At 48.1% G+C, this 114934-nt stretch carries 121 protein-coding genes, 1 tRNA gene and 4 pseudogenes (2 of these 126 running past the window's edge); 17 read left to right on the forward strand and 109 right to left on the reverse strand.

Features of this window, described 5'->3' with window-relative positions:
* The 55 genes from H70357_RS20520 to H70357_RS20790 form a co-directional block, all read right to left on the reverse strand.
* A protein-coding gene (locus tag H70357_RS20520) for a PolC-type DNA polymerase III (protein WP_038593430.1) crosses the window boundary here: on the reverse strand, window positions 1–1757 show its start. It extends 2572 nt beyond the left edge of the window; 1757 of the gene's 4329 nt are visible here — the first part of the coding sequence; the start codon lies at window positions 1755–1757; its stop codon lies off the left edge, out of view.
* A 213-nt stretch (window positions 1758–1970) separates the two neighbouring features.
* Window positions 1971–3419 carry a proline--tRNA ligase gene (proS, locus tag H70357_RS20525; protein WP_038593433.1) on the reverse strand — a complete coding sequence of 483 codons (1449 nt, stop codon included), beginning with the start codon at window positions 3417–3419 and terminating at the stop codon, window positions 1971–1973.
* 105 nt (window positions 3420–3524) lie between these two features.
* The gene (rseP, locus tag H70357_RS20530; RefSeq protein WP_038593436.1) at window positions 3525–4799 is read right to left on the reverse strand and encodes an RIP metalloprotease RseP; all 1275 of its coding nucleotides are present in this window, start codon (window positions 4797–4799) and stop codon (window positions 3525–3527) included.
* Between the two features lie 150 nt (window positions 4800–4949).
* Complete coding sequence (locus H70357_RS20535) at window positions 4950–6089, reverse strand: 1-deoxy-D-xylulose-5-phosphate reductoisomerase (RefSeq protein WP_038593438.1); 1140 nt, start codon at window positions 6087–6089, stop codon at window positions 4950–4952.
* A gap of 23 nt (window positions 6090–6112) precedes the next feature.
* The gene (locus tag H70357_RS20540) at window positions 6113–6916 is read right to left on the reverse strand and encodes a phosphatidate cytidylyltransferase (RefSeq protein WP_038593440.1); all 804 of its coding nucleotides are present in this window, start codon (window positions 6914–6916) and stop codon (window positions 6113–6115) included.
* 21 nt (window positions 6917–6937) lie between these two features.
* Complete coding sequence (locus tag H70357_RS20545) at window positions 6938–7711, reverse strand: undecaprenyl pyrophosphate synthase (RefSeq protein ID WP_038593442.1); 774 nt, start codon at window positions 7709–7711, stop codon at window positions 6938–6940.
* Between the two features lie 79 nt (window positions 7712–7790).
* Window positions 7791–8345, reverse strand: a complete 555-nt coding sequence (frr, locus tag H70357_RS20550) for a ribosome recycling factor (protein WP_038593444.1) — start codon at window positions 8343–8345, stop codon at window positions 7791–7793.
* Window positions 8345–9073: a UMP kinase gene (gene pyrH / locus H70357_RS20555; RefSeq protein ID WP_038593446.1), complete on the reverse strand. Its 729-nt coding sequence runs from the start codon at window positions 9071–9073 to the stop codon at window positions 8345–8347. The genes frr and pyrH overlap by 1 nt, the downstream gene beginning before the upstream one ends.
* Before the next feature lie 108 nt (window positions 9074–9181).
* A complete protein-coding gene (tsf, locus tag H70357_RS20560; RefSeq protein WP_038593448.1) occupies window positions 9182–9832 on the reverse strand; it encodes a translation elongation factor Ts in 651 nt (216 codons plus the stop codon).
* A gap of 129 nt (window positions 9833–9961) precedes the next feature.
* Window positions 9962–10663 carry a 30S ribosomal protein S2 gene (rpsB, locus tag H70357_RS20565; RefSeq protein ID WP_036692565.1) on the reverse strand — a complete coding sequence of 234 codons (702 nt, stop codon included), beginning with the start codon at window positions 10661–10663 and terminating at the stop codon, window positions 9962–9964.
* A gap of 201 nt (window positions 10664–10864) precedes the next feature.
* Window positions 10865–11491: an endolytic transglycosylase MltG gene (locus tag H70357_RS34450; RefSeq protein WP_052092156.1), complete on the reverse strand. Its 627-nt coding sequence runs from the start codon at window positions 11489–11491 to the stop codon at window positions 10865–10867.
* Window positions 11488–12066: a hypothetical protein gene (locus H70357_RS20575; RefSeq protein ID WP_038593451.1), complete on the reverse strand. Its 579-nt coding sequence runs from the start codon at window positions 12064–12066 to the stop codon at window positions 11488–11490. The genes H70357_RS34450 and H70357_RS20575 overlap by 4 nt, the downstream gene beginning before the upstream one ends.
* A 37-nt stretch (window positions 12067–12103) precedes the next feature.
* Window positions 12104–12415, reverse strand: coding sequence for a hypothetical protein (locus H70357_RS20580; protein WP_038593454.1), 312 nt, complete (start codon window positions 12413–12415; stop codon window positions 12104–12106).
* 117 nt (window positions 12416–12532) lie between these two features.
* Window positions 12533–13936, reverse strand: a complete 1404-nt coding sequence (locus H70357_RS20585) for a flagellar assembly protein A (RefSeq protein WP_038593457.1) — start codon at window positions 13934–13936, stop codon at window positions 12533–12535.
* A 29-nt stretch (window positions 13937–13965) separates the two neighbouring features.
* A complete protein-coding gene (locus H70357_RS20590) occupies window positions 13966–14754 on the reverse strand; it encodes a FliA/WhiG family RNA polymerase sigma factor (protein ID WP_038593460.1) in 789 nt (262 codons plus the stop codon).
* A 76-nt stretch (window positions 14755–14830) separates the two neighbouring features.
* The gene (locus H70357_RS20595; RefSeq protein WP_038593463.1) at window positions 14831–15244 is read right to left on the reverse strand and encodes a hypothetical protein; all 414 of its coding nucleotides are present in this window, start codon (window positions 15242–15244) and stop codon (window positions 14831–14833) included.
* A gap of 2 nt (window positions 15245–15246) precedes the next feature.
* On the reverse strand, window positions 15247–15744 hold the full coding sequence (locus H70357_RS20600) for a chemotaxis protein CheD (protein WP_038593467.1): 498 nt from the start codon (window positions 15742–15744) through the stop codon (window positions 15247–15249).
* Entirely contained in the window at window positions 15737–16363 is a 627-nt protein-coding gene (locus tag H70357_RS20605) for a chemotaxis protein CheC (RefSeq protein WP_038593470.1), read from the reverse strand. The genes H70357_RS20600 and H70357_RS20605 overlap by 8 nt, the downstream gene beginning before the upstream one ends.
* 3 nt (window positions 16364–16366) lie before the next feature.
* Window positions 16367–16828, reverse strand: coding sequence for a chemotaxis protein CheW (locus H70357_RS20610; RefSeq protein WP_038593472.1), 462 nt, complete (start codon window positions 16826–16828; stop codon window positions 16367–16369).
* 27 nt (window positions 16829–16855) lie between these two features.
* The gene (locus tag H70357_RS20615) at window positions 16856–18913 is read right to left on the reverse strand and encodes a chemotaxis protein CheA (protein WP_038593474.1); all 2058 of its coding nucleotides are present in this window, start codon (window positions 18911–18913) and stop codon (window positions 16856–16858) included.
* A 34-nt stretch (window positions 18914–18947) separates the two neighbouring features.
* Complete coding sequence (gene cheB, locus H70357_RS20620; protein WP_038593476.1) at window positions 18948–20351, reverse strand: protein-glutamate methylesterase/protein-glutamine glutaminase; 1404 nt, start codon at window positions 20349–20351, stop codon at window positions 18948–18950.
* Between the two features lie 38 nt (window positions 20352–20389).
* The gene (locus tag H70357_RS20625) at window positions 20390–21265 is read right to left on the reverse strand and encodes a MinD/ParA family protein (RefSeq protein ID WP_038593478.1); all 876 of its coding nucleotides are present in this window, start codon (window positions 21263–21265) and stop codon (window positions 20390–20392) included.
* Complete coding sequence (gene flhF / locus H70357_RS20630) at window positions 21265–22695, reverse strand: flagellar biosynthesis GTPase FlhF (RefSeq protein WP_038593480.1); 1431 nt, start codon at window positions 22693–22695, stop codon at window positions 21265–21267. Before flhF ends, H70357_RS20625 begins: the two co-directional genes overlap by 1 nt.
* Window positions 22692–24725, reverse strand: coding sequence for a flagellar biosynthesis protein FlhA (flhA, locus tag H70357_RS20635; RefSeq protein WP_038593482.1), 2034 nt, complete (start codon window positions 24723–24725; stop codon window positions 22692–22694). Before flhA ends, flhF begins: the two co-directional genes overlap by 4 nt.
* Before the next feature lie 20 nt (window positions 24726–24745).
* On the reverse strand, window positions 24746–25840 hold the full coding sequence (flhB, locus tag H70357_RS20640) for a flagellar biosynthesis protein FlhB (protein WP_038593485.1): 1095 nt from the start codon (window positions 25838–25840) through the stop codon (window positions 24746–24748).
* Window positions 25841–25862: 22 nt separating this feature from the next.
* A complete protein-coding gene (fliR, locus tag H70357_RS20645; protein ID WP_038600090.1) occupies window positions 25863–26648 on the reverse strand; it encodes a flagellar biosynthetic protein FliR in 786 nt (261 codons plus the stop codon).
* A 10-nt stretch (window positions 26649–26658) separates the two neighbouring features.
* A complete protein-coding gene (gene fliQ, locus H70357_RS20650) occupies window positions 26659–26928 on the reverse strand; it encodes a flagellar biosynthesis protein FliQ (protein ID WP_038593488.1) in 270 nt (89 codons plus the stop codon).
* Window positions 26929–26950: 22 nt separating this feature from the next.
* Window positions 26951–27718 carry a flagellar type III secretion system pore protein FliP gene (gene fliP / locus H70357_RS20655; RefSeq protein ID WP_038593491.1) on the reverse strand — a complete coding sequence of 256 codons (768 nt, stop codon included), beginning with the start codon at window positions 27716–27718 and terminating at the stop codon, window positions 26951–26953.
* On the reverse strand, window positions 27715–28242 hold the full coding sequence (locus H70357_RS20660; protein WP_038593494.1) for a flagellar biosynthetic protein FliO: 528 nt from the start codon (window positions 28240–28242) through the stop codon (window positions 27715–27717). The genes fliP and H70357_RS20660 overlap by 4 nt, the downstream gene beginning before the upstream one ends.
* Window positions 28243–28251: 9 nt before the next feature.
* Window positions 28252–28617, reverse strand: coding sequence for a response regulator (locus H70357_RS20665; RefSeq protein ID WP_019910416.1), 366 nt, complete (start codon window positions 28615–28617; stop codon window positions 28252–28254).
* Window positions 28618–28643: 26 nt separating this feature from the next.
* On the reverse strand, window positions 28644–29954 hold the full coding sequence (gene fliY, locus H70357_RS20670) for a flagellar motor switch phosphatase FliY (protein ID WP_038593497.1): 1311 nt from the start codon (window positions 29952–29954) through the stop codon (window positions 28644–28646).
* Window positions 29944–30942, reverse strand: coding sequence for a flagellar motor switch protein FliM (fliM, locus tag H70357_RS20675; RefSeq protein ID WP_038593500.1), 999 nt, complete (start codon window positions 30940–30942; stop codon window positions 29944–29946). Before fliM ends, fliY begins: the two co-directional genes overlap by 11 nt.
* A 39-nt stretch (window positions 30943–30981) precedes the next feature.
* Complete coding sequence (locus H70357_RS20680) at window positions 30982–31449, reverse strand: flagellar basal body-associated FliL family protein (RefSeq protein WP_038593503.1); 468 nt, start codon at window positions 31447–31449, stop codon at window positions 30982–30984.
* Window positions 31446–31670 (reverse strand): flagellar FlbD family protein, encoded by a 225-nt coding sequence (locus H70357_RS20685; RefSeq protein WP_038593507.1) that lies wholly within the window; start codon window positions 31668–31670, stop codon window positions 31446–31448. Before H70357_RS20685 ends, H70357_RS20680 begins: the two co-directional genes overlap by 4 nt.
* Before the next feature lie 84 nt (window positions 31671–31754).
* Window positions 31755–32573, reverse strand: coding sequence for a flagellar basal body rod protein FlgG (flgG, locus tag H70357_RS20690; RefSeq protein ID WP_038593510.1), 819 nt, complete (start codon window positions 32571–32573; stop codon window positions 31755–31757).
* Window positions 32574–32696: 123 nt separating this feature from the next.
* Complete coding sequence (locus tag H70357_RS20695) at window positions 32697–33080, reverse strand: TIGR02530 family flagellar biosynthesis protein (protein ID WP_038593513.1); 384 nt, start codon at window positions 33078–33080, stop codon at window positions 32697–32699.
* Complete coding sequence (gene flgD / locus H70357_RS20700; protein WP_038593518.1) at window positions 33077–33565, reverse strand: flagellar hook assembly protein FlgD; 489 nt, start codon at window positions 33563–33565, stop codon at window positions 33077–33079. Before flgD ends, H70357_RS20695 begins: the two co-directional genes overlap by 4 nt.
* Before the next feature lie 28 nt (window positions 33566–33593).
* Complete coding sequence (locus tag H70357_RS20705; RefSeq protein WP_038593521.1) at window positions 33594–35228, reverse strand: flagellar hook-length control protein FliK; 1635 nt, start codon at window positions 35226–35228, stop codon at window positions 33594–33596.
* 23 nt (window positions 35229–35251) lie between these two features.
* Window positions 35252–36199, reverse strand: coding sequence for a MotE family protein (locus H70357_RS20710; RefSeq protein WP_052092157.1), 948 nt, complete (start codon window positions 36197–36199; stop codon window positions 35252–35254).
* A gap of 18 nt (window positions 36200–36217) precedes the next feature.
* Complete coding sequence (gene fliJ / locus H70357_RS20715; protein WP_038593525.1) at window positions 36218–36661, reverse strand: flagellar export protein FliJ; 444 nt, start codon at window positions 36659–36661, stop codon at window positions 36218–36220.
* Window positions 36662–36667: 6 nt separating this feature from the next.
* Window positions 36668–37981 carry a flagellar protein export ATPase FliI gene (gene fliI, locus H70357_RS20720; protein ID WP_038600094.1) on the reverse strand — a complete coding sequence of 438 codons (1314 nt, stop codon included), beginning with the start codon at window positions 37979–37981 and terminating at the stop codon, window positions 36668–36670.
* Window positions 37974–38828 carry a FliH/SctL family protein gene (locus tag H70357_RS20725; protein WP_038593528.1) on the reverse strand — a complete coding sequence of 285 codons (855 nt, stop codon included), beginning with the start codon at window positions 38826–38828 and terminating at the stop codon, window positions 37974–37976. Before H70357_RS20725 ends, fliI begins: the two co-directional genes overlap by 8 nt.
* Window positions 38821–39837, reverse strand: a complete 1017-nt coding sequence (gene fliG / locus H70357_RS20730; RefSeq protein WP_038593531.1) for a flagellar motor switch protein FliG — start codon at window positions 39835–39837, stop codon at window positions 38821–38823. Before fliG ends, H70357_RS20725 begins: the two co-directional genes overlap by 8 nt.
* A gap of 4 nt (window positions 39838–39841) precedes the next feature.
* Window positions 39842–41431: a flagellar basal-body MS-ring/collar protein FliF gene (gene fliF, locus H70357_RS20735; protein ID WP_038593534.1), complete on the reverse strand. Its 1590-nt coding sequence runs from the start codon at window positions 41429–41431 to the stop codon at window positions 39842–39844.
* A 35-nt stretch (window positions 41432–41466) separates the two neighbouring features.
* Window positions 41467–41775 carry a flagellar hook-basal body complex protein FliE gene (fliE, locus tag H70357_RS20740; RefSeq protein ID WP_038593537.1) on the reverse strand — a complete coding sequence of 103 codons (309 nt, stop codon included), beginning with the start codon at window positions 41773–41775 and terminating at the stop codon, window positions 41467–41469.
* A 30-nt stretch (window positions 41776–41805) separates the two neighbouring features.
* Complete coding sequence (flgC, locus tag H70357_RS20745; protein ID WP_038593540.1) at window positions 41806–42252, reverse strand: flagellar basal body rod protein FlgC; 447 nt, start codon at window positions 42250–42252, stop codon at window positions 41806–41808.
* Between the two features lie 6 nt (window positions 42253–42258).
* A complete protein-coding gene (flgB, locus tag H70357_RS20750) occupies window positions 42259–42666 on the reverse strand; it encodes a flagellar basal body rod protein FlgB (protein WP_038593543.1) in 408 nt (135 codons plus the stop codon).
* A gap of 378 nt (window positions 42667–43044) precedes the next feature.
* A complete protein-coding gene (gene hslU / locus H70357_RS20755) occupies window positions 43045–44445 on the reverse strand; it encodes an ATP-dependent protease ATPase subunit HslU (protein WP_038593546.1) in 1401 nt (466 codons plus the stop codon).
* A gap of 33 nt (window positions 44446–44478) precedes the next feature.
* Window positions 44479–45021 carry an ATP-dependent protease subunit HslV gene (hslV, locus tag H70357_RS20760; protein ID WP_038593549.1) on the reverse strand — a complete coding sequence of 181 codons (543 nt, stop codon included), beginning with the start codon at window positions 45019–45021 and terminating at the stop codon, window positions 44479–44481.
* A 130-nt stretch (window positions 45022–45151) separates the two neighbouring features.
* Window positions 45152–46510: an FADH(2)-oxidizing methylenetetrahydrofolate--tRNA-(uracil(54)-C(5))-methyltransferase TrmFO gene (gene trmFO, locus H70357_RS20765; RefSeq protein ID WP_038593553.1), complete on the reverse strand. Its 1359-nt coding sequence runs from the start codon at window positions 46508–46510 to the stop codon at window positions 45152–45154.
* Between the two features lie 24 nt (window positions 46511–46534).
* Window positions 46535–48631, reverse strand: a complete 2097-nt coding sequence (topA, locus tag H70357_RS20770) for a type I DNA topoisomerase (protein WP_038593555.1) — start codon at window positions 48629–48631, stop codon at window positions 46535–46537.
* 99 nt (window positions 48632–48730) lie between these two features.
* Window positions 48731–49849: a DNA-processing protein DprA gene (gene dprA / locus H70357_RS20775; protein WP_038593558.1), complete on the reverse strand. Its 1119-nt coding sequence runs from the start codon at window positions 49847–49849 to the stop codon at window positions 48731–48733.
* Window positions 49850–50077: 228 nt separating this feature from the next.
* A complete protein-coding gene (gene sucD / locus H70357_RS20780; protein ID WP_038593560.1) occupies window positions 50078–51007 on the reverse strand; it encodes a succinate--CoA ligase subunit alpha in 930 nt (309 codons plus the stop codon).
* A 66-nt stretch (window positions 51008–51073) separates the two neighbouring features.
* A complete protein-coding gene (gene sucC, locus H70357_RS20785) occupies window positions 51074–52231 on the reverse strand; it encodes an ADP-forming succinate--CoA ligase subunit beta (protein WP_038593563.1) in 1158 nt (385 codons plus the stop codon).
* 348 nt (window positions 52232–52579) lie between these two features.
* Window positions 52580–53044 carry a MarR family winged helix-turn-helix transcriptional regulator gene (locus H70357_RS20790; RefSeq protein WP_038593568.1) on the reverse strand — a complete coding sequence of 155 codons (465 nt, stop codon included), beginning with the start codon at window positions 53042–53044 and terminating at the stop codon, window positions 52580–52582.
* Window positions 53045–53191: 147 nt separating this feature from the next.
* Here H70357_RS20790 and H70357_RS20795 point away from each other — a divergent pair, with 147 nt between their 5' ends.
* The gene (locus H70357_RS20795; protein WP_038593571.1) at window positions 53192–53620 is read left to right on the forward strand and encodes an organic hydroperoxide resistance protein; all 429 of its coding nucleotides are present in this window, start codon (window positions 53192–53194) and stop codon (window positions 53618–53620) included.
* 122 nt (window positions 53621–53742) lie between these two features.
* Here the strand turns inward: H70357_RS20795 and H70357_RS20800 are convergent, their stop codons facing one another.
* From H70357_RS20800 to H70357_RS20850, 11 genes are all read right to left on the reverse strand, one after another.
* A complete protein-coding gene (locus tag H70357_RS20800) occupies window positions 53743–55539 on the reverse strand; it encodes a YifB family Mg chelatase-like AAA ATPase (protein ID WP_038593574.1) in 1797 nt (598 codons plus the stop codon).
* 195 nt (window positions 55540–55734) lie between these two features.
* Window positions 55735–56244, reverse strand: coding sequence for a metallophosphoesterase (locus H70357_RS20805; RefSeq protein ID WP_038593578.1), 510 nt, complete (start codon window positions 56242–56244; stop codon window positions 55735–55737).
* Window positions 56245–56310: 66 nt separating this feature from the next.
* The gene (locus H70357_RS20810; RefSeq protein WP_038593581.1) at window positions 56311–56724 is read right to left on the reverse strand and encodes a hypothetical protein; all 414 of its coding nucleotides are present in this window, start codon (window positions 56722–56724) and stop codon (window positions 56311–56313) included.
* A 134-nt stretch (window positions 56725–56858) separates the two neighbouring features.
* Window positions 56859–57245, reverse strand: a complete 387-nt coding sequence (locus H70357_RS20815; RefSeq protein WP_038593584.1) for a YraN family protein — start codon at window positions 57243–57245, stop codon at window positions 56859–56861.
* Complete coding sequence (locus tag H70357_RS20820; RefSeq protein ID WP_038593587.1) at window positions 57242–57541, reverse strand: EscU/YscU/HrcU family type III secretion system export apparatus switch protein; 300 nt, start codon at window positions 57539–57541, stop codon at window positions 57242–57244. Before H70357_RS20820 ends, H70357_RS20815 begins: the two co-directional genes overlap by 4 nt.
* Entirely contained in the window at window positions 57538–59901 is a 2364-nt protein-coding gene (locus H70357_RS20825; protein WP_038593590.1) for a hypothetical protein, read from the reverse strand. The genes H70357_RS20820 and H70357_RS20825 overlap by 4 nt, the downstream gene beginning before the upstream one ends.
* A 60-nt stretch (window positions 59902–59961) precedes the next feature.
* Window positions 59962–60573, reverse strand: coding sequence for a ribonuclease HII (locus H70357_RS20830; protein WP_038593593.1), 612 nt, complete (start codon window positions 60571–60573; stop codon window positions 59962–59964).
* Window positions 60574–60791: 218 nt separating this feature from the next.
* Window positions 60792–61652, reverse strand: coding sequence for a ribosome biogenesis GTPase YlqF (ylqF, locus tag H70357_RS20835; protein ID WP_038593595.1), 861 nt, complete (start codon window positions 61650–61652; stop codon window positions 60792–60794).
* A gap of 29 nt (window positions 61653–61681) precedes the next feature.
* Entirely contained in the window at window positions 61682–62302 is a 621-nt protein-coding gene (gene lepB, locus H70357_RS20840; RefSeq protein WP_038593598.1) for a signal peptidase I, read from the reverse strand.
* Window positions 62303–62519: 217 nt separating this feature from the next.
* Window positions 62520–62864, reverse strand: coding sequence for a 50S ribosomal protein L19 (gene rplS / locus H70357_RS20845; RefSeq protein ID WP_038593601.1), 345 nt, complete (start codon window positions 62862–62864; stop codon window positions 62520–62522).
* 141 nt (window positions 62865–63005) lie between these two features.
* The gene (locus H70357_RS20850) at window positions 63006–63293 is read right to left on the reverse strand and encodes a hypothetical protein (RefSeq protein WP_038593604.1); all 288 of its coding nucleotides are present in this window, start codon (window positions 63291–63293) and stop codon (window positions 63006–63008) included.
* A 333-nt stretch (window positions 63294–63626) separates the two neighbouring features.
* Between H70357_RS20850 and H70357_RS20855 the strand changes: the two genes are divergently transcribed.
* Window positions 63627–64637 (forward strand): DUF4097 family beta strand repeat-containing protein, encoded by a 1011-nt coding sequence (locus H70357_RS20855; protein ID WP_038593607.1) that lies wholly within the window; start codon window positions 63627–63629, stop codon window positions 64635–64637.
* Window positions 64638–64725: 88 nt separating this feature from the next.
* Here H70357_RS20855 and H70357_RS20860 read toward each other — a convergent pair whose 3' ends face one another.
* Window positions 64726–64974 carry an LSm family protein gene (locus tag H70357_RS20860; protein ID WP_038593610.1) on the reverse strand — a complete coding sequence of 83 codons (249 nt, stop codon included), beginning with the start codon at window positions 64972–64974 and terminating at the stop codon, window positions 64726–64728.
* Window positions 64975–65185: 211 nt separating this feature from the next.
* Here H70357_RS20860 and H70357_RS20865 point away from each other — a divergent pair, with 211 nt between their 5' ends.
* Window positions 65186–65383, forward strand: coding sequence for a hypothetical protein (locus H70357_RS20865; protein WP_038593613.1), 198 nt, complete (start codon window positions 65186–65188; stop codon window positions 65381–65383).
* A 161-nt stretch (window positions 65384–65544) separates the two neighbouring features.
* Here H70357_RS20865 and H70357_RS20870 read toward each other — a convergent pair.
* Window positions 65545–65618: transfer RNA gene (locus tag H70357_RS20870), tRNA-Pro, on the reverse strand.
* Between the two features lie 198 nt (window positions 65619–65816).
* On the opposite strand from H70357_RS20870, the gene H70357_RS20875 reads away from it, so the two are divergent.
* Window positions 65817–66182, forward strand: a complete 366-nt coding sequence (locus tag H70357_RS20875; protein ID WP_038593616.1) for a YhjD family protein — start codon at window positions 65817–65819, stop codon at window positions 66180–66182.
* 748 nt (window positions 66183–66930) lie between these two features.
* On the opposite strand, the gene trmD is transcribed toward H70357_RS20875, so the two are convergent.
* The 8 genes from trmD to H70357_RS20915 form a co-directional block, all read right to left on the reverse strand.
* Complete coding sequence (gene trmD, locus H70357_RS20880; protein WP_038600097.1) at window positions 66931–67803, reverse strand: tRNA (guanosine(37)-N1)-methyltransferase TrmD; 873 nt, start codon at window positions 67801–67803, stop codon at window positions 66931–66933.
* Entirely contained in the window at window positions 67803–68327 is a 525-nt protein-coding gene (gene rimM / locus H70357_RS20885) for a ribosome maturation factor RimM (RefSeq protein ID WP_038593619.1), read from the reverse strand. The genes trmD and rimM overlap by 1 nt, the downstream gene beginning before the upstream one ends.
* A 166-nt stretch (window positions 68328–68493) precedes the next feature.
* The gene (locus H70357_RS20890; RefSeq protein ID WP_038593622.1) at window positions 68494–68724 is read right to left on the reverse strand and encodes a KH domain-containing protein; all 231 of its coding nucleotides are present in this window, start codon (window positions 68722–68724) and stop codon (window positions 68494–68496) included.
* Between the two features lie 22 nt (window positions 68725–68746).
* The gene (rpsP, locus tag H70357_RS20895) at window positions 68747–69019 is read right to left on the reverse strand and encodes a 30S ribosomal protein S16 (protein WP_036688604.1); all 273 of its coding nucleotides are present in this window, start codon (window positions 69017–69019) and stop codon (window positions 68747–68749) included.
* A gap of 391 nt (window positions 69020–69410) precedes the next feature.
* Window positions 69411–70802 carry a signal recognition particle protein gene (gene ffh / locus H70357_RS20900; protein ID WP_038593625.1) on the reverse strand — a complete coding sequence of 464 codons (1392 nt, stop codon included), beginning with the start codon at window positions 70800–70802 and terminating at the stop codon, window positions 69411–69413.
* A 21-nt stretch (window positions 70803–70823) separates the two neighbouring features.
* A complete protein-coding gene (locus tag H70357_RS20905; protein ID WP_038593628.1) occupies window positions 70824–71180 on the reverse strand; it encodes a putative DNA-binding protein in 357 nt (118 codons plus the stop codon).
* A 148-nt stretch (window positions 71181–71328) separates the two neighbouring features.
* Complete coding sequence (trhA, locus tag H70357_RS20910; protein ID WP_038593630.1) at window positions 71329–71976, reverse strand: PAQR family membrane homeostasis protein TrhA; 648 nt, start codon at window positions 71974–71976, stop codon at window positions 71329–71331.
* Window positions 71977–72057: 81 nt separating this feature from the next.
* Window positions 72058–73575 carry a carboxypeptidase M32 gene (locus H70357_RS20915; RefSeq protein WP_038593632.1) on the reverse strand — a complete coding sequence of 506 codons (1518 nt, stop codon included), beginning with the start codon at window positions 73573–73575 and terminating at the stop codon, window positions 72058–72060.
* Between the two features lie 135 nt (window positions 73576–73710).
* Here H70357_RS20915 and H70357_RS20920 point away from each other — a divergent pair, with 135 nt between their 5' ends.
* From H70357_RS20920 to H70357_RS20935, 4 genes are all read left to right on the forward strand, one after another.
* Window positions 73711–74082, forward strand: coding sequence for an iron-sulfur cluster biosynthesis family protein (locus H70357_RS20920; RefSeq protein ID WP_038593634.1), 372 nt, complete (start codon window positions 73711–73713; stop codon window positions 74080–74082).
* A gap of 129 nt (window positions 74083–74211) precedes the next feature.
* On the forward strand, window positions 74212–74790 hold the full coding sequence (locus tag H70357_RS20925; protein ID WP_038593636.1) for a beta-class carbonic anhydrase: 579 nt from the start codon (window positions 74212–74214) through the stop codon (window positions 74788–74790).
* A gap of 182 nt (window positions 74791–74972) precedes the next feature.
* Complete coding sequence (locus H70357_RS20930) at window positions 74973–75389, forward strand: hypothetical protein (RefSeq protein WP_038600100.1); 417 nt, start codon at window positions 74973–74975, stop codon at window positions 75387–75389.
* The gene (locus H70357_RS20935; RefSeq protein ID WP_038593639.1) at window positions 75389–75676 is read left to right on the forward strand and encodes a YxcD family protein; all 288 of its coding nucleotides are present in this window, start codon (window positions 75389–75391) and stop codon (window positions 75674–75676) included. Before H70357_RS20930 ends, H70357_RS20935 begins: the two co-directional genes overlap by 1 nt.
* A 165-nt stretch (window positions 75677–75841) precedes the next feature.
* Here the strand turns inward: H70357_RS20935 and H70357_RS20940 are convergent, their stop codons facing one another.
* Window positions 75842–76036, reverse strand: coding sequence for a sporulation protein Cse60 (locus H70357_RS20940; RefSeq protein WP_038593642.1), 195 nt, complete (start codon window positions 76034–76036; stop codon window positions 75842–75844).
* A 425-nt stretch (window positions 76037–76461) separates the two neighbouring features.
* On the opposite strand from H70357_RS20940, the gene H70357_RS20945 reads away from it, so the two are divergent.
* Window positions 76462–76917, forward strand: a complete 456-nt coding sequence (locus tag H70357_RS20945; protein WP_038593645.1) for a GreA/GreB family elongation factor — start codon at window positions 76462–76464, stop codon at window positions 76915–76917.
* A gap of 44 nt (window positions 76918–76961) precedes the next feature.
* Here the strand turns inward: H70357_RS20945 and H70357_RS20950 are convergent, their stop codons facing one another.
* The 3 genes from H70357_RS20950 to H70357_RS20960 all read right to left on the reverse strand — a co-directional run bounded on the left by H70357_RS20950 (window position 76962) and on the right by H70357_RS20960 (window position 79531).
* Window positions 76962–77978, reverse strand: coding sequence for a S66 family peptidase (locus H70357_RS20950; protein ID WP_038593648.1), 1017 nt, complete (start codon window positions 77976–77978; stop codon window positions 76962–76964).
* A gap of 174 nt (window positions 77979–78152) precedes the next feature.
* A complete protein-coding gene (locus tag H70357_RS20955; RefSeq protein ID WP_038593651.1) occupies window positions 78153–78512 on the reverse strand; it encodes a hypothetical protein in 360 nt (119 codons plus the stop codon).
* Between the two features lie 179 nt (window positions 78513–78691).
* Window positions 78692–79531 (reverse strand): DegV family protein, encoded by an 840-nt coding sequence (locus H70357_RS20960; RefSeq protein ID WP_038593654.1) that lies wholly within the window; start codon window positions 79529–79531, stop codon window positions 78692–78694.
* Between the two features lie 238 nt (window positions 79532–79769).
* On the opposite strand from H70357_RS20960, the gene H70357_RS20965 reads away from it, so the two are divergent.
* On the forward strand, window positions 79770–79982 hold the full coding sequence (locus H70357_RS20965; protein WP_038593656.1) for a hypothetical protein: 213 nt from the start codon (window positions 79770–79772) through the stop codon (window positions 79980–79982).
* A 122-nt stretch (window positions 79983–80104) separates the two neighbouring features.
* On the opposite strand, the gene H70357_RS20970 is transcribed toward H70357_RS20965, so the two are convergent.
* The gene (locus tag H70357_RS20970; RefSeq protein ID WP_038593659.1) at window positions 80105–80641 is read right to left on the reverse strand and encodes a P-loop nucleotide/nucleoside kinase family protein; all 537 of its coding nucleotides are present in this window, start codon (window positions 80639–80641) and stop codon (window positions 80105–80107) included.
* Between the two features lie 168 nt (window positions 80642–80809).
* Here H70357_RS20970 and H70357_RS20975 point away from each other — a divergent pair, with 168 nt between their 5' ends.
* The 3 genes from H70357_RS20975 (at window position 80810) to H70357_RS34455 (ending at window position 83728) form a co-directional block, all read left to right on the forward strand.
* Window positions 80810–81688 (forward strand): CPBP family intramembrane glutamic endopeptidase, encoded by an 879-nt coding sequence (locus H70357_RS20975; RefSeq protein ID WP_052092158.1) that lies wholly within the window; start codon window positions 80810–80812, stop codon window positions 81686–81688.
* Between the two features lie 156 nt (window positions 81689–81844).
* Complete coding sequence (locus H70357_RS20980; RefSeq protein WP_231578294.1) at window positions 81845–83017, forward strand: pectinacetylesterase family protein; 1173 nt, start codon at window positions 81845–81847, stop codon at window positions 83015–83017.
* Window positions 83018–83092: 75 nt separating this feature from the next.
* Window positions 83093–83728 carry a TetR/AcrR family transcriptional regulator gene (locus tag H70357_RS34455; protein ID WP_052092159.1) on the forward strand — a complete coding sequence of 212 codons (636 nt, stop codon included), beginning with the start codon at window positions 83093–83095 and terminating at the stop codon, window positions 83726–83728.
* Between the two features lie 48 nt (window positions 83729–83776).
* Here the strand turns inward: H70357_RS34455 and H70357_RS20990 are convergent, their stop codons facing one another.
* From H70357_RS20990 to H70357_RS21055, 14 genes are all read right to left on the reverse strand, one after another.
* Window positions 83777–85192 (reverse strand): HAMP domain-containing sensor histidine kinase, encoded by a 1416-nt coding sequence (locus H70357_RS20990; RefSeq protein ID WP_081965871.1) that lies wholly within the window; start codon window positions 85190–85192, stop codon window positions 83777–83779.
* The gene (locus tag H70357_RS20995) at window positions 85189–85866 is read right to left on the reverse strand and encodes a response regulator transcription factor (RefSeq protein WP_038593665.1); all 678 of its coding nucleotides are present in this window, start codon (window positions 85864–85866) and stop codon (window positions 85189–85191) included. The genes H70357_RS20990 and H70357_RS20995 overlap by 4 nt, the downstream gene beginning before the upstream one ends.
* A gap of 59 nt (window positions 85867–85925) precedes the next feature.
* Window positions 85926–87896: a serine hydrolase domain-containing protein gene (locus tag H70357_RS21000; RefSeq protein ID WP_231578295.1), complete on the reverse strand. Its 1971-nt coding sequence runs from the start codon at window positions 87894–87896 to the stop codon at window positions 85926–85928.
* Window positions 87897–88196: 300 nt separating this feature from the next.
* Window positions 88197–89501 (reverse strand): 6-phospho-beta-glucosidase, encoded by a 1305-nt coding sequence (locus tag H70357_RS21005; RefSeq protein ID WP_038593669.1) that lies wholly within the window; start codon window positions 89499–89501, stop codon window positions 88197–88199.
* Complete coding sequence (locus tag H70357_RS21010) at window positions 89486–90472, reverse strand: N-acetylglucosamine kinase (protein ID WP_038593672.1); 987 nt, start codon at window positions 90470–90472, stop codon at window positions 89486–89488. Before H70357_RS21010 ends, H70357_RS21005 begins: the two co-directional genes overlap by 16 nt.
* Window positions 90473–90479: 7 nt before the next feature.
* Window positions 90480–91499, reverse strand: a complete 1020-nt coding sequence (locus tag H70357_RS21015; protein WP_038593675.1) for a LacI family DNA-binding transcriptional regulator — start codon at window positions 91497–91499, stop codon at window positions 90480–90482.
* Window positions 91500–91577: 78 nt separating this feature from the next.
* Window positions 91578–93224, reverse strand: a complete 1647-nt coding sequence (locus H70357_RS21020) for an extracellular solute-binding protein (protein ID WP_038593678.1) — start codon at window positions 93222–93224, stop codon at window positions 91578–91580.
* A gap of 89 nt (window positions 93225–93313) precedes the next feature.
* On the reverse strand, window positions 93314–94210 hold the full coding sequence (locus tag H70357_RS21025; protein WP_038593681.1) for a carbohydrate ABC transporter permease: 897 nt from the start codon (window positions 94208–94210) through the stop codon (window positions 93314–93316).
* 34 nt (window positions 94211–94244) lie between these two features.
* A complete protein-coding gene (locus H70357_RS21030; RefSeq protein ID WP_156130912.1) occupies window positions 94245–95195 on the reverse strand; it encodes an ABC transporter permease in 951 nt (316 codons plus the stop codon).
* Window positions 95196–95950: 755 nt separating this feature from the next.
* Window positions 95951–96742 (reverse strand): PHP domain-containing protein, encoded by a 792-nt coding sequence (locus tag H70357_RS21035; RefSeq protein WP_038593686.1) that lies wholly within the window; start codon window positions 96740–96742, stop codon window positions 95951–95953.
* Window positions 96743–96777: 35 nt separating this feature from the next.
* Window positions 96778–97614 (reverse strand): energy-coupling factor transporter transmembrane component T family protein, encoded by an 837-nt coding sequence (locus H70357_RS21040; protein ID WP_306080818.1) that lies wholly within the window; start codon window positions 97612–97614, stop codon window positions 96778–96780.
* Window positions 97586–98509, reverse strand: coding sequence for an energy-coupling factor ABC transporter ATP-binding protein (locus H70357_RS35400; RefSeq protein WP_038593688.1), 924 nt, complete (start codon window positions 98507–98509; stop codon window positions 97586–97588). The genes H70357_RS21040 and H70357_RS35400 overlap by 29 nt, the downstream gene beginning before the upstream one ends.
* Before the next feature lie 54 nt (window positions 98510–98563).
* A complete protein-coding gene (locus tag H70357_RS35405) occupies window positions 98564–99337 on the reverse strand; it encodes an energy-coupling factor ABC transporter ATP-binding protein (RefSeq protein WP_081965873.1) in 774 nt (257 codons plus the stop codon).
* Window positions 99330–100208, reverse strand: a complete 879-nt coding sequence (locus tag H70357_RS21055; RefSeq protein ID WP_038593690.1) for a DUF8171 family membrane protein — start codon at window positions 100206–100208, stop codon at window positions 99330–99332. The genes H70357_RS35405 and H70357_RS21055 overlap by 8 nt, the downstream gene beginning before the upstream one ends.
* 182 nt (window positions 100209–100390) lie before the next feature.
* Between H70357_RS21055 and H70357_RS21060 the strand changes: the two genes are divergently transcribed.
* Window positions 100391–101224, forward strand: a complete 834-nt coding sequence (locus H70357_RS21060) for a MurR/RpiR family transcriptional regulator (RefSeq protein WP_038593692.1) — start codon at window positions 100391–100393, stop codon at window positions 101222–101224.
* Window positions 101225–101692: 468 nt separating this feature from the next.
* Here the strand turns inward: H70357_RS21060 and H70357_RS21065 are convergent, their stop codons facing one another.
* The 5 genes and pseudogenes from H70357_RS21065 to H70357_RS21085 form a co-directional block, all read right to left on the reverse strand.
* On the reverse strand, window positions 101693–103615 hold the full coding sequence (locus H70357_RS21065) for a thioredoxin domain-containing protein (protein WP_038593695.1): 1923 nt from the start codon (window positions 103613–103615) through the stop codon (window positions 101693–101695).
* A gap of 41 nt (window positions 103616–103656) precedes the next feature.
* Window positions 103657–103821: pseudogene (locus H70357_RS36925) on the reverse strand (DUF255 domain-containing protein); the annotation flags it as partial.
* Window positions 103822–103856: 35 nt separating this feature from the next.
* A complete protein-coding gene (locus H70357_RS21075) occupies window positions 103857–104051 on the reverse strand; it encodes an NUDIX hydrolase (protein ID WP_038593697.1) in 195 nt (64 codons plus the stop codon).
* A 64-nt stretch (window positions 104052–104115) separates the two neighbouring features.
* A complete protein-coding gene (locus tag H70357_RS34465) occupies window positions 104116–105036 on the reverse strand; it encodes a hypothetical protein (protein WP_052092160.1) in 921 nt (306 codons plus the stop codon).
* Between the two features lie 330 nt (window positions 105037–105366).
* Window positions 105367–106585 (reverse strand): annotated as a pseudogene (locus H70357_RS21085) (ABC transporter permease); the annotation flags it as partial.
* A 40-nt stretch (window positions 106586–106625) separates the two neighbouring features.
* Between H70357_RS21085 and H70357_RS21090 the strand changes: the two are divergent.
* Window positions 106626–106985 (forward strand): sensor histidine kinase, encoded by a 360-nt coding sequence (locus tag H70357_RS21090; RefSeq protein ID WP_038593700.1) that lies wholly within the window; start codon window positions 106626–106628, stop codon window positions 106983–106985.
* A gap of 736 nt (window positions 106986–107721) precedes the next feature.
* Here the strand turns inward: H70357_RS21090 and H70357_RS21100 are convergent.
* Window positions 107722–108699, reverse strand: a complete 978-nt coding sequence (locus H70357_RS21100) for an alpha/beta hydrolase (RefSeq protein ID WP_038593706.1) — start codon at window positions 108697–108699, stop codon at window positions 107722–107724.
* Window positions 108700–109329: a TetR/AcrR family transcriptional regulator gene (locus H70357_RS21105; protein ID WP_231578296.1), complete on the reverse strand. Its 630-nt coding sequence runs from the start codon at window positions 109327–109329 to the stop codon at window positions 108700–108702. It lies immediately after the preceding gene.
* A 538-nt stretch (window positions 109330–109867) separates the two neighbouring features.
* Between H70357_RS21105 and H70357_RS37170 the strand changes: the two are divergent.
* Window positions 109868–110053: pseudogene (locus H70357_RS37170) on the forward strand (IS4 family transposase); the annotation flags it as partial.
* On the opposite strand, the gene H70357_RS35975 reads toward H70357_RS37170, so the two are convergent.
* The 7 genes and pseudogenes from H70357_RS35975 to H70357_RS21135 form a co-directional block, all read right to left on the reverse strand.
* On the reverse strand, window positions 110029–110262 hold the full coding sequence (locus H70357_RS35975) for a hypothetical protein (protein WP_156130914.1): 234 nt from the start codon (window positions 110260–110262) through the stop codon (window positions 110029–110031). The pseudogene H70357_RS37170 and the gene H70357_RS35975 sit on opposite strands and share 25 nt — an antisense overlap.
* A gap of 239 nt (window positions 110263–110501) precedes the next feature.
* Window positions 110502–111191: an HAD family hydrolase gene (locus H70357_RS21115; protein WP_038593712.1), complete on the reverse strand. Its 690-nt coding sequence runs from the start codon at window positions 111189–111191 to the stop codon at window positions 110502–110504.
* Window positions 111192–111449: 258 nt separating this feature from the next.
* Window positions 111450–111788 carry a hypothetical protein gene (locus tag H70357_RS35980; RefSeq protein ID WP_156130915.1) on the reverse strand — a complete coding sequence of 113 codons (339 nt, stop codon included), beginning with the start codon at window positions 111786–111788 and terminating at the stop codon, window positions 111450–111452.
* Between the two features lie 177 nt (window positions 111789–111965).
* Window positions 111966–112130, reverse strand: a pseudogene (locus H70357_RS35420) (DUF255 domain-containing protein); the annotation flags it as partial.
* Window positions 112131–112855: 725 nt separating this feature from the next.
* The gene (locus H70357_RS21125; RefSeq protein ID WP_038593718.1) at window positions 112856–113503 is read right to left on the reverse strand and encodes a hypothetical protein; all 648 of its coding nucleotides are present in this window, start codon (window positions 113501–113503) and stop codon (window positions 112856–112858) included.
* Between the two features lie 550 nt (window positions 113504–114053).
* Window positions 114054–114371, reverse strand: coding sequence for a hypothetical protein (locus H70357_RS21130; RefSeq protein WP_038593721.1), 318 nt, complete (start codon window positions 114369–114371; stop codon window positions 114054–114056).
* Complete coding sequence (locus H70357_RS21135) at window positions 114368–114697, reverse strand: DUF6809 family protein (RefSeq protein ID WP_052092161.1); 330 nt, start codon at window positions 114695–114697, stop codon at window positions 114368–114370. Before H70357_RS21135 ends, H70357_RS21130 begins: the two co-directional genes overlap by 4 nt.
* Before the next feature lie 106 nt (window positions 114698–114803).
* Here H70357_RS21135 and H70357_RS21140 point away from each other — a divergent pair, with 106 nt between their 5' ends.
* Window positions 114804–114934: the 5' portion of a helix-turn-helix domain-containing protein gene (locus H70357_RS21140; RefSeq protein WP_038593724.1), read on the forward strand. 88 nt of this gene lie beyond the right edge of the window; the window shows 131 of its 219 coding nt (coding positions 1–131); it begins with the start codon at window positions 114804–114806; the stop codon falls past the right edge of the window.

A 114934-nucleotide genomic window follows, 5' to 3' on the forward strand; every position in this document is an offset into this window, starting at 1 on the left:
GCCAGCAGACCATTCAGAATACCTCCCAGGGCAATGGTATCATCCACCGCACGGTGATGGCTTTCCAGCAGAACCTTATATTTGTCGGCGAGTGTATTCAGCCGGTGGTTCTTCATGCTCGGATACAACAGACGTGCAAGTTCCAACGTATCCAGGGAAGGATTGGGCAGCACAGGCAGACCCAATTTCACCAGGGAAGCCTGAATGAACCCCATATCAAATCTGGCATTATGGGCAACCAGGATACTGTCGCCTATGAACTCGACGAATTTCTTCAGCACCGGCTCCAAATCAGGAGCGTCCTTAACCATCTCATCAGTAATATTAGTCAGCTGCTGAATATGGTATGGAATTTTCTCATGCGGATTCACGAACGTTGAGTAGCGGTCGATCTCCTGGCCGCCGGTCATTTTAATCGCAGCAAGTTCGGTAATATTATTCCGGGTGATCGACAAACCGGTGGTTTCTATATCGAATACGACATAGGTGGCGGTCTTCAGGTCCAGCGGCTGCGCGTTCTCCACAATATTTACCGAGTCATTCACCACATTGGCCTCGACGCCGTAGATCATTTTGATCTTATGCTTATGTGCAGCATGATTGGCGTCCGGAAAGCTCTGCACAACCCCGTGGTCAGAGACGGCAATTGCCGGGTGCCCCCACTTTGCTGCGGTCTTGACATACGCGTCAATAGGCGCCACTGCGTCCATCGTGCTCATAGTCGTGTGCAAATGGAATTCTACCCGCTTCTGCTTCGCATTATCCTTACGTGCCGGCGGTGCCGATACTTCGTTCAGATCCGATGGAATCATTACCAGCTCCGGAATCTGCATAAAGCGGTCATATTCAACCTTGCCGCGCGCTCTAACCCATTTGCCGTTGGCCAGTTGGCCCATAACCTTCAGATCTTCTTTGGTCTTCGCAAACATCTTCATTTGCAGAGAATCAGTAAAGTCTGTGATGCAGAAGGTGAACAAGGTATTGCCGTTGCGCAGCTCCTTGCTGTCCAGTCCGAAGATCGTACCCTGAATCGTGATTTTCTTCTCTTCATCCTGAATTTCCAGAATAGGTACAGCCTGCTCCTTGATTTCATAACCGACCTGAAGCTTAATGACTTCATTCGGATCTCCCTCATCAACGGGTTCATCCGGCTCGCTGGCCATCATCATCATTTCAACGAGCTCGCGCTGCTCCTGCTGAAGCTTCTGCTGGAACTCTTCATAAGCATCCGCTTTGCTGTTTTCATTCTCGGCAATCTGCAGCTTAACTTTTAGGGACAGGCCAAAATATTTATCGTAAAATTTAATAATGGCGCCTTCGATTCCCTTTTTACGGGCCAGCTCTAAAGACATTGAATCATTTAGGCTGAGCAGAAGCGTACTGTCTTGAAGCTCTTGAGTGGAGCGGGTCAGCCAACCGTTGACCGATGGGATCTCGCGCTGCGCCCATTCCAGAAACAAGCCCCAGTATTCCTGTACAAGCTCTGCTCTGCTTACTTTTTCATCATATAGAAACAAGAAGCTGACTTTGGCAATATGCTGCAGCTTCTCACGCATTCTCAAACAAAATGTCCGGTAGGTCTGTGCCGGAACAAGAGTATCTTTGGCAATAACGATGTGCCAGTCCCGGTTACCGCGGCTGATTTCCACACGTTCGATATGCCCGTCCAAAAAGTAGGGATCAATGAGTGCAGGCGGAATCTCTCCCTGCTTCATCAACAGCTCGAATCTTTTTCTTCTTTCCACGTTCTGTTCCATGCTTCCCCCACCTAACTTTTACACAGATAATAAAATCTCCCCGCAATTTGAAAAAACCTAATTTCCAAAACCAAAGAAAACATTAGGAAGCCTTGAGTCCACTATTTTAAAAAGCTCCCGGGAGGTGAAAGCATTGGGTTCTTTCGGCCCGCCGACTCCTCTCCCAGAAGCTACATTCAGATACTGAAGAATTATATAGTATTGAGCAAAGAATTAATACGCCTTGGCAAAAACAACCGTATGCGCAGCGGGCTTGCCGCAGCAAATACAGGTATCCTTCTTCACCGCAGGCTCAAACGGAATATTACGGCTGCCTGCACCCGTTTCTTCCTTGACTTTAGACTCGCATTCTTCAGAACCGCACCAGCCTGCCAAAGCAAAACCACGCTGTTCTTCCATCGAATCCTTCATTTCTGCTAACGTATCCACCGAATAGAAGTGGTCCTCACGGAATTTCAATGCACGTTCAAACATTTCATTGTGTACTTGCTCCAGCATGGCATTAACCTCTGCGACAAGGTTCTCCTGCTGAATGATTTTCTTCTCGCCTGTAATACGAGATACCAGAACACAAACCCCGTTTTCCATATCACGAGGACCTAATTCAAGACGGACTGGCACTCCACGCATTTCGTATTCATTGAATTTCCAGCCTGGAGTAACGTCAGCACGATCGTCCACACGCACACGGATGCCTGCGTCTTTCAGATCCTTGAACAGCTCGTCCGTCCGGCCAATGACAGCTTCACGGGTCTTAGGAGGTCCGATTGGAATCATGATTACCTGTGTTGGAGCGACCTTAGGCGGCAAAGCCAAACCACGGTCATCCCCGTGCACCATAATGAGCGAGCCGATTAAGCGTGTTGTGGATCCCCATGAGGTTGTATGAACATATTCCAGCACATTGTCACGGCTTAAATATTGAATATCAAATGCTGTAGCAAACTTGGTTCCCAGATAATGGGAGGTTGCCGCCTGTACAGCTCGTCCATCCTTCATCATGGCTTCTATAGAATACGTGTCAACCGCCCCGGCAAAACGCTCGGAAGGTGTCTTCTGTCCAGTGATGACCGGAATTGCCAAATAGGTCTCGACAAAATCACGGTAATTCTCAAGCATCCGCATCGTTTCCTCACGGGCCTCAGTTTCATTCTCATGCGCCGTATGGCCTTCCTGCCACAGGAACTCTGTGGTACGGATAAACGGCAGCGTACGCTTCTCCCAGCGGACTACGTTGGCCCATTGGTTGATCAATACCGGAAGATCGCGGTAGGATTGAATCCATTTGGAATACATATGCCCGAACATGGTTTCGGAGGTCGGGCGAACCGCCAGACGTTCCTCCAGCACATCACCGCCAGCTTCCGTAACCCAAGGCAGCTCAGGGTTAAAGCCCTCGATATGATCCTTCTCCTTCTGGAAGAAGCTTTCCGGAATAAAGACCGGGAAATAAGCATTACGGTGGCCCGTTGCCTTAAGGCGGCGGTTCATTTCCTCCTGAATATGCTCCCAAATCTCGTATCCCTCCGGTTTGAAAACAATACAGCCTCGAACCGGAGAGTAATCCATCAGGTCCGCTTTCTTGATTACATCGATATACCAGCGCGAGAAATCCTCGCTCTGTGGGGTGATTTCCGTAACAAACTGCTTATCTTTTGCCATATGATGGAACTCCTCCTAATGCCCTGCAAAGTGTGGCTTTGGTTTCACAACATCGTTCAAGTCCTTTGCGGGGACTGCCAAAGCTCTAATTCATTCAAGTAAAAATCAACCGGTGATTAGCCGCAGGATATCATTATAGGTAACGGCGATCATGACCAGAAACAGCAGGGCAAATCCGACAAAATGGACCATCCCTTCACGGCTTGGATCTACCGGTTTGCCGCGAAGTGCTTCTACACCCAGGAAGACGAGACGGCTTCCGTCAAGTGCAGGGATCGGCAGCAGGTTAAAAATTCCGAGATACAGACTCAGAATAGCCGCCCAATAGGTCAGGTATTGAATGCCTTGCTGAGCGATTTGCCCCGTCATCTTCGCTGTTCCGACCGGACCTGAAATATCATCCATATTAAAATTATTAATCAGTGTTTTAAAACTTACAAAAATCGTTTTGGTCCAATCCACCATGGCAGTTCCTGATTTAGTAATGGTCTCGCCAAAACCGGGCTGCCGTGTAGGCAACTCAGGAGTGATCCCCACTTTGCCGCCTTCTTCGCCCTCCATACTGCGGGGAATCATGGCCACATTAAAGGTTTCATCGCCGCGCTGAAGCGTCCACTGCATCTCTTTACCTTTGGAAGCGGAAGTTAATGAAATCATCTTCTGGTAGTCTCCGCCAATCTGTTCTCCATTAATAGAGACGACAATGTCACCTTTTTGCACTCCGGCTTCCTGAGCCGGCATACCTTCGCTGAGATCTCCAATCTTCACAAAGGTTGGATTCTCAATGACGATACCGGCCATCTGCAGATGTACTGCAAACAGCACAAAAGCAAGCAGAAAGTTCATCACCGGCCCGGCAACAATGGCCAAAGCACGCTGACCTACAGTTTTACTGCCGAATTGACGGTCTTTGGGCGCAATCTGTGTCTGCTGTCCCCGTTTGATCATCATTGCCTGTGGATGAACATCATAAGTGGTTACATCTCCATCGACATCAAGGCGGATCTTCAGCTCGTTCTCAAGGTCGGTATATTGCGCTTCCCCACGGATTACATTTCTGCGGGTATCGAGCGCGTCTAGAAAGATGCTTTTAACTTTGTTATCCTGTCCCAGTCTTACGGCAATCGTCTGCCCTGGACCGATCTCAATAATTTCGGGATCTTCACCGGCCATCCGTGCATAACCGCCAAAAGGCAGCAGGCGAAGCGTGAACTGGGTTTCATTGCGTTTATAAGAAAACAGTTTCGGACCGAAACCGATAGCAAATTCTCTTACAAGGATACCCGCGCGTTTGGCAAAGTAATAATGCCCCCATTCATGCACGGTCACCAAAACAAAGAACATGAACACCGTTAAAAAGACGACTCTTACCATTTCCATGCGTTACATTCCCCCTTAAGGTGTAAGACCGAAGTATGTCCTCTTAATTTATCATTATTCCAAGGCCTTGCACAAGAGAATCAACTGTCCCACCCAATTTTTCAGGGCAAAGCAAATATTTCCATTTTCCTAGTACATAAAGTGATTTATTTAAAGTTTAGCTGCAAGCTCCCGGGTCATCTCATCACAATGCTGAATCTGCTGTAAATCCGGCTGATTGACATTCACCAGGCGCTGGAGCACTTCTTCAATAATCTCTTCAATACGCAGGAAGGGAATCTCATGCCGGAGAAAACGGGCAACTGCAATTTCATTAGCCGCGTTGAAGGCTGTGGTTGCCGTCCCCCCCGCTTTCCCGCATTCAATCGCCAGCTTCAAGGCTGGAAACCGTACAAAATCCATTTCCCGGAAAGTCAGGCGTCCTATTGCGGCAAGAGACAGCCGCGCGGCAGGCGATTCCCAACGTTCCGGATAGGTCAGCGCATATTGGATCGGGACCCGCATATCCGGATTTCCGAGCTGGGCGACAATACTGCTGTCCCGGAATTCTACATAGGAGTGAATGATACTCTCCGGATGCAGCAGGACATTTATCTGCTCATAGGGAAGACCGAACAGCCAATGCGCTTCAATGACCTCAAGTCCTTTGTTAACCATGGTTGCCGAATCAATTGTTATTTTGGCTCCCATACTCCAGTTGGGGTGGCGAAGCGCATCCTCTACGGAAACCTTCTTCAGCTGCTCACGGGTGTAATCACGGAAGGACCCGCCGGAGGCGGTGATGGTAATGCTGGAAACATCCTCGCGGTTCTCACCGTTCAGACATTGAAAAATTGCAGAGTGTTCACTGTCGATGGGCAGCAGCTTAACACCTTTACGGTTGGCAAGCTCGGTAACCAAATGCCCTGCCGTGACAAGCGTTTCCTTATTGGCTAGCCCAATATGCCGTCCGGCTTCGATCGCGGCAAGCGTTGACTGCAAGCCTACGCTGCCCACCACTGCCGTGACAACCGTATCAGCGTCCCCACCCGCAGCAATTTCTATCAATCCTTCACTTCCGTAAAAAAGCTCAATACCGGAGGGCAGCTCCGACCTGATCTGCTCAGCGAGTTCTTTCGTGGACACTGATACTCGGCGAGGCTGAAAGCGGCGGACCTGCTCCAAAAGCAGGGCGGTATTGCTCCCTGCAGCCAAACCATCAACATCAAAAGAGTCCGGATGCATTGCAACTACATCCAGTGTTTGAGTGCCGATCGAGCCGGTAGATCCGAGAACACTTATTTTCTTCATATGTGAACCTTCTTTCCCGTCGTTTAATAGTAAGGCATAAGCATTACGATATGTACGAAAGGAAATACGATAATCCAGCTGTCGCAGCGGTCAAGAATTCCTCCATGACCTGGCAGCAGCGAGCCTGAATCCTTAATACCGTACACCCGTTTATAGGCAGATTGTACAAGATCTCCAAGCTGACCGAGCACAGCGCAGGACAAACCGATAAGCAGCGCGCGTCCGTAAGTCAGCAGATCAGGAACAAATATTGCGAAAACAATGGAAATTACGATAGAGATCAGTACCCCGCCAAGGGCTCCCTCTACCGTTTTATTGGGGCTGATTGCCGGCCAGAGCTTATTTCTCCCAAAGCTTCTCCCTACAAAATAAGCACCTGCATCACTGCCCCAAATGCAGCACAACAAAAGGAAGGTCCAGAAGAGCCCATGACCGTCGCCTGCAGCTCGGGCCACAGCCATATAGGAAAAGCCCATTCCTATGTATACAATCCCTGTGAACAGGAGTGAAGTAATCTTAATATCCTGCTTATTCTTACTGAACACCGTCACCAGCAGGAACAGCAGCAGAAGAAGCCATATGCCTTGTTCCCAGGACAGCCATGGATTCACTCCGAGCAGGCTCCAAGGAATCATGTAGCAGGCTACAGCAGCATAACCAAGTATCGCAGTACCGCCAAACACCCGGACACCTGTCATTTTAACAAATTCATAAAACCCGATGAGCGCCATACCGGCAAGCAAAAGCTGATAAGCCCAGCCGCCCAAAAAACACAATCCCAAAAACACTGCTCCGGCAACAATTCCGGTGATCAATCGCTGCTTCAAAGATTCCCATCTCCCATCAGGCTACTTCAGTCCACCATAACGGCGTGTGCGTCTCTGGTACTCCGCCACAGCCTGCAGCAAATGCGTTTTATCAAACTCCGGCCAGAATACATCTGTAAACCAGAGCTCACTGTAAGCGACCTGCCAGAGCATAAAGTTGCTGAGCCGCATCTCTCCACTGGTCCGGATCAGCAGATCCGGATCCGGCAGTCCGCCTGATAACAGTCGGCTGTCGATCAGCTCCGATGTAATCTCCTCCGGGGACAGCAGGCCTGCTTGGATATCCTGACCCAATCCGCGCATGCAATCCTCGATTTCTTTACGACCTCCGTAATTCAGGGCAAAATTTAATATAAGTCCAGTATTCCCTTGTGTCCGGGCAACGGCTTCTTCCATCGCCTTCCGGGTATGTGTAGGCAAAGCGTCGGTATCACCCATCACGCGCACTTGTACGTTCTTCTCAATCAGCTCGTCCAGTTCAAGGGCCAGGAACTCCACAGGCAAACGCATCAGGAAGTCAACTTCATCCTTAGGACGTTTCCAGTTCTCTGTAGAAAAAGCGTACATGGTCAAAAACTCAACGCCCAGGTCGTTGGCGGCAATTGTTGCACGTTTTACAGCTTTCATTCCATTCTGATGGCCGACAATGCGTGGCAAACCACGCCGTTTAGCCCAGCGTCCATTGCCGTCCATAATTACAGCCACATGCCGGGGAATGTTGTCCGGTGAAATCTCGACTGGCTGTGGCTCCTGCCTGTCTTTACGGCTCAGCCATGCTTGAATCCGTTTGATCATTTCCGTTTCCTCCAAGCTCTTATCAGAAAGAGACAAACCCCACCATAAACGGAGGGGCCCTGAAGTCTCTTGATTGTCATTATACTTCCATAATCTCTTTTTCTTTGGACAAGAGCACCTTATCAACTTCAGCTATGAACTTATCCGTTGATTTCTGAATATCTTCTTGGTGTCCGTGTGATTCATCTTCGGAGATGCCGTTCTTCTCCATTTTCTTGATATCATCGTTGGCATCGCGGCGGATGTTGCGAATGGCTACCTTTGCTTCTTCACCAAACTTTTTGGTGAACTTCACAAGCTCAGTGCGGCGTTCCTCGGTTAACGCAGGAATAGACAAACGGATGATTGTACCGTCATTAGCCGGTGTAAGTCCCAGATCGGACTTCATAATTGCCCGTTCAATGTCGGAAAGCGATGATCTGTCCCAAGGCTGAATCAGCAGCGTCCGTGAATCCGGTGTGCTGATGTTGGCCAGCTGGTTGACAGGGGTAGGTGCACCATAATATTCAACTTGAATGCGATCCAGCAGCGCTGTCGAAGCGCGTCCCGCCCGCAATGAGGCCAAATCGCGTTTCAGCGACAAAATCGCTTTTTCCATACGCTCTTCGGCATTTTTCTTGACCGCTTGTGGCATTAATCTACACTCCCTTTAACAATCGTCCCGATCTTCTCACCGAGAACGACACGTTTGATATTGCCTTGCTCTGTAATAGCAAACACAATGAGCGGTATATTATTATCCATGCACAGAGAGGATGCAGTGGAATCCATGACGCCAAGATTTTTGTTCAGCACGTCCATGTAGGTCAGCTGCTCGTATTTCTCGGCAGTACTGTCTTTGAAAGGATCTGCTGAGTAGACACCGTCCACTTTATTCTTCGCCATCAGGATAACTTCTGCTTCAATCTCAGCTGCTCTGAGAGCTGCCGTCGTATCCGTCGAGAAGAAGGGGTTGCCCGTTCCTGCGGCAAAGATTACCACGCGGCCTTTCTCCAAATGACGAATGGCACGGCGGCGGATGTACGGTTCAGCAATCTGCTGCATCGAAATGGAGGTCTGTACCCGGGTAGGAACATCGATTTGCTCCAATGCATCCTGCAGTGCAAGTGAGTTCATCACTGTTGCCAGCATCCCCATGTAGTCGGCTGTTGCACGGTCTATACCGCTTGCGCTTCCTGCGATTCCGCGCCAGATATTGCCTCCGCCGCAAACAATAGCGACTTGAACTCCAAGCTCAACAACTTCCTTGACCTGCTCTGCGATGGAAATAATCGTCTCGGCATCAATGCCATATCCGTTTTGTCCTGATAGTGACTCACCGCTTACCTTAAGGACTACTCTTTTAAATACCGGCTGTTCCAAATGTATACCCTCACTTTCTTACAAAAGACGGAACACGATTGTGCCTGTGTTCCGTTCATTTGATGCTTGCATTATTCAGTTCAATGAAGTTGTAATCAGTCTTGCTTCTTATTGATTAACTTGCGCCATTACTTCTTCAACAAAGTTGTCGACTTTCTTTTCCAGACCTTCGCCCAGTTCAAAACGAACAAAACGACGGATGGAGATATTTTCGCCAATGGTGCTGATTTTTTCGTTCAGCAGCTGGGAAATGGTTTTGTCCGGATCTTTAACGAAGGGTTGCTCAAGCAAACAATATTCTTCGTAGAACTTGCTGATACGGCCTTCAACCATTTTTTCAACGATTTTCTCAGGCTTGCCTTCATTAAGCGCTTGTGCCTTCAGAATTTCTTTTTCTTTCTCTACAGCTTCTGCCGGAACTTCTTCACGACGAACATACAGCGGGTTAGCTGCAGCAATTTGCATTGCGATATCGCGTGCAAATTCTTTGAAGGAATCCGTTTTACCTACGAAGTCAGTTTCGCAGTTGATTTCTACAAGTACGCCAATACGTCCGCCAGCGTGGATGTAAGATTCTACAGTACCTTCAGTAGCAATACGTCCAGCTTTGTTAGCTGCTGCGGAAAGACCTTTTTCGCGAAGCAATTCAGCGGCTTTGGTGATATCATTGTTAGCTTCTTCAAGCGCCTTTTTGCAATCCAGCATCCCTGCGCCTGTTCTTTCACGAAGTTCCTTTACTGCTTTTGCATCTACTGCCATTGTTATTCCCTCCAGATAATTGTCGTTTTATACCATTTTGGTCCATTATCCTAAAAAAAGGGCAGTGAGAGGTTATCCACCTGCCAACCACCCTTTTCATTTAAGTTCTTGTTTGATTCCGGCTACTATTTAAGCAGTAGTTGTGTCTTCACCCTGGTGAGCTTCGACAACGGCATCAGCCATTTTACCAGTAAGCAATTTCACGGCGCGGATTGCGTCGTCGTTGCCCGGGATAACATAGTCGATTTCGTCCGGATCACAGTTAGTATCAACGATAGCCACGATAGGAATACCCAATTTACGAGCTTCCGCAACAGCGATGCGCTCTTTACGCGGGTCAATGATGAACAGCGCGCTTGGCAGACCTTTCATGTTCTTGATACCGCCCAGGAATTTTTCAAGACGATCTTTCTCTTTGCGGAGAAGGATTACTTCTTTCTTAGGCAGAACTGCGAAGGTACCGTCTTCTTCCCAAGCTTCCAGTTTCTTCAGGCGATCAATACGCTTCTGAATAGTTTGGAAGTTAGTCAGGGTACCACCCAGCCAACGTTGGTTAATGAAGAACATACCCGAACGTTCAGCTTCTTCTTTTACGGAATCTTGAGCTTGTTTCTTTGTTCCTACGAATAGGATTGTGCCGTTGTCGCCAGCGACGCTTTTTACAAAGTTGTAAGCTTCCTCTACCTTTTTAACCGTTTTTTGCAGGTCAATAATGTAAATTCCGTTTCTTTCAGTGAAGATATAACGATCCATCTTTGGATTCCAACGACGAGTCTGATGACCGAAGTGTACCCCAGCTTCGAGAAGCTGCTTCATGGAAATTACTGCCATCTTCACACACCTCCTAGTTTTGGTTTATTGTGTGTCTCCTCCGCCGCGTGTCATTTTTCTACAAGACTTCCTTCAGAAGAAAGCACCCCTTGTCGAAATCAACCGGCGTGTGTTTTAACACCGTCAATTACTATACCATAATAAAATAATGTATGCAACGATTCATGAAAAGTTTTGTGAATTTCAAAGTTCTAAGATAAATTATTTCACTGTAATCAGCTTGTCAATGATAACATTATTGCTCTCGCCTTTAGTAAAGCTGTACCGTCCATATTGAATTTTCGTATTGGCTTTACGGCTTACTGCCGTCTGAAGAAACTTATTCTTATCCGTAATTACACCTGCTTTGACCAGCAAATCGGCAGTTTCCGTAAGTGTGCTGCCGGTAGGAATTGTAACAGATATCGAGCCGTTTACGGCAACCTCCGGAGTAGCTGGCGCAACTGGGGCACTGGATGGTTTCTTCTCGCTTGCAGGCTTTGACGGGGTAGCTGGTTCAGAAGGAGCAGCGGCAGCGCTTGGCTCCACCGCTGCTTGCGGCGTAGAAGCAGGCGAAGCTGGAGCGGCGGGGTCAGTTGCTGACGGAACAACCGCAGCTGTCCCCTCTTTCCCTGATCCTTCTGTTCCCTCTCCTGTCTCGCCTGTATTACTAGTGGCAGTAGGTGTTGCACTCGGATCGGTTACGGTAAGGTTCAGCTTCGCAGCTTCCTTAATTAGCTTCTCCTTGGACAAGGGAGCGGCTCCCCCGGTGATCATCACTTGCAGCAGCAATGCTCCTGCAATCAGGCCTGTACCTAGTCCGAACATGAAGGAACGATTCTTGATCATACCGTTTCCTCCTGCTTGGCCAGCTGCAGAATCAGTTGAACCTCTCCACGCTGAAGTCCTGCTGTCTTAGCGATAGCGTCAATAGACTTTCCTTGCTCATGCAGCTCGAACAATCGCGGATAACGCAATTTGATCGAGTTGACCGGCTTTGGTTTCGGCTCAGGCTGTTCTGCAGCGTGCTCTGTTGAAGGCGGTCTCACAGCTTCTGAAGCGCGGCTGGCTGAAGATTCCTTGGCAAATGAAGCTGTTAGCTGCAGCAGGCCCTTTTCTTCAGCCGTCAGACGCGTTTCAAGCAGCATTGACTTCTTTTGCAGATCGGCAACTTGCTCCCGAAGTGAATCGATCTCCTCCTGCATTGCTGTTCTGTTGTTCTGGGATTGCTGTTTGATGCTGCTGACAAGCTGCAGCATTTTATCATTTTCCCGCTCGATGTCCGCCATATATAGTTCAAGCGCCGCTTCTGTTTCCTTTAGACTCTGCTTATCGGCTGAGTCTTCTTTTGCACGCGCCGGCAGTCTCAGGGCATAAACGATAGCGACAGCGCCTACCAGCACGATATATACCCATGGTTGCAAGTGCCCTATCTCCTTTTACATATCAAATTATATCCTCTCAGAGACTGAGATCGATCCGTCGGCCCTTATAGGGATGTTCAGCGTCGTGAGACGTCTGCTGTTTCTCTTGTTGATGGGAAGAGGACTGACTTCCCGCATGATTTCCCTGGCTATCATCATTGCGCAGCGCAGATTCCGCAGATTCGTCAACCTCAGTGCTGCGATGGGCCAGCTCCGAGCTCTGCTTGACATTCTGTCCTGCGAGCTGCTGCTGATCTACAGCAGGACGATGCTGCAGCCCATGCTGGACTTTGCCCGCGTCAGTTGTCCGGGGCAGGGCAATCTGCAATTCCACCGGTTTCAGACTCATAGCAACCCTCTTCTCATAAGTAGAAACGGACGGGCCGTCCCAAGATTCGCAAATCCTTCCAGAGCCTGCTGTATTTAGACATCAAGGATGGCCGGCCGCCTGTCGCTGCCCGCCTGATTAAACGTACGGCGCCAAAGTGATATCGCCTTCACTATAAATAAAGACAACCCGTTCCGTAGGATCCTTGACAAATCGTGTATATCTGCCAATTACGATTTTAGAACCTCCGTAGATGGTCTTAACTACTTCCACCCTGGCTCTAACTGTATCCTCGAGCATTCTTTCAATTTCCAGTACACGCTCTTTAATGCGCTTCTCTTCACGCATATGCGATTGTTTGGTGGCGTTCAGTTTGACTCGCAAAGCAACCTTATCAGGAGCAAGCTGACCATTGTTCGCCAATTGATTCAGCAGGTACAGCGCTTTGTTGGTTTTATCCTCATTTTCAAGCAGCTGCCGCAGCTCCAGGCGCAGATCGTTAATCTCATTTCGGAGTTCTGGTACAACGCCAACCTCAATGGCAGTCGCCGTAGACATCGTATTTCCGATGGTTCTTGCTACAACTCTTTCACCGGCTTGTACAACTCCACCTACTATAAGTCCCTTTGAACCATTGCAAAGCACATCCCGGCCTGCCCGGATATTAGAGTGCATAATACTTTGGGAAACGATAACATCCTCCCCGGCGACGACATTTCCATCCTGGATGAACGATACTTTTACATTTTTGCCTGCACTGACGAGTCCCTTGTTATACCCGATAATTCCGCCGGCAATCTCGATCGATCCCCCGGAGATCAGTTCAGCACCTTCCACTCCGCCAACCACACGGATATCTCCGGCAGATTTAACCGTAAACCCGGTCAAGACATTGCCGCGAATAACAACTGTCCCTACAAAATCAATATTTCCCGTACTGTAATCAACATCACCGTTGACTTCATAAACCGGGAAAACATTGACCTTGCCCTTCTCCGTCAGAGTAACGAGTCCGTCCATCGCGGCATACATCGAAGTTTCATCTTGATCGATCAGAACATTTTTGCCGACTTTAAAGTGGGCATCTTTTCCCGCTCGATACGGAATTTCCTCACCGGTAACCGTATTGCCGCTTTTGCCGGGCATCGGCGGAATTTTTCTGGCAATCAACTGGCCTTTCTTAACATTGTGAAGACGGACCAGGTCCTTATAATCGACCTTGCCATCAGCTTTTTCGAGCGGTTTGCGGTCCTCCTCCATATCAATAGTAAGGACCACCCGCCCATCCGTACCATTCTCCGCGGGATCACCAATCGCAATTGGCACTCTGTTGAAGAAATACTCTTCTGGATTACTGCTGATTCGCTGTACAATATCCCGCTGAATACCGTAACGAATATTGTGACTGTTTAGGAAGCTTTCGAGATCTTCACTCGAACAGGAGAAGTTTTCATCCTTCTTGGAAAATTGGAGGTACGCAATCCCTTTATCCTCCGAAAACGTGATACTCACGTACTGGTTCAAAGCATAATTACCGATCAATTTTGCTCCCCCTTGTCACCGTCGCCCGGTTAATCGTTTTGCATGAGAAGATCGCGATTTTTCTCAAGTGTTCCTCTCAGCCGCAAAATAGCTTTTGAATGAAGCTGCGAAATCCGTGAAGGCGACAGTGACATCACCTCGGCGATCTCGCTTAATGATAAATCTTCATAATATAAAAGGGACACAACGGTCCTTTCTTTCACCGTTAGTTTCTCGATGCCTTTAGTGAGCGTATCGCGCAAATAAAACTCATTTACTTTGCGATCCGGATTTTTGGCTTTATCATCCACCAGGATGGACAAGCGTGTCTCTGATTCTTCCTCGCGAATAGGATCCTCTAGTGAACAGAGCGACATTACTGCTACGTCCTGCAGCATATTCTGAAACTCCGTCTCCGTAACATTCAGATATTCGCTCATTTCCTCGTCACTGACTGATCTTAGGTATTTCTGCTCCAGCTGCTGGTAAGCATCTTCGATTTTTTTGGCTTTCTCCCTCACGGACCTGGGAACCCAGTCGCTCTGGCGCAATGAATCAAGAATCGCTCCACGCACACGCCAGGAAGCATAAGTCTGAAACTGGAGTCCCCGCTTATAGTCGAATTTCTCGATGGCATCAATCAAACCCATGACACCGTTGCTGGCCAAATCATCTTTAGATACATTTTTGGGTAATCCGACTGCCAAGCGGCTGGACACGTAATCTACAATATGGAGGTAATTCTCAATCAGCTTTTTTTTGGCTTCGGGATTACCTTGCTCTTTCCACTGTTCCCAGAGCCCGTCAGTTTCCGATTGAGAAGCTTTATGCTCGTTCAACGGCTTTCACCCTTCCCAAAGTTTAGTCAGCGGGCATAACACGGAACAGGTGAGCCACTTCCGCAATAGCACACGCTTATTCTTCTTTCAGGTGACGAACGGCCTTGGCCAATTCTTCAGGATCTTTCATAGAGACCAGTTTAGGCGGCTGCAGCGGTGTAAAACCTTCACTGCTTCCGCTTTCTTCGGCCGGCTTCGGTTTCAGCAGGTTTATTAATTCTTCATCCTCATCCGGAGTAATGACATCGAAATTGCCACCCAGCGCCTCATTGCCCTCTAAGTTTGTCTCAGCATCTTCTGGTTCTACAGACTGTCCAGCAATAAAACCCAATACCCAACTTAAGAGGAATGCAAGCACAAACCAAATAATAAATCCAAAACTGGCCCGAATTAAACTTGTTCCAAGTAAATTATGCCCATAGTTCACAAAAAAGGTAAACAAAAATCCTATCGCTCCGACGATGATGTTCACTACTATTTTTCTGCTCATGGTTATATTTCCCTAGTGCCTTTTTGCACGCTGCGGATATAGAGTATACCGGTACTGCAGGAAATTTCAATGGTGCGGCCAAAATTGCCTCCCGTGTCCTCGGCAATCAAAGGGATCTTTAGCGCCTCCAAAGCAAGCTTACAGGATTCCACATTACGAGGCCCGATCCTCATGGTGTCATTCCCCCCGGCAAAGGCAAACATTTGAGAGCCTCCGGCCATCTTGGCCACGATCCGGCTGCGCATTGCTCCAAGTGCAAGCAAGCGGTTCAGAAGCTCCGGCACTGCGGTATCTGCAAATTTGGCAATGTTCATTTGTCCCTCACGTGCGATATCCGACGAAGGCAGCATCACATGCGCCATCCCCGCCAGCTTCTTCCCAGGATCAAACAATGTAAGCCCCACGCAGGAACCAAGACCTGTTGTACGCACAAGGCTGTCTTGGCTTCCTACATTAAGATCTGCCATACCTACTTTAATAATGCTTTGTTCTTCAATCATTATCAAACGGTACTCCTAATGATTTAAAAATCTTCGGGAATGATTCTGGATCAGGAATAAGAAAGAACTGTCCTTCAATTTCGTCCTTGCCTTCCAGGAAAGTCGTGTCGATCAGCAAAGCATCATCGCCCATCTGACCAAACTGCAGCAGACCGTAGCCCAGAATGGCCCCGGCCATGTCCATGGCCAGTGCAGGCACTGTAGGGTACATGGAAAGCGAGGTGAAGTCGGCAAGGGAAGAAAGGTAAGACCCGGCAAGAATGTTACCAATTTCATTCAAAGCCGAAAGCTCCATTTCACCCAGCTCCTGCTCGGGAGAAATCTCAATACCGGCAACCCGGTTAAGCAGGCTTATAGCCGCTTCCGGAGTAAGAATGAAAAAGAGATTGCCCGGTGCTTCACCCTCGACCCGCAGGAAAACCGCATATACCAGTTCTTCTGCTCCTCCGACCTTTTCAGTGATTTCTTCAAAGCTCAGCAGCTGCACTTTCGGAACAGCCATGTCGATCGGCTTGCCAAGAAGCTGAGATAACGCGGTGGCGGCGTTACCAGCTCCAATGTTACCCACTTCCTTAAGGACATCCATTTTAAAATCCTTGAAGTTTTTGAAAAGCTCCATATGTTAGCCCTCTAGGCTTTCCAATTGCACGATTTCGCCCTTGTTCAGCACCTCGTTCAAATTGAGCATGATCAGCAAACGTTCTTCTCCAATTTTGGCCACCCCGTCCAGATACTTCGCTCTGATGCCCCCCACAACCTCCGGTGGTGTATCGATGGAATCGCGGTTCAAGTCAATAACATCATTGGCCGAGTCCACAATAAAACCAACTTCCATTGCATTTACATTGACGATAATGATACGGGTCTGGTCAGTATGATCAGCTTCCTCAATTCCGAAACGGCCCCGCAAATCAATTACCGGAATAACCACTCCGCGCAAATTGATAACTCCCTTAATAAAGGAGTAGGTCTTCGGCACACGGGTAATTGGCATCATGCGTTCAATAGTTTGGACTTTCTCCACTTCAATGCCGTACTCTTCAGAGCCTAGTTTAAACACGATTACTTTGATATCTTCAGCCATGGAATGAACCTCCCTGTTCTAACCTGATTATTTAATAAAAGCATTCGGATCAATAATAAGTGCGACCTGACCGTCACCAAGTATGGTCGCCCCGGAGATGCCTTGAACCTCAGGCAGATACTTGCCAAGATTCTTGATGACGATTTCGTTCTGCCCAATAAAATCCTGAACGGCCAGGGCTACGAGGCGTTCCCCTTTGCGGACTACTACTATTTCCGTTTCCTCTTCAGTACTTTCATCAAAATCAGGCACCGAGAAGAATTTGCTCAGTGAAAGCAGAGGGATATGACCGTTACGGAATTCAATCATTTTGTTGCTATGAATCGTGCGGATCTGAGTTTTCTTCACAATCCCAGTCTCCACGATGGAAGAAAGCGGAATGGCATATTTCTCGGAACCAAGCCGCACCAGCATGGCCGCGATAATCGATAAGGTTAGTGGAAGCTGTACTGAAAAGTTAGTTCCTTTGCCGAAGGTGGAATAAACAACCACGTTGCCGCCAAGAGAAGTAATCTTGGATTTCACGACATCGAGTCCGACTCCGCGCCCCGATACGTCAGAGATAACCTCTGCGGTACTGAAGCCCGGTGAGAACAAAAGTTGAATGGCTTCATCATCCGAATAGCCAGCAGCCTGATCCTGAGTAAGAATTCCCTTCTTAACAGCGGATTTCAGGATTTTCTGGGGATTTATTCCGGCTCCGTCCTCCTCAATTTCGATAAAGACGTGATTGCCGCTATGGAAAGCTCGCAGATTTATCGTACCCGTCTCCGGTTTGCCGGCAGCAATACGCTCCTGTACGCCTTCAACCCCATGGTCAACGGCATTACGGAGCAAATGCACCAGCGGATCACCGATCTCATCAATAACAGTACGGTCAAGCTCTGTTTCAGCACCAGTAACGATCAGATCGATTTTTTTGTCCAGAGATTTGGCAAGGTCACGAACCATACGGGGGAAACGGTTAAATACAGTGTCGACCGGTACCATGCGCAGCTTCATGACAATGTTCTGCAAATCGCCGCTGACCCGTCCCATATGTTCAACAGTCTCAGTAAGGTCACTATTCTGCACTTCTGTAGCCAGCTGTTCCAGACGGACACGGTCGATCAGCAGTTCACTAAACAAGTTCATCAGCACATCCAGGCGTTCGATATCTACGCGGATCGTCCGGGAAGGCGCTGCAACTGTTTTGGCAGCTGCCGCTTTGATTGCTTCTTCTCTGACCGGTGCTGCAGCCGGTGCCGCTTCGGGAGCAGCCGCCTCTTGAACCGGTGCTTCCACAGTAGCGGCAGCCATATCCTGCACCATCTGTTCCAGTGTCTCTTGATCAAGGGCTAAAGCCGTAACCTTATCAATTTCCGATAAGTTTAGGATCATGGATTGAATTTCACTTGCGTCCTTTTGGGTTATGTAATAGAGGGAAAAGCCGTAATCGAATTTTTCCTGCTCTATATCCTGAACCGAAGGGAAGGATTTGACCACCTCTCCTGAACGTTCCAGAAGATCGAAAACCATATATGCCCGCACCGCTTTAAGCTGACAATCCTGACGGATCGCTACGTCCACATAAAGCACCTGATGGCCTTCCTGCAGCGACTGCTGCAGAACCGAGTATTGGAATTCATCTAAAAACACCGGAGCGTCTCCAGTCTTTTGAGCTGCAGCTGTAACCTCGGCAGCGGCACCGGCTGCAGTAGGAACTTCACCTCGAACAATGGCCTGAAGAGAAGTCACAATTGCCGAGACATCTGCCTTACCTTCGCCCCCAGCCGTAATATCCTCAACCATTGATTCCAGGGCATCCAGACTTTTGAACAGTGTGTCAAAAATGAAATCCTGCATCCGCAGCTTGTTATTGCGCACTAAATCCAGAACATTTTCCATCTGGTGGGTAAGAGAAGCCAAATCCTCAAAACCCATCGTAGCCGCCATACCTTTTAAGGTGTGCGCAGAGCGGAATATTACCTGTACAATACTCAGATCATCAGGATTTGCTTCCAACCCCATCATACTTTCGTTCAATGATTGCAGATGATCATTTGACTCATCAATAAACATGGATAAATATTGGTTCATGTCCACTAACGAGCACCTCCCCTTCAAGTTCGCTTTTCCATTATTTAACGGCTTGCACCAGCCTTGGAGCAATTTCATGCAAAGGCAGGATATGTTTAACGCAATTCAATTCCACCGCAGATCGCGGCATTCCATATACAACGCAGGTTTCTTCACTTTCAGCGAAGGTTGAGGTTACACCCGAATCATATAGGGACTTCATCATTCTGGCACCATCGCTGCCCATACCCGTCATAATCACCGCATGCCTTTCCAGCGTGGTAAGCGGCAATAGTGATTCGAACATCATGTCCACGGATGGACGATGCCCATTACGGGCATCCTCACTCGTAAGCTCAATCGCATATTGTCCGCCTGCTGCTGGAACAACCTTCAGATGATAACCTCCGGGAGCGATATAAGCCGCTCCTTGGCGAAGGATCATGCCATGCTCCGCTTCTGCAACCTCAAGCGGGCTGAAGGTATTAAGCCGCTGGGCCAAGGATTTGGTGAAATTGGGCGGCATATGCTGGACAATGACTATCGGTGCCGGAAATTCAGCCGGGATGTTCTCCAAAAACGCCTTGAGCGCACGCGGCCCGCCTGTAGAGCAGCCTACAGCAACAAGCTTGCGCAGCCCTTTAGTACTGGCGGACTTCCGGTCAGCCGAAGCTGCAGGAGGTTCGGCGAACGTACCGGGGACCCCAGCCAGTTGCGGACGTACATCAGGTGTAACTGGAGTAGAGTTCGCTTTGGAGCGGTTTTTTGCTTTTTCAGATGATGCCGGGGTTACCGGAGCTGCAGTAGGCTTGACAGGATTTCGCGGGAATCCGCTATTCCCTGGCTGCTTATCAAGCAAATTCTTGCCCGTTTCCTTAGGGGACGCGGTCTTTGCCTCCGGCTTCAGCTTGTCTCGTGCTGATGTGCCGGGAACTTCCGCAGCTTTTGCTTTCTTGGGAAGTTCCTGCTTGCGTACAGGAGGATCCGCAAGAGGTTTTGGAGTAACCGCAGCTGGCGGCTTGTCCTCACTCTTGGAGGCGGATGCTCGAGCTTCACGCTGCTCACGGGCCATCATCGCTTCTTTCATTTGCTCCCGGAGAGATTCTCCTACAGCAATAATATCCTGGGAGTTGGAAATGGATGGCTTGCGTATGAAATCAAATGCTCCTGACTCCAGCGCCATAATCGTTTCCTTCATGCCCTGCTCGTTGATTCCTGAGAGCATGATCACCGGCAGCGGACGCTGGGCCATTATTATTTTCAGCGCCTCCAGGCCGTTCATTTCCGGCATCTCCACATCCATCGTTACCAGATCCGGAGAAAGCTGATTCACTTTCTCAATAGCTTCACGGCCGTTTGAAGCCGTAGCGGTGACCTGGAAGTTCGCGTCATTTTCAATTAAATCGGAAATGATCTTGCGCATAAATGCAGAATCATCAACAACCAAAACTTTATATGGCTTCATATCATTTCCACCTCTGCTCCTCTAATTCAGAACAATTATTATTTACGCTTCAACCACCTGTTGATAAATCCCTTTATGCCCTCTACCTTGCTTGGTTCCGCTGAATCCGCGGCCAAATAGTTTTGGGCAAGCCGCTGTACATCTTTGGCTGCTGCACTGTTCGGAAAAGCCACTGAGAATGGAACTTGTTTCTTAACTGCCTGAACAACATGTGCATCACTACTCATATATCCTAGAAACGGAATATCTAATTGTAAAAAGCGGCTTGCCGCCATGCGGATTTTGTCGCTGGTTGCTTTCGCTTCCCTCTCGTCTCCTGCTTGGTTCACAATCAGTCTAAAGGAAGTTTCGGGAAAGGAATTGTGCACTACCTTCATCAATGCATATGCATCAGTTATAGCTGTAGGCTCAGGGGTTGTTACCACAAGGCAATCATCCGCCGAGCTAATAAATTTGAGCGTTTCTTTGGAAAGTCCTGCCCCCGTATCGAACAGGATAAAATCCATAGTATCAGCAATTTGCGCAATCTGTGTTGTAAAGTAATTCAAATCTGATTCCGAGAGAGAAAACAGCTCATCCATACCCGATCCGCCTGCAATGAATTGTAGACCGCCTGGGCCCGTCTGAATAATTTGTCCGATATCCGCCTCTCTTTTCAGCAGATGGTACAAATTATATTTAGAAGAGACACCCATTAGCACGTCTATATTGGCCATTCCGATATCGGCGTCGAACAATAGTACCTTACGGCCCATTGCCTTCAGCGCTAATGCAAAGTTCAGCGTGAAATTCGACTTTCCGACACCGCCTTTTCCACTGCATACAGTGATGATTCTGGCGGAAACCCCGTCTTTGGGCACGAGTTTGGTGTCCTTGTTGGACACTAGCTGTCTCAAGGACTGCGCCTGATCCATTACGCCCCTCCTGTTCCCAGCAACATCCCTGATAGCTGCTCATTGGTAGCCATTAGCAGGTCATCTGGCACATTCTGGCCATTCGTTATATAAGACAGCATAAGAGGGAAGTCATTCAGAACATTAAATAACGGACCATAGCTTCCTGTCTCGTCCAGCTTTGTGAAGATAACCTTGTCAAGCTGATAACGGCCGAAATGCTCGGCGATCGTCTTCATATCGCGGCTTTTAGAGGTTAGGCTGAGTACAAGGAAAGTTTCACTCTTAAGTTCCTTGGCCAGCAGGCTCTGAAGTTCAGCGACGAGCATCTCATTACGGTAATTCCGGCCTGCCGTATCCATCAAAACGAGGTCACAGCTCTCCAGGCGGAACAACGCTCTTTGCAAATCTCCCGGGGATTGAACAACCTCCAGCGGAATATTCAGTATCGATGCATACGTACGCAGCTGCTCCACCGCGGAAATCCGGTAAGTGTCGGAGGTAATGAGGCCAACCTTCCTGCCTTGTTTAAACAGCTGCTCTGCCGCCAGCTTAGCGATTGTTGTTGTTTTGCCCACTCCGGTTGGCCCGGCAATGTAAACAATCCGCGTATCCGCCGCAATTCCGTTTGCAATACGGCCTGACAAAAATTCATCCACCTGAGCTTTCAGCATTTCACCGAATTGATCAGGTGCTCCGATACGCCCCTCATCATTCCAGCGGGTAAACACATTGCTGATCCATTCCTCCACCAGCACCGGGTCAGTCTCCTGGTCCAGTAAACGGATCTTAAGCTGTTCCAGCTGCTCGGGCAATTCCACTCCGCTTGAAGAGTAGCGGGCGATACGTTCCATCCAGTGCTTCATGTCCCTGATTTCGCGAAGGACATCACTTTCCGCTACCGAGACTGCGGGCGGATTGGGTTCAGCACCAAAGTTCTCGTAAAGTGCCGTGACCGAACCAGGCTGTTCCTTCGGAGCAGAGGCCTGCATTGCATATGCAAGCTCTCTATCCAATTCCTCTTTCTGTTCCTCAACAGCAGTTACGGTTGCGGTTGCAGTTGAAGGCAGAACGGCTACATTCTCTCCTGCCTCAGCAATCCCGGAGGCTTCCGATATGGCAGCGGCAATTTCAGCAAAGCTCCGGCCAGCCGCAGGCTCCTTCGTGAGCGATGCTGACGGCGATGATGCTGTGGCGGCTTTCTGATAGGCCTGTGGCACTGCGCTACGCGGAACATTCAGCGATTGTACAGGAGCCTTTTCAGGTACAGCCGGCTTCCGCACCTCTTCCACTGCGGCTACAACTTCAATTTTTTTCTTTTTAAACATGCCCATAAATCCGCCGACTTTAACTTCCTTGGTGCTTAGGATGACGGCATCGCTTCCTAGCTCGCTGCGGATGGAATGCATGGCGTCAGGCATCGTATCGACCACATAACGCTTCACTCTCATAAGTTCACCACTCCAACGCTTTGAATTTCGATATTAGGTTCCAGTTCGCTGTAGGACAACACCGGAATATCCTGCATCGTCCGCTCAATAACCTGCCGCAAATACATACGTATGGTCGGTGAAGTCAGTACGATAGGCTGCTGCCCGGACTGAAGCAAACGGTTGATCTGTTCCGTAAGCCGCTGGTACACGGTTTGTGTCGAAACCGGATCCAGTGCCAGATAGCTGCCCTGTTCCGTTTGCTGCACACTTTCGGAAATTTTCTTCTCCAAGTTAGGTCCGACAGTAATTACACGCAGCGTCTCTCCCACTTGGGAAAATTGCTGTGTAATCTGTCTCGACAACGACTGGCGGACATACTCGGTCAGGATATCAGGATCTTTGGTGTAAGTACCATAGTCTGCCAGCGTTTCGAAGATCGTCACCAGATCGCGGATCGAAATCTTTTCACGCAGCAGCTTGCCGAGCACCTTCTGAACATCACCAATTGCCAGTACCGAAGGAATAAGTTCATCAACCAGCACGGGGTAATTCTCCCGGAGATTGTCGACCAGCTGTTTGGTTTCCTGACGTCCTAGCAGCTCATGCCCATGACGTTTGATCAGCTCCGTCAAATGCGTAGCAACCACGGAAGGCGGATCAACTACGGTGTAGCCGGATAATTCCGCCCGTTCTTTCACCGATTCGTCAATCCAAAGTGCCGGAAGTCCAAAAGATGGTTCAACAGTCTCAATACCGTTTATAGATTCATCATCATAACCGGGACTCATGGCAAGATAGTGATTAAGTAATAATTCACCACCGCCGACATTATTCCCTTTAATTTTTATGACATATTCATTCGGTTTTAGCTGAATATTGTCGCGAATACGAATAACAGGCACCACAAGTCCCATTTCTAGGGCACATTGCCGTCTAATCATGATAATTCTGTCGAGTAAATCTCCGCCCTGACCTGTATCGGCCAGAGGAATAAGTCCGTAACCGAACTCAAATTCAATGGGATCCACTGTAAGCAAGTTTATGACGCTCTCCGGACTCCGCACTTCTTCAATCTGCTTCTCCTCAACCAGTTGTTCCTCGGCAATCTGTTTTTGGTTTGCCTTCTGGCCCATGCTGTAAGCCGCATATCCCATGAGTGCTGCCAGGGGCAAGGTAGACATTACTGTAATCGGAGTGAAGAATCCAAGGAAGGCAATTGTCGCCGCAACGATATACAAGAGCTTCGGATAGGACAATAATTGGCCTGTCAAATCCTCTGCCAGGTTCCCTTCTGACGCCGCCCGTGTAACGATCAAACCGGAAGCGGTTGAAATGAGCAAAGCAGGAATTTGGCTGACCAGTCCATCACCAATTGTCAGTACGGAATATGTCGAAAGTGCATCCTGAAACGACAGTCCATGAATAGTCATCCCGATGACGAAACCGCCGATCAGGTTGATCAGCAAGATGATGATACTGGCAATTGCGTCACCTTTCACGAATTTACTCGCACCATCCATTGATCCGAAGAAGTCAGCTTCGCGTTCAACATTCCGGCGGCGTTCCCGTGCCTGCTGTTCATTAATCATCCCTGCATTCAAATCAGCATCAATACTCATTTGTTTACCGGGCATCGCGTCCAATGTAAACCGGGCGCCTACTTCAGCAACACGTTCCGAACCTTTGGTAATAACAATGAACTGCACAACAACCAGAATTAGAAAGACGATGAATCCGATAGCGATTTGTCCCCCGGCAATCCAGCTGCCGAACGTGGCAACAACTTCACCCGCATGACCATCCTTAAGGATCAGCTTAGTAGTGGAAATGTTGAGTGCGAGACGGAATAACGTTGTGATCAACAGCAAAGAAGGGAAAATCGAAAATTGCAGCGGATCCTTTGTATTCATTGCGACCAAAATAATGGTTAGTGCTATCGAAATATTGACAATCAGCAGTACATCCAGAAGCCAGACCGGGATGGGCAGAATCATCATAAGCACAATACCGATAACGCCCAGTAGAACTGTTAGATCTTTAGCTTTCAATGTCCTTTACCTCCCCCGGCTTATCTCCTCTTACCTTTAAGCTTGTATACATAGGCCAGCACTTCGGCAACCGCCTGGAACAGATCGGCAGGAACGACATCGCCAATTTCTGCTCTTTGGAATAATGCCCGTGCCAGCGGCTTGTTCTCCATAGTCACAACACCATGCTCCTTAGCCAGCTCTCGAATGCGGAGCGCCACATAATCCTGGCCTTTGGCTATAATCTGCGGAGCCTCCATTTTGGAACCGTCATATTTAAGGGCAACGGCAAAGTGCGTAGGATTCGTAATGATCACATCCGCCTTTGGCACTTCCTGCATCATCCGCTGCATTGCCATTCGGCGTTGGCGCTCCCTGATCTTTCCTTTAATTAAGGGATCGCCCTCCATCTTTTTGTATTCATCTTTAATGTCCTGCTTGGACATTTTCAGACTTTTTTCATGTTCGTACTTCTGGTACATATAATCGAGAACTGCCATAATAAACAATACAGCTGCTATTTTGATGCCAAGATTCATGGTCATCTTTGCAGTGAAACGGTATACACCCTCCGCATTCACATGTGAAAGAGCGGCAAAACTCTCTTTCTCTCCCCAAAGCGTGCTGTAAACCAGATAGGCAATCAGCACCAGTTTAAAGACCGATTTCAGGAATTCCACAAACGAACGCATGGAAAATATATTTTTGAACCCTTTGATTGGATTAATCTTGCTGAACTTAGGCGTAATCCCCTCACCTGAGGCCATAAAGCCAACCTGTGCAAAATTCACGACTAGTGCGAGTAAGAAGGTAATCCCGAGCAGCGGGGCCAGCAGAATCAGTATCTGCAGACCATACTCGTTGAACATCTTGGACACATTTTCCGCTGTTACTTCCATCATCATGCGATTCTGAAAAACATCCAAATACAAACTCATAAAACGTTCTTTCATGAAACTTCCGAACATCGTCAGACTAAGCAGCGCCGAAAACAATACAACCGCACCGGAAAGTTCGGCACTTTTGGCTACCTGACCCTTTTTACGGGCATCCTGACGTTTTTTCGGGGTGGCTTTCTCTGTCTTGTCCCCCCCAAAATGCTGAAGATCCAATTTATATCGTTTCGGCTTCGGCATTACACTCTCTCCTTACAGTCACCTAAGGACTCTTCCCCATAAGCCCCAGCAAATTTTGCATGGACTCAAACATAATGTCGAAGAGATTCTGGAACAACGCAGCCAGACTCGGCATCAGAATAAGAAGCAGCGCGAGACCTATAATAATTTTGAGCGGTACCCCGATGACGAATACATTATATTGCGGAGCGGTTCTTGCCAGAAAGGCTAAACCGATATCCGTAAGAAACAGCGCGGTAACCAAAGGTGCCGACATTTGAAAGGCCAGCATAAAAGATTGGGCAAAAGAGCGGACCAGAAATTCTGAAAGGCTGCCATTGATCATTTTGACAAACAAATCGTTGTCTAGAGGTACCCAGTTATAGCTGTATACGATCGCATTCAGCAAGTAATGATGTCCATTCATGCTCAGAAACAGCAGCAGGGCAATCATGTACTTAAAGTTACCTATGATTGGGGCTGATGCTCCAGTCATTGGGTCAATGACGTTGGCAATCCCAAATCCGATTTGAATATCAATGAAGGATCCGGCCGTCTGAATCGTCATAAACATCAGATAGCCGATGAACCCGAGCAGCAAACCTATCAACGCTTCCCTGGCCACTAGCAGAATGTAGGTGAGGTCCTGCGGAACAACAATGCCGGTCCCCCTTGAGCTGAAGACAACTAAGGCGACAAAAAAGGACAATCCAATTTTGAAAGTTGCCGGCAGACTCTGAGAAGAAAACACTGGTATTACAACAAAAAAGGCGGAAATTCGACAAAAAATCAACAGAAAGACGGGAAAACTTTGCAGAAGGGTCTCCATATCCATAGTCTTAACCGATATACATGTAGAGACTGCCCAATATTTGACTGGTGAAGTCTACCAGCTTCGTAATGATCCAAGGGCCGAACAGCAGTAATGCAAGCAGTACGGCGACGATTTTGGGAACGAACGCAAGCGTCTGCTCCTGAATCTGGGTTGTAGCTTGGAAAATACTGACTATCAGTCCTACCACCAGACCAAGAATCAGCATGGGAGCGCTTGTTTCCAGCACCAAATATACGGCTTGGCCGGCTAGACCGATAATAAACTCCGTATTCATCCCTTATGCCTCCTCTTATACGTCAGGTGTTAAAACTCATCAGCAGTGATTTTACAACTAAGTACCAGCCGTCTACCAGTACGAAGAGCATTATTTTGAACGGTAATGAAATCATGACCGGAGGCAGCATCATCATCCCCATGGCCATCAGTGTACTCGAAACTACAATATCAATGATCAGAAAAGGTATAAAAATCATGAAGCCCATTGTAAACGCCTTTTTCATTTCACCAATGGCAAAAGCCGGCACCATCACTGTCAACGGAATATCATTGTACGTGGCGGGTTTGACCGTGGCATTGTTGCCCGTGTAATTCATAAACAAAAGCAGATCTTTGGTGTCCGTCTGTTTGAACATGAATTCCTTCATCGGTTCGGCTGCTTTATTAAGCGCTTCGGACTGAGTTAAGGTACCTTTCATGTACGGCTGCAGCGCCGTTTCATTCACCTGTGCAAGTGTAGGCGACATTATGAAGAGAGTAAGAAAAAGCGCCAATCCTACAAGCACTTGGTTCGGAGGCATCTGCTGTGTACCGAGTGAGGTTCTGACAAAACCCAATACGATGACGATCCGTGTGAAGCTGGTCATTAGAACTAGAAAAGCCGGGGCTACACTCAGAACTGTCACAAGTAGCAGAATAGAGATGGAACTGGTACCCCCGCTGCTTGAGCCGTTACTGTCGCCTACTTGAATATTAATGTTCGGTATAGGATCAGCGTGTATCGGATGCAAAAGCAAAACACTGAACATACCGAGCAGCAGAAATGAAAGAATCAGCTTTTTTTTCATAAATCCCTCGACTCATCTTTAAGTGCATCATCCCGGAGAAGCTCTTCCATCTTTTCGTTGCGCTCAGGTGCAAGTGCAAGCTTGGATTGCAGGGTCTCATAAAAAGAGGATGTTTCACTAAGTTCGATTTCCTGAGATGGAACCTCACCGCGCACCTTGGCTTTGATTTTGGAAATGAGCGGCACCAGAAAGTTGTTCTGTCCTGACGACTCTTCTTCAAACGTAGAAATGATAAGTGCCACTTCCGCCGGGTCCGTGATTTTATCCAGCATGGATATATTCTCACCGACCCCGATCATGTAAAGGCTGCCGCCGATTTCAATAATCTGCACAGACTTATTGGGGCCCAGTCCGAGCGCACCCAGCGTTCGGATGGAGCGCCCGCTCATTAACGTCTGATTGCGGCGGCCAAGAAAACGGATCAGCAGCACTATAAGAATGACGATTGCCGCAAGGACAAAAATAACGTTGAGCAAATTCAGCAGGGGATTACTGTTTCCCAGCGGTTCGCTGTTAGCCGGCATGTCTGATTCCTACACGCCCAGCGTTTTATTGATCGCTTCAATAACACGGTCTGCCTGGAACGGTTTAACGATAAAGTCCTTGGCACCCGCTTGAATCGCGTCAATGACCATAGCCTGCTGACCCATGGCTGAACACATGATGACCTTGGCATTGGCATCTACTTTTTTGATTTCTTTAAGGGCGGCAATTCCGTCCATTTCAGGCATGGTAATATCCATCGTGATCAGATCCGGACGCAGTTCTTTAAACTTCTCAATAGCCTGCGAACCGTCCTGGGCTTCACCCACTACCTCAAATCCGTTCTTTGACAAAATATCCCGGATCATCATTCTCATAAATGCTGCATCGTCCACGATTAGAATTCGGTTAGCCATTTTTAAAAAATCCTCCCTAAGTATGCTTATTGTAATTTTTGAATTCGGTCCCACTGGCTGACGATATCCGTAACGCGAACACCGAAGTTTTCGTCGATAACTACGACTTCACCCTTGGCAATGAGCTTGTTGTTCACCAGAATGTCAACAGGCTCACCAGCCAGCTTGTCCAGCTCGATAATCGAACCTTGCGACATTTCCAGAATATCTTTGATCTGCTTCTGGGTCCTTCCTAATTCTACGGTCACTCTCAGTGGTATGTCCATCAATAAATTTAAATTATTTTCATCAATATTGCCAAAGGCTCCTGCGCTAAGATTAGCGAATTGAACAGGCTGTACATTTACATTGCGTCCAGGAGGCGGCGCCTGCGGTGGAACCTGTCCGTAAGGCACTCCCTGCGGCGGTACTCCATATGGCGGCACGCCCGGCATTCCATAAGCGGGCATTCCTGCCGGTGGATAATAATAGCCTCCTTCAGGCATCCCCGGATAAGGCGGCATTCCCTGCGGCGGATATTGCGGCGGCACTTCACCAGGTCCAGGCGGTGTCTGCTGCACTGGAGGGGCTGCAGGAGCCTGGGCAGGTGCAGATGCAGGCGCTGGTGCAGCAGACTTATCCGCTGTCGACACAGCCGCCTCCTGATCCGCCTGGCTGACATCTCCGAGCAGCATGCTGACCATATCCTTGGCGAACTGAACCGGCAAAAGCTGCATAATCGTGGAGTCGATAAGATCCCCGATCTTCAGACGGAAGGAAATTTGAATCAAGGTTTCGTCATCCGGAAGACTGCCTACCCCTTCTCCACTCGACATATTCAGGATGTCGATTCCCGGAGGCGAGATGTTGACGAACCGGTTGAAGATCGTTGACATGGAGGTAGCAGATGAGCCCATCATCTGGTTCATTGCTTCCTGCACGGCGCTGATATGAATTTCATTCAGCTCTTCATCCTTCGGTTCTCCTTCACCGCCAAGCATTAAGTCGGCAATGACTTGCGCATCCCTGATTTTGATTACCAATGAGTTAATGCCTTGAAAACCATCCACGTACTGTACATGTACGGCAACATGAGGTTTAGGAAAAGCTTCCTCAAACTGTCCGCGGGTAATGATGGACACTTGCGGAGTCGTAATATCAACCTTCTTACCCAGCAAAGTGGAAAGTGCAGTCGCTGCACTGCCAAAAGTAATATTGCCGATTTCCCCCAGCGCATCCTGCTCAAATGGTGTCAGGTAATCATCAACTGTCTTTTCCTGTGGTTCCATTGAGCCTTCCGCGGACTGTCTGAGAAGAGCATCGATCTCTTCTTGGGATAAATAGTCTTTACTCGTCAAACTCTTCAGCTCCTTCACTGACAATCTCGTCTATTTGCACAGCTACACGCTCTTTAATCATCCCTGGACTTCCAATGAATTTCAGCTTGTCCCCTACTTTGATCGACAGCCCGGAATCCACGGTCTTATTGAGAGAGATTACGTCGCCGACGCTAAGCCCGAGAAATTCAGCTATGGATAACCTGGATTCGCCCAGCTCTGCAACTATAGGCAGCTGCGCCCTGTGAACTCTCGAACGGATAGATTCAAGTTCAACCTCGTCCCGCACCTTCTTCTCAGAAACAAACCATTGGTGTACGGACAGCCTTGTCATAATCGGCTCCAGTACGACATGAGGGATACATAGATTGATCATCCCGGTAGTGTCGCCTATTTTGGTGCTTAACGAGATCAGCGCAATCGTTTCATTCGGTGATACAATCTGCATGAATTGCGGGTTCGTCTCCAGAGCTTCCATCCGTGGATTAATATCCAGAACCGTCTTCCAGGCTTCCTGTAGACTTTCAAAGCATCTGCTGAAAATCCTCTCCATGATGGTTGTTTCAATTTCGGTCAGTGCATTAATCTTGCTTGGTGCTGTTCCAAAACCGCCCAGCAGCCTATCGAGCATGGCAAAGGCAATATTCGGATGCACCTCCATGACCATTCGTCCCTCCAGCGGTTCCGCTTCGAAAATATTCAGAATCGTCATTTTTGGAATGGAACGGATGAACTCATCATAAGGGAGCTGCTCTACTTGTACGACACTGATCTGCACAAAGGTACGCAATTGGGCCGAAAAGTACGTCGTAAGATAGCGGGCAAAGTTATCATGAATCCGCGTAAGACTGCGGATATGATCTTTCGAGAAGCGTACGGCCCGTTTGAAATCGTAAGAGCGGATTTTTTTCTGGGTTTCTTCTTTTTTAAGTTCGTCGGCATCCATTTCACCGGATGAAAGTGCGGCAAGCAGAGCATCAATTTCATTTTGTGATAGTACATCAACCAATTCAATCACCCCCCATCAAACAATTAAACCCGCCAGCAGCTAAATAGAAGCCATAATGAATTTAGTGAATTCGATTTGGGTTATAGACCCTTCAGTCAAATTCTTGTTGATTATATTCACCAGCTTGCTGCTGATTTGATCTTTGCCGCTAGCACCATTCAGATCCTCTGGTTTGGTATCGGCAATCGCCTTAATAATTAGCGGCGTGATCTTAATAGCTTTTATCTTTTCGAATTCTTCCTTGGACTTCGCTGTATCCAATTGGAACGCGATGTCTACTGAAAGGATGTAATCGGGATCGGCAAGATTAGTTTTGATATCGGTGATTTGCGCCGTCAGTTCGACGATTTGATCAGCACTCATTCTGTTGGTTTCCACATTTTGAACTGCTGCTTTCACATCATTCGCATCGCTTGGGAAGATCTTATCCATTAGTAAAAATGCAGCTACTACGATGAGTGTTACCGCAAGTAAAATTGTAATGAGCCACGGCATCATCTTTTTCATGAGAGCTCCTCCATAGACTGGACTTTAATGGTGGCAGCATATGTGCCTATGTCCCTGTTATAATCTCGGATCTTACGTATGACCTCGTCGGCTTTTTCAAGCACGATCAGTCTTTTTCCGGTTACCAGTGTAATGTAAGTATCCGGGCCTTCCTCTACCATTTCTACCAGCAAAGCATTTAAAAACATTGGCGTTCCATTCAATCTTGTTACCGAAATCATAACAGGCCTCCTAACAAAAATAGGGGGAGGAGTTCCTCCCCCAAGACTTCACAATACAGCAAGTTTATGATTATGGTTTAAAAATTAACGCTTGAGGTTAACAACTTCCTGAAGGACTTCATCAGAAGTTGTAATAATCCGTGAGTTCGCCTGAAAGCCGCGCTGGGTTACGATCATTTCAGTAAACTCACCCGTCAGATCAACATTGGACATTTCCAGCTGACCGGAGACGATTTTCCCTGTACCTGCTTCCGCATCATTCGGAGTCGTTATCACAAGCTCACCGTCGGCATTCGCATTCAGTGTCATGCGGTACAGATTGCCGCCGATTTTCTCCAAACCTTGCGGATTGCTTACTTTAGCCATACCGATTCTAACGCCCGGCTCAGTTGTTCCGTCAGCCATCGTCTGTACGATGGTGCCGTCGCTGGAGATTGAGAACGCCGTTACTTCCGCTGCAAGTTGAATAGCCTCGCCATCGGAATTCAGAACATGCAATCCATCGGAAGTGATCAGGTTGCGGGCTGCATCCATATGGAAATCACCGGCACGGGTCAGAAAAGGGGTCTCCTGATCATCCGAAAGTCTAACCACGAAGAAGCCGTCTCCGTCAATCCGCAGGTCGGTAGGGTTGTTGGTAGTCATGGCACTGCCCGCCAGATGCATGGTGTCTACGGAACCGATGCTTACTCCAAGGCCAATCTGCTGCGCATTGACCCCGCCCTGACCGCCTTCAACCGGAGCAGTAACGCCTGATACGGTTTGGCTCATGATGTCCTTGAACATTACGCGGCCCGATTTGAAACCGACTGTGTTCACATTGGCGATGTTATTGCCGATGACATCCAGCTTGGTTTGAAATCCGCGCATACCTGAAACACCTGAATACATAGATCTTAACATGATTAATATCCTCCCGGATTATAGAGTCAACTGACCCATAATTTATAATGTAATTCATAATTGAGCTGTAGACACGTCAGTCGGTCGGCGTCTACTCCGGCTCTCCCGATAGGACCGGCCGGTTTACGAGATAATAACTGCACTATCAATTTGTGTGAACACATTGTCCTTCATAGAGCTTCCATCCATAGCCGTGACTACAGTACGATTAGGCACACTGACGATTAGAGCCATATCCTTCATTAATATCAAGGATTCTTTGCTGCCCTTGGCTGCAGCTTTATCCACTGCCGAAGAGATCTCATCCAATTGACGGGTTCCAAGTTCAATCCCCCGTTGCTCCAGTCGTTTCGCGGCATGATTGCTGAATTTCAGTAAATTCCGCTGAAGCACACTTTCAAATGAAGCTTCTGTTTTGACCGTATTCTTTGCTGCCTGCTGTCGCTGTAGAGCCTGCGGATGTACACTTGAGGGATACAGTTGTCCTATTGTCAACCTTTCGCTCATATTGTCCCCCCGCTCTCCCCGGCGTCGTCTTGAGTCTTGTCGCTCACAGTTTCTACTTTAGATGCTGCATTCTGGATTTGTGTAATGTCGGTTAAAGCAATTCGCTCAGTCCCTACAACTGCATATTGCACACCCTTATTGACAACGATGGATTCCACATTGCCTGTCTTTGGAAGTTTGGTTTCCGTATCAGTCCAGGTTATATCCTTGCCGATCAATCCGGAGACCGAACCAAGCGACTGACTCATAGCCGTCATTTGGGTCGAAATATTCATAAGTTGCTCTACCGATGAGAATTGAGCCATCTGGGCGATAAATTCTTTATCCTCCATAGGCTGCGTGGGATCCTGATTCTGCAATTGAGTCATGAGGATTTTCAAGAACTGATCCTTGCCCAGGACGGAGCTGCCTGTTGTTTTCTTGCTGCTGTCAGGAACTACATAATTCCATTGATCTTTGGTAGTTATCGGAGTCGTTGATTCCATTTCATTTCACCTCACTTTTTTCAAAATATTAAGCTTTGGCTGAGAAGCCTCCGCCTTCGTTACGGATATCCTCCTGGCCGTTTGCTACCCAATCCTTCCATTCCCCATTAAGCTCTGCGGCAAGCACCGCATCAGCAATTTCCTCACGACGTTCCTTGGAGCGACCATCCTGCTGTTGCCCTCCGGAAGCCGATTGACGTCCCTGCTGCCCGTTGAACTGGGAAAGAAGCGCTGAATTCTGCGAAACTTCCAATTTCTCGACCTGAAGTCCTTGAGATTGCAATGCGCTGCGCAATTGACTCATCTGCTGCTCAAGCATATCTTTGGCTCCGGAATGCTCAGTCAAGAACTGGGCAATCAAATTGCCGTTTTGCATCGTAATCTTAACATCTACTTGTCCCAAATTTTCCGGAAAAAGCGTAATTGTAGCTTCAGCTACCCCACCTTTTTTTAGAATTTCAAGTTTCCCCGTGATCATTTTGTCCATTTCTTGAGCAAATTGATGAACGGGCACTTGGACTGTCGTTGCCTTCAACGGCGCTGTAATACCGCCTCTAAGCGACAATTGTCCTGCAGTCACGACATTGTTCTCATCTGCAGTCCCATTGATCTCGGGCAAAGCTTCTTCTAAGATTCCGGCTGGTTTAACCTCCGCTCCAGTCTTGGAGGCCGGTGTTATGATCACCTCTGCCTCAGCAGCACCTGTATTTGTTACAGGCGTAAGCGGATCTGCGCTCTCAACGTTAGCGGCAGTTGTGGCGGCAGCAATGCCGGCAGTTTGTACAGGTGCCTTAGCTTCAAAATGATTTACAGGCCTGTTATTCTCAGCCATTGCCTGTTGTTTCAAAGTCACAGCAGGAGTATTGCTAAGGATTGTTGCCTCTACCGTTTTGGCTTTATTGTCCGGTATAGAAGTTTCTGCCCGAGTTAACTCTTTAGCAATAACGTTATTTTCTACGGCTGATGCCTCCGCATGGATAACTGGTTTTGACTTAAGTTTACTCTCAGAAACGGCAGCTTGGGACATAATGACCGTGAACTCGTTCAACAGCTCAATACCCTCGGCCGCATTTTTTTCATTCCCGGTAACGGACGACTGCTGAATCAGATTCACTAGACTAGTAAGGTCATCCTGAACAACAAAACGCACAGTCTCTGAATTCTGGGCAAGCGGAGATAAGCCCGATGCAGGGTCGATGTCCATGTTTGCTGCACCAGTCTCAGCAGGGTTGTTACTGCCGGACAGCAGTGCCGATACCTGAATCAGCCAGCCTTGCAGGGCAGCGAGCAAAGCAGGGTCAGCGCTGATGTTGTCATCCAGCTTCTCAATATCCTGCAAAAGCCCTTCCAGCTGCTTAGAACTCTCGGAACTTTCTGCATCCTTACCGCCCAGCGATTGACCAGCTTCTTCCCCCGTTGAGCTTGCGCTATTCAGCAAACCCTGAAGCAATGAAGCCAGATTGCCCAGTAAAGGCGTCTCTGTTTCCTTTGCAGTTCCTCCAGTCATACTCTGAACTAGAGTCTGGGCAAAAGGCATTGCCGTTGTTGTTCCGTTTGCAGCAGCTGCTCCACCAAGAGCTGAAACTGCTCCGGTTGCAGCAGAAGAAGTTCCTGCCGATGTTGTCAGGTTACCGCCAGAAAGTGATGGAACGACTAAACTCATTATTTTTCACCTCCTTTCAAGTGTTATTTACCACCCATCAGCCGATTTACAATTTTGGCAGTTTGAGCGCTATTTTTCTTCGTCATCTCGCCTAAGATCGAGGATCTTACACTGTCGCTCACCGTATTCAATATCGTAATCACCTTATCAGGGCTAATACTGTACATGGAACCAAGCAAGGTTGCCGCTTCTGTCGCAGGCATGGACGTGAATGTCTGGCTGAGCTTGTCCTTATTGAGATTAGCGCTTGAAGTTGTTTTAGCCACACTAGCCTCATTCTGCTTCAACCTCGATTGAAGGGCTGCAATAGCCATATCGGTAGAATCCGTCGTTTCTTTTAGCTTAATCGAGACATCTGCAGCCTTTTTAGGATCCATTTTTTCCAGAATCGCTGTTTTGCTGGCTTTACTCATGGCGCTGAAAACTTGAACCATTTCTTCAGTAGTTAAATTCTCCATAATCGGAGCTGCCTTGGAGGCTTTCATTCCCGCATACAGCTTGGCTAATTCAGCGACCTTCACTTCATACGGATCTTCCGTCTCCTCAGGAGCAACCTCCGCAGCTGCAGCTTCTTCCTTCATACCGTCAATCTGCTTTTGGAGCGCCTGAACCTGTGTTTCCTGAGTCGTTTTTTCTTCGGTCACCTGCTGCAGCTGTTTGGCCTGCTCAGCAACCTGAGCCTTAAGTTTTTTGATCGTTGTTTCCGAACTTGCCTCCTGCTCTTCGCTTTGCGCTTCAGGATCAGTAGCAGTCTCGCTCCCCGGTTCGGCAGGAGGATCAGGAATCACCTTTTCGATAAAAGGGATCTTGTTTCCGATTGCCAGCACGTTGTTGCGGATATCCATATTAAATAGAGTCAACAACACACCAAGCAGTACGAGAGTGAATATGATCGGAATCATTAAGAACAAAAACCGCTCGAATTTACCTGCTGACTCTTCATTTTCAAATTCCATATCATTGTTAGCCACTAGCGGAAACCTCCCGGGTTAGAGGGATTTCATCGCGAAGCGGACGGTAGCCATCTCATCCAGTTCGTTTTGTTCCCGTAAAATCATATTCTGCTGAAATATAGTTTGAGCCTTGTCTTTGGCTTTCAGCCAGACCTTCTCGTCAAGGACCTTAGTGCTAAGATGATCCTGCTTATGCTGCACCTCTACATGAGCCCGGCGGATATCCAAATGCTTGCGGGCGATACAGGTATCCAGATAATCCATGTAATCCTGCATCTCTCGAATCTTGGCCATCGGTGTCTTTTGTTCGGCTGCACTTTGCAGGGACAGCATCAGTGTGCTGCGCTGAGAGATTAATTCATCAAGACTTTTTTCCTGGGCTTGCAATTCTCCGAGCGCACTTGAAAGCATCCACTCTGCCTGTGTTTTTTCGTTGCCTTTCAAGTCCACAACTTTTTGAAAAGTATAATGGAACCTCACTGCTGATCAACTCCTCGAGAACTGTGAAATTAATGATTGTTGAACCTCGGCCAGCGTCACTTTTTCGTTAACTTTCTGTTTCGTGAAATCCCAGATGCTGTCGATATAATGCATCGACTCATCAATCTGGGCATTGGAGCCTCTCTGATAGGCACCGATATTGATCAAGTCTTCTGAATCCTTATATACCGCCATAAGTCGTTTTACATTCTCGGCCGCGTCAATTTGCTCCTCGGGAGCAATATCCTTCATTACACGACTGATGCTGGCCAGTACATCAATTGCAGGAAAGTGACCTTTATTGGCGATATTCCGGTTTAGCACAATATGTCCGTCGAGTATACCCCGCACAGCATCGGCAATGGGTTCATTCATATCGTCACCGTCAACCAGCACTGTGTAAAAAGCGGTAATGGAACCCGTTGGCCCTGTTCCCGCCCGTTCCAGCAGCTTGGGCAGACTGGCAAATACGGAAGGGGTGTAACCTCTCATTGCAGGAGGTTCGCCTACCGCCAGCCCTACTTCGCGCTGTGCCATGGCGTAACGTGTTACCGAATCCATCATCAGCATCACATTCAGTCCCCGGTCGCGGAAATATTCAGCAATCGTTGTGGCGATCAGCGCACCTTTGATCCGTATGAGTGCCGGCTGGTCGGATGTGGCAACAATAACTACTGAGCGCTGCAGACCTTCAGGCCCTAAATCACGTTCAATGAAATCCAGCACTTCCCTGCCCCGCTCACCGATAAGGGCAATCACATTCACGTCCGCCGAAGTATTGCGGGCGATCATGCCCATTAGAGTACTCTTACCGACGCCGGACCCTGCAAAAATCCCTACCCGCTGACCTTTACCGATCGTAAGCAGACCGTCGATCGCCCGGACGCCAATACTGATGGGCTCATGCACCCGGGGACGGTTCAGCGGATTGGATGGAATATTGAAGGTTGAGCTATGCGGCATCCGGGCCGGAATCAGTGAGCCGTCAAGCGGCTGGCCCAATCCATCCAGCACCTTGCCAAGCAGTTCGGAACCAACCTGAACGCTCAGCGGTTTGCCTGTACCTACAACATCACAGCCGGGGCCTATCGCCTGCAATTCTCCAAGAGGCATCAGCAGCACTTTATTATCGCGGAAGCCAACAACCTCAGCCTGCAGCGGCTTATTGCCTTTTGAAGGATAGATGTAGCAGACATCACCGATGCTGGCATCCGGCCCTTCTGACTCAACCATCAGCCCGATCACCTGGGTAACCTTCCCGTTAATTCTTACAGGATCGAAATTACGCAGCTGTTCTTTATATCGCCCACTGTCAAGCATCGCCTTCCCCATTTCTGTGCTCCTCGGTGTCCAATGCGATTCGAACCAGCTCTTTCTTGATTTCTGCAAGCTGAGTGTCGATTCGTGCATCAATGCTGCCGAAGGAAGAGCGGATCACACACCCAAGATCCTTAACTGTGGAATCAGGCAGGATTTGCAGTTCGGCCTGCGAATCCACCGCCAGCGCCAATTCTTCCCTGGCCGCATTGACGAAAGCGAACTGCGCAGGTGAAACGCAGAGGGAGATAAGTCCCTGCTCACGTTTGCGGGCCAGATTCTTGCGGATCAGATCCAGTGCGAACTGCGGTTCAACCGTCAGCTGCTTGTCCACAATTTTCTCGGCGATACTGCAGCTAAGCTCCACCAGGAAAGGTTCAGCTTCCTGAATAATGACGTCTCTCCCGCGATATGCTTCTTGAAGAACATTACGTGCTTCCTCCATCATCTCCGCAAGCTTTTGCACCATATCCTGTTCAGCCTGTGTGACGCCTTCCTGATACCCTTGCTGAAACGCATCCGCCTTGATAGCTTCTATAAGATGCTCATCCTGCTCCCTGCGCTGCCGCCACCATTCCTCAGCTTCATTCCGTGCCGATTCCACAATATTCTCAGCTTCCTGCGATGCGTTCCGGACCTGTCCTTCAGCGAACTCCTGGGCGTCCTTCAGCATTTGCTTGCGTGCTTGCTCTGCCTCTTCACGGGCCGGGTCCTGATATTGAACCTCTCCTGCTGCTGCTGTTTCTTCATGAGCCGGTTCTTCTACAAGCCCTGCATGCTGCCTGGCTTGTTCCAGCCGCTTAAGCACATCTACGGGAACATATTGAGAATGTTTAATCAGCTTAGACAATGATGTCATCTCCTCCACCACGGGCGATGATAATTTCACCTGACTCTTCGAGTCTGCGGATCGTGCCTACAATGCGGGTCTGTGCTTCCTCAACATCACGCAACCGCACTGGACCCATATATTCCATTTCCTCGCGGAAGCTTTCGGCCATCCGTTTGGACATGTTGCGGAAAATAACATCGCGTACTTCTTCGCTGGCCACTTTGAGTGCAAGCTGTAAATCCGCATTCTCGATATCTTTGATAATGCGCTGGATGGAACGGTTGTCGACATTGACAATATCCTCGAATACGAACATCCGTTTTTTGATCTCTTCGGCCAGCTCCGGATCCTGTATTTCCAGGGAATCCAGAATCGTTCGTTCCGTCCCCCGGTCAACACCGTTCAGGATCTGTACGATAGATTCGATACCGCCTGCATTCGTATAATCCTGCGTTACTGTTGCAGAAAGCTTCTGCTCTAGCACGCGTTCGATTTGCGTAACGACCTCTGGTGAAGTACTATCCATAATCGCGATTCTTCTCGCAACTTCAGCCTGCTTCTCTTGTGGCAACGAAGAAAGAATGGAAGCTGCCTGCTCAAACTGCAGATAAGATAATACAAGGGCAATAGTTTGTACATTTTCATTCTGGATAAAGTTTAATATTTGATGCGGATCAGCTTTGCGTGCAAAATCAAAAGGTCTGACTTGCAGCGTTGCCGTCAGGCGGTTAATGACCTCCATAGCCTTGGTTGAACCAAGCGCTTTCTCCAGAATCTCCTTGGCGTAGTTAATACCGCCTTGAGAGATATATTCCTGAGCGAGGCATATTTGGTGAAACTCGGACATGATCGACTCTTTCTCGCCGCTATCCACCTTACGGACATTGGCTATCTCCAGAGTCAGTTGCTCAATTTCCTCGTCTCTTAGATGTTTGAATATTTGTGCCGATACCTCAGGGCCTAGTGTGATAAGCAGGATCGCCGCTTTTTGACGGCCGCTGAGACCCTGCTGGCTAGCTTTTGCCATTAGTTCACCTCTGTTCGTCTGCAAGCCATGTACGCAACAAGTTTACGAATTCATCCGGCTTTTTCTTTGCCAGACTTTCCAACTGCTTGCGAACCTGACTTTCATTCGTCACGCTCTCCAAGTTAATAGAAGGAAACTCGGTAGGAACCTGCAGCGGAATGTCTTCTTCCACTTCTTCTTCTTCTGTCTTCTTGCGGCTGCGGTAAATTAAGTATCCCCCGCCTGCGCCGACCAGCAATGCTGCCGCAGCAATGGCCCAAATCATCCACGTAGCAAGTCCGCCCGACCCTGTATCAGCAGCTGTATCTCCAAATTGTTGCGAGTATACCGAAACTTTTTTGGTCAAATCTGCGTCTGTATAAGTGACTCCTGAATCTGCTAGAGTAGCTCTTACAATATTGGTCAGAATATTCTTAATTGCTGCTGAAGTATTATCATCTAAAATATTTTGTCCTGTAGGTGGTTCAACCGCAACATTTATGGTTAAATCTTTTACAGTATACGGGCTAGCGATAATATCCTTGGTGATCCGGTTCACTTCGTAGTTTCGGGTCTCTGATGATTCTTCAGATGTAGAAGTGCCTGTATTAGTTCCAGATGGATAACCTGAGACATCTTCTGAGCCCGTACCCGCAACGCCTCCGGTAGTATTTCCTTGCCCCGAATAGGAATTGCTGATAATCTGCGAACTGATTTCAATCCCTTTCATATTCTCTGTATCTACCGGAGTAACAAGATCTTCTTTCCGGTTCTCTTTGTCAAAATTCAACTTAGAGAAGACAAGGACATCAACTTTATCCGGTCCTGTGAGCGTAGTTAGGAACTGTTTCACATTTTTCTTAACTTCTTCTTCAAATTTCTTTTGAAGAGCAAAGTTTTCTTCAACTTGGTTGGTAACCCCTGCCTGTCCGCCTTTAGCTGTCGGCATCAACTCGATCTCGTTATTTGCAATCGTGATGTTGTCAATCGGCAAATTCGGCACAGCAGTCTTTACAAGGTTGAAATAACCGTCAATATTGTCCTGTGATGGTCTAAATCCTGGATCAAAGGAAAGTACAACGGAAGCCGAAGCCTGCTCCTGACCCTCTTGAGCGGCAAAGACCGTCTCTTTGGGCAAATTAATCAGTACCTTAGCATCCTTGATTCCCTGCATCCGTCTCATCAGCTGTTCCACTTCACCATTTAAAGCATTGTTGTATTTAACATCAAACTCACTGTCCGTCGTACCGATCATCGACGAAGATTCGTCAAACACTTTATACCCGATGGAACCTCCCTGCACGATTCCCTGCGAGCCAATATCCACTTTAATGCGAGCGGCTTCTGTGCTTGGTACGGATATGCTGTGTCCATCCGGACTTAAACGGTATGAAATTCCTTTTGTATCCAGGTAAGTCATGACTCCAGCGGAGTCTGTGCTGTCCAGATCTCGAAATGCCACTTCATATTCCGTTTTCGAAAGCCTCATGGTCAAAACTACGATTATTAAAATAATGATAAACAATGTAGAAAAAAATAAAATCTTCTGTTTAGCGCTAAATCTGTTCCAATACTGGGTGATTTTCTCCCGGTACTGGGCCAATCGTTCATTCACAGTGTCACCCCATCCGAAACTAAGCTAAGGATTATTTAGATTTGAGTTCTCATAATTTCCTGATAGGCTTCGATCACTTTGTTCCGGACTTGTGTCGTCAGCTGCAAACTCAGCAATGCCTGCTGGGAAGAAATCAAAGCCTCATCAATGTTGACTTCTCCCAATACGAATTTATTATTCATATCCTTGGAATATTGCTCTTGCTCTGCCACTTGATTAAGTGCATCCTGCAGATAAGAACCAAAGCTTTGTTTGGAACCGCTAACCACTTCTGACTCAGCAGCTACTGGCTTCATAGCAAGCGGTTGAACAGCTTGGGCTCCGATAGTTAAATTCTGTATCAACTGTTTTCCTCCTAAGATGTCATTTCAAAATTACCGTCCAATTTCAAGCGCTTTGCTTACCATAGCCTTGGATGCGTTCAGCATCGTAACATTAGCTTCATAGGAACGGTAGGAAGAAAGCATATCCACCATTTCCTTCGTGACATCTACGTTAGGCATATACACATAACCTTCGGCATCCGCATCAGGATGGCTGGGGTTGTATACCGGCTTCATAGGTGAGGCATCATCAATAATCGACTGTACCTTAACCCCTTCGCTTTCACCATTCATCTTAGCATTCAATATGTTGGAAAAGCTTTTGTTCTCGGCTGTCTCCAGCACCACCAGCTTTCTCCGGTAAGGTACGGCTTTGCCGTCCACTACAGAGGCTCTGGTTGTTTCAGCATTGGCAATGTTGGAGGATATTACATCCATCCGCAGCCGCTGAGCGGTTAAAGCTGAAGCGCTTATTCCAAAACTGCTACCAAAATTCACTATTTGCTACCTCCCCTCAACTGCTGTGCGCATTTTAGTGATGTCACTGTTTATCAGATGTACATAAGAGTTGTACCGAAGCTGATTCTCGGCGCTTAACGCCATCTCGCGATCCATATCCACATTATTATCATTGTTGTTCATCGAGGTGGTGTGGTCTGTAGTGACTACTGCAGACGGAATGGCTGTAGCCGATCCGAATTGGAAATGGCGGGAATCCGATATCTTCGCGTTAAGCGTTGACTTCAGTCCACTTTCCTGTTGCCTAAGCAAACTTTCAAAAGAAACGTCGGAGCGTTTGAAATTCGGTGTGTCGTTATTTGCCACATTGTTGGCCAAAACACTTTGTCGTTTATTGGCGGCATCAATGCCTGCCTGTAGTCTTTGAAAACTGACATTGTTTAGCAAACCCATGCAAATCCCCCCCTTCCAAAGCTATCATAATGAAAAGAATTCCACAACTTCTTCCGAAATCCTGCTACTTTCGACAAATAAAGCTAAATTTTTAACTTTTTTATGTGATGCAGGTCGAAAGCTGTCGATGAAGATTTAAAATGTCAATCTCATATACATTGATTCTCTTAGAAATTGTATATTATTACAATAAGAAATAAGCCCTATCTTTTCTGAAAAGAGAGGGCTTAAAGCATGGTTTTTCAATTATTTACCTTTTTCGTTCCAATATCTAACTTTATTTAGCATATAGTGACATAAAAAGGTTGATTTCCAGCGACTTTTGTCATGTCACTACTTCCATATACCTAATTTGAAGTAATTTTGGAGGCTGTCGGATTAGAGGATATACTGACTTAAATCGCGGTCTTGTGCGATTTCTGACAGTTTTTCACGAACATATTCCGGAGTGATTACCATTGTTTCGAGAGTCAATTCAGGAGCTTCAAAAGATAGGTCTTCCAGCAGTTTCTCGAGAATGGTATGCAAACGACGCGCACCTATATTTTCCATGTTCTGGTTCACAGAGGCTGCAATTTTGGCAATTTCCTGGATCGCTTCCGGCTGGAACTGAATTTCAATATTTTCTGTCTTGAGCAAATTAACATATTGTTTCGTCAGCGCATTCTCCGGTTCAGTCAATATGGAGACGAAATCCTCCAGTGTTAGACTGCTCAGCTCCACACGGATCGGGAATCGCCCCTGAAGCTCAGGGATAAGGTCGGAAGGCTTCGCAATATGAAAGGCTCCCGCTGCCATAAACAGAACATAATCCGTCTTCACAGGTCCGTATTTAGTCATCACCGTAGATCCTTCGACGATAGGCAATATATCACGCTGCACCCCTTCACGGGAAACATCCGGTCCAGAGCCTTTGCCCTGGCTGGCAACTTTATCGATTTCATCGATAAAAATAATACCGGACTGCTCGGCACGGGACACGGATTCCTGAATGACGTCGTCCATGTCAATCAGCTTGGCCGCTTCATCCTGAATCAGCACTTTGCGTGCTTCTTTGATCGGCAGCTTGCGTTTTTTGGTCCGCTTGGGCAGTAGACTGCCGAACATTTCCTGCATGTTCATTCCCATCTGGTCATTGCCTTGTCCGGCAAACATGTCCAGCATCGTAGGGGCGGTATCCTCCACGTCGATTTCAATGATGTCGTCTTCCAGCTGCCCTGCCAGCAGTTTGAATTTGACACCTCGCCGGCGTTCGCTGAGCGAACCATCCTCGGGCTCTTCCTTTGTATCTTCGGAGCTTGTGTTATTGCCGCCGAAAATCATTTCGAAGGGATTCCGCTGTGACTTGTTCTTGGAAGTAGACGGAACAAGGATCGAGACGATCCGTTCATTTGCCAATTCCTCAGCCCGGTCTTTCACCTTCTCTGTCCGTTCAAGTTTAACCATACGGATGGAGGTCTCCACCAAATCACGGACCATGGATTCCACATCGCGCCCCACATAACCAACCTCGGTAAACTTCGTAGCCTCTACTTTGATGAACGGGGCATTTACAAGCTTGGCAAGCCGGCGGGCGATCTCAGTCTTCCCTACCCCAGTTGGACCGATCATCAGAATGTTTTTTGGAACAACTTCATCCCGCAGCTCTTCAGCAAGCAAACTGCGGCGGTAACGGTTACGCAGTGCAACTGCCACCGATTTTTTTGCCTGCTTCTGGCCAACGATATATTTATCGAGCTCTGCTACGATTTGACGCGGTGTAAGCGATTGATTACCCATTATGACTTCCTCCCTCTTTCTGCGGCGCCGTGCCTATAATTGTTCAACAATAATATTGGAATTGGTATATACACAAATCTCGGAAGCGATTTGCAGTGCTTCCCTGGCGATTTCGGCAGCTTCTAAATTCGGAGCATGGCGTTTCAGCGCACGTCCTGACGCCAGTGCAAAGTTGCCTCCGGAGCCAATGGCCAAGACATCATCATCCGGTTCAATGATTTCACCATTGCCGGAGATCAGCAGCATTCCCTCTTTATCCATCACAATCATTAAGGCTTCCAGCTTGCGCAGGATGCGGTCCTGGCGCCAATCCTTGGCCAGCTCCACAGCTGCCCGCTGCAGATTGCCGTGATGCTCCTCCAGCTTGCCTTCAAACTTCTCGAATAAAGTAATCGCATCGGCCACGGAACCCGCAAAGCCAGCGATTACTTGTCCTCTGTACAGGCGGCGGACTTTTTTAGCCGTCGTCTTCATGATGACACTTTCTCCAAAAGTAACCTGACCATCGCCGGCTATTGCCGCATGGCCATTATGTCTAACCGCACAAATTGTAGTCGCATGAAAGCTGGGTAACATGATTTTGCAACCTCCTAAAAGTTTTGTGAGCTTCGCACCTTGAATCTCTTCGAACAAAACTGGCTTCGAAAGCATATACCTTAAGTTTTGTGGGATGCCATTGCAAAAGAACGGCTTAACACACCCTAGTTTATGACGGGTTTGGTTCTGTGATCTCCGGTTCTGTGTAGGGAAGTCCTGTGCGGGCAGCGAAATCGGCAATACTGTCCAGTGCACGGTGAGCCAGAAATTCATTTTTTTCCTTCTTGCTGCGGATTTTCTTCTCAAGCTTAGGAAGCAGGCCGAAGTTGGCATTCATTGGCTGGAAATGTTCTGGATCCGCGGAAGTGATGTAAGCAGGCATGCTGCCCAGCACACTGTCCTCCGGGAAGATCAAGCCCTCCTCGCCAAGCGCAGCTCTGGCCGCGTTAATTCCGGCGATCATTCCGGAAGCAGCTGATTCCACGTAACCTTCGACACCCGTCATCTGTCCGGCAAAAAACAATCTTTCTTTGCCTTTCATCTGATAAGTCGGATGCAGCAGTTTGGGAGAATTAATAAAAGTATTGCGGTGCATTACGCCATAACGGACATATTCCGCATTCTCAAGACCCGGGATCAGCGAGAAAACGCGTTTCTGCTCCCCCCATTTAAGATGGGTCTGGAATCCAACCAGGTTGTACAGTGTACCTGCAGCATTATCCTGACGCAGCTGCACTACTGCATGAGGCAATTTTCCAGTGTGGGGATTCATGAGTCCTACCGGCTTCATTGGACCGAACAACGCCGTTTGCTTGCCGCGCTTCATCATTATTTCAATCGGCATACAGCCTTCAAAATAAATCTCTTTCTCAAAATCTTTAAGTGCTGCGGTCTCGGCCGAGATCAGCGCATCATAAAAAACATCAAATTCCTCTTCCGTCATCGGACAGTTAAGATAGGCCGCTTCCCCTTTGTCATAACGGGAGGCCAAATACACCTTGCTCATGTCGATGGTGTCTTTCTCCACAATCGGCGCTGCAGCGTCATAGAAGTAGAAATACTCTTCACCGAGCAGCGCTTTAATCTCAGCAGACAAAGCCGGAGAAGTCAGCGGACCGGTCGCGATAACGACAATCCCTTCCTCCGGTATATGCGTAAGTTCTTCATTTATGACTTCCACCAAAGGATGATTGTGCAGCGTCGAAGTAATTTCACCCGAAAATCCGTCCCGGTCTACGGCAAGCGCGCCGCCGGCAGGAACCGCATGACGGTCTGCAGCACCCAGGACCAGCGAATTCAACCGCCGCATTTCTTCCTTTAATACACCAACGGCATTACCAAGACCATTTGCACGCAGGGAGTTGCTGCATACCAGTTCAGCGAACTGATCCGTGTGATGCGCAGGCGTCTTTACAACAGGTCTCATTTCATATAGTCTGACCGGCACTCCGCTCGAAGCGATCTGCCATGCGGCCTCACTGCCGGCAAGACCGGCGCCTATTACTGTTACTTTAGCTGTTTCTGTCAATTTCCTTTCCTCCTGTAGCGACTATTATTCTGCTAATTCTTCGTTGTCCAATACAGCCTCTGTATGATCGCACGAGGTGCATTGCAGCTTGGTCCCTTGTTTGTTGCGCTTCTCAACCATCCAGGAGTTGCATACAGGGCATGGTTTAATGGAAGGTCTATCCCAGGAAACAAAATCACAGCCTGGATACTGATCGCAGCCGTAGAAGACGCGTCCCTTTTTGCTGCGCCGCTCAACAACCTTGCCTTCATGACATTTCGGACAGTTTACTCCGATATCCTTCACAATCGGCTTGGTATTGCGGCAATCCGGAAATCCTGAGCATGCCAGAAATTTCCCGAAACGTCCCAGCTTGTAAACCATCGGCTTGCCGCATTTCTCGCAGAGCTCGTCGGAGACCTCATCTTCAATCTCGATCTCTTTCATTTCTTCTTCCGCGAAGATTAGCCGCTTCTCGAAAGACTCGTAAAATTCGGCAAGTACCTTCACCCAATCCTCCGCGCCTTCTTCTACATGGTCAAGATCCCCCTCCATATGTGCTGTAAATTCCACATCGAGAATTTCGGGGAAAAACTCCTCCATCTGCTCTATAATCAGCTCACCAAGTTCAGTAGGCATAAATTTCTTCTCTTCAATAGCCACATAACCACGCTTCTGGATCGTTTCCAGCGTTGGTGCATAGGTACTTGGACGCCCAATACCCAACTCTTCCAGCGTCTTAACAAGACGTGCTTCTGTATAACGCGGTGGAGGCTGAGTGAAATGCTGTTTGGGTTCAATGTCCTGTTTAGTCAGATCATCTCCGGCTTTGAGCGGAGGCAGAAACTTCTCTTCATCTGTTGTTCCATCATCATTACCTTCTACATAAACCTTCATAAAGCCCGGGAAAGAAACCTTTGAGCCTACGGCTCTGAAGACAGCATCGCCTGCGGCGATATCCACGGAGAGCGTATCTAAGAGCGCAGAAGCCATTTGACTGGATACAAAACGCTCCCAGATCAGCTTATACAAGCGGAATTGATCGCGGCTCATATATTCTTTAACGGTCTCCGGCTCGCGGAATGCTGAAGTAGGGCGGATCGCTTCATGCGCGTCCTGCGAACCTGCGGCTTTTTTGGAATACTGGCGAGGCGACTCCGGCACAAACTTCTCGCCGTATTTTGCCCCAATCAGTTCCTTGGCTTCATCCTGTGCCGTTGTGGACAGCCGGGTGGAGTCAGTACGCATGTAGGTAATTAAACCGACGGTGCCTTCTTTGCCCAGCTCCACACCTTCATAGAGCTGCTGTGCCACGGACATCGTCTTGGCCGCACGAAAGCCCAGTTTACGTGCAGCTTCCTGCTGCAATGAACTTGTCGTAAACGGTGCAGAAGGATGGCGCTGCCTCTCCTTCTCTTTCACTTCATTTACTTTGAAAGCGGCGTTCTTGATAGCTTCCAGAACTTCCAGAACATCGCTTTCCTGGCCCAGCTCTTTTTTCACTCCGTTCAGCTTATGAAACTTCGCTTCAAAACTGGAGTCACGAATGCCGAGCTTTGCGGTGATGCTCCAATATTCAGTTGGGACGAAAGCGGAAATTTCATTCTCCCGGTCCATAATGATCTTGACTGCAACCGATTGAACCCGTCCGGCCGACAAGCCTTTTTTGACTTTCTTCCATAATAGTGGGCTAATCTTGTAACCGACAAGGCGGTCAAGAATCCGCCGGGCCTGCTGTGCGTTCACAAGATCCATGTTGATTTTGCGGGGTGTCTTAAAAGCATCCTTAACTGCTTGTTTGGTGATTTCATTAAAAACAACACGGCACTCCTCGGTATTATCCAAATCCAGCGCATGCGCCAGATGCCAGGCAATGGCTTCACCTTCACGGTCCGGGTCAGCCGCCAGATAGACTTTTTTCACTTTTTTGCTGGCGTCCTTGAGTTCCTTCAATATGGACCCCTTACCGCGGATCGTGATATATTTGGGACTGAAATCATTCTCTACTTCCACGCCAATCTGGCTCTTTGGCAAATCTCTGATATGTCCCATTGAGGCCTTTACGATATATTTACTGCCTAAATATTTGCCGATGGTCTTCGCTTTTGCAGGCGATTCGACGATAACTAATGCATCCGCCATAGGTTGTTCCTCCTAAAAGTTTTGTAAGCATAAGCTTCCTGGAACTGCTTCGGGCATATCTGAATCCGAAAGCATACGCTTAACACAATCTCTTCTATATTAAATTACCTTATAAATTGCACCCGGTAATTGTGTTACCGCTTTTTTTATGATTAAAGATAACAGAACTGAATGCAAATGTCCAAAATCCCATCTCGTTCTACCCAACAGCTCATCCAACGTAAATGGGCCTTGATGCAGTATATGGTATAGGTGAGACTCCTCACTTGTCAATTTCTTTTCTGCCGACTTGTCTCCGTTTTCCAGGTTAAAGAGCTCTTTCTCTCTCTGTTCCACCGACTTTACAGGCAGATAGGATATGTATTCTTCCACGATGTCGTGAGCGCCGGTCACTAATTTTGCCCCTTGTTTGATCAGGTCGTTCGCCCCCCTGCTTTTGGGTGAAGTCACTGGACCCGGCACGGCAAAAACATCTCTACCGGCCTCCAGGGCGGCATCGGCAGTAATTAGCGAGCCACTGCGGCTGTCCGCCTCTACGACCACCGTCCCAAGGGCAAGGCCGGCAATAATCCGGTTGCGCTGTGGAAACAAGCCTGGGTGGCTTTTAGTGCCTATTGGATATTCGCTGATTACAAGTCCATCCTGTGCGATTTGATGTTCCAGTTCCCGGTTCTCTGAGGGATAGACCTTATCCAGTCCTGTCGCGACCACCGCAATCGTACTCCCGCATCCACGAAGGGCCGCTTCATGGCATACACTGTCGATCCCCCGGGCCAGTCCGCTGACCACAGTAAGGCCTGCCCCGCTCAGCTGCTCTGAGAGCGTCTCCCCTATCTTACGGCCATATGCCGTAGGCACACGGGTACCAACCATGGCAATCGCCGGGCGGGAGGCCAGGGCGAGGCTGCCTCGATAGTAGAGCACCCACGGCGGCTGCGGTGTCTCTTTCAGAAGCCCGGGATACTCATCGTCGAGCAGAGTTACCATTTCTACTCCGCTTTCTTTCATTAGAATGTGACGACGGTGAATCCACTCGGAAGTATATACAGCTTCGAGACGCTGCGACATTTTCCCGCTGATTCCGACACGTTCCCAATCACCGGCACCACAGGTAAAAGCCAAATCCGTCAACATACCCGCTCGACGAATTTTGTCGATACTCTTCCAGCCGATGCCTTCCACTTCATTTAATCCAAACAACAAATATCGCGAATCCATATGCACATTCTCCCTCGTGAGGAAGGTCAGCCTTCCCTATTTTGTGATACCTGTGTCAGAAATGCAAGTTACAGTTCCTTAAACGTCTATACGGCAGCAGATTTGAACGCAAAAAAAGCAACCTTTTATCCCCATGAACAGGAACAAAAGGTTGCTTACCTTTGAACATATTATACACGATGCCCTGCTAAAGAACATACGTATGCTGATAAATATAATAGTAGAAACTTAGCTTCCGGTAAAGGCGCTCAGAATGCCGCGCTCTTCCAGCACGCTTACAAGCGTAGAGCCCATTTCTGCCGGAGTTGGAGCCACCTTAATACCGCAGGATTCCAGCACGGCAATTTTTTCGCTTGCCGTCCCTTTTCCTCCGGAAATAATCGCACCTGCATGGCCCATCCGTTTGCCGGGAGGTGCGGTAACCCCGCCGATGAAACCAACTACCGGTTTGGTCATATTTTCCTTGATCCATACAGCAGCTTCTTCCTCCGCCGTACCGCCGATTTCTCCGATCATAATGACCGCCTTGGTTCCCGGATCCTCATTAAAAAGCTTGAGAATATCAATAAACTCCGATCCCTTAACCGGATCTCCGCCTATCCCTACTGCCGAAGACTGGCCGATGCCGCGCTCAGTTAGCTGATGCACCGCCTCATAGGTCAAAGTTCCGCTGCGTGAGACAACCCCTACGTACCCCGGAGTATGGATGTAACCCGGCATAATGCCGATTTTACACTCTCCCGGTGTAATCACACCCGGACAGTTCGGACCAATCAAAACCGTAGAACGACCTTCCATGTAACGCGATACTTTCACCATATCCAGCACCGGTATGCCTTCTGTAATGCAAATAACCAGTTCCAGCCCTGCATCCACTGCTTCCATAATGGAATCGGCAGCAAACGCCGGTGGCACATAGATTACACTCGCAGTTGCCCCGGTCGCTGCTTTGGCCGCTATCACCGTATCAAATACAGGAAGGCTGACCTCACTACCGTTCTCCAGCGTGATGTTCACCGTCGTGCCGCCTTTGCCCGGGGTAACCCCGCCTACCATTTGCGTACCGTAATCCAGCGCTCCCTTGGTATGGAACAAGCCCGTCGAACCTGTTATGCCCTGCGTGATGACTTTCGTATTTTTATCTACAAGAATGCTCATGTTTTAGGTCACATCCCTACTTAGTTTGTCGAATACGAGCACTGGCGCTCAAAGGCCCAGCCGCGATTACACAAGAGCAACAATTTTCCGGGCACCGTCCGCCATGGAGTCGGCAGCAACGATATTCAGTCCGGAACCGGCAAGAATCTGCTTGCCCAGTGCCACATTGGTTCCTTCAAGACGCACGACGAGCGGTTTGGTCAGACCAAGCTGCCGGGCCGCTTCCACGACACCCGTGGCGATAACATCGCAGCGCATAATTCCACCAAATATATTGACGAAAATGCCGTTGACTTTATCATCGGACAAAATGATTTTAAAAGCTTCGGTAACCTTCTCGGTCGTCGCACCGCCCCCTACATCCAGGAAATTGGCCGGTTCGCCGCCGTAATATTTAATGATATCCATTGTAGCCATCGCAAGTCCCGCGCCGTTGACCATACAGCCGATGTTGCCGTCAAGGGCAATATAGCTGAGATCGTATTTCGAGGCTTCAATTTCCTTCTCGTCCTCTTCATCTAAGTCCCGCAGCTCCAGAATATCCTTATGCCGAAACAATGCGTTAGAGTCAAAATTAAGCTTGGCATCCAGAGCCATTACATTCCCGTCAGCTGTAACGACCAGCGGATTAATCTCCGCAATGGAGCAATCCTTATCCACAAAAGCCAAATATAGCGCTTGCATGAACTTGACAGCCTTATTCACCAGTTCTGTCGGAATAGCAATGCTGTACGCCAGTTTACGGGCCTGGAAAGTCTGCAAGCCTACTGCAGGATCAATGATTTCCTTAAAAATCTTTTCCGGATGAGTGGCCGCTACCTCCTCAATTTCCGTTCCGCCTTCTTCAGAAGCCATCATGACCACCCGGCCGGAGCCACGGTCCACAACGATTCCAATGTAATATTCTTTCACAATCTGGCAGCCTTCTTCAATCAGCAGCCGCTTTACAACCTTGCCTTCAGGACCGGTTTGATGGGTCACCAGTGTCTTGCCAAGAATCTCTCCGGCATAAGACCGGACTTCGTCAAGCGACTTCGCTACCTTCACACCGCCGGCTTTTCCGCGTCCGCCTGCATGAATCTGCGCTTTTACCACCACTACCGGTGTACCCAGCGATACTGCAGCTTCTACTGCTTCCTCCACTGTATAAGCTACTTTTCCGTTCGGTACGGCTACGCCGTACTTCTTAAGTACTTCTTTTCCCTGATACTCGTGGATATTCATACCGGAAGCCTCCTAAAGTGTTGCGGTGGCTTAAACAGGCAGCCTGCAGCCATTCCGCTTTCCGTTTTGATTGTCCAAAGCCGGGTCCAGACCGGTTTATTGCTACATATTCCGGCACAAGCAGAAAACCTAACCGCATCTAATAGAAACGGCGTGGCTTCTGCCAGTGACACAAGCTTTGAAATACAGATTTTCATCTATATTTAGCTATATGTCAGAAAAGGAAACCCAGAATATTGTAACATGTTTTAAAAGCGCTTTCCTCAAAAACTTTCACTATTTGCACACACATTTTCGCTTGATTTCATGCCGGAATGCGAACGATTATATTGACACAGCTTTCAAGAGCTATTTAGAGGCATTAATGTTAGCTTCGTGTACACGAGCCAGAAGGTCTTTAAACTGGCCCAGCAGAGCAACAAATTCATCTGCCGACAGCATCGTTCCTTCCGCCATTTTCCCCGGAATGCATGCCGCTTCACCCTGCAGTGCCCAGCCCTTTTCTGTCAGGGAAATCAGAACCTTCCGCTCATCCTGCAAGGAACGTTCACGCAGAATCAAACCTGCTGCCTGCAGCCGTTTCAATAGCGGCGTTAAGGTACCGGAGTCCAAAAAGAGGGCTTCGCCCAGCTCTTTAACCGTACACTGCTGTCTTTCCCAAAGCACGATCATTACTAGATACTGGGAGTACGTTAAACCGATCTTGTCCAGGTGAGGCTGGTACAGCTTCGTAAATTCGCGCGAGCAAGCATAGATGGTAAAACAAAGTTGATTATCAAGCATTAGCTCAGGAGTTGTCGTTGTCTTTTGCATTTCTTCTTCACCTGCCTTTATCACATTATTTTATCACAATTCATCCGTAATATCATGTTAATAGCGAAAAATAGATTGACTATTATTTTAATTGTGTTAAATTAAGTTGTGTACAATACTTTATCAAATGAACGGGAGCGGATAATAATGATGACTATTCAACAAAAAATGTATGAAACTACAGTTAAAGCAGTAGGCGGAAGAAACGGAACTATTGAGTCGGAGAACCCTAAGCTGGCTCTTACGATCAGCACTCCCCGCGAAATGGGCGGCGCCGGTGGCGAAGGCACAAATCCTGAGCAGCTGTTCGCTGCCGGATATTCCGCTTGTTTTGACAGCGCGTTGAACATGGTGGCCCGGATGGGCAAAGTGAAGATTGAAGGCAGCGAAGTTACCGCTACTGTAAGCTTCGGCAAAGTTGAAGACGGGGGTTTCGGCATCGCTGTGAAGCTTGATGTTCTGGTTAAAGGCGTTGACCATGAAACTGCAACCCAGCTTGTAGAAGCCGCCCACGGCGCCTGCCCATACTCCCGCGCTACCCGCGGCAACATTGAAGTGGAAATAAACGTACTGTAAAGAATCTGCGTCTTTCCAATCATTCTCGGAATGAGAACAGAACAAGCCGTCCATTGGCTATGGGCGGCTTGTTTGCCGTTAATATATATCATCATTCGTAATAGACTATATACTATAAATCGCTAGTCCTCTGTCATGAGCTGCCTGTCCAGATTACGGTACTGCACCGCCTCCGCCAGATGTGCAGAGACAATGTCTACGGATCCTTCCAGATCGGCAATCGTCCGGGCCAGCTTAATAATCCGGTCATGGGCCCGCATGCTTAAGCCGAGACTTTCCAGAATGGTATGCAGCATCAATGTGCCTTCCCTGCCCAAACCGGCATAACGGCGCAGTGCCGCACCGGATAGTTCACTGTTCCAGGATATCGGCAGAGCCTTATATCGCTCTGTCTGAATAGCCTGGGCTTTCAGAACCTCTGCGCGTATCTCTGCCGAAGATAATGAAGGCCCCTCACCACCCCAATCCTTCGGACGGGGAACATCCACCTGCATATCAATCCGGTCCAGCAGCGGTCCGGAAATCTTAGAGCGGTATTGTGCAATCCTCGCAGGACTGCAGGTGCATCTCTGCTGCAACCCTCCGCTTCCCAAATACCCGCAATGGCAAGGATTCATAGAGCAGGCCAGCAAAAATTGGGCGGGAAAGGTAAATGCAGCGCGGGCACGGCTGATCGTCACTACCCTGTCCTCCAGGGGCTGCCTCAGAACCTCTAGTACATTGCGCGAGAATTCCGGCAGCTCATCCAGAAAGAGAATACCTCGATGGGCTAAGCTGACCTCACCCGGCTTGGGAATCCCTCCACCGCCAATAAGCCCTGCCGCAGAGATGGTATGATGGGGCGAACGGAACGGGCGCCCCCGCAGCAACCCGCTGTGGGCATCCTTAAGCTTGCCCGCCGCGCTGAAAATTTTGGTCACCTCCAGGGATTCACTGTCATTCAGCGGCGGTAGAATACTAGGAAGACGTTTGATGAGCATCGTTTTCCCCGTTCCCGGTGGCCCCATCAGGATAATATTGTGCATCCCCGCCGCCGCAATGGTTAAAGCCCGCTTCACATGATTTTGCCCTAGAACATCACTGTAATCCTCCAGCATACCGTTGTCTGCAGTTAAGACAGATCCTTCATACATCACTGCCGGTATATATTTCAAATGATCCAGCGTAAGCGCCATGACCGGTGGACGCTCGCTGTTGGCAAGACCGCTGCTGACGGAAACCGGAAACGGCAGCGGATTTTGCAGGACAGTCTCCTTTGTCACAGCTACAGCTTCAGCAGCAGCCAATCCTATTGGCAGACAAGATTTAGTTTCGACTGAGCCGCTCGATTCATCAACACCCATTGTATTCACACTTACTATTTGCTGCTCTACCCCGCTTCTCTTTGCGGTGTCCGCCAGGTTCATTACCGATTCCTGTTCAGGCTGCGGCAGCTGCCGCAAATGCTCTATCGCATACACTGTGATCCCGCTGATTAAAGCGGCCTCAGCAGCATTGCCCAATGGCACCAATACAGCACGAAATCCGCCGCGCCGCGCTGCTTCTACCATCGGCAGCACACCTGTCACAGGGCGCAGGCTGCCGTCGAGCGCCAGTTCGCCGATCAGCAGCAGCTTTTCTGCCTCAGGCATCACCAGTTGGCCGCTTGTCGTCAGAATGCCCAGGGCAATAGCCAGATCGAATGCCGAACCTTCCTTACGCAGATCAGCCGGGGCTAAATTGACCGTAACACGCTGCTGAGGGTAACGATAACCGCAATTTTTGACCGCCGCACGCACTCTTTCCACAGCTTCACGAATAGCAGAATCAGGCAATCCAATGATATTCGTCTGTGGTAAACCGTTGGCCAGATCAATTTCAACACCGATCATCACACCCTCAATCCCATACAGGCAGGCGCTGTGCATTTTTCCATACATAAAAAAACACCTCTTCTCCTGAAGTACGCCGAAAATAAGCGTTGTCGTTTCAAGAAAAAGGGTGCTTCCTCATTTTCCGAGATTTTATTATAACCAGTATACAAATGATCTGCAGACATGCGCAATAGCTGAACGGGAGATCACCACTTCAGCTTATTTGCACAAATGTGAAAGGGCATTTAAAAAGGTGATAAATTAACCCTCTTCACTTACCACCACAGCATCCCTAATTTGCTCAAAAGAGAGCGGTTTGTAGCCCCAATGCTCCACACAAATATTAAAATGATTGTTTCCTTCATATTTCTGTCCATGAATATGACCATGCACATTCACGTAAGGCATATGTTTGTTCATATACATCGGTTCATGTGAAAGAAAGAAGAAATCCTTGTAGATCATCGGGTATTCACTAACCTCGTTGAAGCCCGCCTCCAGCCACCATTTGCGGCTTCGTCCGCGGTCATGATTGCCGAGAATCAGAATCTTGTAGCCGTTCAGTGAAGACACTATCCCCGTCGTCGCTTCCAGGTTCATAAATGAAAAATCCCCAAGGTGAAATACCGTATCCCCTTCGCCCACCACGGAATTCCAGTTCTCGATCATCGTCCGGTTCATCTCCTCCACACCACTGAAGGGACGTGATTCAAAATCAATAATCAGCTTATGCCCAAAATGGTGGTCTGAGGTAAAAAATACTTTAGACATTTGTGCACACCCAACTTTCACGGAAACTCTGTACATTCTGATTTCTCAATTATGCTGAACTTATTTTTATTTACGCCATTCCCGTTTGTTGGAACGCTGGTTTGCATCCAGCTGAATCAATTCGGCGAGTGGCGGAACTTCTTCATGATCAATAAGCCATTTACGCATTTCCCTAATTGCCTCCACCTGTCCATTGCCCTTATCCCGCCAGGTTAGCAGCTCTATCACTTTAATAACCAGTGACAACAGGCTGCTGCTGTCGCTTTGGCTCTTTTCGGCCCGAATCTTTTGGATAAGTGCCTCATTCTCCCAATCAATCAATATCTCCTCGGCAATGGCTGGCCGCATAACGGTGAAGGTTTTGTTGCATTGGCTGCAGCAGACAACGGATAAAGGCTCTCCGCCTAAATCTACAGCGATCTTCTGTTCACATTCTTGGCATGTAAAACTTACTTGTATATCAAATGGTTGATTCCTCATGCGGACAACCCTCCTCATGGCAGCATTAAAAGTTACAATAATGTTTACCCATTTCCCTTAAGAAATGACCCATGACACGGAAGTAATGTCAAGACATAAGCTCTAATACGGACATTAAATCGACAAAAAGCTACTTAAAATGCCTCGCGAATATGCCTTAGAGCAGCGATACTCGTATCGTCATTCAGTAATACTGAAATCACATCAAAGGAGACCTGCCGTTCTTCCTGACCTGTGGCATGCAAATAGACCTCTGCCGTATTGCGCACCTGCCGTATTTTGCGGGTGTTCACAGATTCCTCGGGTGTCCCCTGCTGAGGGTTTCCGCTGCGGCTCCGTACTTCCACGAAGATCAGCCTGCCTTCAAGCTCAGCAATGATGTCAATCTCGCCGCTGCGGCAGCGCCAATTGCATTTTATAATATCGTAACCTTGGGAAGTCAAATACATCACAGCAGCTTGTTCAGCTGCTGTGCCTTTTTGTTTGCGGCTATACCGCCCGCCTGTGCCGTTCTCCCTCACTTGAGCCTCCGCTCTCCTGCAGAACGGTCACTCTGGTAGATATAGCTTAGAATCTCCGCCACCAAATGGTACAGCTCAGGAGGAATCTGCTGATCGAGGTCCAACTTCGACAGGACCTCCACCAATGCTGCATCCTCCTGAACGGCAACCCCGTTCTCCTTGGCCCGCTGCAAAATCATATCTGCCACAGCGCCTTGCCCTTTGGCCACAACTACCGGGGCTTCGCTTTGGCCTGGAGTATATTTCAGTGCAACAGCCTTCTTAAGGTTCTGTGAAACTTCATTTGGCTCACTCATATCCGGTAATCGACTCCTTTGTAGGAGTCAGGAACATAGTCTGCCAGCTTGGACACAGTCTTCATACCGGATGCCGCAAGCGAGCCGGGCTCCGGCAAGGGCTCTGTGCGCAAGCTTAAAAGCTGGTAGCCTATTGACTCCACTGCGGATTGGACATCCTCCCGCCGATCCTCCAGCAGTTCAAGTACCCAAGGATCATTATTATGCACCTTGAGGCTTACGATCCGGTCGACCACTTGGACGTCAACCAGCGTCTGTCCCAGCTGCTTCATATCCAAATCGAACCAAAGCCGGCAGTTCGCCGCATCCAGTTCACCCTTGCGGCCACGCCGCGACTGAATATGGACAGAAGCCGTTTCCTGTCCATCCTCGCCCCGCAGCGGCAGAAACAGCGTCACCTGTGCGAACGGTGCCGTACGGTCCGTGTTGAGCAGCAGCTGCTGTCCCGTCAGCTGCTGCACAAGCTGGCCTGCGGCTTCCTTCACCGCAGGCGGCGCATCGCTGCTCATCACCTGCAGCAGCACGCCCTTCAGCGTGTCGGCGGCATCTTCACCCGCCGCCGCACCGCCCTGCAGCGCCGCCAGCGGCAGCGCTGCCTCACGCGTTCCCGCGGCCGCTGTCACAGGCCGCGCATCTGCGCCGGCTGCGAAGCCGCCGCGCACCGCCTGCTGCTCGTGCTCCGCGCCGAGCAGCTTCAGCACCCGCCCCACCCAGGACTCCGTGTCCTGGGTGGCAGCGGGCCCCGGCTGCGGCGCTGACGCAGCAGCCGGGCTCTCCCCGCGCGGCGCTGACGCAGCAGCCGGGCTCTCCCCGCGTGGCGCTGACGCCGCGGGGGCCTGGGTTTGCCCCGCCTGCGTCAGCGGGGCTGCATTGCCCTGCGGCGGCGCAGCCGCAGGCGCTGGCACTGCCGCCGGTGGCGCAGCCGCTGGCGTTGACACTGCCGCCGGTGGCGCAGCCAATGCCGCCGGTGGTGGCACTGCCGCCGGTGTTGGTGCCGCCGCTTGCGCCGATGCTGCCGCCGGCATAGAAGCTGCCGTTGGCGCAGGGCTTCCGCCCGCAACGTTAGCGGGCGGCGAAGCGGCGAGCTGCGGCAGTGTGCCGCGCAGCTCGCTGAGCACGCCCTGCAGCTTCGTTAGCAGCGCCGTGCCGGACTGCTGCGCTGCCGGTCCACCGGCATTGCTTGCGGCAGCTTGCGCACGCTCCGGCTGAGCTGCGGTCCCCGGCTTGGCCGCATTCGCCGCAGGCTCCGCCTCTGATCCGGCAGATCCTGCACCGATTCGTACCGCTGCAGGATCTGCTCCACTCTCTTTCAGCCGCGCCGCAGGATTCTGCGTGTCAGCTCCTTCAGCCGAACTCCCTGAAGCCGCATTTGCTGCCTTAGGGAGAACACCCGCGTCGGCAGATTCGTTGTCTGCCGGCACAGCCGCAGCAGTACCTGCCACGTTCTTGGCTGCGGCTTCAGGATTAGTACCTTCGGCTTCGGGTGTGTTCGCGGCCATCGCTGCCGCAGCCTGTTCACCCTTCCCTGCGCCAGCCTGCGCTGCCGTAGACTGCACAGCTGGTTTGGCCCCGTCAGCAGCTTCGTCCGGCATAGCAGAAGCCGCTAGGGCAGCTTTAGCCGCTGCCGGATCAACATCAAGCTCTCCGCCTGCCACAGCAAGACCAGTACCAGTATTGCCGGTAGAAGAAGGGGCAGCAGATCCGGAAGGAGCCGTAAGCTTCTCCGAACCAACTATGGCCTTTCCACCCTCCCCTTCACTTTCCTGCTGTGCCCAGAGCGTAAGCTCCGTTTCAAGCTTGGTCAGCAATTCATGCAGTTTCGGACCAAACACAGCCTGCTGCAGCCCCTTCACGCTCTCCGCTGTCACAGGCAGTCCCCGTTTCACCGAGATCACTGCCGCTTCCAGCCACTCCGAAGTAGGCACGCCCTGCGGCTTGGCGTTCATCACCGCATCGAGCTTCGCCGCCGTCTCTTTGGTCAGGGGCAGGCCTCCCGATTGCATGGCCTGAATAATCTCCCGTCCTGCCTTGGAATCTGACAGCCCAAGTGATTCCAGTGCCTCCCCCATGCTCTGAGATGATGCAAGAGCTGATTCGCCAAGGGAGACCGGCTTCAATACGGGCAGCCCGCCCTCACCCGGAGGCGCAACCTGCAGATTTAAGGTTTGTCCAGGCTGCAGCGGAGTTTCCAGCTCCGCACGGACAGGCGTGCCTTGGATCTGTACGACCGCTTCTTTGCCGGATTCCGACACACTGAGGACTACACCACGAACGACCTGGCCTTCCTTCAGTTCCAAAGACTTGGCTTCTCCCGGTTTACTGTCTCCGAGCAATCCTCGAATCAAAGATCCGATATTCATGCCGTTTTCTCCTCCCTTCGTTTAATGTCTTCTTAGTATATCGACATTTGAGTTCTTTTTTTAAAATAACGTCTGCTGCTCCGCCAATATCCGGCTGATGAAGCTCCGCCGGTGCATAGGCGTTGGCCCCAGGGCCACAATTTGCTCGCGGTGAAGCTTGGTCGCGTAGCCTTTATGTATTTTAATCCCATAGTCCGGGTATAATTCCTCCCACAAGCCTTCACAGAGCCGGTCACGGGTCACCTTCGCCACAATGGATGCCGCAGCTATAGATTGACTATTGGCATCTCCTTTAATAATTGAACGCTGAGGAAACGGCAGATCCACTTTTTCTGCATCTATTAGCATGTAATCCGGCGTATGGCTCAAGCCCTCCACCGCCTTCTTCATCGCCAGCCGCGAAGCCTGTTTAATGTTAATTTCATCAATCACCGCAGAGTCAACGTGGCCAACACCAACCGCCAGCGCTTGCTCCATAATGAGCTCAAACAAAACATCTCTCTTCTTGGCGCTCAGCTTCTTTGAATCGTCAACACCCTCTATAATAAGGCCTTCTGGCAATATCACCGCTGCGGCGACAACATCCCCGAACAGACAGCCTCTGCCCACCTCATCTACACCGGCAATCCGGCAAAACGACTGCTCCCAGCCTTCTTTTTCGTATAACAACATATCTGTAGTACTCACTGTTCATCCACCGCCAGTTTCACTTATATTCAATCCTACTGCTGTTTAGCTTATCATATGAAGCCTTCAGGGGGCATCCCTCTTTAAGTTAATAAAATAAATCTGCATAGGACCCATTTCAATCATGCTTCAAAAACAAAGACAACAAAAAGAGCCACCCCAAAAAGTGGATGGCTTATAATCCAATCATTATTTTACCGTGCTTAAGGCATCTCCAGGGTAAAGGTTCCAAGCTTTCCTGCCCGCAGTTCATGGAGTAACGTACGTGATGCCTTCTCCAGATCCACTCGCCCGCCACTGATGAGGCAGCCACGTTTACGCCCTATCGCTTCCAGAACGGCAACGATCTCATCGGGGTTCTCCAGATCCTCAGGAAGCTTATCAATCCCGAAGCGTTCCTTAAACCGGGAACCATAATCCGAGACCAGATATTTGACAGCATAAAAGGCGATATCCTCGACGTTCAGAATCTCCTCTTTAATAGCTCCGGTTACCGCAAGGCGGTAGCCTACATCCTGATCCTCGAACTTTGGCCACAGAATACCCGGGGTATCCAGAAGTTCCAGATTTCCGCCCGTTTTGATCCATTGCTGGCCCTTTGTGACCCCTGGGCGGTCACCGGTCGCAGCGATGCTCTTGCCTGCCATCCGGTTAATGAGCGTCGATTTGCCCACATTGGGAATCCCCACAATTAGTGCGCGCATCGCCCGCGGATTCATCCCCTTAGCAATTTGCCGATCAATTTTCTCCTTCAGCAGCAGTTTAACCTGTTCAGGAATTTCCTTCACACCTGTTCCGGTAGACGCATCTACAGGATGGGCGACATGCCCCTGGGCTTTGAAGTACGACAACCATTTACGCGTCGCTTCTGGATCAGCCAAATCTGCTTTATTCAGAATAATCAATCTCGGCTTGTCCCGTAAAATATCGTCAATCATCGGATTGCGGCTGGAAAGCGGCAGACGGGAATCGAGCAGTTCTATTGCAACATCTATCAGCTTCAGCTTATCCTCAATTTGCCGTCTAGCCTTCGTCATATGACCCGGAAACCATTGAATGGCCATTGCCGTCACCTCCTTTGACTTCTGTCAGCTTAATGGTTAATTACTGAAATGTCTTTGACCGGCCAAAAAATCAGATCTGCACGGCCTACAATATCACCAAGCGGCACATAACCGATCATCCGGCTGTCTGTACTGTCTGAGCGGTTATCCCCCATTACGAATACATGTCCTTCGGGCACTGTGCCGTCAGTAAAATCTTCGTTAGGGAAATTTTTATTATTGTACAAAGCATTATTATTATGCGCTTCATCAATCGCGCCTTGAATGTAAGTTTCGTTCACAGGTTCACCGTTAACTGTAACGACATCCCCTTCGACTTTCACCGTATCTCCAGCCACTCCAATTACGCGCTTGATGAAGTCCTTGCCCTCTGAAGGCACATGAAACACAATCACCTCGCCACGCTGCGGAGAGCGGATGTCATACAAGATTTCATTTACAATTACCCGTTCACCGGTATGGAAATTAGGCTTCATGGAAGGTCCATCCACAATAAACGGCTTAAATAAAAGCCATCGTATCAGAATTACCAGAACCAATGCAATTGCTATCGCTTTAATCCATTCCAATACTTCATTCTTCTGTTTCTTGGGGTTCTGTCCGCCGGACTCCACGATCTCCCCTTGTCCCTGCTGCAAATCCTGCTGCATAATTCACCGTCCTCTCTTCATCCTATACTCACTATACAACACAAAAAAACTCCTGCCAAAAACCCCTCCACGATTACTCCTTCAGGAGGCCTTTTCGGAGAAGCTGATCCTAAGGCAACTATTTCAATGTCCATTATTGGGGTCGAGAAGAACCGGATATAGCAACAAGAATAAACGAAAGGGGCTTGAACTCAAGCCCCTTTCCTTTGTCACTATTCTAGCGACGGATTTCTTTAATTCTTGCAGCTTTACCGCGCAGTTCACGAAGATAGTAGAGCTTCGCACGACGAACTTTACCACGGCGAGCCACTTCGATTTTCTCGAGTTTAGGCGAGTTGATTGGGAAAGTTCTTTCCACACCAACACCGTAAGAAATTTTACGAACCGTAAAAGTCTCACCAATTCCACCGCCGCGACGTTTGATTACAACGCCTTCGAACAACTGGATCCGTTCACGAGTTCCTTCGATAACTTTTACGTGTACCTTCAAAGTGTCACCCGGGCGAAAACTCGGGATATCTTTGCGGATTTGTTCTTGCGTAATTGCTTGTAGGATATTCATTTAGGACTTCCTCCTTCCGTACAGGTGTTCATGCCTCTTCCGGAGAGACCATCGCTCTCCCTCATTATCCGCAGAGGACCACCGTATTCCACACAACAGAAATAATAATAACATAAAGAGTAGGCTAATACAACTATATTTTTAGAGCGGCAGCATATCCTTCTTTTGGGCTTTGGTTTTGCAATCCTTGCATAGTCCGACTACGCTTCCATTATCCTGGGCATAAAAGATAAGTTTGCCGTTTCTCTTCTTGCATGAGGAACAGAGCTGATCCGTGGAACTCTGCTTAGCTTTGCGGTGTCTGTCCATCGAGATCACATTGCTGGCCGTTGCAGTCTTTGGACTTCCGGCCCTCTTATGCCGTCTGTTAAACAGCCAGTAAACAACCACAACAAATAACAATACGATCAGGATTGCTGCATATCGCATCAGGCTTCATCCGCTCCCTTGACTTTTTACAGTCAAAATAGTAATAGACCGCCCTTCGTGGTGCCTGAGAGTCGGTCTGTTTTCTGCTGCCAGGCTCCGTTACACTTCTACACTTCCATTGCTCTGATTTCCAACCCGCCGTTTCAGCTTTACTGAACCTTTCATCTACAGCTAATTTTAACACAATCGTTTATTGATTTGTAGTCGCGCCCATGGGTACTGGACTTTAGTCCAGCACAGCAACCGGTCTCCAGCCTGTTATTCAATTATTTACCATAATATATAATAACGATTATACATAAGCAATATACAGACTTTTAGGAGGGGCTCCATTTGAAAAAAAATTATAAACCAGCAAAGATTGCAGCACTGGCTGTTTTCTCCATTGTACTATTAGCCGGCTGCAGAGAACTACCTGGCAAGGAAGCTGCCGATAATCAACTTGAACAGCGCTTATCCGGCAACTCCCAACAGGAAGTTGCTGACAGCAATGGGGAGTTTGAAGAATTCTCTAGTGAACTCGGGCAGGAAATCAGTGAAGCAGCAGCAGATTTAGGGCAGGATATCGGAGAAGCCATGGAAAATGTGCATCAAGCCGTTCAGAATACTGCGTCCGTCGTGGCAGAACAGATCACAGCCGACAGTGTCAGCAAAGAACTTGTTGCCACCTCGAAAGTGGGGTCTTCCTCTACACTTACCCTGGACAATGCAGTGGGTGAGGTTGAGGTCATCTCCTCTACAGGAAATACTGTCAACGTAACCGCTACTATTGTAGCCCATCATGCCTCCAGCAAATATGCTCCAGAGTTGTTTGATAATGCTGAAGTATCTGTAAAAATTAGCGGTGACGAGCTTAAAGTATCCACCTATGCCAAGGACAGTCCCAAAAAGGATTTATGGTCCTGGGCACACAAAAAATACGGCTATTCAGATTTCAGCATCAACTACCTGATTGAGCTTCCAGCTAGTGTCGACAGATTTGAAATCAATAATGATGTAGGTTCTATTGAGCTGAGCCAGTTGCAGGGAACCTTTGACATTTCGAGCGATGTTGGAGCCATCACACTCCGGGATGTTGAAGTCACCGGCAAGTCCAAGGTAGAGACAGATACCGGAAGCATCGAGCTAAATATCAATGAGATGAAAAACGGCAGCAGTCTCAAAGCTAAAAGTGACATAGGTAAAATATCCGCCTCTTTGGACAGCAGTCTCAAATGCACCGTGGAGGCCTCCAGTGAGCTTGGACATATTTCCGGTACAGGTTCGGGCAAACATGATTTAAACGGGGGTGGACCGCTATTGTCCCTATCCACGGAAATCGGCTCCATCTCCATACAGAACTAAAATGAAAGACACCGAACCGAATATCAAAATTTACGTATATACGCAAAAAATGGGCTTCCCAGATTAGGGAGGCCCACTTTTTCGCCTTTTAGATCAGCGCGATTGCCAGCAGTGTAAACAAGCTTAAAGTTAAAATTTCACTGCCGTACCCATAAAAACCACCGTAATAATTGCCTGGGTAAAATGCCGAGGTTTTCATTTTTCCGTTGCCCTTCGTTTTCAGATAGACATTGTTCCGATCCACATCCACGATGATACCTTCATGCTGTTTTCCATCGGTTGTCATAATCCGTACCCTTTTGTTTTTGCATTGCAGACAATTATAATATGCTTCCACCCGTAACTCCTCCTTTACTGTAATGATTTATATTATGACTGGAGGGATTAGCCGGTAACGGCTAAGTTACCATTGTGAAATATATGTGAAATAAATAACTTGTGAACAATGTGTGTCTTTTTCGTTGGAAAAGGTTTATAATAAGATTACAAACAGTAAAGCGCTTACGGGCTTGTATATGTACTAATCCGAACTTAAGGAGGCATGAATCATGAGTACAGCAGGGAGAAATTTTATTAACGAGGGAATACTGCGCATCGCCTTGTTCCTAATCTTTGCATCACTTACTTACACAGTAAGAAACTACGTCTGGGCCATTATCGTACTCACGGTTGTTGCATTATATGCATTGGTTACTGGGATCATTAAGCTTACCCGCAGTGACAGTGAAGTACTAGAGCGACGATAACCAAGTGGAAACGGCTTTGCCGTCCTCAAAAGGACGGTATCCGTTTCAGCGAGAAATAGAAGGATAGTTTATAGCGTGAAGCATATAAATTCTTATATTTGGACAAAAAACCGCTTCATACGGAATCTTGAATCCGTATGAAGCGGTTTTTTAGTGTCTTATCGGAGTAACAGGATTTGAACCTGCGACCTCACCCACCCCAAGGGTGCGCGCTACCAGGCTGCGCTATACCCCGACGGCTACTCCGTAACTTCCGCGCCATTATCACGTTCTGTCAACGATTGCCCATACGGTCGTCACAGCTTTTACCAATCTCGCGTTTATTATAGCGTATGGCCGTGCACCTATGCAATAAAATAACGCGCACCTGTACAAACTTGTTCACATGCGATATAATGCGAACATACATTCGCAATCGAACGGAGGCACTGTAATGTCCGCAACACGCAACTCACCCGCATCTATCACCGCAGAAGTCCGCAACTTCATCCGTCCTTACACGATCCTTCCGATGGTGAAAGCCGCCTTCGAACGGGACTCCCAGATATTCCTCTCGATGCACACACTTGACCCGTACGTCGCGTGGCTGACACAGGCCCGGGAAAGATTAACGCAAGAAGAGCTCATGATAAAGGCGCAGGCACATCAGAGCGGAATTAGCATTATAGAAAAACAGCACATAGATGGCACGTTGCGGATTCGTTATCAATGCCAGGCTGGCATCGGTGACTTAGCAATCCCGGATGCCGAGGTTGCAGAGGAAGCTGCGGACCTTATGCGGCGGCTATTGACGTTCTAAAACGAAAATAAGCGCAGATCTCCGGGTTCTCATCAAAGCAATGCTTTCTTCTGTGAAAATAGTTTTTAATATATTCTTAAAATTTTATAGATTTTTAAATTACGTTATGCTATACTCTTGGCACAAGGAAAGGAGGTGCGTTCACATCAAGCATGACATGCTGAACGTATCCCTTACCCGGACCAACGGCTGAACAACTGGCTTTGGTGGCGCGGGATACGGATCAAAGTAATAAAACAGCGCCTCGGGTAGAGAGACCGTCTTCGGACGGTCTTTTTCATGTAAAAAACCATTAAAGCAGCGGGTCATTGATCCGTCTGTTCTAATGGTTTTTTTTGGGTTACTGCTGCTATTACTATAGCACTTCTCCTATTGGACCTGTTGCCAGGGTCTGTTCTCTACTCAAAAAAGGGGGTTACGATTTACGATTCGTATAAAAATCGATAATATCGCTTACTGTGCGGAGCGGCTCCGCTTCCTTGTGGACAGTGTCCACGTCCGGTTTAAATTCTTCACGCGTATTCGTAGTCACTTTCAGTTCATTCCTTTCAATTGTTAAGCTAGCTGCATCTAAGCTGCATATCTTATTGCGGCACCTCTATTTATTACCCTAAAAAAAGGATAACTACGCACATTTGCTCTTATTTTTTTGTGAAGCTTATGTGTCTGTTAAATTAATCACTACATAACAAAAAACGCCTCCTCAACGTAATATACGTTAAAAAGACGTGTGATATGCCTTGTGCCATTAATTATTTTGTTCAGGCTTGTTCTGCTGCTGGCGCAAACGCTCCAGTGTTTTCTTATCCTTCACCGTTAATTCGGCGGTATCCAGAAGATCCGGTCTCCGCTCCAGGGTTCGTTCCAGAGCCTGCTCACGCCGCCATATTTCGATATTGGCATGGTGACCGCTCAACAGCATATCCGGCACCTTCCATCCCCGAAACTCAGCCGGACGCGTATAATGCGGATACTCCAGCAGGCCGGTGCTGAACGAATCTGTTATCGCTGAGGTTTCATTTCCGAGGGCCCCGGGCTGCAGCCGCACCACCGAATCGATGACCGTCAGGGCGGGCAGCTCACCACCAGTCAGCACGTAATCCCCAATGGACAGCTCATCCGTTACGAGATGCTCTCTGATCCGTTCATCATAACCTTCATAATGGCCACAGATAAAGATCAGATGCTGCTCCTGGGCCAATTCCTCGGCGATGTGCTGGTTATATTGTTTTCCCTGCGGGCACATAAGGATAATACGCGGTTTCACAGGAGAAGCAGACGTACGTTCCACTATTGCTCCAGTACCATGCTGGCGCTCATCTCCGTTTACATCGTCGCTTTCGGGAAAACTCCCCGCGGTGGTCTCCTCAGCTTGTACTCCGTCCTGCGAGATGCCCAGCACATGTTCCACGGCAGCAAAGATTGGGTCAGGCTTCAGCACCATGCCCCCACCTCCGCCATAGGGCGTGTCATCCACACTGTTATGCTTGTTGCCTGAGAAATCACGGAAATTGACTGCGTTTAGGGAGACGATACCTTTTTCACGTGCTTTGCCAAGAATACTTGTGCCAAATACACCCTCACACATTTCCGGGAAGAGCGTCAGCACATCAATTCTCATCATGGCAATAGTCCTTCCATCAGGTGAACGGTGATTTTCTGGGCTGCAATATCCACGTCAAGCACTACATCATTGATGACCGGAATAAGAATATCCTGTCCTTTGGCCGGCTTCACAACCCAGACGTCGTTGGCTCCAGGCTGCAGGATGTCTGTAATCGTGCCCAGCGGCTGGCTTCCATCCTCATCAGTGTATACTTCGCAGCCAACGATGTGGTGGAAGTAATATTCATTTTCCGGAAGCTCGACCAGATCATCACTAGGAACCTTAAGCAGGCTGCCTTTATATTTCTCGATCTGATTGATGTTGGTATAGCCCTTCAGTTTGGCAATGAACATCCCTTTATGCTCTTTGGCGGATTCCACGATCACCTCGAATTTCGGACTTCCATCAGCGGGGATAAGCAGCAGCTTTTTGCCCGGCGCAAAGCGGACATCCGGAAAATCGGTATGCGATAAAATCTTGACCTCCCCGCGAATGCCGTGGGTATTGACCAGCCTGCCTACGGTTAACTCTTCCGTCATATAATCCTCTCCTTCAAATATTATCAGCGTTACTGCTGCAATAGGACTCGTACATAAATGGCACGGCAACGCCTATTTTGGTTCTTTGTACATTAATCTATACTGCTATATTTGAACAAAAAGGAGCCGGGATATACTATCCCTAGCCCCTCATTGAACGCATCCATTAAGATAAAATATCCACGGTAACGCGTTTATCGCTCTTGACTGCTGCAGATGTGACTACTGTGCGAAGCGCTTTGGCGATCCGCCCCTGCTTGCCAATGACCTTACCGACATCATCAGGATGTACGGAGAGCTCATATACAATCAGGTGATCCTTCTCTACAGTCCGCACGATCACATCTTCTGGATGATCCACTAAAGCCTTAGCAATAACACCAACTAATTCTTCCATAGAGGACCCTCGCAATCAGTCATTATTTCTGTTGCTTCAGCTCATGGAACTTCTTCATCACGCCTGCTTTGGAAAGCAAGTTGCGGACGGTATCAGATGCTTGTGCACCTGTTTGAAGCCATTTAAGAGCTTTTTCCTCATCGATCTTAACTACTGCCGGTTGTTCAATCGGATTATAATAACCGATTTCCTCGATGAAACGACCGTCACGAGGGGACCGGGAATCGGAAACCACTACACGATAGAAAGGCGCTTTATGTGCACCCATTCTTTTCAAACGAATACGTACTGCCACGAAATTCACCTCCTTAAAAGAATATCGAAAGATTGGGAAGAGTTTGCCGGAAACCTTTTTTCGATCCCTCCCAAACCCTCCCTTAGCCAAGGGAGGGCCCCAAGGGCTCTGCCCTCTGGACACCCGGCTAAGTGCAATTGGCGTGGGCATTCAGACTGGCGGGACCTGGGATAGTTAGAGCAGGACCGCTTTTCGTCCCTGGCGGGACCCGCTTAACAACGGGCGGTACTAGGGAACTGGTTTTACAAACTCTTTAGATCAAAAGATTAAGATCAAGAGATTAAGATCAAAAGATTAAACCCTCTCGATCATCTGATGTTGTACAATGTCTGATCTAAGGGTAAACCTTAAAGCTTAAAGCTTAAACCTTAAACCTTAAAGACTATTAACATTAACGGAAAGGGAACTTCATACCCTTGCCGCCGCCAAGGCTCTTAAGCTGCTTCATGGCGTTTTTCTTACCGCCCTTACCGCCGCCGCCGCCCATCATACCGGAGAACTGCTTCATCATTTTGCGCATTTCATCGAACTGCTTGATGAGACGGTTAACCTCGGCTACGTTGGTTCCGCTGCCTGCGGCGATGCGCTTGCGGCGGTTATGATTGATGATCTCTGGCTGGGCTTTCTCAGCTTTGGTCATCGAATGAACAATTGCTTCGACGCGGCCCATCTGCTTGTCGTCGACCTTCAGGTCCTTCATGCCTTTGGCTTTATTCATGCCAGGCAGCATGTCGAGAATCTGGTCGATCGGGCCAAGCTTCTTGACCTGATCCATCTGCTCCAGGAAATCGTCGAACGTAAATTCCGCATTACGCATCTTACGTTCCATTTCCTTCGCTTTTTCGGTATCAATGTTGGCCTGAGCCTTCTCGATCAAGGAGAGCATATCGCCCATGCCGAGAATCCGTGAAGCCATCCGTTCCGGGTGGAACGGCTCCAGCGCATCGATCTTCTCGCCCAGTGCGGCGAATTTGATCGGAGTGCCGGTTACGGCTTTGACGGACAATGCCGCACCACCGCGGCTGTCGCCGTCGAGCTTCGTCAGCACTACGCCGGTAAGCTCAAGCTGCTTGTTGAAGCTGTCGGCTACATTTACAGCATCCTGACCTGTCATGGCATCCACTACAAGCAGCACCTCGTCAGGATTCACGACGTTATGGATCTGCTTCAGCTCTTCCATCAGCTCTTCATCAATATGCAGGCGGCCTGCAGTATCGATGATCACATAATCCAGTCCGTTGTCCTTCGCGTGCTGGACCGCTTGTCTGGCAATCTCCACCGGGCTCGTCTGATCTCCCAGAGAGAATACTGGAACCTTAATTTGTTCGCCCAGCACCTGCAGCTGCTTGATTGCAGCCGGCCGGTAAATATCGCCCGCTACAAGCAAAGGACGGTGATTGCCCTTCTGCAGCAGCTTGGCCAGCTTGCCTGAAGTGGTCGTCTTACCGGCCCCTTGCAGACCCGCCATCATAATGACTGTCGGCGGCTTATTGGACTTGGCCAGCTTCGCTTGGCTTCCACCCATCAGGTCGGTTAATTCCTTGTTAACGATATCAATGATGACCATGCCGGGAGTAAAGCTGTCCATCACTTCCTTGCCGATCGACTTCTCCTTCACCTTGGACACGAAGTCCTTGACTACTTTGAAGTTAACATCGGCTTCCAGAAGCGCCAGCCGCACTTCACGCATCGCTTCGTTGACGTCATCTTCAGTTACTTTTCCTTTGCCGCGCAGCTTGCTGAACACATTCTGCAATCTTCCGGTTAAACCTTCAAACGCCATATGCGGCTGTCTCCCTTCATGCTACTCTAACCTCTGCAAACGATCCAGGATATCCGTGAACCGCTGTTTATATTGCTCAGGCAGCATCCCATTGTCCGGCAGTCTGCGCAGTTCTTCTAAATATCGGTTGCGGTCTTCATGCTTGGCAAGAAGCCCAAGCTTCTCTTCATAATTCTCCAGCACTTGCTCCGCACGTTTAATATGTTCATAAACGGCTTGGCGGCTGATTTCAAATTCCGCGGCGATCTCTCCGAGTGAGAAATCATCGTGGAAATAATATTTAAGAAACGTTTGCTGCTTGTCAGTAAGCAGGCGTTCATAGAAAGCAAATAACAAGTTAATCCGGTTAGTTTTCTCGAGCCTATTCTCCTGACTCATTAAGGGCACTCCCTTCGTCAAGGAAAAACACTTTACAGCTTCACAACGTCCCTTATGATACCGAAAACAAAGAAAGATGTCAAGCCTTTTTGCTTGTCATCTTATTCTTTGTGCCCAAACCCTAATTTCTGTCCCGAAATGCTCTGAATTAACGGATGGGAAGCAGGTAAATCAGCACCGCGAAAAAGTGGGTCACACTTCCCGCCAGTACAAACACATGCCAGATGGCGTGGTGGTACGGGAAACCTCTCCATACATAAAAGATGGTCCCCAGCGTGTACAATATTCCACCTGCCATCAGCAGTGTCATGCCCCCTCCGGCCACTACAGCCGATAAAGGATTCCAGGCGATCACAATCAGCCAGCCCATCGCAATGTAGAAGACAGTGGACATGAACAGAAACCTTTTGACGAAGTAGGCCTTGAACAATACTCCGAAGAATGCCACTCCCCAGATAATGCCGAACAGGCTCCATCCAAGCGTGCCACGAATGGCTACCAGCAAAAATGGTGTATAGGTACCGGCAATAAACAGATAAATCGAGGAGTGGTCAAAGAATTCGAACAGATCCTTCGCTTTGCCCTCCCTGAGACTATGAACCAGTGTGGAATTCAGATACAGAAGCAGCATCGTCGTTCCATAAATGGAAAAGCTGACTACATGCCAAGCCGTCCCCTTCAGACTGGCAAATACAACAAGCAGGACAAGTGCAGCTACACTCAGTACCGTACCTATACCATGAGTAATTGCATTGGCTACCTCTTCCCTGCGGCTGTAAGTATGCGTGTTTGCCATAATAAAATCCTTCCGTTTGCGGTTTCCTTCTATTATATCGTTTTCCCGGAACTCATTCCAGCCTATAGCCTCATTTGGGATTTACAGCTTGTAAAGCTCCGTATATTTCGCCTCAAGATAGTCAGCCAGATAATCCGGGTTCAGCGGTTCGCCGGTCACCTGTTCGATAATTTGTGAAGGCGTCAGCGCCGAACCGTACCGGTAGATCTTGTCTGTAAGCCATTCCTTAATTGGCAGCAGATTGCCTTCGGCGATCAGAGCATCAAATTCCGGCAGCTCTTTGCGCAGAGTGTTCAAAATTTGCGCAGCATACATATTACCAAGGGAGTATGAGGCAAAATAACCAAAGTCACCGCCGGACCAATGGACATCCTGCAGTACGCCAAGCGCATCGGTCGGCGGTGTAATGCCGAGGTATTCCTGATATTTGGCATTCCATACTTTTGGCAGATCCTTCACTTCCAGACCTTCATTAAAGATCAGCTTCTCGATTTCATAACGGACGATAATGTGCAGGTTATAAGTCAGCTCATCGGCTTCGATGCGGATGAAGGAATTCGCCACACTGTTGATCGCACGGTAGAAATCTTCCACTTCCACATTTGTCAGCTGTTCAGGGAAATGCTGCTGCAGATCGCCGTAATAACGCTGCCAGAAGGCCCGGCTGCGGCCGATCATATTCTCCCACAGTCTCGACTGGGATTCATGGATGCCCATAGATGCCCCTTGAGCCAGCGGTGTGCCGACCAGAGCCTTGCTGATGTTTTGCTCATACAGAGCATGTCCGCCCTCATGGAGCGAGCTGAAAATAGCACTAGTAACGTTGTCCAGCAAATAGTTGGTAGTGATGCGCACATCGCCTGGATTCAGCCCGGTTGCAAAAGGATGTACACTTTCATCCAGTCGGCCCGCTTCAAAGTCATAGCCCATCTGCCCCAGAACAAAGAGGCCGAATTTCTCCTGTTGCTCTTTGGCGTAGATTTCACTCAGGAATTCCGTGTCCGGCTTGTTAGGCGAAGCATTGATGGCTTCCACCAGCGGAACAAGGCGGCTGCGCAGACGATCGAAGATTCCATCGACTTTTTCGGTGGTCAGATCTGGTTCGTACATATCCAGCAGCGTATCGTATCGGGTGCCTTTGACACCCCAGTAATCAATGAACTCCTGCTTAAAGGCAACAATCTGGCTTAAGAACGGCTCAAAGGAGGCAAAATCATTGCTTTCCTTGGCTTCTTCCCACACGGTTTGTGAATGAGCCGACAGAACAGAATATTCTTCAAATCTCTTGGATGGAATGCTCTTGCTGCGCTCGAACTCCTTGCGGCAATCTTTCACGATTTTGTTCTGGTTGTCGCTTAGCTGGCTGCTGACTGCCGGGCGGCTGAAAAATTCAGTGAACTCTCCCATTTCCGGCGAGGTCTGCAGTCTGAACAGTTCACCGCTAAGCATACCGATCGTACCCGAACGGATCTCCACCCCTTTACGAGGTGCACCTGTACGCAGATCCCAATGCAAAAGTCCGATTGTTTCAGAATACCCGCTGATTTTTAACAATAGCTCTTCAAATTTCTCCCACTCTTCTTTAACCGTCTGTTCCATATCCGAGCACCTGCTTTCTCTGTTTTAGCGTCTCCTCTTGATGATACTTTTTTAAATAAGTATAATCAACTTCAGAGCCTTACATCTCTAATTTGAAATACTTTATCATTAAGCCGATAGGAGTGTGAGCAGAACATGAAGATTCAGATTACACCTCTGGCCGAGAGGAAGCTGAAGGAAAGGCTTGGGGATCAGCCGGGGCTTTTTAAACTCTTTTATGATACGGAGGGTTGCGGCTGCGACGGAATCAATGTTCTGCTGATCGTTAGTGAAGCACAATCCGGCGATGTTTCCATTGATGCACACGAGTTGCCTTTTATCATCAGCCGCCAGCAGGAGATCTTTTATGAAGAGCAAATGCGGCTTGATGCCGAGGAGCGCTTCTCTTCGTTCAAGCTGGACAGTCATTCACAGATTTATGGCAAGAATATTCTTGTAAGAGATTTGCGCAATACCGAAGTACCTCAGCCAGGGGCTGGAATTGCTTGCGAAGTAACTACCCGTTAACCCTTAAGCATATATTCCTAAACCTAGGAAGCTATGCTCACAAAACACAGTGTATGCTTCCGAGGCAAGTTTTGCACGAAGTAAACCTAGGAAGCTATGCTCACAAAACTTTTAGGAGGAAGCATGGTCATGACTCAAATTACAAATATCCTGGAGTTCAACAAACAGTTTGTCGAGAAAAAAGAATACGAAGCCTATCTGACCAGCCGCTTCCCTGATAAAAAAATGCTGATCATCACTTGCATGGACACCCGGCTCGTAGAGCTGCTGCCCAAAGCGATGAATTTCAAAAACGGTGATGTCAAAATCATTAAAAATGCCGGTGCGATCATTTCCCAGCCCTTCGGCAGCGTAATGCGGAGCGTAATGGTCGCGTTATACGAGCTGGATGCGGACGAAGTTATTGTGGTCGGCCATTACGAATGCGGCATGGCTTCGCTGAATGCAGACAAGATGATCAACTCGATCAAAGAGCGCGGCGTTTCCGAACAGGTCCTTTCGACCCTGGAGAACTCAGGGATTAAATTAACCAAGTGGCTGCGAGGGTTTGACAATGTGGAGGAAGGGGTAATTCAAACTGTGGAGCTGATCAAGCGCCACCCCTTACTCCCCCCAAACGTGCCTGTGCACGGCATGATCATCGATCCGGCAACCGGAGCGCTTGAGCTTGTCTCGGACGGGTATGTGGAGAACAAGGCAACTCTCTGAAACTGCTGTTTGCGTGGATCCTGGATCCACGCACTTTTTTTTGGCCATAATTTGTATTCCGGCATTTAATCTCTAAATTATTATATTAAAATTGAAACCTCCTAGGGCATACTACGTATTACCGGACAGACACTACAAATCCAAGACAACCTTTAGGAGGGTACTTGTACTCAATGAAACCCATGAAACGCGTAATGATGATTGTAATGGCCTTTACCCTGTTTTTTGCCGTAACCGCTCCTGACTTTGCGGATGCACGACGTGGAGGCGGCTTTAAATCCGGAACCCGCGGATTCACCACCACTCCAAAGAAATCTACAACCAATAATGTGAAAAAAAGCGATAGCACCAAAGGAACAACAACCGGCACTGCAAAACGCGGATTCTTCAGCGGAGGCAGCTTGATGAAAGGCCTGATGATCGGCGGAATCGCCGGCTTCCTCTTCGGGGGCATGTTCGGCGGAATGGGCGCTTTCGGGAATTTCCTTGGCCTAATGATTAATATGCTTGCCATCTATCTTGTAGTGGTACTGATCATGTCCTTCTTCCGCCGCAGAAAAGAAAGACGCAGGCTTGAAGAAAGGGATGGCCGTTACTAATGCCAACAACTGTTCTAAGCATGGATGAAATTATTAACGCCCTCTGCCTGCATATGGCTGAACGCAAGGCAGTCCGTGTGGAAGATGTTCAGGTAGAGCTCAGTTGGGAGGAAGATACCGGGTACAGCGCAGAGGTGTGGATTCAAGGCCGAAGCCAATACCTGGTGGAATCCAATATAACTGAAGCGATCCTCCGCTATATGCACAGTGAGTATGGCATCCGGGCTTACCGCGAAGATCTCAGACTGGAGCTAGATGAAGAAATAACGGCAATTGTCAGCACCTAATCTTATTTTCGCAGTATTCCAACAAATAAAGGGACAGCCTCCGGGCTGTCCCTTTATTGTTCTCCCGTTAATGTGAACGGCTAAATGCTGAACGCATGATAAAGTAAGATGATCACTATACATAACGTGGAAAGGGCGGACAACCACGTAAAAAACAAACTCCAGTTATAGCTTTTCATTCGTCTTATACACAATCAGAATGGTGCTCCGTTGATGCTCCGCCCCGTCCCGCGAAGATTTGACTACGGAACCGTAGCACACCTTCACTACTTGTTCTTCCTGCAATCCCATCAGAAATTCATTTGCCTTATTTTCAGCATAGGAATTATCCGCATCTACAAACTCTTTAACTTGAATCATAATATTCTCCTTTAATAGATGTAATTATTTGATAGTTCGAATTCTATATAAGAAAACAATGAAGTGCTCATGGCGCATCACTCCTCTGGTAACATTTAATGTAAGAAACCTCTAAACATACAGCAAGGCACTTCGCAGTAAACTGCGAAATGCCTTAATATCAGTCAAGCTTAACATCCAATGGGAGAAGGGTCAAATGTTTTCACTCCATAATTATGAAAAAATCCATGGCAGCCCTGTGTAACAATCGTTTGGTTCTCTGCTGAGAAGCTGATATACTGTTGTGAAGGTTTCCATTTACGGAGATCTCTATTTGTACACCCTTTTTTAAGGGCGGTACACCAAATTTTGAGGAGGGCTGGACATGATTACGAATTACAAGATGGCAGCAGGGGATGTTTTTCTTAGAGGGGGTGAAATCTACTATGAACCATAGTCTTCTACTGCAAACCTCCCGGACTCAACTGGTAAAGCAGCTGTTATATTTTGATGAAGAGAGAAATGGATTTCTCAATCATTATTACCCTGGCAAACATCCTCAGAGAAAACAGGCGGAGGAACTGATTAACCGCTACTGCACTGTTCTAGAGCAACTTCTATCAGACTATAGTGAAGAGAAACTATGCTCGAGTGTATTGATTGGAAGCCGGCTGGACCTCCGCTATTTGGCGGATGGTTATATAGACACCTATACCATTGTGTTCCCTGCATACACCGACCCGGCCGAAGGGAAGATTTCCTGGCTGTCGCCACTGGGTATGCAGCTGCTGATGGCCCAGCGCAATCATGAGTATGAGCTTGAAGTCCCTTCAGGAAAAATCTCTGTCATGATTGACAACATCAGCTTTGAGAATAGCGGCGAAGTGGATTCAGCAGTCTGAACAAAAAAGGGGCAGCCGCCGGGCTGTCCCTTAATCATTTTCCGCTAATCTTTAAAGTACTGGGTAATTGTCCCCGCACCGTTCTGCACCTTCACCTCCGCATACGCCCCGTTGATTAAAGTGAGCTGCGGCGGAACATGGCCGAAGTCAACATCATAGATTACCGGCAATTGAAGCTCCTCAGACAACTCTTTGTAACAATCCTCCACCGTATAGCTGTCCACCGGACGATTGGCACCGCTTCTCCCGAACATAATACCGGAGCAATGCTCGAACCAGCCAGCCAGTTTCATCTGCACCAAAGACCGGCGCAAATCCACCGTGTTCAATTCACAATTCTCCAAATACCACAGGATCGGTTCGTTGTGAATCATATTCTGCTGAAAATACTGCACATTTCCGAAAGGTGTCCCGATAATATGCCGGATCACATCTATGCATCCGCCAAGCAAACGCCCGGACAGTGTTACTTCACCAGCAGTCACCGATTTCCAAACCGTCGGCTCATCCAAATGAAAGATAAAGGGGGAATTGACGTCCACTCCCCCCTCCTGCTGATACTTTGCTGAAGATTTCTGCATAATCGAACCTCCACGGGTCGTGGACATTACCTTTTGCCACATAGCTGTAGTGTTATCGGTTTGCTTCCCTCTCAGATCTGCCAGGCTTGGACCGTGCGCTGTTGCCAGACCCGTCTGCAGCGTAATGGCAAGCAGCAGCAGACTGATATCGGAAAAACCCAATATCCATTTCTCCTGCACCAGGCTGAAATCTATATATTCCAGCATTTCAATCAACAATTCCCCGCCCCATGGCGGAATGATAAGGTCGATGGCGTCATCCTGCATCATGGAGTTAAATTCCTCGGCACGTGTTTTGCCTGAAGCTGATTTGGCTTTATTCTGTTTAAATACCGTCTCGCCGCAATGCACCCGGTATCCTTTTTCTTTCATCCGCTCACAGGCTTGCTCGAACAGCTTACGGTCTAGTGGACTTACGCCATATGAAGAAGCCGTCACACCGATCGCTGCCCCATCGTTCAATAAAGGGTATGTAATCATTTTCTACCTCCTGAAAAAATTCCCGCAATCCACCTTTGATTCTACATCGAATAGCCAGTCTTCGAAAGCCCGGATTTATCTTATACAGATACAAACGGCATAAGACATGACCAGAACATACGGCAGAGCTGCCGATGATCCAGATCATGTCTTGTATTCGTGATAGGCCCGGGATTAGATCAAAGAGATGGCGAGCAGTTCGAACAGCACAAGCGGCAAGATCACATTATTGTTAACCGGCGCGGGATATGGATAGTAGCCCGGACCCGGCGGGAATGGTTTGTAGTAGGGATTATAGTATCCGCGTACAGATTGTGTGGTGGCGGTAACTGACAGGTACAGATTTTTACTGTCCATCCCCGCAATGGTTCCCTCATGCATGAGTCCGTCAATCGTCTGTACTTTCACTTTGTGGTTTAAGTAGGGTTTGCAGGAGTGGTGCAGAGATTCACGCACTCCGTGCAGGTGCTGGACTACAGCAGGATCGGCTTGATAGATAACCGTCGCTTGCTGGCTGGAATTATATGTCGACATGTTGGTTGACCTCCGTAATTGGTTTTGCTTCAGTCTATGCTAATGCCTATAGTAAGGTGTCTTCCCCTCCCATATCGTATAGAATGCCGCCCCAGACAAGTCTCCCGGAAAACCAAATAGCCGCACGCGGGGCTAGTTCCCATGTACGGCTTGTTTATCTTTTTTAGGGTTACATCCCTTTAAAAAGCCACTCCGATTCCGCCTTCGCCGGCATAGGTGCCCATAACCGGTCCCATGCTGGAGAATACGACCTCTTTAAAGGGGTGCTTTTCGAGAATGCGTTCTTTAATCTCCAGGGCCAGCTTCTCGCAGTTGCTGTGCACAATGGCAATAACCGCCTTCTCATAATCATGCTGCTTCTCCTCAAGCTTGGCCAGCAGATGGTTGAGCGCCTTGGGCAGCCCGCGGGTTTTCTCCACCACCTCAACTGTGCCTTCCTCGCTGATTTTGAGCAGCAGCTTGATGTTCAGCACCGAAGCCACCGCGCCAGACAAACGGTTCAGCCGTCCGCCCTTGATTACATTTTCCAACGTATCCAGCGTGAAAAATGCTTCCACTTCCCGGGATTTGAGAAGAATCATTTCTTTCAATTCCGCAAGGCTTGAACAGGTCACCGACCATTTCGCCGCGAAGGCGACAATCAGGGATAGTCCACCGGAAAATCTCTTCGTATCTATAACTTCAATCGCATTCGGAAATCCTTCTTCTTCATACATTTCCTTGGCGATCATCGCGGCCTGATAGGTGCTGCTAATATTGGAGGACATGCAGACGACCATAATGTCAGTGCCTGCTTCCACTTCTTTGAACTTATCCAGGAAGACTTGCGGACTGGGACTTGCTGTGGTCGGCAGTTCCTTCGATTCACGCATTTTAGCATAAAAAGCCTTCGTTTCCGTATCTTCCGGCATCAGCTCATGTCCGAAATGAACCGGCAGCTGGACTACAGTAATATCATATTGGTCAACATACTCAAGGGGGATATCGGAACCGCTATCCGTAATTATCTTGATGGGCATCAGGGTGCTCTCCTTTCAATTCTATATTATTATAGTCACCATCAGCACGAATCAATAGTACATTTTATAACTTGTCAAAACATATGTTTTATGCTTAGGGGCACATTAACTCACTTTCCGGACTATTTTTGCTGTTTGAAGACTCCCTATAACTGAAATAGCAGGCTCAAGTGTACTTTCTTACCTTTCGATGTTGTGATATGGTAAATAAATCAGCGTATAGAAATGGAGTGTAACCATGGGCAAGAACAGAGTATGGAACAAAGGCAAGCATAACGGAGGCGGACTGGCGAAGAAAAATGTAACGGACAAAGAATCCGCAGAATCGGCAACCCCAGCCGAGAGCGCTCCTGAGATTCCGAATCCGCGGATTGATACAGTAAAACCGATGAACCGCAGCAATTGGGTCGTTCGACCGGCTAGGGTAACTCCTAAAGAAACGAAAGAATAACAAGCTAAGTCTTAACCTATATCATTACAACAAGCAAATACCCAGTCAGAACACGAAAATTCAGTGTTAGACTGGGTATATTTTTATAAACTTAGCATTTTGGGTAGGTATATGAGAATGATCTATGCTTCGACCACTGTTTCCCCTTCCCCAGAAGGGGTCTCAAAACCGTTTAAAAACCGTGTAAGCGTGTCCTCAGTGATTGGAAACGCCGCATTGGCATCAAATCGCTCACTGCGGATTAGCAGCCTCTGCCGTAATTCCTCAGGCTCAACCTTCAAATGAATCAGTTCCCACACGCCGCCATACTGTTCAATCAGCTGCTTGTAATCGTTCCGTCTTTGACGCTGCCAAAAGCTGAAATCGATGACGACATGCTGCTTCCCCTGGATCAGGCGGACCAGCTCCCCGCGCAGCTTCATTTCGGATTGTTCTTTATACTGCTCATAATTCTCTTCAGGGTAATCTACTCCATAACGTCCGTGAGAAGCCCAAATGTCTTCATCTATTGAGAGACGGACGAATCCCTCTTTCTCCAGCTTTTGAGCAAAGGTTGTTTTACCCGACCCTGCCACTCCGCACATCATCACAACGACAGGAGCTGCGTTCATCGCCTTGTACTGCACCAGCTGTCCGATCACTGACTTTTCACTCCGCATAAGATGTCATCTCCTTCCCGGTCAACCGAATGTGCAGATCGTTTCTATGTATTTCTCTGTCAGGCAGGCGAAATCCTGTTCGATAAAAAGCTAGACTAAGGTCCGTTGTTACGGGAATTAGTATGAAGATATACTATTAAGGGACAACATTCAAGAAGGAGACTGATTATGAGTAAAAAAAGCATGAGGGCCGGCCTCTCTACTGGCAAAGCCTTACTGGCTATAGTTGGAGGAATCCTGGTTCTGGTCCTTGCCCAAGTTATTGCAAGTCTGATCTACTTGGTACCCTTTCCGCACACGGTATCCATTGTTCTATATTACTTGCTGTATATTGCGCTTGCCTATCTGGGAGTTAAGCTGTTAAGTGAACGGATACTGAAGCTGTCTTTACAGGAATGCCGCATACATAGACCGCGTGCTGCTGCAAGATGGCTGCTGTGTGCCGTTACACTGCCTGTTGCTGTATCAGCAATCCTGTTATGCTTGCCCGGTGAATTTATTCCCGGCAACATGGATGCAGGAGAGACTGCCCTCATTATTGTAACAGCAATTGTCGGCACTGGGCTGGGTGCAGGCATCGTTGAAGAAATGATCTTCAGGGGAATCATTATGAAATCACTTGAACTGCGGTGGGGAAAAACGGTAGCAATCTGGGTGCCGTCTGTCATCTTCGGTTTGATCCATGCGATAGGCGCAGGCCTCAATGCCGCTGATTTGCTTCTGCTCTTCGTCGGGGGGACCAGTGTCGGCATTATGTTCTCCTTAATCGTGTACCGAAGCGGCTCCATTTGGAGCAGTGCGATAGTGCATGCTGTATGGAACATAGTTATGATTGGTGATATTTTACATATTGGGACAAAACCTGTTGAGAATGTTATTCTCTCTTACAAATTAACCTTGGATTCCACCTTACTGACTGGAGGGAATTTCGGCGTAGAGCTTTCTGCCGCTGCCATTGCAGGATATTGGTCAGTAATTGCTGTAATAATATATTTGTCCAAAAAGCGCAGTACTCAACCTTTGAACATGCCGACAAGCTTAAGATGACAAACGCCTCCTAAGATCTCAGAGTGAGCAATTCAATTTGTGGTGGCCTAGTCGTCAAGCCTTATAGAGGCAACCAACTATATTCACCACCATTAAAGTATACACCTTGTGCAATGAGTCAGCTTGACGTATACTCCCATTAAGGGAGAGATGGATATGAGAAGAATAGGGAAAATCACGATGTTCACAGGAATTGGATTGTTGAGTCTTATTTTGATAGCCGTTCTTGCGATCAGCGCTTTTGTAATCAAGAGACCTGTGACCACAACCTCCGAACTGGCAGAAGTGAAGCCTTACAAGTGGAATAAAGTCAAGCTGGACGGAAATGTCATCTCTAGTGATGGTTCAGAGTATTTTCTATGGAATAAAAAAGGGGAAAACAATAACTGGATTATCTTCTTTTCCGGAGGCGGGGCCAGTTGGGATGCCAAAAGCGCCGAGCATCCGATCAAGATCATGAATTTCATTAAGGGCGGGGATACAGGCAATTATTTTCCCAACATCCCCTTCTATATGCTCTCCTTGCTGAGAGGCATGATGGACACGGATAACCCTGACAACCCCTTCAACGGCTGGAATGTTGTATATCTGCCTTATTCGACCGGTGACTTCCATATCGGCAAGCACAATGCGGAATATAAGAAGGAAGACGGCACCCCCTTCACTATGCGCTATAACGGCAGCAATAACGTGCGGAGCAGCCTCGACTGGATTTATGCTAATGTGGATAAGCCCGACAAGCTGCTCATCGCAGGCGAAAGTGCCGGCGGGTTCGGCTCCGCCTTCTGGGCGGAGGAGATTTCCAGTCATTATAAGGACTCCAAAATTTATCAATATTCCGACAGCTCCTTCCTGAAATCGGACAAATGGCCGAAGGTTGTGGATCAGGAATGGCACGCTGACTTTACCAAGACATTTGGGTATCCCGCCGAAGCGGATATCATCGGGGCAGCCTTTAAAGCCAACGGACATCTCCTGCCGCCCAATGCCGTACTATTACAATCCTACTCGTTATTTGACGAGATCCTGATTCACTTTCAGAACAACATCAATGATTATAAAGGGCCACAGGACCAGAAGAAGATCAACGAATGGTCACAGCAAATGCGGGCATCCGTGCGTTCTTTGGACGCCGCGTTACCAAATTATTATTATTATCTGACGGACTATGGACTGGATGCTGAGAAGGGCACAACCCAGCACACATTTGCAACGCGAGAAACTTTTTTTCAAGCAGAACAGGATGGAGTTACACTGCTGAAATGGCTGGGGGATGCGGTTAACCATCAGAAGCCCTATTCGGTGGGCAGCAAGTTCCTTGAGAAGTAAGAGTAAGCTCAGCATAATTAAGATTTAAAGACATTTAGCACACGGAAAAATGGCAAGAGGCAGGAGAGAAGATGCATGAAGCTGCGTGAAAAGCAGATGCAAATGACGCGGGAGATGATTAAGGATACAGCGCTGAACCTATTCTGTACGCAAGGCATTGAGCGTACCGATATGGCTCAGATTGCAGAAGAAGCCGGTGTCTCCCGGCGTACTTTGTATCATCATTATAAGGACAAGGAAGAATTAGCCGCCCAGATCTATGTTGAGAATCTGGAGCGGATGTTCGGACAGCTGCTGTTTGACTTTAGTTTCGAGCAGCCCGAAGAATCCCTGGAGATTATTCTGGACAAGTATTTGGCGCTTAGGGAGCATCAGGAGTCGTTGATCTATTACGATGCCATTTTTGGCGTCTACTATAGCACTCTGTCCAAGAATCCCGCTGAACTGCCTGATTTCAAGCAAGCGATGCAGGGGTGGTACACGCGCCTAGTGCAATTGGACACCGTACCGGTAGCTCCCGGGGAAAAAACAAGGTGGATGGACATTCTGCTGAAGTCCACCCACCTGTATTTCATGTATTTGCAAAAAGCCGTAATTATTGCCCACCAACGCGGCGGAGAAGTCACAGAAGAAGACAAGGCTAACGATCGCCAGTTCAAAGATTTCATCATGTTGGGCGTGCGGCATCCCCACCATCACAAAACCCCTTAAATGTGCTTCATGAGCACTTAAGGGGCAATGCACTCCACAGAAGTCAGCTTAATTCCCTTCCACCAGATCATCATCAGAGGGCTTATGGCCCTTCCGGCTGGCCGCAGCAGATGGAGAGAAAGGCAGTCTGACGATAAACGTCGTGCCCCCTCCTACTGCACCATCCACCTCGATACTCCCCTGATGCAGAGAGACAATTTTCTTCACAATCGCCAGTCCGAGGCCGTTGCCGCTATTGTTCCCGTTCCGTGACTTGTCGACTTTATAGAACCTTTGGAATACCGCGCTGAACTCTTCCGGGGAAATACCGATCCCGTTATCGCTAATGGTAACGGATATTTCTGTTGCACCTACGTCTATCCCGATACGGATGTTCCCGCCCTGCGGTGTAAACTTGATGCTGTTGCTAAGCAGATTCATCCAGACTTGCTTAAGCTGATCTTCATCTCCCTGGATCTTGACAGCTACCGGCAGCTCAAGATCAATGACGATGCCTTTGGCCGACCACTGCGGTTCGCAGGTCACAACGACGGTTCGAATCTGCTCGTCAAGATTAAAGGAGCCTGCTTCGAAAGGATGGTGCTCGGAGTCCAGGGAAGCAAGCTTCAGCAGATTATCGCTGAGTCTGGACAGACGTTCACTCTCCGCAATAATGATATCAAGGTATTCGCTGCGTTCTTCCTCCACTACCAGATCATCGCTTCGCAAAGCCTTGGCAAACCCGGAAATAGATGTCAGCGGTGTCTGAATTTCGTGAGAGACATTGGATACAAAGTCCTGCCTCATCTGCTCCAGCTGCTTGAGCTCCCCGGCCATCTCCACATAGCTTTGCGTCAGATCCCCTATTTCGTCCACGCGGTTCACTTTTAACTCTACTTCGAAATCGCCCTTTGCCAGCCTCTTCGTCGCATTTGTCAGTGCTTTGATTGGCTCCACCAGATACCTGGCGGCAATGAGAATACATATACTGCCGAGCAATAGCACGAGTAGAAGCACGAAGAGCATCATCCGGTTAACGATATTTTCGTTCTCGGCGGAATACTGCAGGAACATCGCATGCCACTCCCCTTTTAGCAGAAACGGCATTCCGATGAATATATCCTTATCATCGGAGCTGGAACGATAGAACTTTCCATGCAGCACTTGTTTGACAGCTTCGGGGGTGATAATGACAGCCGGATTATCTTTAAGCCCATAGAAGGTATATTCTCCGGAAGGATTGTACAAGTGGATCGGGTGTGCGGATACCTTAACCATGCTGTTCAGGAACTCATCCGTATCCTTAGGTTTGGCGTCATCATAACGATGAATGATTTCCTTGCCCACAGCGATCATTTCGTTCTGACCCTCATAGCTTATTTGCTTCTGAAAGACATATAGACCAATGAGAAAAGAGCATATTAGGCTAAAAATAATGATGCCGAGAAACGTGAGAATGACACGCACATACAAGGTCTTGATCATGGCTCAGGAATCAGCCGGTAGCCCAGGCCGCGGGCCGTTTCGATTTGAAATCGCTCGTCGTTGCCGGTGAATTTCTCCCTCAGCCGGCTGATATGGACATCGACGGTCCGGCCATCCCCTTCATAGTTCAAACCCCAGATCTGCATAATCAGCTGCTCCCTGGTGAAGATTTGTCCGGGGTGGCTGGCCAGCAGAAACAGAAGCTCGAACTCTTTCAAAGGAATAGCGACCGGCTCATCTCCACGGGTGACCTGAAAGGTACGGCGATTGAGCTCAACATTGCCCACCTGCACAGTCTGGGAAGAAATGACCAGCGAGCGTTTAAGCAGCGCTTTTACCCGCATCACCAGCTCAATGGGGTCAAACGGCTTGGTCAGGTAATCATCCGTTCCCAGTCGGAATCCTTTCACCTTGTGTGCCGACTCTGCTTTGGCTGTTACCATCAGGAGGCCGAGGTTGGCATCCCAGCGCCTGATTTCTCTGCACAGATCCCAACCGTCCAATCCTGGCATCATAATATCGAGAATAACGAGATCCACCCGCGAGTTCTCCACGATGGACAGCGCTTTGACGCCATCGCTGGCCTCTTTGATTTCAAAGCCTTCTTTTCGCAAGTACAAAGACATCAGCTTTCGGATGTTCGCATCATCATCCGCGATAAGTATAGTAGCCACGATCATCCCCCTCTCTTAGGCTTACATTATATATGATTTGTTCCTGGCAAGAAATGGCCTTAGCCGAACTGCCAGCCCAGCAGATTCCAATGGTAGAAGAACAGGCACAGGGCCACAGCCGAAAGTACGACAAGAGTGTAATGCACGCGCGTGAAAGCCGTCCAGTACTTGTTCTTCCAAGCCAGCACAGCCGAGACAAGCAAAGCCAGAGTCATTCCAACGAATATTACAGGCATGGTTAAAACGAGATAAAATGAGGTACTGACGCTGCTGAGTCTCTCCAGCGTGTCCAACGACATAAGCACTGCAAATGTTGTAAAAAAGCTTATTAGTCCCCAACCTGCCGTCACTGCGGAGAGTCGAATCGCCCATTTTTCAGGATTCGTCATCGTCTTGAGCTTCCGTCTGGAGAACAGTAGTCCCAGCAGAGCAGTGAGGAAAATCAGGCTCGAGACGCCGAGCAGGACAAACCAGAACTTGTTCTTATCTATGAGCGGTGTGCGTTCCAGCGGCATATCCGGAATAGCTTCCAAGAGCATATGTGTGACTTTCCCGGAGTCGTCGGTGCGAAATCCGATTTGTTCCGCGCCTCCCTCATGCTGGAACAGATTAGTGTCCACAGGTACATATAATTGTTGCTCACTGCCACTTCCCAAGGACAGTTTATTGTCTGAGACGGTCACATTAATCTGGGAGAAAAAACTGAAAAATTTATCAATGTCGCTGAAATTGCGGCGTGTAAATTGATAGGAGCCCGCATACTTTTCTAGAGATTCCGTAGAAGCGGAAATCACAGGCTGCTGAGTTACAGGAGCAGGATAATATTTGTTAAAGAATGCTCGAACCAGACCTTCTGCGGACTCACTGCCCTGACCGCCATTGTAGGAGACGAAGATGCCGACATTCTTAGCAGGCACAAGATACAATTCCGTGTTGAACATCGGATCCGCACCGCCATGGGCAATAACACTCAGGCCGTTATACCGTTTCTCGGCGAATCCAAGATCCACTCCCGGCATACGTTTGTCGAATTGAAATGCCGTTGAATGCATTAATTTAGCCGTATCCGCTCTCAGAATCTCCTTGTCCCCATACTTCCCGTTCTGCAGATGGGCGATCATGAAGTGAGCCATGTCTTCTGCAGATACTGTACCTGAGCCGGCGGGACGAAAACCTCCTTCGAATGTAGGTGTACCGGGAACAAAACTGCCGTTCTCACTTGTGTAACCCAGAACTTCGTAAGGCTTAAACTGCTCCGGCAAAGGCTCCACTACGGTCGCATATTTCATATCCAGCGGATCGAAAATGTACTTTTTAATGTAATCATCGTAAGGAATGCCGCTTACTTCCTCCACAATCAGGCCCGCGAGTGTAGCGCCATAGTTGGAATAGGAACTGATCTCGCCTGGCGGTCTTACCCGTGCCGGCATATGCTTGTCGAGCGTTTCGGAGATCGACCCCGGCAGCTTGGCAGGGTCCGTGGTGATTTGATAGCCGACGCCACCTTCTTCGAACCCGGCTGTATGTGTCATCAAATGACGCATTGTGATAGGCTCAGGATAGGTAGCAGGTATCTTCACTGATTTCAGGTAGGTATTAATATCGGTATCCAGATCAATCTTGCCCTGCTCCATCAATTGCATCACCGCCGTCCAGGTGAACAGCTTAGTGGTTGAAGCGATCCGGAACATGCTGGTTGCGGGATCAACCGGTGCAGCTTTTTCCAGGTTGGAACTGCCGTATCCCTTCGCCAGGATAATCTTGCCGTCCTTCAGAATGGAGATGACCGCTCCCGGAATTTGCAGCCTGTTCATATCTTCTTCCATGATTCCATCAACGAAGGTAGTGAGACCCGCAGTGTCATCAAGATTCCCTGGCGCTTCAATCTGATGCACCTCTGGCTTGGCTTGAGCCGTTTCGGCCGAGGCGAGTTTCCCGGAAAACATCAGGGTTTCCCCTAACCCGGCACCTAGAACAGCCAAGACGGCCAGACCAGCGACCAGCCTTTTTTTCATCATTGTAAACATCATTTATCCTCCGTATCATCATTTATTGGGATTGGATGATCATCCGCCCTAACACTTATAGAGATTATCAAAGTATTATGAATGGATTGTTAACAAGCTATAAAAAACAAACAAGACTGCTTTGCCGCCGCCAAGAGCGACAGAAAGCAGTCTATTTACAGTTACCGGGATTCAATTTATATAGCTGGCTATTTCAATACCGATGCGCTAAAAATCTGCGTAGATTCTTTCTATCAAAAAAGCCGCTCCGGAATGACCAAAGCGGCATGAAAAACAGCATCAAATACAGAATCTGCTACGGGCTCAATCTTTAAAGAATAACGGTAAATAGTCCTTGTTCTTGAGCAGCATTTCTTCAAGCATCTGCTCCGCTGCATTAACGGAATCTACCAAGGGATGGTTCGCTAAAGCCTGCAGAGCCAGCCCTCTGTCTCCGGTAACAGCAGCTTCAATCGCAAGCTGCTCATAGGTTTTCACCGCATGAATCAGCCCTTTGGCAGCCACAGGCACCCGTGATACAGGCAGTGGAATCGGCCCTTGGCTAGTGACGACACAGTTCACTTCAATAGATGCATCCGCCGGGAGGAAATCCAATACTCCCTGATTGCGCACATTGAGAGTCTGAATATCGCGAGTATCATTGTAAATGGATTTCATCAATAGCACTGCGGCTTCCGAGTAGTACGCCCCGCCTCTTTTCTCCAGCTGCTTAGGTTTCTCAGACAGATTGGGGTCCAGATATAGCTCGAACAATTCATCCTCCAGCCGCTTAACCACCTCGGCCCGGGTTCCTTCATGCTCCAGGGCATGCTGCTGCTCCTCCAGCAGTTCCCTGGTCAGATAGAAATATTTTAAGTAATAGGATGGAATGGCCCGGAGCGATGAGATAAAGCTGGCGTTCCATTGGAATTGAGGTACGTTCTTGGCAGAATAACCGTCGCGGTTATCCAGTAGCTCCTGCAGCTTATCCTCTCCTTTAATGTGTACCTGAGTAATCCAGTGCAGGTGGTTGAGGCCTACAAATTCGCAGTAAATGTCTCTGGCTGGCGTCTCATACAACTGCGACAACCACTTATAAGCAGCAATCGGTGAATTGCAGAGCCCGATGGATTTGACCTTGGTATGCTTCAGAATGGCCTCGGTAACCATCCCTGCCGGATTCGTAAAATTCAACATCCAGGCCTCCGGGCAAATCTCCTCAATATCCCGGCAAATGTCCAGCAGCACCGGAATCGTCCGCAGCGCCTTCATCATGCCACCCGGTCCGGTCGTCTCCTGGCCGATGATCCCGTACTTCAGCGGGATGGTCTCATCCCAAATCCGTGCTTTGAGCAGACCTACCCGCATCTGGGTGGTCACAAAGTCCGCTCCCACCAAAGCTTCGCGTCTGTTCAGCGTCTGCTCTACCGTAATGGGCAGACCCGACTTCTCAATCATCCGCTGCGCCAGATTGCCAACAATCTTTAACTTTCCCTGTCCTTCGGGGATATCCACCAGCACAATTTCACGGACAGGAAAGCTATCAAAATTGAGAATAAACCCTTCGATAATCTCCGGCGTATAGGAAGAACCGCCGCCAATCACAACGACCTTTAAGCTTTTACCCATGCTGTATTCACTCCTTCTATGGAAAGCTGCTGTTCAAGCGCTTCATATACTTTATCCGCTAAGGTCAATCCCGATTTCTCCATCGCGCGCAGGATCGCACCGCCCACAGGCTCCATCATTAATACACGTATCGTGCAGCCTTCTGTCAGCTGCCCCGTGATGGCCGGTGCCATGTATTTCCCGCCGTTGCGGGTCAGGACACTGCCGACCAATACTACATCAAGTGTAGCTTCCTCCATTCCAAGCTTCTCAATGACGGCTCTCGCCGAAAGACCCAGCTCAAGCCCTTGCTGCTGAAGGATCCGAAGCGCCACGCGGTCACCTTGATCCGCCGCTGGAAAGAGAAGCTTGGTCAGATCCACAGGAATATGTCTGCCATGATCGAGATAATCATGAAAGAGGCTTTCTACAGAGTCATATCCCAACGTACCCAGCACCGCTTCCGTCAGCAGTGTCCGTTCCTCTCTGCCTTCCCAGGAGCGGATCACTGAACGGAATACCTCGACAGCCAGCTCGCTTCCGCCGCCAAAATCTCCGAATGCATAACCAAAGCCACCGCACTGCAGTTCTTGTCCCTCAGGACTAATTCCGAGGCAGTTGGTTCCCGTTCCGCAGATCAACACCACACCATACGGCTGTCTTGTACCCGCCCTCAGGCCGATAACGGTATCGCAGACAATCTCATAATTGGTGAAACCCAGCCCTTTAATCATCGGGCGCAAAACAACATAATCTGCCTCCCGGTCCGCTCCGGCCAGTCCAAATGACGCGAACGCAATATCGCTGCGGCTTAGCCGCGCGCCTTGCAGCGCCTGATCGACCGATGCGGTAATGCTGGTCCGGGCCAGCTCCACATTGACTTGATGATTACCGCATCCACTCATTCCTCTGCTTACAATCGTTCCTGACTCATCTGTAATTACAGCAATAGTCTTGCTTCCACCTGCATCTATCCCCAGATAATAGTTCAATCCCTAGTCACCCCTGACTAATGTCGCCTTTATATTTTGATGTAGATCTCCTGTAAACCAGTTCAGGCTTTAGCTGCACTCTGGTATGGCTGACCTCGCTGCCATTGATCATGTCTAGCAGGATCTTCACTGCATGCTGTCCCATCAGATCCGCCGGTTGACGGATGGTCGTGAGTGCAGGATGAACTTCCTGGGCAAAAGACTGGTCGTCATACCCGATGACCGATACATCATCCGGCACGTTGTAGCCCGCTTCCTTCAATGCCCGGATGACGCCAAGTGCAATGACATCATCGGCGGCGAAAATGGCAGACGGGATGTTGCCGCGGGCAATCATGTCCTGCATGAGGCCATAGCCACAATTGGTGCCGAACCCCCCTTCGATAATCATGAAGGGAGACAGTCCGGCTTCGTTCATTGCATCCATGAAGCCCTCTTTCCGCTGACGGGCGCTGAGGAACACGCTTTGTCCGGTGATATGAGCAATACGCGTATGTCCAAGCGCAATCAGATGTTTGGTCGCTTCATACCCTCCCAGATAGTTGTCAACGTTGATCGTCGTAACATTGCTGTGCTCCCCATGACTGTCAATCATCACAAAGGGGATTCGCTTGCGCTCCAGCTCAGCGATATAAGCCTCTTCTTCTAATGAAGAAAGTACGATGATTCCGTCTACACGATCTTCCTGGAACAAGAAATTACTTGCTTCTGAGAAGCCATTCACAGGCTCGGAATCAATGGACAGCGCCAGAAAGTAGCCGCTTAGCTTGAGACTTTCAAAGACCGATTTCACGACACTGTCGAACACCGTATCGTTCAGGGCCGTCAGCGTTAATCCGATCACCCCCGTCTTCCCCCTGACCAGGGTTCGCGCTGCTGAGTTCGGGCTATAGTTCAATTCTTTAATGGCTTCGAGCACCTTTTGTCTGTTTTTCTCCCGCACCGATGAGACATTGTTAAGCACACGGGAGACTGTCACGACAGACAATCCGGACTTTCTGGCTACATCGAATATATTAACTTTCATAGGTAAACTCCTAATCTGATTTGGTTCTTTTTAGTATATCATGAGTGTCGCCGGACTCGATGTAGGAGTTTGCTTGCTTTATTTGTTCAAATTCTTCAGGTTTTCCTGCCATCTTTCCGTCTTATACTTCAGCAGCTTGGCATATCCATTCTTCTGGGCATCCACTTCAGCCTGATCGAGAATTGCCAGCACTTCTTCATCATTTTTGGCACTCAGGATGGCTTTGGATTTGGCCTTGTCGAACACATCCTTCACACTCTGAGCAATGATTCCCTCTTCACTGTCGCCTGGCGGGTCCAGATTAACGAATTCCGTCGTATTAAACTGCGTCTTCCAGGTGATTTCGAGCTGCCAGCGTGTCTCCCAGCTACGTTTGTCCTCCGGCAGCGTCTGTTCAAATTTGCTCTTCGACTTATCCACATAGACTGTGTTTCCTGTCCATTGGAAGTCCACGGTAGAGTTCATCAATTTGCTTAGGCCTTCAACATCACTTGTATATTTATCTGTGAAAATCGGAGAGTCCTCATCATCCGTTCCGTCCCAATATAAACCTTCCGGCCCCCACATCGTTACCCGCTGTCCTTCCGGTCCTGTCATCCAATCCAGGAAGGCAAAGACCGCCTCGGGATCTTTTGCAGCTTGTGTAATGACATTTACGTTCCAGCCCAGCTGATTGTAATCGCCCGGGAAGATTTTGTTACGATCCAGACCCTCTTTATGTATAGGCCAGACCATAATATACCCTGCCTTCGGATCTGCCGCCTTCAGCAGAGCATCCCCAGCAGCACCGAATTCTGTTGGACTTGATGACGCGAATACGGCAATCCGTCCAGTGGTCACCTTCTCCGATACCTGCTCCCGCTTTTGTGTGAACGCATCTTGCGTCATCAGCCTTTCACGCATTAATTTACTCGAATATTGCATGGATTCACGGTATACCGGATCTTTAAAGATGGACGTCAGCTCATTGCCTTGAGGTACGGCCATAATCGAATTAAAGCGATAAGGACGGTTCTCCGCGAACGCCGAGGTTAAAATCTCAATTCCATCCGCCTGCCCGACTTCCAGCGGGATGACGTTCGGATACTTTTCCTTCACTTGCTTCAAATATTGATATAGATCCTCGGTAGTCTCTAATGAAGGCGAGCCCAACTCCTCATAGATTTTCTTGTTGACCATATATCCGGCATTGCCGTTAGGCTGCGAGGTATACCAGTTCGGGAATTGATACAGCTTGCCATCCGAGGAGCGCAGCATATTGAGCGTCGATTCTCCGGCCCATTTTTTCAAGTTAGGGTATTTGTCCAGATAATCATCCAAGGGCACCAGCAAGCCGTTCGCACGCAGCTTCTCAATATCGGAGCCTCGTTCCATCCACATCACATCCGGCAAATCGCCTGAGGCAATCATGGTGTTGAGCTTCTGCTTGGCATTCCCCCCGGAGTTGATGGGAACGACATTGACTTTCTTAGTATCCTTTATCCATTTCGTAGCCGGATCTTCTCCCCAGGCTGGCATGGAGTACCAATCATAATGCCCATAGAATGAGAACTCCAGTGGCTTATCGCCAAGGGCAAATCCCCCTTCCTTGTTGTTCCCGGTAGACGTTTCTCCTGAAGGCTTGTTGGTTGAGTTCGTGTTGTTGCTGCTACAGGCGGCCAGCATCGGCATGACCATCAGTGCAGTGGTCAGAAGCATAAACATGGATCTCCTCAGTTTTACCATCTTAAAAACTCCCTTCAATATTCTATCTATTGGTCAAGCATGACGCTTGGAACCCGGAAGGAATGACCAGAGGGCCACTGGGCAACAGACTACTCTTTTAACGAACCTACCAGCACACCCTTCACAAAATACTTCTGAACGAAGGGATACACGCACATGATCGGGACGGTTGCAACCATCATTGTCGCCATGGACAAGGATTTGCTCGTGACGGTCTTCATTTGTTCCATGTGGCTTTTGGCCGCTGAATCCATCTGGCTCATCTGCTCGCTCATAATATTAGAATTGAGGATTTGCTGGAGCTTGGTCTGAATCGGCAGCAAATCGACATTGTTGATATAAATGCTTGGCATGAACCAGTCGTTCCAATGATAAATGGCTGTGAACAGTGACAATGTCGCGAGCACGGGACCGGATAAAGGAAACACGATGCGGAACAATACTCCCCAGTTGCTGCATCCGTCTATTTTCGCGGATTCTTCCAAGCCCCCGGGAAGCCCCAGGAAAAAGGTGCGGAAGATAATCATGTTCCACACGCTGATGATCCCCGGAATAACCAGAACCCAGAACGTATTCATTAGTCCCAGTTCCCGAACCAGCAGGAACGAAGGAATCAGACCGCCGCTGAAATACATCGTAACGATGCACATAATCATGTAATACTTGCGGCCTATCAACTCTTGCTTCGTCATACCGTATGCCAGAATGGCCGTAGCCAGGATAGATAGCAACGTTCCGACTCCTGTCCGGAGCAGCGTGATCACAAAGCCGTTCACAAGCCTTGAATCCTCGAACACGATTTTATAATTGTCCAGTGTGAAGTCGCGGGGCCAGAAGGTAACTCCCCCCAAAACCGTATCCATTCCGTTGTTAAATGAAATAACCGCCGCATTCCAGAAGGGATAGAACGTCACAAACGCCAATATCGATAGCAGAAAATAGATACTCCAGCTCAACATCTTATCTCCAAAACTCATCCTGTGCATGATGTAGCCGCCTCCTTCAAGTCATATCCCCGGATTACCATAAGCTGTTTCCCGATCTTCGTGAGAAGAGATTAGCCATAGTCAGCATGCCTACGCTTATGATCGCCTTGAACAGTCCAGCCGCCGTCGCATAGGAGAATCTTGAATTCTCTATCCCTATCCGGTACACATACGTGTCCAGAACTTCGGAGACATCCCGCAAGACCGGGTTGGAGCCCAAGAGCAAAATATCCTCAAATCCCGCACTTAGCAAGTTGCCGATAGCCAGGATCATAAATATGGTAATGACAGGCAGAATGGAAGGAATGGTGATGCGGTAAATTTGCTTAAATCTGCTAGCTCCGTCAATGGAGGCTGCCTCGTAGATATGAGGGTCCACACCGGCAATCGCAGCCAGATACACGATGGACGCAAAGCCGATTTCTTTCCAGACACCTGTCGTTACGAGAATCGTCCAGAAATATTCTGGTATAGATAGGAAGTTAATAGGCTCGTCGATCAGATGCACACTCTGCAGAAGAATGTTAATGCTGCCGTTATCGGTCGACAGGAGGGAAATGACAAATCCCGAGACAATGACCCAGGACAGAAAATGCGGCAAATAACTGATTGTCTGAACGACCCGCTTGAATGCAGCCTTTTTGACTTCATTCAGCATGAGCGCCAAAAGGATTGGAGCCGGAAAACCAACGAAGAACTTGAGCAGGCTGATCACCAGCGTATTGCGCATCACGGTCCAGAATTCAGGAGCATTGAAGAACATCTCAAAATGCTTGAATCCGACCCAGGGACTATGTAGAAAACCTTTATAAATGCTGTAATCCTGAAATGCCATCAGCACCCCGTACATCGGAATGTAACTGAAAACAAAAACGAACAACAATGCGGGAATCACCATCAGTTGAATGTCCCATTGCTTGAAAAACCTTCGTGCCAGCGAATCCTGCTTTATCTTATGTTCTTTAGTGACTGAGACTGGAATCATTAACATCCCTCGCTCCCATGTACTGTAAAATTAAAACCTTTTAACTTTCATCCTAAAAAAATATCATCATAATTAAAACCTTTTAACTTTAGTTCAAAAAAATAAAAGCCTCCTTCCATGCCCTTGAACATTTCATACCTTGAGAGGACCTTTCCTTAAAGGGATTGTAAGCGCTTTTATCGTGTGTGTCAATACTAAAAATTTGTATCTGCTATAAATATTAGAGCGTCATCCCCCTTTCTCTAATGTTAGTTTATATTACACATTTGGCGACTTGTTAGTAGGATTATAAAACATTAAAATGAGATTGTCGATACTTTTTGATGTTTTTAATTGTATTTCAGAAAAAAACGAGAGTGAAACTACTGGAATTAGAATTTCCGCCCATACAGCGTTATGTATTGTGACATTAAACTCAAATTAGCTTCTGCGTTAAAACAAGCATTTTGATACTGTATTCTGATAGGGTACAACATGAGCTGATCCATTTAAAACTGAGGAAGGGTAATGGCCATATTTGCAGTAAATCTCAAAGGAATAATGACACTATTGAAGTAGAAAATAAGAAGTAATCTATAAAACAAAGGCGAATTCTCATTCATAATTGAATGGAAATTCGCCTTTATTTATTTTTGGGCATTTCACAAGTCAGTACTGAACCTTTGATCGTGCCAACAAGCTTAAGATGACAAACGCACCCTAAGCTTGATTCTGTAGTCCCGGCGGGATCGTACCGGGCTTCAGATCTTTACATGCTAAGCCGAATATTCCTCAGCCTCATCCCTGGACGGGGCTTCGCCCGACATTTGCTTCAGCAGCTTTTTCATCATGACCGAGGCTTTCACCTTGGTGTGCAGGCAGGGTGAAACTTCTATGGAATAATGGCCCTTGCGCACTGCTTCCCTCAACTCCTTCACCGTGGAGCAAGTGTATTCGAGCTTATTCAACACGCTACCATATTGTAGGCATTGATGACTGTCGCTTCCGGCAATGACCGATACACCCAGCTTGGCAGCAAAAGGAATAATCAATGCACGGTACGCCTCCGCTCCCTGCATGTAAATATCCTTGGCATTGAAATCAAAAGCATCCAGCCGGGCCAGCTGCTCCGGGTCCAGATGATGCAGCGGAGTGGAGCTCCGGAACGGGTGGCCTCCGATTTTCCACAAGTCCCGGGAATCAGCCAGATCCAGCAGCTGACGGAACGGTATGAAATGCCCCTCTTTGGTGTAATCCTCAAGACTGGAACGGACATCCAGAATATGCTCCTTCAGCCCGATCAGCAAAATATGGCCCGTCTCGGCAATATCCACTTCCATTCCAGGGAAAATCTTCAGCCCGTCCGCTTCGTAATAATGGCCGTTGTAAGGATACATACGGTCCAGCGTCTCATACATCGCGAAGAAGTTGGAGGTGTTGAAATGCTCAGTCAGGGCGATGGCATCCAGACCGTTTGCTACAGCTTCCCTGACCATCTCCCGGAAGTAATCCGGGGAGAAGCTTGATTTCTTGGACAGCTTGCCATGGGTATGCAGATCTATATTCATAAATGGATTTCTCTCCTTTGTGCTAGAGGGTGAGTTTAATAGAGCAAATTTGGATAGGCAGAACCCGCGAGAAACAGCAAACCTATATACACGGCAGAGCCTGCAATAAAAGCCCAGTCGGTTCGTTTCATAGCCAGATATGACAGCTTCATCTTTCGCACCTGCGGATTCTTCACTGCATAAGTATACCCTCTGGTCTCCAGCGCTTCGACGGTTGTCCGGGAACGTTTGGCTGTATTCAGCATCAATGGATAGAAGACCAGCACGATAATCCGCAAATAATAAGCGGCAGTGCGCCAGTACAGGATTCCATGCTTCAGTGGCCTTTGGCCTCTCAATCTGAACGAGAGCAGAATCTGGTGAAACTCTTCCAGCAGTGTGGGCAGAATCCGGTAACCGTAGGACAAGCTGAAGGCAAAAGCATCAGGTACCCCTAGCGAGGACAGTCCGTCACTCAGCCGCTCCGGATCCAGACTGGAGAAGACGGTAATACTAGCCAGTGAAATGACGGAGAGCTTAAGCGTCAGCGTCAACATGGGCAGCAGCGATTCCGCCCCGCCCCCGAAGAACAACGACACCAGGAACATCCAGCCGATCTGGCTGATCAACCCCAGGCAGAGAATAAATATGATATAGGGACTCACCCGGGACAGGATCGTCGTGATGACCATCAGCACAAACATACCAAGCAATATCGTCCGGTTGTACACAAACCAGGGCGCAATCGCGAAGAATACATACCAGATCAGCAGCGTGCGCGGGTCCAGCCTGCCGAGGAAAGTACTGCTGCTGTTGTAAGCATTGCCAAGCAGCTCCAGCTTGATCTGCTCGACTGAAATCCGGTTAAGTGCCCGTTTGACTGTTTCCACCATGCGTAACCGCCTCCTTTCTCCATTCCACAGTCCTGGTAAATTCTTCGAAGCTGCAGCAGATGCGGGGCAGCCCCAGCATCCGGCTCAGCTCCATGAGCTGGGTATCAGCCAGCCCGGCGCGGCGCAGCAACGCGCCGTCGGAGAATATTTCATCCTTGCTTCCGTCGGCAATAATCATCCCGTCGTTCATCACGATCACCCGGCTGGCCCATTCCGCTACCAGCGCCATGTCATGGGTGGCAATGACCACAGTCTCCACGTGACTGCGCAGCGTCTCCAGCACCTCTACCATCTCCTGCTTCGTTGAAATATCCAGGTTGGCGGTAGGTTCATCCAGCAGCATCACTGCTGGACGGACAGCCGCGCCAATCGCCAGCGAAACCCTGCGCTGCTGCCCGCCGCTGAGCAGGCGGGCGTCACGCTCGGCCAGCTCATGCAGACGGAAGGCCTCCATCATCGCTTCTACCGTTTCATCCATATCCGCGAGCCGCCTTGCCTTCAAGTAATAGGCGATCTCTCCACGCACGGAGTCGTCGATGAACATATCCTCGGGGTTCTGGAACACATAGGAGGCAATACCGGAGAGGCGCTCCGGCGGCAAGCCGTTCACCTTCATTCCCTTGACATAAACGGTTCCTCCGGTTGGTGTGGTGATGCCGGCAATCAGCTTCATCAGCGAAGACTTCCCTGCGCCGTTGTTGCCGATCAGTGCAACCGATTCCCCGGAGCGCAGCTCCAGGTTAATTCCTTTCAGCACCGGATGCACCGTTTTGTGGATAGTCCGGTAGGAAAGCAGGACCTTATCCATCTTGACAATGGCCTCCCCCTTCCGCTCAACGGGTACGGGAAGCTGCTCTGCGGCAATGGCGGACCATTCGATGCCGCAGCGGCGCATGAAGCAGCCGCCGCTCTCCCACATGTTCAGCGGATATAGCGTTCCGCTCCGGGGTCAGGGCTGCAGCATCCAAGCTGCCCGGGTCACATCGGGCGGATAGATGCCCAGCGCCAGCAGTTCCTCCACCGAAGACAACGCTTCGCGCACCGGCTTATGCCAGCGCAGCCTGCCGCCGTCCATCAGCACAACCGAATGGCAGTATTCCGCAATGAACTCAGCATGATGCTCGATGACGACGATGGTTTTGCCGTGCTGTTCATTCAGGCGGCGCAGAATGTCGTAGATTTGGCGGGCATGCTGCGGATCAAGCTGTGCGACCGGCTCGTCAATAACGAGAATATCCGGGTCCATCGCCAGCGCTCCGGCCAGCGCAAGCAAATGCTTCTGCCCGCCGCTGAGCTGCCAGATGAATTCGCTGCCCATACCGCTGAGTCCTGTCAGCGCAAGTGCCCGTTCTCCCCGCTCCCGGTAATCGGCCAGGCCGTAATTCAGCGGGGTGAAGCATACATCATCCAGCACGGTCGGACGGACCAGCTGATTCTCAAAATCCTGGTAAACATAGCCCATATGTCTGGAGAGCTGGCTTACGCTTTTCCCGGTTGCAGATTCTCCGCGCAGCAAAACCTCACCTTCAAAATCACCAGTGTAATAATGCGGGATCAGGCCGTTGAAGCATTTGCAGAGCGTGGATTTCCCCGAACCGTTGCTGCCCATCACCGCAATAAAGTCACCTTCCTGAAGCTTGAGCGATACCTCCCGCAGCACCGGCTGCTCGGCACCCGGATACGTAAACGTTACTTCCTTCAGTTCAAGTACCGGTTTACGCATCAAATTGGCCTCCTCCCTGCCGCCTGCGGGCAGCGCGGCGCAGCAGCACAATAATCACAGCTGCAGCAATAACCGCAGCGGCCAGCATGCTCAGCCAGATCAGACTTCCCTCATGAGATTCGGCCCCAGGCAGCTCGAACTCACCGATGCTCCAGCCGGATTCTGACAGCAGCTCCGCACCGAGCGCCAGCAGTGACAGGATGATTCCGCCAATGACGAGCTTCGGTGACAGCCAGGCACCGCTGGTGTATTTCATATTCCGTTCGCGGGGTTTCATTCCAAGCAAGGGTTCGATTTTTCCGTATAAACGCGGCACCAGATATAACGTCGGTAGCAGTGCAAACAGGATGCCGGAGAACAGCACATCATTCAGAAAACCCACACCCTCGATGATTACAATACTTTCGGCCAGTCCTTTAACGGCTTCCAGCTCCTCTACCCCGACCCATACCTTGACGATGTCGATGACCGAGCTGAAGAACTGGTGGATGGCCACCCCGCTGATCGCCGCCACCCCAACCTGCCTGCGGTTCTTGGGATCGGAGACCATGCGGCCTGCTGTGTACATCGCCAGTGAGAAGGTAATGAATTTCTCCAGTTCTCCCAGACCGCCGAATTGGCCGAGCATCAACTCGCCGAAGATTACTTCACCGACAGCGGCACCCACAGCGGCATATAGCGGATGAAACAACATACAGAGCGTGAGCGGGATGAAGGCGAAATACTCGACAGACAGCTCAATCGGCCCAAGCTGCAGGCTTGGAATCAGCTCCGTGAACATGTTGGACAACCCGTACAAGGACATGGACAGCACAAAAATCATCATTTTTTGCGATTGAGTCAGCGTATAACGGTTTTTTAACGTACTCATGAACAAATCGGCCCCCTCCAGGAAATTACCTTAAGTATAGAAAGTGCGTGTCAGCACAGCTTTTCCCGATTGTTAATGCAATGTAATGTTTTTTTCAGTTTTTTTAACGGTGTAAAAATATTTACAACACACTGGGGCCGTATAGTGGAAGCAGAATCTTCTAATCAGGAGGCCTTACCGCTATGTACAAAGACTGGAACCGCCGCCCCTTTTCACCGAATCAAAGGATCCTTGCCGATTTCATCCCCAAAAATGAGCAGCGCGTCCTCTACATGACCGAGCAGGAGATCGCCAACGAGCTGGGCTTAAGCATCGCTTCGGTCTCCCGTTTCTGGAAAGCCGCCGGGTTCAAGCATGCCAAGGACTTCAAAAACCGCCTCCGTTTCCGCTTTGAATCCACTCCGTCCGAGAAAATGCGCGATGTGATGCAGCGGACCGGAAGCGGCTCCCTCCCGCAAAAGCTGCTGGAAATCAGCTCGCATCATCTGGAGGAGACCAGCCGGTATTTGAATGACGCGCTGCTGCAGCGTGCGGTAGAAGCCCTATCTGAGGCCAGGCAAATCTATGTTTACAGTCCCGGACCCTGTGCGGGCCTCGCTGAACTGATGGCCTACCGGATGGCCCGCTTCGGGATCACGATCAAACGGATGGCCCCGAGCGGTCACGAGCTGCTGGAAACGTTGATGCATGCCGGGAAAAAGGATGTTGTGCTGGCGTTCGGATTTGTCCAGCTTTTGCCGGAAACGGAGGTAATTCTCGATTACGCGCGCGAAGCGGGGTATGTGGTCATCCTGATTACCGACAGACTGGTCTTCCCCCGTTCCTATGATGCCGATATCGTGCTGTACGCGGGACGCGGCGAAGTATGGGAGTTTCACTCCATGGTTGGCCCGACCTACATTATCGAAAATCTGATCCTCGGCGTGGGGCTATTGAGCAAGGAGCACAGTCTGCGCAAGCTGGATAAGCTTCAGCAGCTGCGGGCTAGATACGGCAGTAAACTTCCGCGGAGCTGAGCCGGTTGAGCCGGAACTGAGCGTCGATACGCCAGTTAGGTTAGTCAGACTAACCTCGTTAGTAACACTAGTCACGCCATCACGCTGGTATCGCCACACTAAAAAGTCTAAAGTTGCAAAAAAACGTCTAGTCAGAGGTGTGAAGTGCACCCTTAGAGTAGAAATTGGAATAGACATTAGATTAGACATTAGATTAGACATTAGAATAAACCTTGGTCTATCCGGTGACTCTGCTTAGGTTTTTTCAAGGTACAGCTTATAGATTGTCAGGCTTGCAAAGGAACCCGTTAAATCCAGATTAAGAGTTCAGCAGTTGGAGTAGAGGTTCAGTCCAGCCGCTGCCTGCGCGCAAAAAAATCTTTGGCGCAAAATGGAGTAGGCCAAGCCGTTACACAACAAAAAGAGGAACGCAGTTCATCCTGCGCTCCTCTTGATTTACATAACGGGCTTATTGCAATTTCATTCTGCCTATTGCCGTGCCGCCAGCAGCTCCTTGACCGCCTCGGGATTATTAACCGGTTGGCGGCAAGCAAAGTTCCGGCATTCATACGCCGTCGCCTGTCCACCCACCGTCGGCTTGTCCGCCAGATGCGGCAGCAGCTTCCGCAGCGTATCCTCTCCGCTGCCTTCCCAGTTCACAATCAGTGCAGCATCCGGCAAGTAAGCCTGCTGCACCTGGGCGAGCATGCCGTGCAGCACCGGGTCCTCCCGCTTGCCGGAGAGCACCCATTCCCTGCCGCCGGAAGCCATCGCCAGATGTGCCTGCAAATACATTGCATAACCCGGCGGGTACTCCGATGCTGCGGAGGACAGCACCGCTGCGGTCCGCTCTGCGATTGCCTTTAGCTCCACATCCTGCGAGATCACTGACAGCTTCCACAGCAGCTTCGCCGCCACGGAATTCCCGGATGGAATTGCTCCGTCATACAATTCCTTGGAGCGGATCGGCAGTTCTTCACCATCATGACCAGTGAAGAAGAACCCGCCGCCTGCCTCGTCAATGAACAGCTCCAGCAGTCCGTCCTTGAGCGTTAACGCACGCTCCAGGTAGAGAGCTTGGCCCGTAGCTTCATACAGCTCGGTCAGCCCCCAGAGCATAAAAGCATAATCATCCACATAGGCAGGGATTGCCGACTCCCCGTCACGGTAGCGGGCCAGCAGCCTGCCATCTTCACGCCGCAGCTTCTTCCAGATGAAATCCGCCGCCGCAGCCGCAGCTTTGGCATACTCCGGCTTCTGCAGCGCCTTCGCTCCCTTCGCCAGCGCCGTGATCATCAGCCCGTTCCAGGAGGTCAGCACCTTGTCATCCTTGGACGGATGAATACGCTGTTCCCGGTACGCGAACAGCTTCTCGCGCCATTCGTCCGTGCGGGTCCGCAGTCCAAGCGGATTCAACCCCATCCGCTCAGCCATTTCATCCGGCAAGCCCTGCAGCAGATTCGGAATATTAGCACCTTCGAAATTGCCCTCCGGTGAGATCCCGTACACATGGCAATAGGAATGCATATCCTCAAGCCCCAGCGCTTCCTCAATCTGCTCACGGGTGAAGACATAGAACTTCCCTTCAACACCTTCCGAATCCGCATCTTCCGCTGAGTAGAATGCCCCTTCAGGCGAGGTCATATCACGCAGCACATACGTGAAGATCTGCTCCGCAATCTCTGCATACAGCGGCTTCTTCGTGATCTGGTATGCCTCCAGATAGGTAATAGCCAGCAGCGCATTGTCGTAGAGCATTTTCTCGAAATGCGGCACCAACCATTCACGGTCTGTAGAATAACGGGAGAACCCGAAGCCCACATGATCGTACATTCCACCCCGGTACATGGCATCCAGCGTCTTCTCTACCATCCGTAGCGCTTCCGGCTGATCATAGTTCTGACTGTACGCCAGCAAGAAAGACAAATTATGCGGCGAAGGAAACTTCGGCGCATTGCCGAACCCGCCGTATTCCTCATCGAATTGGCGGCGGTACAATTCATAAGCTTCGTGCAGCAGTTCTTCGCCGGGAATTGCTCCTACGCTGCCTTCGCTGATACTTTGCGAGTTCTTCCGGTCCAGCGACTGAAGGTCCGCCAGCAGCTCATCTCCAAGCTTGTCCAGCGCTTCACCGTCCTGCTCCCATTTGCGTTGAATTTGCTCCAGCACATCCATCAGCCCAATACGCCCGAACATCTGCCGCTTCGGAAAATACGTCCCCGCATAAAACGGCTTCTTTTCCGGCGTCAGCAGCACCGTCAGCGGCCAACCCCCGCTCCCGGTCAGCGCCTGACACACCGACATATACAGCGCATCAATATCCGGCCGCTCCTCGCGGTCAACTTTGATGGCGACAAAATTATTGTTAAGAAGCTGGGCGACTTCTTCGTCTTCGAAGGATTCGCGTTCCATTACGTGGCACCAATGGCAACAAGCTTACTGCACCCACGTCAGGAGTACCCAATAGACAAGAATATTGGTTTGTCTTCTCTCTTAGCTTTTACAAATGCTTCCTCTCCCCAAGGGAACCAGTCTACTGGATTATAGGCGTGCTGAAGAAGATAAGGACTTTTCTCTGATATTAGTCTATTAGGTACTCTACCTATTGTAGTTTGCATGGGCATCACCTCCTTTTAATATTAAGATAGGATTATTATACCCAAGTAAAAACGAAGGATACCGTTTGCTCAACAGTATTTTCTTCTCTTTGTCCTCCAGGAATTTCCCAAGTATTTATATCCTTATGCCTTACATAGAGCCACTGTCCATTGAATTTTGTCATCATTACAGCAAATAATAATTTTTTATCTTCTACAGTATTTAAATCGTAAAATTTAACCTGAACCATATGCCCAACTTCACTTTCGCTTCATGTAAAAATTATGCATTAATTAGGCTACTGATTATGCTTATTAGCTGTGAATAGGTAATTGAAAATCCAATCTGTCAAACTTTCTTAATATATCCAAATTAGATGTGATACATTGTGCATCCCCATAATAATTTCCGATTGCTTGTTCAGCGCTACACCACCGTTTACCATCTGGATGTGGGTTATTCTTTTCAAATAGGTTTGCTTCCTCCTCAGGCATCATATGAAATTCATTCGTATTGCGCAGTGTGTCAATAATCGTATCCAGATTTATGTCCACAACGTTTTTAAGTGCCGAATAATGCTCGCTTTTATGCGAGCCGATAAAGTGCACCGGCAATGGTTGCCACAAGGCCCATGTTGCCGGGTCAAATGATGCCAAGTCAAATGATGTCGTGTCATAATCGGGGAAGCCATTAAGGAGGGTTTGTCCGCAAAGCTTATACTTACCTTTCAGAGCCGCCGCATTTTGGTAGATATCGCAGCTATTGTCTGCATATTTGAGTATAAAGTCTGAAAGGCGTTTGGTCACCCCTATGTCGGCTTCCGTGGCTTTCTTAGGGTCGTAATGAAACCATGGCAAATGGGCGAAATCATTGTTGGTGGGAATTCCTTGCATCCCCACCCAGCCGTTTTCCGACAAATATGCGCCGGAAGCAAGGTATTTGATGATACCCATTACCATCTTATTTTTTATATTGCTAACATAATCGCCTGCCGTGTCCAGGTAATCCAACGCAATACATACCGTATAGGGGGAAGAATTAGGGTTCCAGTTATTGCACTCGATGTTGTATCCAAAACCGCCATCCTCATTCTGGTAACTGGACAGAACCAAAAGGAAATCCTCACAGCTCCCGTTTTCAAAAAGATATTTCCACTTGGTAAAGTCAAGCGGTCTTGCGCTTCGATGAACCAGCTTTCTCAATTTCATAAAATTATCAAGCGATAGTTTTTTCAAGACATTTTCCTCCTTCGTATTAAATAAATTAGCAGTACTTCATAATTTCGTACAACAACATAACACAGCTTTGGGTCAATTTCTCCGTCAGGTGTTACACTTTGAGTCCACTTTGCTTCAAGACGTATTCTTAAATATGCAACCACATGTACCATTATCTAGCCAAAAAAAGCAATACTTCTTTGGACAGTTCATCAGCCTTGTACCTCTCTAAACAATGGATAATTTCTTTTAATTCGTTTTTCATCTACATTGTTCAAATCTCTTAAAAGCTCTGCTTCTCCAACAAAGAATTTATTCATATTCGTTAATAATTCTTCTGTAAAGAATGGACATGGTAAAGGTCATCATCCAACCTGCCAGTATGCCTGGCATGATCAGCGGAACCAGGATGCGCCACAAGATATAGAGGGACCCGCCCCGAATACCTGAGCCGCTTGAAACAGCGTCCCGTCGATTTGCGAAAAGCTTGATTTTACGTATTGTACGGTATATGGAAGAAACAGCACTATATAAGTGAGCACAACCATGCCGTAGGTGTTGTAGAGCTTGAAGGGCATCCAGGGCGCATTCCAGAACAGGATTAGGCCTACGACCATAACAATGCCCGGGACCGTATTCGGCAAAAGACTCAGCAGATCAATGATCCGCTGCATCCAGGTCGAGGACCTGCCAATGGCCAGAGCAAAACCTGCCCCCAGCACTACAGCCACCGATGCAGCGGCAAGCGACAGTCCAAGGCTGTTGCCTATCGCTCTCATGCTCACAGACCCCCACGACAATAGCTCCCCATAATGCTCCAGTGTCAGGTTTTCCAGCGACAGCCCAGCTCCACGCAGCTTCATGAGCGAGGCCGCAATAATCGAAAAATAAGGGATTCCTATGGACAAAATCAACAGTGCGCCAGATACAGGCCTGCGAGCCAGCCTGCACCGCCGCGCAGGGAATAAGTCTTGGACCGCTGCCCCTTGCCGCCCACCAGACGGTAGCTGAACCTGCGGCTGATGCTCGACTCCATATACCACATGACCAGACAGACCGACAGCAGCATGGACGCAAGAGAAGTAGCCTTGCCGAAGTCAATCGGCCAGTTTGAAATGTATTTATGAATCTCGGAGGTCATGACATAATAGCCGATCCGCCGGCCAAAGGTGGCAGGTGTCCCGAATTCCGCAATCGTCTTGACGAATATGAGCATCGCCCCCATGCCATAAGCAGACAGCAGCAGCGGTAAAATAATACGCCGGAAGCGATACCCTGCCCTTGCACCTTGCACCGTGCACCGCTCCTGCCTCCTCCAAATTGCCGCCGATGTGAATCAACGCATCACGCAGCAGCAAATAAAGAAAAGGAAACAGATGCATGCTCATGATGAAGACCATCCCCAGAAGCTGAAGAATAACTCGCTTAACGCATCGGCACTTGGAAACCATTGCTGAAGATAACCGCTTTTTTGCATGAACAGAATCCAACCCATTGAGCCGATGTACGGCGGGGTCATGAACGGAATCAACAGAATGACATCTATCCAGCGGTGTTGCCCCATGCGAATGGAGTACAGATTATTTTTCAGCAATGAAAAAGTCATCATGAATGCAGACCCGCTTCTATTGGTTCGGGTATTTGACAACTTGATTAGCAACGCCATCAAGTATGGCAGTTCGGGGAAATACCTTGATATAGAGTTAAGTACAGCCAATAATGAAGCGCTCATACGAATTATTAACTATGGGGAGCCGATATCAGATGAGGATTTGCCCTTTGTATTTGAACGGTTTTATAAAGCCGATAAATCCCGCCTTGAACAGACCAATGGCTCAGGACTAGGGCTTGCTATTGTAAAGAGCATTATTGAGCTGCATGGCGGTACGGTTTCGGTAAGCAATCGAGATGATAGGACTGCTTTTGAGATTAGGTTTGGGGTGAGGTCGGGATTGTTGAATGTGTAGAAGCAGTATCTTTACTAGATATACCCAATAGAGTTACTGCTACTCCATAATGTCTCACAGCCACTCACCCTAATTAGAGCGTCTCAACCAATTTCTGAATCTTTGAGTGGGAAATTAAATATACATTGCCTATAATGTCGATTTTGCTGTTCTTTACACGTACAGCACTATCTTTGTCTGCCGCCATATAAATATCCATTTTTTCTGATAAAGGGAAACGTTCCTCAAGGGTATCCACCACATAAAAAAACGACAGAGGCATTTTGAATTAATCGCTGGGCATCTTCCTAAACCATGTCCTTTCAAAAACACTATCAATATTAACTTGCTCATCTTTAAAATCAGACGATTCAGCGCTAATCATAACAAGCGATTTTCTGTCTGTTATATCCTCATGCAACACAAACCATTTAGAGATACCCCATAATCAGGCCGTATTCGAATATTGTTCTTATACGTCAAACAAAAAAACTCCTGCATAAAGCAAGAGCTTCTATAGAAATTGATTCACTCGAACATCCCACCAATGATATTTAAATGTTGCTCACCATTTTATAACCTAGTAATAGCCAATGAACAAGAACACTGGCTTACCTTCATGTTTAGCCTAGTGATGCAATATCCTCTTATATAAATGATGATATTACGCTAAGCGAATTACTAAATCATTTTGTCAAGTGACAGCAGAAAAGCCGGTTTTCCCCTACTAGAAGGAAGACCGGCTTTCATGTCGTTTCTACTCTTTTCCTATATACTTATCCATAAAGCGATCTACTCTTTGGAAATATTCAGTGGGGTAATGATTGATGGCATCGATATGCTCCGTATTATGCGGGTACCATACTTCTGCATATGGGTCATCTTTTAATGACTCAAAAATTGCTTCTGTATTTTTATAACTAATTTGCTGATCTCCAGTTCCATGAATCAGCATAACTGGCTTGTCTTTCATCTTTTTTACCGCATCCATAGGAGATATGGAATCAAGATCAACTTTATAGACCCAATTTGCCATCCATGTCGATGTATAACTGAATGGAAACGCAGGTAAACCTGAAAAGAAGGGCAAACCCTCTCTCAGAAATAGACCAGCATTACGAAATGGACTATCCGCAATTACGGCTTTGATGTCATCACTTTCACTTGCGGCTAGCAAAGAAGTAGCAGCGCCCATTGAAAAACCGATAACGCCAATGTTATCACCCGCATGGTCTCTGGATTTTAAATAGCTTACAGCTCCTAGCAAATCGTATTTTTCATTGAGGCCCAGTGTAATCATATTACCATCAGATTCACCTTGTGAGCTGAGGTCAAATGCCAATACATTATAGCCTTTCGGAACGAAATGCTCTACTAACTTTTTGGTCCGCCCTTTGACTAAACGATTGCTTGTATATCCATGGACGACAATAATCGTCTTATCACTTGCCTTATTGGAAAGACCATTTGCATGAAAGAAGGAACCTCTAATCGTATCATCATTTTTCAAACTCTTGAACTCAACCTCTTCGTAGGGAGTTTTATCAATATTCAAGTCGTAGCTGACATTCGTGTCTCTAGGATGGTGCAGCAAGGTATCCATTACTTTATAGGAGATAAAAAATACTAAACCCACCACAAGCAACAGCACGATCCCTAGGATCAATAATATTTTCCTCCGTTTTTTCGAACGAACGTTTAATGTCAAATTTGGTTGTAATGATGTTTCACTCATTCAGATTCCCTCGCTTTTTTTAGGTTGTGTAGGTGCGAACAAATATAAGGCGTGCTCCTTCAAATTTCCCCACTCGGGGTGATGAATAATACTTTCTCCAAGAGTTAATCCTATCCCATTTAAGAAAGAGATATAGGCACGAGAGATCATAGCTGGTGAAAAGTTTTTGTTGAATTCTCCCATTAACTGTCCCTTGGCATAGACGCATTCGATAGTATCTGTCATTACTTTTGTACTTTCAAGGACCTTCTGTGTAAGTTCAGGAAATCTTATCCGCTGTCCTAAGACATATTGAACAAGCCGCAATTCATTTGTATAGCAATAGATATGATTGAATTGTTCTTCTACCATGTTCTTAATTAATATGCCCGGCGTCCCCTCTTGTTTTAGACAAGCAAGCGACTTCTCCTGAATGTCAGCAAGCGGCTCAATGACAGCGGCGTAGAATAAGGCTTCTTTGCTTGGGAAATATTGAAAAATGGTTCCAGCAGTCACTCCCACACTCTGCGCAATGAGAGCCGTTGTGGTATTTGAATATCCATTTTCTGCGAACAGGACAATGGCTTCTTTTAGGATACAACTACGCCGCTCCTGTCTTTTTTCTTCATTAATTGGTCTTGCCAAATTCATTCCCACTCTCTATAGATTTAATTATTATTAATTAAATGATCATTCAATTAATTAATAGTGTATCTCTAATTACTAATTATTGCAATAGTGAATTCATCTTACTCATGAGTAGGATGAAACTTCACAAATAAAAACAAGCCAGAGCGCTGCCGCTCCGACTTGTTTTTTTATATTACTTTGTACGAGTACACGCTCCGACTTCTTTAAGTATTTCAGCAGATTTCCCAAAGGTATAAATGTATAAAGTATAAGACGATTTCTCGGCGATTAATCTATTGGGTATATGATTCGTTTTTTACAACCCGAAAAGGCGTTTCATTCTGGTAAAAAACATCAAAAAGTGAGTGGTTCCTGTAGTTTATAATTTTGTTGTTATTATTAACTCAACTTTCGCAGAGTCAAAATCGAGTTGACCCCAAGCCTGGGTAAAGGTGAAGCCTATTTAAGTACGGGTCTTGCAAACATAGAAAAACACCACTTCATTTGGTAATGTGAGATTGTCGAAGATCCACTAAACCACAGAAGAGGTGTCCCTTCCATGATAAAACAAAAGCCGTCTCTGGATCAACTCCCACCTGAAATGAGACCTGCTTTTCAGGAGCTCGGTGTACTGAAGCACCTGAGAAAAGCAGGATTCAAAAAGACTTTCAGCTATACCTGCTCCCATCTGTTCCTGCTCGTTTTCGTGCTACTTTTCCATCAAAAAAAACTGGTTTCATCCAACGGATAAGGATATTTAAGTTCTACCGTCCACTCTGTAGGTATGCTTTTAGGATCAAATAACGTGAATTTAGCTTTCTGCTTAACTTTACCCAATGTTGTGCTATCCAACTTGTGATAATTTGATGTTTGACTAGGACTTACCTCTGCATGAACTAATGAACTGGTTGAAGCCATTATCGCAACAAGCACTGCGTAAAAAATTCTTCGCATGTTATCCCACCTAAAAAATGATTAGGAGTATTGTTACCAAAAATCCAAACGTTAAACAACCTTAAAACTGGTACTTAATGAAACTGGACCTCTAGCAACCACGTCCATACATGCATGTCATAAAGTATACCCTATGAAAATCAATTTACGTGGTCAAATGACTTAAGGGGCGCTAGCCCCGGGTCCGACGGACTTAGCCAGTGCAGGGTTGTCTGCTGATTACGCTTCCTCAATTTCACTTACAAATAATTCAATAATTCATTTAGATTTCTTATACTTATTTGTTGGTTCCATTCATTATTTTGATCTTCTTTATCTATTAGAATTGATTTAATCCCTGTTAGATTTGCTCCCGTTACATCTTTTTCTTCATTACCAACAAACATCATTTGATCACTTGAGACCTTTAGTTGTTTACATAATGCTACAAATCCTTCAGGTCGCGGTTTTCTATATCCAACATCAACTGATGTCAGTAATACGTCTACATATTTTTTAATTGGCTCTATATCCCTTAAAACTAACGATTTACTCATACCGTATGGCACATCAGTAAGGATGCCAATTCTAATGTCTTTTCGTTTTAATTCCTTGAGTAGTGTTATTGCCTCTGGGTAAACCATCGAACGCTGCTGAAAAAAACCAAAAAATGTATTTATCACTTGATTGGTATATTCATCACTCAATCCCCACACTGTCAATATCTCATCAAAGATCTCAATATCATTCACTTCATGTTCTCTAGGGTTTATTCTGGTGTTGTATCGAGATAATACGATCTCTGCATTATGAATGATCTCATTACTAAATTGTAAGTTTAGATCTTGTGCTATCTTAATTAATGCACTTCTATAAAGGTTCCTCCAATTTAGAGGTACATTATCATAATAGATCAAAGTATCCCCAAGATCGAAACCTACAGCTTTCACTGAATTACCCCCAATCTCTATAATCACTTGCGGCTATTTCTGATAACGTTCTTGTTCACCACGCCCCACCACCTTAAGGCACCAAAGGTGCCGGCCGCGATGCGGTTAGGTGGTGCGGGTGTGTCCGGCTGAATAAACTTCTCTGCTACTGAAATTACCTCTCCGAATCCACTTCTAACCCCGGTCCGGACCGAGGGGCAAATGGCCCGATGCGTGAATATGGTGTTATCCGATGCCACCTCTTCTTCGAAAATCAGACTAGGATGTATAGAATCTATAATCTTGTATTTTTTCATCAAATTCAAAAGATCCTGTGGAAGGATAATCATTACCTACTATTGTGAAGAATTTAACTATTTCATTTAGGTCGATATAATACAATTTTTCATTTCGCATTCTATCGGAACAAAAGAAAAATCCATCAATTACTTCTGTAGTTTCTTCAGTTGAGATAAGAAATATATAGCTATGTATTATTTGATTATATAATTTATCTGCTCCCATTTTTTCCTCTAATGGACTTTCAAATTCAAATAATTCATCAATTTGATGCCAGTTTAATCTTGTTACATTTTTAATATTTTTTTGTGTCCTCACATCCAATTGATATCTTAAGGGGCGTTAGCCCCGGGTCCGACGGACTATGTTCTTATTATACTATGAAATGGAAAAATACGAATAATAAAACAAAAAACCTTCGCCAATTCCAATGGCGAAGGCATCTTAAAATTGATTCACACGAACATCTCAACAATGACAGGTACGTATGAATCAACAACTAGCTATACCCAATAGATAAGAAGACAGCTTGTTGTCACGCTTGGCGATTTCAAAAGCTTCTTCCGACCAAGGGAACCAGTTCACCGGGTTGTGTGCATGCTGCAGCAGATACGGCGACTTCTCCTTGATTAATATATTGGGTACTTTTTGAGTTGTCATGGGGCATCACCTCGTTTCAGATGGGTTTGGGTAAAGTATTTCTTAGGGTTAGTTTACCCAAAATGGTGGGGGAAGGCGCAAGGGAACAAAACCTCCCTGCTGAGTGACTATCTTTATGGCCAGCGATAATTTATCTGCTGACTTCTCTTCTTTCACCAAGTATCCGCCACAAGCTAAGTAGATAAACTCCGGGGATTCTTAAAATGTCACGATGAAGGCAAAACCCCGGCGTGTTCATCCCTCACCCGTTATGCTAAGAGAGGATTTCCCTCGCACATACCTACTTCACTTATAGGGCATTTCCAACGTGAACCGGTTGCTGGAAGTGATGGAAAAGCTGGAAAAAAACCGGATGTGCGGCTTGTTAAATTACCAGCTTGCAGGATGGTGACCTCTGGATTGGAGCAAGGGGATACTCACGAGAAATTCGATAAGATATGGGGACGGCTTTTCATTTGATGAACGGCCCGGGCATGCTGTGACGTTTCAGGTTACTGTCCCACATACATACGAACGCTTGGGCTACCGGCAGGTAGAGTATTTTTCCCGGTTAAGATTCGGGAGGGGTGGCGGAGGGAGCTTGTGCGAAGGAGCAGTGAAATCGGCTGATTTTCTCCACATAGCGGATCTCAGTCTGGTACCGCTCCTCCGTCATGTAACAATAGTTTGAATACGCGCCTCAATTTTATTGCACAGTCTTATGTGATTTCGTATGCTGAAATTGCTTATAAAATAAATATAATTACCATCATCATATATGAATATCGGATATTCTTTTTTAACAATATGTATACAATGCCATATAGAATGGACATGAAGAAAGCATAAACACCTGTTAGACTTCCTTGGAGCAAAATGTGTATGAGTCCCCATGTGAGCGCAAGAAAAATCCCTCCATAAGGCAGACCGCCTCTTTTCATGAGCGTTTCACCGAATTTTTGTCCAAAAACAATCGTTAGCAGAATCAAGGCAGCTTCAAACAAGTAATAGATATTTTGAAAAATGAATTTAACGATACCATTGTATTCTTGAACTGGCTTAAAGCCACCCCATGCAATAGTGGTAACTGTAATTGCTATAACAGAAATCACAACCGCAAGTAACCATCCCTTGGAGTCTGGCGCTTCGTTTAACTTCATAATATCAAAGGAATATTTTTTCTTTGAAAGCCTTATCAAAAATAGTGCCATACTCCCCCACAAAATGCATGTAAGCACCCAGTGTATACAATGATCGATGAGGGTATATTCAGAACCTCCAACACCGAATATAAAAGGCAATAGCATTGACAGTACAATTTCAAGACCGAATCCTGCAAAAGCATATAAACCTAATCCAAGATAATCGCTTGCTCCAATTTTGTTTTCTCCCATAACCTGAATCCTCCTGCTAACATAAATTTGCCACTCTTCGCAGAATACTCCAAGATAGTTGATAAAAGCATTTTCCTCCCGATGTAGAAGGTTCGACACCAGCTTTTTTTACTCCTTCTTTTCTGTCCCCATTTCTTTACTAAATCTATCAGAATAAAGATTTACTATGAAATGAAAGAATATTACGATGCTAATTCTATACTTCCGAACAAAAAAGCTCCCACCAAAAGTACAGACACACCGTAGCAATCTTCATTTATAACAAACTGTCAACTCCACCTGATTCCCACTTATACACAATCTACGCCACCAACTTCTTCATTGCCCTATTCTTCACTTTACTCGTTACAGCGGCGTCCCATAATTCCCTAAACTGACCAAGCCGCTCATATATCTACTCCTCAGTCGGATAATTCTATCATCTATTACAACCTTACTCTAATATTTCAAGCACTTTCCTGAAATGCATTAAACTTGGTTTGGTCAAAAAAACCGAAGCGAAATTCATCTCACCCCGGTTCTCTTTAAAAATAGTATTCATCTCTAACTGTCACTTTGATTCATTACCTCCACTATTTGCCGAATCCCCGTTATTGCTCCAATCAAGTTCGCACTTATGTCTTATAACCTCCCTCTCCTCCTTCTTCAAATGCTTCAGTGAATTCTCAAAAGAATATGGAAACTTCGCCCTAAGTCCCAATAGCTTCTCAATCTCACCCATAGCAATAGCTTGCTTAATTGCGGGTACCCACTTCCCTTGATTATCGCCCCAATTTTCTGCCATAAGCAGTTCATCAATCAACAAGTGCTGTTTTGAACTAAATTTATTTGTTTTCCGTTCTACTTTACTCGATTCCTGCTCTCTCATGACTCTCTCCCATCCAACTTAATTTTTCCAAGGTACCCTTCCTCCGTATGTATAAGTTCTTCCTTGTGTCCTAATACTTCTATTATCATCGCAGCCCACATTCTAAATCCGAGAGTGTACGCAGAAGCGGAAGAGACAGAGCTCAGCATATCATTAAGATCCATGGCCCCTTCAACCATAGTGAAGTCATCGGGAGTCAGCTTTTCTTTTAGGATTTGTAGAAGCTCTGATATTTGCTTGGAGTACAGTGCATATTTGGGATCATTAGAATGGCTTCGTTCACTTGGGCAGATTTTTCCGTAATACAAATCCTCCAACAGGCTCATCTGCCTTCCCCTCCCTAATGTTCTTTTTAACCATCTTAGCGAATTTATCGCTAAAAATCAAAAGCGAATAATTCGCTAAGATATGCTTGTTTTGGAGGTGCTTAAAATGTATCAACGTATCCGAGATTTGCGTGAAGATAAAGATTTGACTCAAACCCAAATGGCCGAATATTTGCAATGCAGCCAGCGGATATATAGTAATTATGAACGCGGTGATGTTGATATTCCCACGGCAAT

The organism is Paenibacillus sp. FSL H7-0357 (assembly GCF_000758525.1).
Lineage (GTDB): Bacteria > Bacillota > Bacilli > Paenibacillales > Paenibacillaceae > Paenibacillus_AQ.

What these genes read in the sequence shown, in the direction of transcription:
- H70357_RS20950 (WP_038593648.1), bottom strand. Translation starts at nt 77,978, where the DNA reads ATGATTACATACCCTTTATTGAACGATGGGGCAGCGATCGGTGTGACG.
- H70357_RS21135 (WP_052092161.1), bottom strand. Translation starts at nt 114,697, where the DNA reads ATGAGCCTGTTGGAGGATTTGTATTACGGAAAAATCTGCCCAAGTGAA.
- fliP (WP_038593491.1), bottom strand. Translation starts at nt 27,718, where the DNA reads ATGAAAAAAAAGCTGATTCTTTCATTTCTGCTGCTCGGTATGTTCAGT.
- H70357_RS20830 (WP_038593593.1), bottom strand. Translation starts at nt 60,573, where the DNA reads ATGTTGTTATACGAAAAAGAAGGCTGGGAGCAGTCGTTTTGCCGGATT.
- H70357_RS20705 (WP_038593521.1), bottom strand. Translation starts at nt 35,228, where the DNA reads ATGAGTTTAGTCGTTCCATCACTTTCTGGCGGTAACCTGACAACATCG.
- H70357_RS35975 (WP_156130914.1), bottom strand. Translation starts at nt 110,262, where the DNA reads ATGCGAAGAATTTTTTACGCAGTGCTTGTTGCGATAATGGCTTCAACC.
- H70357_RS20695 (WP_038593513.1), bottom strand. Translation starts at nt 33,080, where the DNA reads ATGAGCGAAAGGTTGACAATAGGACAACTGTATCCCTCAAGTGTACAT.
- H70357_RS20610 (WP_038593472.1), bottom strand. Translation starts at nt 16,828, where the DNA reads ATGGCTGAAGATATCAAAGTAATCGTGTTTAAACTAGGCTCTGAAGAG.
- H70357_RS21090 (WP_038593700.1), top strand. Translation starts at nt 106,626, where the DNA reads ATGAATGCAGACCCGCTTCTATTGGTTCGGGTATTTGACAACTTGATT.
- H70357_RS20965 (WP_038593656.1), top strand. Translation starts at nt 79,770, where the DNA reads ATGGGCAAGAACAGAGTATGGAACAAAGGCAAGCATAACGGAGGCGGA.
- H70357_RS20925 (WP_038593636.1), top strand. Translation starts at nt 74,212, where the DNA reads ATGACTCAAATTACAAATATCCTGGAGTTCAACAAACAGTTTGTCGAG.
- H70357_RS20915 (WP_038593632.1), bottom strand. Translation starts at nt 73,575, where the DNA reads ATGGAACAGACGGTTAAAGAAGAGTGGGAGAAATTTGAAGAGCTATTG.
- fliI (WP_038600094.1), bottom strand. Translation starts at nt 37,981, where the DNA reads ATGCTTGACAGTGGGCGATATAAAGAACAGCTGCGTAATTTCGATCCT.
- H70357_RS20595 (WP_038593463.1), bottom strand. Translation starts at nt 15,244, where the DNA reads ATGAGCAGAAAAATAGTAGTGAACATCATCGTCGGAGCGATAGGATTT.
- lepB (WP_038593598.1), bottom strand. Translation starts at nt 62,302, where the DNA reads ATGCAGCAGGATTTGCAGCAGGGACAAGGGGAGATCGTGGAGTCCGGC.
- H70357_RS21000 (WP_231578295.1), bottom strand. Translation starts at nt 87,896, where the DNA reads ATGATGTTTACAATGATGAAAAAAAGGCTGGTCGCTGGTCTGGCCGTC.
- H70357_RS20960 (WP_038593654.1), bottom strand. Translation starts at nt 79,531, where the DNA reads ATGCCCATCAAGATAATTACGGATAGCGGTTCCGATATCCCCCTTGAG.
- tsf (WP_038593448.1), bottom strand. Translation starts at nt 9,832, where the DNA reads ATGGCAGTAGATGCAAAAGCAGTAAAGGAACTTCGTGAAAGAACAGGC.
- H70357_RS20980 (WP_231578294.1), top strand. Translation starts at nt 81,845, where the DNA reads ATGAGAAGAATAGGGAAAATCACGATGTTCACAGGAATTGGATTGTTG.
- H70357_RS21065 (WP_038593695.1), bottom strand. Translation starts at nt 103,615, where the DNA reads ATGGAACGCGAATCCTTCGAAGACGAAGAAGTCGCCCAGCTTCTTAAC.
- H70357_RS20930 (WP_038600100.1), top strand. Translation starts at nt 74,973, where the DNA reads ATGAAACGCGTAATGATGATTGTAATGGCCTTTACCCTGTTTTTTGCC.
- H70357_RS20935 (WP_038593639.1), top strand. Translation starts at nt 75,389, where the DNA reads ATGCCAACAACTGTTCTAAGCATGGATGAAATTATTAACGCCCTCTGC.
- H70357_RS20905 (WP_038593628.1), bottom strand. Translation starts at nt 71,180, where the DNA reads ATGAGTCAGGAGAATAGGCTCGAGAAAACTAACCGGATTAACTTGTTA.
- H70357_RS35400 (WP_038593688.1), bottom strand. Translation starts at nt 98,509, where the DNA reads ATGCGCCGCTGCGGCATCGAATGGTCCGCCATTGCCGCAGAGCAGCTT.
- H70357_RS21025 (WP_038593681.1), bottom strand. Translation starts at nt 94,210, where the DNA reads ATGCACAGGATGAGTTTTGGAGATAAGATGTTGAGCTGGAGTATCTAT.
- H70357_RS20865 (WP_038593613.1), top strand. Translation starts at nt 65,186, where the DNA reads ATGAGTACAGCAGGGAGAAATTTTATTAACGAGGGAATACTGCGCATC.
- H70357_RS35405 (WP_081965873.1), bottom strand. Translation starts at nt 99,337, where the DNA reads ATGCGTAAACCGGTACTTGAACTGAAGGAAGTAACGTTTACGTATCCG.
- H70357_RS20820 (WP_038593587.1), bottom strand. Translation starts at nt 57,541, where the DNA reads ATGAGTGAGCCAAATGAAGTTTCACAGAACCTTAAGAAGGCTGTTGCA.
- H70357_RS21055 (WP_038593690.1), bottom strand. Translation starts at nt 100,208, where the DNA reads ATGAGTACGTTAAAAAACCGTTATACGCTGACTCAATCGCAAAAAATG.
- H70357_RS21125 (WP_038593718.1), bottom strand. Translation starts at nt 113,503, where the DNA reads ATGGGAGAAAACAAAATTGGAGCAAGCGATTATCTTGGATTAGGTTTA.
- trmD (WP_038600097.1), bottom strand. Translation starts at nt 67,803, where the DNA reads ATGAGAATTGATGTGCTGACGCTCTTCCCGGAAATGTGTGAGGGTGTA.
- H70357_RS21060 (WP_038593692.1), top strand. Translation starts at nt 100,391, where the DNA reads ATGTACAAAGACTGGAACCGCCGCCCCTTTTCACCGAATCAAAGGATC.
- H70357_RS20875 (WP_038593616.1), top strand. Translation starts at nt 65,817, where the DNA reads ATGTCCGCAACACGCAACTCACCCGCATCTATCACCGCAGAAGTCCGC.
- rpsB (WP_036692565.1), bottom strand. Translation starts at nt 10,663, where the DNA reads ATGGCAGTAATTTCCATGAAGCAGCTTCTCGAAGCTGGGGTACACTTC.
- H70357_RS20975 (WP_052092158.1), top strand. Translation starts at nt 80,810, where the DNA reads ATGAGTAAAAAAAGCATGAGGGCCGGCCTCTCTACTGGCAAAGCCTTA.
- H70357_RS34455 (WP_052092159.1), top strand. Translation starts at nt 83,093, where the DNA reads ATGAAGCTGCGTGAAAAGCAGATGCAAATGACGCGGGAGATGATTAAG.
- H70357_RS20970 (WP_038593659.1), bottom strand. Translation starts at nt 80,641, where the DNA reads ATGCGGAGTGAAAAGTCAGTGATCGGACAGCTGGTGCAGTACAAGGCG.
- ffh (WP_038593625.1), bottom strand. Translation starts at nt 70,802, where the DNA reads ATGGCGTTTGAAGGTTTAACCGGAAGATTGCAGAATGTGTTCAGCAAG.
- rimM (WP_038593619.1), bottom strand. Translation starts at nt 68,327, where the DNA reads ATGACGGAAGAGTTAACCGTAGGCAGGCTGGTCAATACCCACGGCATT.
- H70357_RS20580 (WP_038593454.1), bottom strand. Translation starts at nt 12,415, where the DNA reads ATGAGTCTGAAACCGGTGGAATTGCAGATTGCCCTGCCCCGGACAACT.
- H70357_RS20945 (WP_038593645.1), top strand. Translation starts at nt 76,462, where the DNA reads ATGAACCATAGTCTTCTACTGCAAACCTCCCGGACTCAACTGGTAAAG.
- H70357_RS20600 (WP_038593467.1), bottom strand. Translation starts at nt 15,744, where the DNA reads ATGATTGAAGAACAAAGCATTATTAAAGTAGGTATGGCAGATCTTAAT.
- H70357_RS20920 (WP_038593634.1), top strand. Translation starts at nt 73,711, where the DNA reads ATGAAGATTCAGATTACACCTCTGGCCGAGAGGAAGCTGAAGGAAAGG.
- rplS (WP_038593601.1), bottom strand. Translation starts at nt 62,864, where the DNA reads ATGAATATCCTACAAGCAATTACGCAAGAACAAATCCGCAAAGATATC.
- topA (WP_038593555.1), bottom strand. Translation starts at nt 48,631, where the DNA reads ATGGCGGATGCATTAGTTATCGTCGAATCGCCTGCAAAAGCGAAGACC.
- H70357_RS20685 (WP_038593507.1), bottom strand. Translation starts at nt 31,670, where the DNA reads ATGATTTCGGTAACAAGATTGAATGGAACGCCAATGTTTTTAAATGCT.
- H70357_RS21105 (WP_231578296.1), bottom strand. Translation starts at nt 109,329, where the DNA reads ATGAATTTGGCAAGACCAATTAATGAAGAAAAAAGACAGGAGCGGCGT.
- H70357_RS20850 (WP_038593604.1), bottom strand. Translation starts at nt 63,293, where the DNA reads ATGCGATATGCAGCAATCCTGATCGTATTGTTATTTGTTGTGGTTGTT.
- H70357_RS20810 (WP_038593581.1), bottom strand. Translation starts at nt 56,724, where the DNA reads ATGAGGAATCAACCATTTGATATACAAGTAAGTTTTACATGCCAAGAA.
- hslU (WP_038593546.1), bottom strand. Translation starts at nt 44,445, where the DNA reads ATGGGTAATCAATCGCTTACACCGCGTCAAATCGTAGCAGAGCTCGAT.
- fliR (WP_038600090.1), bottom strand. Translation starts at nt 26,648, where the DNA reads ATGGAGACCCTTCTGCAAAGTTTTCCCGTCTTTCTGTTGATTTTTTGT.
- sucC (WP_038593563.1), bottom strand. Translation starts at nt 52,231, where the DNA reads ATGAATATCCACGAGTATCAGGGAAAAGAAGTACTTAAGAAGTACGGC.
- H70357_RS21020 (WP_038593678.1), bottom strand. Translation starts at nt 93,224, where the DNA reads ATGGTAAAACTGAGGAGATCCATGTTTATGCTTCTGACCACTGCACTG.
- H70357_RS20535 (WP_038593438.1), bottom strand. Translation starts at nt 6,089, where the DNA reads ATGAAGAAAATAAGTGTTCTCGGATCTACCGGCTCGATCGGCACTCAA.
- H70357_RS21075 (WP_038593697.1), bottom strand. Translation starts at nt 104,051, where the DNA reads ATGGTTCAGGTTAAATTTTACGATTTAAATACTGTAGAAGATAAAAAA.
- proS (WP_038593433.1), bottom strand. Translation starts at nt 3,419, where the DNA reads ATGGCAAAAGATAAGCAGTTTGTTACGGAAATCACCCCACAGAGCGAG.
- H70357_RS21040 (WP_306080818.1), bottom strand. Translation starts at nt 97,614, where the DNA reads ATGGTGGAAACAGTCAAACGGGCACTTAACCGGATTTCAGTCGAGCAG.
- H70357_RS21035 (WP_038593686.1), bottom strand. Translation starts at nt 96,742, where the DNA reads ATGAATATAGATCTGCATACCCATGGCAAGCTGTCCAAGAAATCAAGC.
- H70357_RS20990 (WP_081965871.1), bottom strand. Translation starts at nt 85,192, where the DNA reads ATGATCAAGACCTTGTATGTGCGTGTCATTCTCACGTTTCTCGGCATC.
- H70357_RS20665 (WP_019910416.1), bottom strand. Translation starts at nt 28,617, where the DNA reads ATGGCTAACCGAATTCTAATCGTGGACGATGCAGCATTTATGAGAATG.
- H70357_RS20800 (WP_038593574.1), bottom strand. Translation starts at nt 55,539, where the DNA reads ATGTATGGAAAAATGCACAGCGCCTGCCTGTATGGGATTGAGGGTGTG.
- flgB (WP_038593543.1), bottom strand. Translation starts at nt 42,666, where the DNA reads ATGGGTTTGCTAAACAATGTCAGTTTTCAAAGACTACAGGCAGGCATT.
- H70357_RS21005 (WP_038593669.1), bottom strand. Translation starts at nt 89,501, where the DNA reads ATGGGTAAAAGCTTAAAGGTCGTTGTGATTGGCGGCGGTTCTTCCTAT.
- H70357_RS20940 (WP_038593642.1), bottom strand. Translation starts at nt 76,036, where the DNA reads ATGATTCAAGTTAAAGAGTTTGTAGATGCGGATAATTCCTATGCTGAA.
- H70357_RS34450 (WP_052092156.1), bottom strand. Translation starts at nt 11,491, where the DNA reads ATGATCAAGAATCGTTCCTTCATGTTCGGACTAGGTACAGGCCTGATT.
- trhA (WP_038593630.1), bottom strand. Translation starts at nt 71,976, where the DNA reads ATGGCAAACACGCATACTTACAGCCGCAGGGAAGAGGTAGCCAATGCA.
- H70357_RS20805 (WP_038593578.1), bottom strand. Translation starts at nt 56,244, where the DNA reads ATGTCTAAAGTATTTTTTACCTCAGACCACCATTTTGGGCATAAGCTG.
- dprA (WP_038593558.1), bottom strand. Translation starts at nt 49,849, where the DNA reads ATGGATTCGCGATATTTGTTGTTTGGATTAAATGAAGTGGAAGGCATC.
- hslV (WP_038593549.1), bottom strand. Translation starts at nt 45,021, where the DNA reads ATGTTACCCAGCTTTCATGCGACTACAATTTGTGCGGTTAGACATAAT.
- H70357_RS20660 (WP_038593494.1), bottom strand. Translation starts at nt 28,242, where the DNA reads ATGCCGGCTAACAGCGAACCGCTGGGAAACAGTAATCCCCTGCTGAAT.
- fliG (WP_038593531.1), bottom strand. Translation starts at nt 39,837, where the DNA reads ATGGCAAAAGCTAGCCAGCAGGGTCTCAGCGGCCGTCAAAAAGCGGCG.
- H70357_RS20605 (WP_038593470.1), bottom strand. Translation starts at nt 16,363, where the DNA reads ATGGAGCTTTTCAAAAACTTCAAGGATTTTAAAATGGATGTCCTTAAG.
- cheB (WP_038593476.1), bottom strand. Translation starts at nt 20,351, where the DNA reads ATGAAGCCATATAAAGTTTTGGTTGTTGATGATTCTGCATTTATGCGC.
- H70357_RS20680 (WP_038593503.1), bottom strand. Translation starts at nt 31,449, where the DNA reads ATGAAAAAGATGATGCCGTGGCTCATTACAATTTTACTTGCGGTAACA.
- H70357_RS20625 (WP_038593478.1), bottom strand. Translation starts at nt 21,265, where the DNA reads ATGGATCAGGCGCAGTCCTTGAGACAGCTAGTGTCCAACAAGGACACC.
- H70357_RS20890 (WP_038593622.1), bottom strand. Translation starts at nt 68,724, where the DNA reads ATGGAAGAATTAGTTGGTGTTATTGCTAAGGCTTTAGTGGATCATCCA.
- flhB (WP_038593485.1), bottom strand. Translation starts at nt 25,840, where the DNA reads ATGCCGAAGCCGAAACGATATAAATTGGATCTTCAGCATTTTGGGGGG.
- frr (WP_038593444.1), bottom strand. Translation starts at nt 8,345, where the DNA reads ATGCCACAAGCGGTCAAGAAAAATGCCGAAGAGCGTATGGAAAAAGCG.
- H70357_RS20825 (WP_038593590.1), bottom strand. Translation starts at nt 59,901, where the DNA reads ATGAATATCGGATCTTTGATTCGAGGATTGCTCGGAGACAGTAAACCG.
- H70357_RS20790 (WP_038593568.1), bottom strand. Translation starts at nt 53,044, where the DNA reads ATGCAAAAGACAACGACAACTCCTGAGCTAATGCTTGATAATCAACTT.
- flgD (WP_038593518.1), bottom strand. Translation starts at nt 33,565, where the DNA reads ATGGAATCAACGACTCCGATAACTACCAAAGATCAATGGAATTATGTA.
- flgG (WP_038593510.1), bottom strand. Translation starts at nt 32,573, where the DNA reads ATGTTAAGATCTATGTATTCAGGTGTTTCAGGTATGCGCGGATTTCAA.
- H70357_RS20545 (WP_038593442.1), bottom strand. Translation starts at nt 7,711, where the DNA reads ATGATCAAACGGATTCAAGCATGGCTGAGCCGTAAAGACAGGCAGGAG.
- ylqF (WP_038593595.1), bottom strand. Translation starts at nt 61,652, where the DNA reads ATGGCCATTCAATGGTTTCCGGGTCATATGACGAAGGCTAGACGGCAA.
- H70357_RS21100 (WP_038593706.1), bottom strand. Translation starts at nt 108,699, where the DNA reads ATGAGTGAAACATCATTACAACCAAATTTGACATTAAACGTTCGTTCG.
- H70357_RS21015 (WP_038593675.1), bottom strand. Translation starts at nt 91,499, where the DNA reads ATGAAAGTTAATATATTCGATGTAGCCAGAAAGTCCGGATTGTCTGTC.
- H70357_RS21030 (WP_156130912.1), bottom strand. Translation starts at nt 95,195, where the DNA reads ATGATTCCAGTCTCAGTCACTAAAGAACATAAGATAAAGCAGGATTCG.
- fliQ (WP_038593488.1), bottom strand. Translation starts at nt 26,928, where the DNA reads ATGAATACGGAGTTTATTATCGGTCTAGCCGGCCAAGCCGTATATTTG.
- H70357_RS21130 (WP_038593721.1), bottom strand. Translation starts at nt 114,371, where the DNA reads ATGAGAGAGCAGGAATCGAGTAAAGTAGAACGGAAAACAAATAAATTT.
- rseP (WP_038593436.1), bottom strand. Translation starts at nt 4,799, where the DNA reads ATGGAAATGGTAAGAGTCGTCTTTTTAACGGTGTTCATGTTCTTTGTT.
- sucD (WP_038593560.1), bottom strand. Translation starts at nt 51,007, where the DNA reads ATGAGCATTCTTGTAGATAAAAATACGAAAGTCATCACGCAGGGCATA.
- flhF (WP_038593480.1), bottom strand. Translation starts at nt 22,695, where the DNA reads ATGAGAGTGAAGCGTTATGTGGTCGATACGATGCCTGACGCCATGCAT.
- H70357_RS20955 (WP_038593651.1), bottom strand. Translation starts at nt 78,512, where the DNA reads ATGTCGACATATAATTCCAGCCAGCAAGCGACGGTTATCTATCAAGCC.
- H70357_RS20795 (WP_038593571.1), top strand. Translation starts at nt 53,192, where the DNA reads ATGATGACTATTCAACAAAAAATGTATGAAACTACAGTTAAAGCAGTA.